We start from the raw sequence: 82,783 nt of genomic DNA, 5'->3' as shown, positions 1-82,783 counted from the left end.
AGGCGGTCCAGGGCGCGCACGGTCGACAGGCGGTGCGCCACCACCAGCGTGGTGCGGCCTTCCATCAGCCGGTCCATCGCCTGCTGGATCAGCACTTCGCTTTCGCTGTCCAGGCTGGAGGTGGCCTCGTCCAGGATCAGGATGGGCGAGTCCGCGAGGAACGCCCGCGCGATCGCCACGCGCTGGCGTTCACCACCCGACAGCTTCACGCCGCGTTCGCCCACCAGCGTGTCGTAGCCCTTGGGCAGCGACATGATGAAATCATGCGCGCTGGCCAGCCTGGCGGCCTGCTCGATCTCGGCCTGGGTGGCGCCGGGCCGGGCGTAGGCGATGTTCTCCGCCAGGGTGCGGTGAAACAGCACCGGGTCCTGCTGCACGATGGCAATCTGGCTGCGCAGCGACGCCTGCTTCACCCGGGCGATGTCCTGCCCGTCGATGGTGATGCGGCCGCCGTTCACGTCATACAGGCGCTGGATCAGCTTGATGAACGTGGTCTTGCCCGAGCCCGAATGCCCCACCAGCCCGACGCGTTCTCCCGGTGCGATGCGCGCGGAGAATTTGTCGTACAGCGCGGTGTTGTGCGAGCCATAGCGGAACGTCACGTCCTCAAAGCGGATTTCGCCCTCGGTGATCTTGATCGCACCGGCGCCTGCGCGGTCGGTCACGCCCAGCGGCTGGCGTTCCATCGCCACCAGTTCCTCCATGTCGTTGACCGAGCGTTGCAGGTTGCGGATGTGCATGCCTACGTCGCGCAGATAGCCCTGCAGCACGAAGAACATCGTCAGGGTGAAGGTGATGTCGCCCACCGTCGCCTGGTTGCGCGACCACAGCAGCAGCGACGCGCCCAGGATGGCCGCCTGCATCACCACCAGCATCGCGCCCTGGATGCCGCCGTTCAGCGTGGCGCGCACCCAGGTGCGGCGGGTGCGGTTGCGCCACTTGTTGACCACGCGGTCCAGCCGGACTTCTTCGCGGGTTTCCGCGCCGAAGGCCTTGACGACCGCGTTGCAGCTGACGGCGTCCGCCAATGCGCCGCCCATGCGCGTATCCCAGGCGTTGCCCAGGCGCGCGGCGGGCGCCACGAAGCCCAGCGACAGGGCGGCGGTGACGGCGATGTACAGCACCGAACCCAGGCCCACCACCAGCCCCATCAGCGGCCAGTGCGCGCCCAGCAGGGCCGTGGCGCCCACCAGCATCACGACGGACGGCAGCAGCGCGACCAGCAGCGTGTCGTTCAGGATGTCGACCGCCCACATGCCGCGCGTGATCTTGCGCACGGTCGAGCCGGCGAAGCTGTTGGCATGCCAGTCGGTGGAAAAACGCTGCACCCGGTAAAAGGCGTTGGACACGATACCGTTCATCATCTTCAGCGTGAAGGTGATGATGTTCTGGAACACGGCCTGGCGCAGCAGCGTGCCGCCTACGCCCAGCGCCACCAGCAGCCAGAAGGCCGTGAGGGCGGCGCTCCAGGCCAGATCGTCGCCCGTTGAACCGGACGCGACGGCGTCGACCAGCCGGCCCGCGTACATCGGGGTCAGGATGTCGGCCACGGCCGACAACAGCGCCAGCACCACGATGACCAGCGTGCGCCAGGGTTGCAGGCCCCAGTGGCGGAAGGTAAAGCCCAGGACATCCTTAAAGGCCTGTCCTCGAAAGTCTATTTTTTTTCTAGCCATAACAATGGCCTGGCGGCACAAGACACGCCAGGATGTCCTTGTGAGGAAAGAGGGGATAACAAGCCAGATGCCAATGGCACCGGCGACTGCGTTCAGGGGTTTGGGGCGGGCACGGAGGACCGGTCGCTAGGTAACGGTCTAGCGATGGCTCCGCGCGGGCGACGACTTAATGGCGTCGCGGGGACACGCGCGGGACGGCGTTGGGCATGGGGTGAGTCATCATGCAGCCTCCCTGTCGGTGATTTGAGTGGACGAAAAAGGAAATGGGCAAAGGCCCGTATTGCTGATTCTATAGAAGTGATGTAGGCGAATCAACGGGGCAGAGGATGCAACGCGTGGAGTGTGGGTTTTTTTCAACTCGGACGCCGGACCTGGGGCGGCGCCCGGCAGGCCATCACGCCGACGTGAACAAGTCCGCCGGCAATTGCGCGACCGCGTCGTAAGTCAGGCGGATGTGCGCGGCAAGCAGCGCACAGGCGCGTTCGGCGTCGCGCGCCAGCGTGGCGTTCAGGATGCCCTGGTGTTCGTCCTGCAAGTCGCGCGCGATGGGCTTGCGCGTGACGGTCAGGCGGCGGTAGCGCTCGGCCTGCTGATACAGGATGCCCAGGAAATGGTGCATCCAGCGCGACGGACAGGCGCTGATCAGCTCGCGGTGGAACTCGCGGTTGCGCTGTTCCCATTCCTCGAAGCGGGCTTCCGGGTCCGCGGCCAGGCGTTGCTCGGCTTTGCTCAACCGGTGGAAGGCGGCCAGCACGGCGCTTTCCCAGGTGTCGTCGCCCACTGCGATCGACTGGCGCAACGCTTCGGTTTCCAGCAGCACGCGGTTTTCGGTGATGTCGCGGAAGTCTTCCAGCGAAATGGGCGTGACGTGAAAGCCGCGCTGCCCCTGCGCGATGACCAGCGCATCCGACACCAACAGCGCCAGCGCTTCGCGCAGCGTGCCTGCGCCCACGCCGTAATCGTCTTTCAGGTGTTCGACGCGCAGGCGCGAGCCGGGCGGATGCTTGCCCTGGATGATGTCGCGCCGCAGATTGACATAGGCTGTGCCCACCAGGGTGTTGGCCGAGGCGGTGTGGGCAAGCGAAGGGAGCGGGGTTCCGTCTGACATGAAGAGCACTGTAGCACTACGCCAAAAAAATCTCGATAAAAATTGTTGACTTCGAGATTTACGCTGCCTATCGTAGAAAAAAGCGCCGCCAATCCAGCGGAAAAATTCCCCCGGCACGATGCCGGTGGCAGGCGCACCTGGAGACAAGCAGTGATACGGCTACATGACATCCGGTACGTCCGGCTGGGCACCCGTGATCTGGACGCCGCGGTGCGCTACGCGACCGCGGTGCTGGGATTGGAGCTTGCCCGCAAGGAACACGGGGCGGCGTACTTCAAGTCCGACTCCCGCGACCACACCCTCTGCTATTTCGAAGGCGATCCGCGCGACCACACCGCCGCCTTCGAAGTGGATTCGCCCGAAGAACTGGAGCGCGCCGGCGCCGTGCTCGAGCGCAGCGGCTACCAGGTCGCGGCCGGGCGGCGCGAGGATGCCGAGCAGCGTTACGTGCGCGATTTCCTGCAATTCACCGACCCGTCCGGCAACCGCATCGAACTGGTGCTGGCGCCGCAGCACAGCGGGCGGCGCTACTTTCCCGGCCGCGATGCCGGCGTCACGGGCTTCTCGCATATCGGCCTGCGCACGCTGGATCCGCGGCGCGACGAGGCCTTCTGGACGGGCCTGCTGTCCGCCCGGGTCAGCGACCGCATCGGCGAGGCGCCGTTGCTGCGCATCGATGAAGTCCATCACAAGATCGCGCTGTTCCCGTCCTCGTATCCGGGCGTGCAGCACATCAACCATCAGGTCGAAAGCATCGACGACATCATGCGCGCCTGGTATCAACTGCGCGAATGGAACGTGCCGATCCGTTTCGGCCCGGGCCGGCATCCCACCTCGGGGGCGATGTTCCTGTACTTCGACGGTCCGGACGGGATGATCTACGAATACTCCACCGGCGTCAGGCTGATCAGCGCCGAAGAGGAAAAGACCCATCGGCCGCGCAGCTTCCCGGCGGTGCCGTCGTCGTTCTGCATGTGGGGCGCCAAGCCCGATATCCCGGAGTTCAAGACATGAGCGCAGCGCGCAAGGACGCCAGTGCCGGGCAGGAGGCGCTGGTGCGCGTCGCCGCGCGCGCGCTGGCCCGGGCCAATCTGGTCCACGCCTACGGGCATTGCAGCAGCCGGCTGGATGCCGACCATTTCCTGGTGTGCGCGGCGCGGCCCATGGGCTTGATCGCCTCGGGCGAGGCGGGCACGGTGGTGCCGGTGCACGGCGACCTGCCCGAAGGCGTGCTGGGCGAAGTGCGCATCCATCAGCACATCTACCGGCTGCGGCCGGAGGTCGGGGGCGTGATCCGTTCCATGCCGCCCACCGTCATGACGCTGTCCTCGGCACGCGTCACGCCCGTCCCGCGCCACGGCATGGGCTCCTATTTTTCGCCCGGCGTGCCGTTGTGGGACGACCCCCAACTGGTGCGCAGCGACGCCCAGGCGCGCGGCGTGGCCGAGACCCTGGGGGCGGCCAGCGCGATCGCGATGCGAGGCAACGGTGCGGTGGTGGCCGCCGAGTCGCTGATGCATGCCACCGTGCTGACCTGGTATCTGGAGGACGCCGCGCGCATCGAATGGCAGTTGCGCTCGGCGGGGCTGGCCGATGGCGCGCCTGTGCTGTCGCCGTCAGAGGCTGCCACCCGTGCAGTAGGCACCGGCCGCATCTATGAACGCATGTGGGAATACCTGACCGCCGGCGACCCTGAAGGCGCGCTGGCCGACCTGTCACAACCGAGGGCGCAATGACCGATTTCCGCAATTTCATCGACGGCCGCTGGGTCGAAACCGGGAAGACCTTTGACAACCGCGATCCGGTCGACAACCGGCTGATCGGCCGGGTGCACGAAGCCGGCGACGCCGAAGTGGACGCCGCGGTGCGGGCGGCCAAAGCGGCGCTGCGCGGCCCGTGGGGGGCGCTGAAGACGCAGCAGCGCGTGGAGCTGCTGCACGCGGTGGCCGACGGCATCACCCGCCGTTTCGACGATTTCGTCGACGCCGAGATCGCGGACACCGGCAAGCCCTACGACCTGGCCAGCCATCTGGACATTCCGCGCGGCGCGGCCAACTTCAAGATCTTCGCCGACCTGATCCGCAACGTCCCCAACGAGACCTTCGACCTGGAAACGCCGGACGGCGGCCACGCGCTGAACTACGGCGTGCGCGTGCCGCGCGGCGTCATCGGCGTGATCTGCCCGTGGAACCTGCCGCTCTTGCTGATGACCTGGAAGGTCGGGCCGGCGCTGGCCTGCGGCAACACGGTCGTGGTCAAGCCGTCCGAAGACACGCCGGGCACCGCCACCCTGCTGGGCGAAGTCATGAACGAAGTCGGCGTGCCGGCCGGCGTCTACAACGTGGTGCACGGCTTCGGGCCCGATTCGGCTGGCGAGAAGCTCAGCCGCCACCCGCTGGTGGACGGCATCACGTTCACGGGCGAAACCCGTACCGGCGAAGCCATCATGCAGGCGGCGGCGGTGGGCGTGCGGCCCGTGTCGTTCGAGCTGGGCGGCAAGAACGCAGGCATCGTCTTCGCGGACGCCGACTTCGACCGCGCGGTGGCGGGCATCGCCCGCGCCGCGTTCGACAACACGGGGCAGGTCTGCCTGGGGACCGAGCGCGTCTATGTGCAGCGGCCGATCTTCGAACGCTTCGTCGCGGCGCTGGGCGAGCGGGCGCGCGGGTTCAAGCTGGGACGGCCCAAGGACCCGGGCGTGAACCTGGGGCCGCTGATTTCTCAGCGCCATCGCGACAAGGTGCTGAGTTACTACGCCCGCGCCCGCGAAGAGGGCGCGACGGTGGTGGCGGGCGGCGGCGTGCCGGACATGCCTGACGGGCTGGCTGCGGGCGCATGGATCCAGCCCACCGTGTGGACGGGCCTGCCGGAATCGTCTGCCGTGATCCAGCAGGAGATCTTCGGGCCGTGCTGCCACATCGCGCCGTTCGACACGGAAGAGGAAGCCATCGCCCTGGCCAACGCCACGCCCTACGGCCTGGCCGCGACAGTGTGGACCAGCAACGTCGGCACGGCCCATCGCCTGGGCGCGGCGCTGGACGTGGGCATCTGCTGGATCAATTCGTGGTTCCTGCGCGACCTGCGCACGGCGTTTGGCGGCGCCAAGCAATCGGGCATCGGCCGCGAGGGCGGCGTGCATTCGCTGGAGTTCTATACCGAGCTGCGCAATGTCTGCGTGAAGCTCTGACGCGTCAAGGCAGGCGCCGCGCAGAACGGCGCCGCCGCTCAACCCCCAAGGAGACATCAGATGCAAGCAATCCCAAGCGGCCTGGCCGCACTGGCCGCGGCGGCGGCCCTGGCCGTGGCCGCGCCGTCCTCGGCGCGCGCCGACATCCGCATCGGCTTTACGGGCGTGCTGTCCGGACCGCAGGCGGCGCTGGGGCAGGACCAGTACGACGGGCTGATGCTGGGCATTGAGCAGTTGGGCGGCAGCCTGGGCGGGCAGAAGGCGGTGGTGATCCGTGAGGACGACCAGCTCAAGCCAGACGTGGGCGCGCAGATCGTGCAGAAATTCATCGAAAAGGACAAGGTCGACGTCATCGTCGGCCTGGGTTTCTCGAATGTGCTGATGGCCGAGCTGCGGCGCATCAAGGAGTCCGGCGTGGTGGCGCTGTCCACCAACGCCGGCCCCGCGCCCATCGCCGGCCGCATGTGCCTGTCCAACCTCTTCGTGCTGGGGTGGCAGAACGACAGCATGTCGGAGGCCATGGGCAAGTACGTGAAGGATCAGGGCTACAAGCGCGCCTACCTGATGTCGGCCAACTATCAGGCGGGCAAGGACAAGCTGGCGGGCTTCAAGCGCTTTTATGGCGCGACGCCGTCGGACGAGGTCTATACCCAGTTGGGCCAGCTGGACTACTCGGCCGAGATTTCGCGCATGCAGTCGGCTGGCCCCGACGCGTTGTTCGCCTTCTACACCGGCGGCGTGGGCGTGAACTTCGTGCGTCAGTTGCGCCAGGCCGGCCTGATGGAAAAGTTGCCGTTCTTCTCGGAAAGCCTGATCGATTCCAACACGCTGACCGCGCTGAAAGAGCAGGCCGTGGGCGCCATCTACGGCACGCCGTGGGCGACCACGCTGGACAATCCGCAGAACCGAAAATTCGTCGAGGCCTTCAAGGCCAAGTACGGCCGCCTGCCCTCGGAGTACGCCGTGGGCGGCTACGACGCGGCCTATCTGCTGGACGCCGCCGTGCGCGCGCAGGGCGGGAAAGTGGGCGACAGCAAGTCGCTGGCCGCGGCGGTGAAGACGGCGGGCGCCACCTTCCCGTCGGTGCGCGGCACGTTCCGCTTCAACACCAACAACATGCCGGTGCAGAACCTGTATGCCTACCAGGTGGTGAAAGAGGGCGAGGGCGTGGGCTTGAAGCAATTGGCCACCGTGCTGACGGACCATCAGGACGCCTACGTGGCGGACTGCCCGCTGAAGTGACGGGCCGGCCGCCCTCGGGAGACATCCGATGAACGGATCGCTGCTGCTGTCGCAATTGCTCAATGGCCTGCAACTGGGCGCGTTGCTGTTCCTGATGTCGTCGGGGCTGACCCTGATCTTCGGCATCATGAACTTCATCAACCTGGCACATGGCTCGCTCTACATGATCGGCGCCTTCCTGGGGGCCACCGCCTACAACGCCAGCGGCTCGTTCGCGTTCTCCATCCTGGCCGCGGTGGCGGGCAGCGGATTCGTGGGCGTGGTGCTGGAACGGCTGATCGCGCGCCCGCTGTACCGGCACGACCACCTCTACCAGGTGCTGGCCACGTTCGGCCTGATGATGTTCTTCAACGAGCTGGCCTCGGTCATCTGGGGCAGCCGGCCGTATTACGCGGCGGTGCCCCAGACGCTGGAAGGGGCAGTCAGCCTGTTCGGCAACGACTATCCCGTGTACCGGTTGATGATCATCGGGGTTGGCGCGTTGGTGGCGGTGGGCGCCTGGTTTTTGATCCAGCGCACGCGCTTCGGCATGCTGATCCGCGCTGGCGCCAGCAACGCGCCCATCGCCAGCGTGCTGGGCGCCAATGTGGACTTGCTGAAGACGCTGCTGTTCCTGCTGGGGTCCGTGCTGGCCGGGGTGGCCGGCGCCTTGGCGGGGCCGATCCTGTCGGTGCAGTCGGGCATGGGCGAACCGGTGCTGATCCTGGCGCTGGTGGTCATTGTGGTGGGCGGCATCGGCTCGGTGCGGGGCACGCTGATCGCCGCGCTGCTGATCGCCATGATCGACACGCTGGGGCGCGCCTTCCTGCCGGACCTGCTGCGCGCGGTGTTCGAGGCGCCGGTCGCCAACGCGGTCGGGCCGGCGTTGGCGTCGATGCTGATCTACGTATTGATGGCCGTGGTGCTGGCGTTCCGCCCGCAGGGCCTGGTCTTTTCGGCGCGCCGCTGATCCGCGCGCCAATGAACAAGGGCAATCCATCATGCAAGAACCTTCGTACCGGCGCTGGGTGCTGCCGCTGCTGTTCCTGGTCCTGGCCGCCGTCCCGTTCGTGGCGCAGTGGCTGGGCGAACCCTTTTACGTGACGCTGGGCGCGCGCATCTTGATCTACGCGCTGGCGGCGCTGGCGCTGAACCTGGTGCTGGGCTTTGCGGGGCTGGTCAGCTTTGGGCACGCCATGTTCCTGGGTCTGGGGTGCTACGCCGTGGGTATCCTCAGCTTCTACGGCATCGGCAACGGCTGGGTGCAGTTGGCCGTGTGCATCGTGGTGTGCGCGCTGGTGGCCCTGGTGGTCGGCACGGTATGCCTTCGCACCTCGGGCATCGGCTTCATCATGATTACGCTGGCCTTTGCGCAGATGTTCTATTTCCTGGCGGTCAGCCTGCGCGAGTATGGCGGCGACGACGGGTTGAACATCTACGACGCCAGCGCCTTCGGCCTGTTCGACTTGGGCGGCAGCCAGCCGGTCTACTGGGCGGCATGGGGGCTGCTGCTGGCGGCCAGCCTGGGCATGCTGCGGCTGCGGCGTTCGCCCTTCGGCATGATCTTGCGCGCCACGCATGCCAATCCGCGCCGCGTGGACGCGCTGGGCTATTCGGTGTTCGGCGTGCGGCTGACGGCCTATGTGGCCTCGGGCGTGCTGACCGGTATCGCCGGGCTGCTGCTGGCCAACCTGACGGCCTTCGCCTCGCCCAGCTACATGTCGTGGCCGGTGTCCGGCGAACTGATCGTCATGGTGGTGATCGGCGGCCTGGGCAATGTGCTGGGGCCGATCTTCGGCGCGGTGGCCTATCTGTTGATGGAAGAGGCCTTCAAGAGCGTGACGCAGCATTGGATGCTGCTGATGGGGCCCGTGGTGGTGGTGATCGCGATGCTGGCCCGGGGCGGCTACGGCCGATCTTTGGCGAGGCTGCGCTGGCCACGGCCGGCACCGGCCGACGCGCCGCCGGGGCAGCACGCCCCGGCCGACGAGGCGGCCATCAAGAAGGCGCCCATCACCAAGGCGCAGATTAAGGAGGCGTCGGTATGACGGCCGCCACGATGGCTGCGCCGGTCGCGTTGGCTACCCGCGACCTGGTGCGCCGCTTTGGCGGCCTGGCGGCGACCGACGGGGTGTCACTGGATGTCGCGCCTGGCGAGTTGCACGCGCTGATCGGCCCGAACGGCGCGGGCAAGACCACGCTGATCAACCTGCTGTCCGGCGAACTGCGGCCCGACGGCGGGTCGGTCAAGCTGGGGGCGGCGGATGTCTCGCGCGCCACCGTGCAGGAACGCGTGGCACTGGGCATGCTGCGCTCCTACCAGGTGACGTCGGTGTTCGACCGCTACACGGTGCTGGAAAACGCCTGCCTGGCGGCGTTGCGCAAACGACGGCGCGGGCTGTCGGCCTGGACCGCGCTGCGCGATTGCGCGGATGTGGTGGATGCGGCGCGCGAAGCCCTTTGCGCCTGCCGGCTTGAAGCGGTGGCCGAGGCGCCGGTGGAAAGCCTGGCCTACGGGCAGCGCCGTCAGCTGGAGATCGCCATGGCGCTGGCAGGCCAGCCGTCCGTTTTGCTGCTGGACGAACCGATGGCGGGCATGAGCGCGGCGGAAAGCGCGGGTGTCATTGCTTTGCTGCAAAGCCTGAAGGGCCGCTACACGATCGTCCTGGTGGAACACGACATGAACGCCGTCTTCGCGCTGGCCGATCGCATCAGCGTGCTGGTCTACGGCAAGATCATTGCGACCGGCACCGCCGACGCGATCCGCAACCACCCCGACGTGCGCCGCGCCTATCTGGGCGACGACGCCGACGCATGAAGGAGCCGCCATGTTGACGATACGCGGATTGACGGCGGGCTACGGCCATTGCCAGGCGCTGTTCGGCGTGGACCTGGACGTGGGGCAGGGCGAAGTGGTGGGGCTGATCGGCCGCAACGGCATGGGCCGCAGCACGGTCATCAAGTGCCTGTTCGGCCTGCTGCCCGCCAGCCAGGGCAGCATCCAATACGGCGAGCGCTCGCTGCGTGGCATGGCGCCGTACCGGATCGGACGGCTTGGGTTGTCGCTGGTGCCGGAAGGGCGCCAGATTTTCCCCACGCTGACCGTCGAGGAAAACCTGGTGGCCACGGCTAGCGAGCGGGGCCGCGCCCAAGCCTGGACGTTGCCTCGTGTGTACGCGCTGTTTCCCCGGCTGCAGGAACGCCGCACGAACCTGGGCACGCAACTGTCGGGCGGCGAGCAGCAGATGCTGGCGCTGGGGCGCGCGCTGATGACCAACCCCAGCCTGCTGGTGCTGGACGAAGCCACCGAAGGCCTGGCGCCCGTCGTGCGGGCCGAGATCTGGCGCGTGCTGGCACAACTGAAAGCGGAAGGCTTGTCGATGATCGTGGTGGACAAGAACACCACGGCCTTGCTGCGGCTGTCCGATCGCAACGTCATCCTGGACAAGGGCGCGACGGTGTGGCGCGGCAGTTCAGCGGAATTGTCAGCGCGGCCCGAACTGGTGGCCGCCTACGTGGGAGTCTGAAATGAAATTGCAGGACAAGGTAGCGCTGGTCACCGGCGCGGCGGGCGGCATCGGGCTGGCGATTGCGCGGCGTTTCGTGGACGAGGGCGCCTACGTGTTGCTGGCGGATCGCAAGGAAGCCGAACTGACGGCCGCCGCGCGCGCGCTAGGCGAGCGGGCGGCGGCATTCGTGGCCGACGTGACAGACCCGGCTGCCGCCAAGGCGTTGGCCGATGATTGCTTGGCGCGCTGGGGGGGCCTGGACATCTGCGTCTGCAACGCCGGCGTGATCCGGGCGGCCGACTTCCTGGACCTGACGCTGGCAGACCTGGACGCCGTCATGAACGTGAACGTGCGCGGGACCTTCCTGGTGGCCCAGGCCGCTGCGCGGGCGATGGTCGCGGGCGGCCGGCGCAACGGCGCGATCGTGACGCTGTCGTCGATGACGGCGGAACTGGCGATGCCGGACCAGTTGGCCTACGGCGCCAGCAAAGGCGCGGTGCGGCAGATGACTAAGTCGATGGCGTTGTCGCTGGCGCCGCACGGCATACGGGTGAACGCGATCGGGCCGGGCAGCATCGACACCGAGATCCTGGCCACCATCACGAACGACCCCGCCGCCCGGCGCACGGTCCTGTCCAGGATTCCGATGCAGCGCCTGGGCCAGACTGACGAAGTGGCGAAGGTGGCGGTGTTCCTGGCGGGAGACGACGCCAGCTATGTCACGGGGCAGACGGTATACGTCGACGGGGGACGGCTGGCGCTGAACTATACGGTTGCCGTGCCGGAGTGAACGCCGCGAAGTCCGCCCAGCACTGTTGCGTGAAGGTGTAGAGCGCGTCTTGCGCGGTCAGGGGCGTCCGCCCGGCCAGGCGCGCCAGCACGTAGTGGCCCTGGCGCTGCCGGTCCGGCGGGATCGGCACTTCCACCAGCCGTCCGGCCGCTTGCTCGCGGCGGGTGACGCAGATCACGCCCAGCAGCAGGGTGTCGGTGTGCAGGGCCAGATCCACCAGCGGCTCCAGGTTTTCGCAGCGCGTCGTCACCATGACGTCGGGCGCGGCACCGGGCCCCAGCGTTTCGGCCAGCCGCAGCGACACCTCGGGGCTAAGCGTGCTGGATGCCACCGGATATTGGCGGATCTGTTCGATGCCGACGCGTTTGTGCGCCAGGATGGGATGGCCCGCGCGGCACACCATGCCGGCGCGCAACGGCGCGAGCGGACGGGTGTCGATGTCGGCCGCGTCATACAACATGCGCGCATCACAGACCATCGCGTCGATGCGCTCGCCGCGCAGCATGTCCAGCAGCGTCGCCGTGGCGCCCAGCTCCACGCCCACGCGCACCTGGGGATGGTTGGCCGCCATGTGGGTCAGGAAGGGCGACAGCAGCAGTGACGCCGGCGTGGGGCTCAGGCCGATGGTGAGCGTGCCGGATTCGCCGCTGTGCAGCGTCTTCAGTTCGCGCTGCAATTCGGCTTCTTCGAAGCGCATGCGGCGGGCCCGTTCGGCCACGCAGGCGCCGTACGGCGTCAGGCGGACCTGGCGCGTGCCGCGGTCCAGCAGCGGCAGGCCAAGCTCGGCTTCCAGCGCCTGGATACTGCGGCTGAGCGCTGGCTGCGACAGGTTCACCTTCTCTGCCGCGCGTGAAAACGTGCCGTGTTCAACGACGGCCAGCAGGTGTTTGAGTTTCTGGAAGTCCATGTGTGATGCGCATGAAAGCTATGAAATAAATGCATTGGAATTATAGTTTGACGCTTCGTATCATGGTCCGTAGACGGTGCCCGCAAGAGGCGCCGCACTCCGCGCCCGGGTCTCGCACCGCGGCGCGGCTTATCAATACGGAGACAGATTCACATGAAGCAGCACTTGTTGTCGGCCGCCATCCTGGCGGCTTGCGCCGGCGTGGGCGCGGCCCACGCGCAACCTACCGCCACCGCTGATGCCTCGCCCGCAGGCACCTCGCCCGCAGGCGCCGAGGCCCGCGCATCGCGTCCGGCCAGCGGCCAGGTGACGATCCGGCGCGACGAATACGGCATGCCCCACGTCTATGCCAGTACCGTGTACGGCATCTTCTATGGCTACGGTTACGCCGTCGCGCAGGACCGCCTGTTCCAGATGGAGATGGCGCGCCGCAGCACCCAGGGCAAGGTGGCCGAAGTGCTGGGCGAAAAAATGGTGGCGTTCGACAAGTCGATCCGCGGCAATTTTTCGCCGGAACGCATCCAGCGCCAGTTGGCCGCGCTACCGGCCTCCGAACGCCAGATCCTGGACGGCTACGCGGCAGGCATGAATGCCTGGATCGCGCAGGTGCGCGCCAAGCCGGACAGCCTTACCCCCAAGGAATTCAACGACTTGCAGTTCCAACCCTCGGACTGGACGCCCTACGACGTGGCGATGGTGTTCGTGGGCACCATGGCCAACCGGTTTTCGGATGCCAACAGCGAAATCGACAACCTGGCGCTGCTGACCGCGCTGAAGGACCGGCACGGCGACACGCGCGCCATGCAGATCTTCAACCAGTTGCGCTGGATGACCGACAGCCGCGCGCCGACGACGGTGCCGGAAGAAGAGGGCGTCTATCAGCCTGGAGCGGCGCCGGCGCCGGCCAAGCTGTCCTACGCGCTGCCGCGCTACGACGGCACGCCGCCCATGCTGGAGCGCGTGGCGCGCGATCCGCAGACGCGCGGGGTGCTGGACGAGGCGCCCGCCGCCGTGCCGGCTCGCCTCCTGGCGCAGTTCGCGGATTCCGGCCAGCCCGGGATCGCGGGCTTTCCGACCACCAGCAACATGTGGATCGTGGGGCGCGACCACGCCAAGGACGCGCGCGCCATCCTCCTGAACGGCCCGCAGTTCGGCTGGTGGAACCCCGCCTACACCTACGGCATCGGCCTGCATGGGGCGGGTTTCGATGTGGTGGGCAATACGCCGTTTGCCTATCCCAGCATCCTGTTCGGCCACAACGCGCACGTGACTTGGGGTTCGACGGCAGGCTTCGGCGACGACGTGGACATCTACGCCGAAAAGCTCGACCCCGCCGACCGCACGCGGTATTTCCACAACGGCGAGTGGAAGACGATGGAAAAGCGCACCGAGCTCATCGCCGTCAAGGACGGGGCGCCCGTCCTGATGGATGTCTACCGCAGCGTGCACGGCATCGTCACCAAGTTCGACGACAAAGAGCATGTGGCCTATGCCAAGGCGCGCGCCTGGGAAGGCTACGAGCTGCAATCGCTGATGGCCTGGACGCACAAGGCGCAATCGCGCAACTGGGATCAATGGAAGCAGCAGGCCGCGCGCCATGCGCTGACCATCAACTGGTATTACGCCGACGACCGCGGCAACATCGGCTATGCGCACACGGGCTTCTACCCCAAGCGCAAGCCCGGCCATGACCCGCGCCTGCCCGTTCCCGGCACCGGCGAAATGGACTGGGACGGCATGCTGCCGTTCGCCACCAACCCCCAGGTCTACAACCCGCGCCAGGGCTTCATCGCCAACTGGAACAACCAGCCCATGCGCGGCTATCCGTCCACCGACCTGTTCGCCATCGTCTGGGGCCAGGCCGACCGCTACGCCGAGATCGAGACCCGCCTGAAGGCCATGACTGCCAACCGCGGCAAGGTCAGCCCGCAGCAGATGTGGGACCTGATCCGCACTACCAGCTATGCCGACGTCAACCGCCGCCACTTCCTGCCGTTCCTGCAACGCGCGGTGGCGGGGCTGCCCGCCGACGATGCCCGCGCGAAACTGGTCGCGGGGCTGCAATCGTGGGACGGGATGAGCACCAGCGACAAGCAGCCGGGCTTTTATGACAATGCCGGGCCGGCGGTGATGGACGCATGGTTGCGCGCCATGCTGAAGGCAACGCTGGCCGACGAGATGCCTGCCGACTTCTTCAAGTGGTATAGCGCCACGGGCTATCCCACGCCGGCCGCGCCGGCGACTGGATCGGTCAACCTGACGGTGGGTGTCAAGGTGCTGTTCAACGCGCTGGCCGGCCCGGACGCCGGTGTGCCCCAGCAGGTCGATTTCTTCAACGGTCAGCGTCCTGAAGCCGTCAGTCTGGCCGCGCTTGACGAGGCGTTGGCCACGCTGCAGAAGGCGTATGGCCAAGACCCCGCCGCATGGCGCATCCCTGCGCCGCCAATGGTGTTTGCGCCCAAGAATTTCCTGGGCGTGCCGCAAGCGGACGACAAGGCGGTGCTGAGCTACCCGGCCACCCAGAACCGCGGCACCGAAAACAACATGACGGTGTTCGACGGCAAGGGCGTGCGCGCCGTGGATGTGGTGGCGCCGGGGCAGAGCGGATTCGTGGCGCCTGACGGCACCCCATCCGTCCACACCCGTGACCAGTTCGACTTGTACAACCGCTTCGGCAACAAGCGCGTCTGGTTCACGGAGGCGGAAGTGCGCGCCAACGCTAAGTCGGTAGAGACGCTGCGCTATTGACCGCGTAGCCGCCCTGGTGGCTGGCCAGGCGCGCATAGGCCCCTTGCTTACTCAGCAACTGGTCGTGCGTGCCGGCTTCCGCCAGGGTGCCGCGCTCCAGCACCAGAATCAGGTCGGCATCGCGGATGGTGGACAGCCGGTGGGCGATCACGAGCGTGGTCCGGTGGCGCATCAACGTGTCCAGCGCGCCGCGCACCTGCATCTCGGACAAGGTGTCCAGATGCGAGGTGGCTTCGTCCAGGATCAGCACCGGCGCGTTCTTCAGGAAGGCGCGCGCGATCGAGATGCGCTGGCGCTGGCCGCCCGACAACTGCATGCCGCGTTCGCCCACGCGGGTCGCCAGGCCGTCGGGCAGCGTCCGCACGAAGTCGGTCAGCGCCGCCTGGTCCAGCGCGCGGGCCAGTTCTTCGGGCGTGGCTTCGGGGCGAGCCAGCCGGATATTGCCTTCCAGCGTGTCGTTGAACAGATAGGTGTCTTGCGTCACCAGCGCCACACGCTCGCGCAGCCCGTCCAATTGCAGTTGCCGCACGTCCACGCCGTCCAGTTTCACCACGCCCGCGCGCGGATCCCAGAAGCGCAGCAGCAGGCTGGCCACGGTGCTCTTGCCAGCGCCGGATGCACCCACCACCGCGACCGTCGCGCCGGCCGGCGCCTTGAAACTCAGGTCCTTCAATGTGTCTTCGTCTTTGCCGGGGTAGGCGAAGCTGACGTGCTCGAACGCCAGCGACAGGCCGTGCGTGGCCACGGGCGGCGCCAGCGGGCCGTCGGTGACGGGCTCGGGCTCGTTGGCGACGACGTGCAGGCGGCGCGTGGCGGCGATGGTGTCGGCCAGTTGCCGGCTGACCTGCGAGATTTCGGACACAGGCAGGAAGGTCGCCAGCGCAATCAGCACCAGCAGGGGCAGCATGCTGGCCGACAGCGCGCCGGCCGCCACCTGCAGGGCGCCCACGACGGCGACGGCCAGGCCGCCCAGGCCCATCGCCACTTCAAACCAGGCGGTCTGCCGGGACAGGTCGCGCAGGATGTCCAGGCGGCGGATGCGGTACTGGTCGGCGACTTTCAGGAACTGGTCGCGCCGGCGGCCCGTGGCCTGGAACGCGGTCAGGTCGGCCAGGCCCTGGATGGTGTCGGTGGTGTGGGCGCTCATTTCGCCCAGGGCATGGCGGGCCTTGTCGCCCAGCGCGTCGACGTGGCGGCGCCCGCGCACCGGCGACACCAGCGCATAGGCGAGGAAGGGCAGCAGCGCCAGCGCGACGGGCCAGCTATAGACGCCCAGGAAACCCAGCACCGACAGCGGCACCAGTACCGACACGATCGCGGGCGCGATCGTGTGCGCATAGAAGTATTCGACCATTTCCACGTCTTGCGTCGCCAGCGCTACCAGATCGCCCGAACGGCGCTGCAGCAGGTAGGCGGGCGCCAGGCGTTCCAGCTTGTCGTAGAGCTTGACCCGCATGTCGGCCAGCAATTGGTAGGCCATGGCGTGCGCCAGCCAGGACTCCAGCCAGTGGAACAGCGCGGCCAGGGGGGCGGCGATCAGCAGCCCGACGATCAGCCCCGACACTTCCCGGCCGTCCCGGATGGCCGCCACGATCAGGGCGCTGAAGATGCCCACGCCGATGAATGCGGCCACGCGCGCCACGCCCAGCAGGATGGTGGCGGTCAAGGTGCCGCGCCACGGCCGGACGACGGACAGCAGCGTGCCCAGCGTGGCCCGCCAGCCGACCTGCTCGGCGTCCTGGTCCAACGAACGCAGGGCAGGGCCTTGCTTGTCGTCGGAGGCGGCTGCGGCTGCCTCTTGCGGCTGCGCCAAGGCGGCCGCGGCCGGGGCGGGCGAACCGGCCGACGGATTCTGGTGGGCGGCGGCCTGCTCGTGCATCAAGCGGTAGTACAGCCCGCGCTGCGCCATGAGTTCCGCATGCGGGCCGGCTTCCACGACACGGCCCTGATCCAGCACCAGGCTGCGGTCGGCGCCGATCACGCTGGCCAATCGGTGGGCCAGGATCAGCGTCGTGCGGCCCGCCATCAGGCGGTCCAGCGCCTGCTGGATCAGTGCCTCGTTTTCGGTATCCACGGACGACAGCGCTTCGTCCAGGATCAGGATGGGCGCATCGCGCAGCAGCGCGCGGGCAATCGCCACGCGTTGGCGCTGGCCGCCCGACAATTGCAGGCCGCGTTCGCCGATGCGGGTGCCATAGCCATCCGGCAGCGCCATGATGAAGTCGTCGATGTTGGCCGCGCGGGCCGCGGCGCGCACCTGTTCGTGCGTGGCGTCGGGGCGTCCCAGCCGCAGGTTGTCGTCGATCGTGCCGTGGAACAGCGTGATGTCCTGGCTGACCAGCGCGATGTGCGACAGCAGGGTCTGCGTATCCAGCGAGTTCACGTCATGGCCGCCTACGCGGATGCTGCCCGACTGGGGCACGCATTCGCGCAGCAGCAGCCGCACGATGGTGGACTTGCCGGCGCCGCTTGGGCCGACGATGCCGACCCGTTCGCCGGCCGCGATGCGGAATGCCAGGCCCTGGTGGGCACGACGTTCGGGCGTGTACGAGAACGCCACGTCGTCGAATTCGATGGTGGGCGCCAGGCGGGCGGGCGCAGCGCCTGCCGCGCGCGTATCCGGCGCCGGCGTCAGCGGTTGCGCATCCATCAGCGCGTGGATGCTGACCGCGGCGGATTGGCCCAGCATGCCGCGATGCAAGACCGAACGCAGGTCGCGCAGGGGGCGGAAGATCTCGGTGCCGGCCATCAGCACGATCAGCAGCGCTTCGACGCTCATGTCGCCGGCGGCTACGCGCCAGGCGCCCAGCGTCAAGGCCAGCGCCGCGCCCAGCGCCACGCCCAGATCGCTGATGCCGCGCGTCAGCAGGCTGACCGACAGCACCCAGAACGTGTTGTCCGACAGGCTGCGTGCCCTTGCGGCCAGCCGTTGGCCCCAGGCCTTGCCCTGGCCATAGGATTTCAGGGTGGGCAGGCCCTGCACCGCGTCCAGGAAATCCTCGCCGAACGCGTTCAGCGCCCGGGTGCGCGCCTGGCTGGCCCGGCGGTCAAGCATGTGGACCGCCATCGGGCCGAACAGCGCGAAGAGCGCCGCCGCCAGGAAGACCAGCGCGGTGGGCACGTCCCAGAACGCGATCACGGCAAAGATGGCGAAGGGCGCCGCCGCCGCGATGGCGACTTGCGGCAGGTACTGGCCGAAGAAGGTCTGCAGCTGCTCGACGCCGTCCACCACCGTCAGCATGACGCCGCCGGTGCGCTGGTTGGCGAACCAGGCCGGTCCCAGGGCGACGATGCGGTCATACAGTTTGCCGCGCAGCGTCTGCTGGATCGACGCCGACGTGCGGTTGGCCTGCACGGTGCGCCAGTGATCGAACACGGCGCGCAACAGCACCATCGCGCCGACGCATAACGCGGGGGTGATCCAGTCCTGCCAGGGCGCGCCGTCGAACACGCGGGCCAGCAACTGCCCCAGGAAAACATAGCGCGCGATGCCGGCCGCCAGCGCCAGCAGGCCCAGGAAAATCCCGCCCGCCATGCCGGCGCGCAACCCCGCCGTCAGTTGCCACAATCGAGAGTCGAAATACATATCAATGCTCCATCCAGAGCCTGCATGGTCACTGATCCGACGCGCGCGCGAAAGCGATAGTTTTTCAATCATGGGTTGAGATAAACTCAACCCATGGCCGACCTGCCCAACCATACTCCCCCGCTGGCTGCCTTGCGCGCCTTCGAAGCCGTTGCCCGCCTGGGCAGCCTGAGCCGCGCCGCCGCGGAATTGCATGTGACCAAGAGCGCCGTCAGTCATCAGCTGCGCGCGCTGGAGACCGACCTGGGCGTGCCGTTGCTGCGGCGCGGGGGCACCGTGCGCCGCGCCGAAGCGACCGAGGCCGGCGCCGATCTGCTGGCTTCCGTACAACAGGCCTTGACCCTATTGGACACCGCCTGCCGCAATGCGCGGGCCACCGCGCGCGGCCGCCGCCGGTACACGCTGAACGTGTCGGCCAACCCTTCGCTGGCTGCGCTGTGGCTGGCGCCGCGCATCGGCCGTTTCATCGAATTGCACCCCGACATTGGCGTCCAGGTCTACCTGCACGCCAGCCAGGACCCGGCCTGGAAGGCCCAGGACATTGATCTGGCGTTCCTGCACGTGCGCACCCAGGGGCCGCATCTGGCCGAACCGGGCGACATCCCGCTGATGACCGAGACCGTCGTGCCGGTGTGCAGCCCCGCCCTGATCGCCGAAGCCGACCGCAACGACCCGCGCGCCTTCTTGCGCCACCGGTGGCTCGAGGAAAAGCATATCGACAGCCCCGAGACTGACTGGCGCACCTGGAACTGCCGGCTCGGCCTGGCCGAGACGGACTGGCAGGAACCCATGGTGCTGAGCGGCCTGAGCACCGTCGTGGCCGCCGCCGCGGCCGGCGTCGGCATCGCGCTGGGCCGTGCGCCGCTAATCGATGAAGACCTGGCCAGCGGCCGCCTCGTGCCCCTGATGCCGCAGTTGCGCATGCCGGGGTCCTGGGGCTACGTGATGCGGATCCACGCCAACCGGCCGATGGACGCGTCGCTGCCCGCGCTGGTGGAGTTCCTGGCGGAAGAGGGGCGCAGCACGGGGGCATGGCAGGACGTGACGCCGCTGACCGCCGATCCGATATCGAGGAAGCCGTGAATTTGAGAGGGAGACCAGCCGGACTGGGCCGCGCCGTATCGCTGCTTTGCTTGCTGGGGCTGGCGGGTGCCGCGTTGGCGCAGACGCCGGTTCCGAATCTGACCCCGGCTCTGGCACCGGCACCGGCACCGGCCGACGCCTTGGCCGATTGGAACGCCCACGGCCGCGCCGAAGGCCTGGCGCGGCCCGATACGCCCTGCCAGGACTTCCTCAAGACCTTGGGCAAGAAGCCGGGCTACGTCGAATACCTGGGGTGCGAGCAGGACGACGATTCCTACATCCAGCCCATGGAGGCCCGCTATCGCGTCAGCGGCGACGTTGCGGCGAAGATGGAAGCCTACCTGGGCCAGGCCTTCGGCATGCCGCCGCTGGAATACGTCTGTTGCGGCTGGGGCAATCATGGGCCGTTCTTTTGGCGCGACGGGCCCGACAGCGTCAACTATGAAATCAGCATGGGCGTCGAAACGTTGCGGATCCCGCGCGACCAGTGGCGGGAGATCCCCGGCTTCACCGTCAGGGTCGGCGTGATCAGGAAGAGTCCGTAGCCGGACCGTGGCCGGCTCAGTCCGCGCCTCCCTTGGCGCGAGGGGGGGTGCTGATGGTCACGGCGGACGTGACGATCAGCTCCATCAGGATATTGCGGGCCAGGTTCTCGGCGTAGTCGTTGCGGGCTTCCGCGGTGGCGATAGCGCGTTCCACAGATCCCTCCACGATGGCATTGACTTGCTGGATGTGAAGTTCGCAGATCTGCACCAGATCTGGGTGACGCTTCTGATGGAAATACAGGAAGCGGCGCGCCAGCGTCTGCAGCATGGCGTGGAACTCGGCCGCGTAGCTGTTGCGCGAGGCGGCCCCGATCTGGCTGGTCAGCGCGAAATGCAGGCGCATGTACACCCGCATGTCGTTGACCGCCTTCAAGTCTTCCAGCTCGCGCGCCAGGCGCGCCAATTCAGCGCGTTCCGAGTCGTCGGCCCATTGCGCCGCCTGGGCGACGATAAGCCGTTCTATCTCGCGCCGTGCCTGGATGATCTTCAGCTGTCCCTGATAGTCGATCTCCGAGATGAAGATGCCCTGTCGCGGGGCGATTTCCACCAGCCGCTGAAATGCCAGCTTCTGCAGGGCGTCGCGCACTGGCGAGCGGCCGATGCCCACACGCTCGCTAAGCGTCGTTTCCGACCATTGGCTGCCAGGAGGCAATTCGCCCGTGACGATCATTTCCTCCAGCGCGCTATAGGCCTTTTCAGTCTGGCTGACTGCCGTGCGGACAAAGAGGGGGGTAGACAGGTTCATGGGGTCGGAAGCGCGCGTTGTTGAAGTTCGCGTTTTAACACTTTGCCGGTGCTGTTTTTCGGCAATTCGTTCAGAAAGACATAGCGCTTAGGGCGTTTGAAGCGCGCGATGGAGGCAAGGCACAGCTGATCCAGATCCCGTTCCAGGACTTGGGCGCCTGGTTTGATCACCACGAACGCCAACACCGATTCCCCCCATTCCGGGTCGGGAGCGCCTATTACCGAGACTTCCTGCACGGCTTCGTGGCGCATCAGCGCTTCTTCCACCTCGCGTGGATAGATATTGGTGCCGCCGCTGATGATGACGTCCTTGGAGCGGTCTTTCAGATGCAGCAGTCCGCGCGCGTCCATGAGGCCGATATCGCCGGTATGCAGCCAGCCGTCGATCAGGGTGTCGGCGGTGGCTTGCGGATTGTTCCAGTACCCCAGCATGACGGTGGGGCCGCGCACGGCCACCTCGCCCAGTTCGTCCGGTCCGACGGCCTGGCCGCGGACGTCGCGCAGCTCGACCTCCATCGACGTCTGGATGTAGCCCACCGATCCCAATAACGTGTCGTCGTTCGTGTTCACGGCGTCAGCGATCTGCGAGGCGGACAGCGCGGATATCGACATGGGGCTTTCCCCTTGGCCATAGATCTGCGCGACACGCGCGCCGTAGCAGGCGACCGCGTCCTTGATGTCCTCGGTATAGAACGGCGCGCCGCCGACGATCAGCGTGCGCAGGCCAGGCGGCGGCCCGCCGGCCTGCCGGGCATGGCGCACCATGCGCTGCACGATGGTCGGCGAGGCGAACAGGCTGACGTTGCGGTAGTGCGTTAGCAACCCATGCAGTTCGGCTTCGTCCAGGCCGCCGCTGTCCGGCACGATCTGCAGGGCGCCATGCAGCCAGTACGGGATACTGTAAAGACCGCCGCCGTGCGACAAGGGCGCCACATGCACCATGGCGTCGCCAGGCTGGACAGCCTGCACGTCGGCATAGAAATTCAGGCACATGCCAACCAGGTTGGCGTGGCTGAGCATGACGCCTTTAGGCTTGCCCGTCGTGCCGCTGGTGTAAAACAGCCAGGCGAGTTCCTGCGGGGAACGCCGTTCCAAGGGAAGGGCGGGGCCGCGTGCAGCCACCGCGTAGTCGTCGGACTCCACGTCCACCACGCGCATCGCATGCAGGCTGCAGGCGACCGGCGTCAATGCGGCGTGGATGTCCCCTTGCGACAGGCATAGGCGGGCGTCGCAATCGCGCAGTATGTATTCCAGTTCGGTGGCGTGCAGTTTGGCGTTGACGGGTACGGCACACAAGCCGGCATGCCAGACGGCGAGCATCGATTCGATGTAGCTGGGGTGATTGCGCAGCGCCAGCATGACCCGTTGGCCGGCCTGCAGGCCCATGGGGCCGCGCAACCAGCCGGCCAGCGCTTGCACCCGGGCTTGGAGTTCGGCATACGTAAGGGGAGGGCGCAGGCCCGCGGCCAGCGCGGGCTGGTCGGCATACGTGGTGGCGCTGCGCTGAAAAAGAGAGCTGAGATGCATGGTTGTCTAAAGGTTGAACAGGCCGCAATCAGTGGCCAAGCAGCGTGATGCAGGTGACTGCCTCTTCCACGCCGTTGAAGCCGCCGCCGTTTTCCGCAATGGCGAAACGCGCGCCGTCGACCTGGCGCGCGCCGGCTTGCCCGCGCAGCTGGATCACCATTTCGTGGACCTGGGCCAAGCCGGTGGCGCCGATGGGGTGGCCGCGCGACAGCAGGCCGCCCGACACGTTGATGGGAATGCGGCCGCCCAGGCTGGTAGCGCCCGATTCCGCCATGGGCCCGCCTTCGCCGAATGCGCAGAATCCCAGGGCTTCGGTTTGTTGAATTTCGGCGAATGCAGTGGCGTCGTGGACCTCGGCCAGCGACATGTCCTGCGGGCCGACGCCGGCGCGTTCGTAAGCCTCGAGCGCGGCAAGGTGGCACAGATGGCGGTCGTACCTGTCTGCGGGGCGGTCTGTCGCGGTGCGTAGAACGCTGGCGTACAAGCGTACCGCCCGTGCCTCCCGAAGCCGCTTCAAACCCTGCGCGTTGCAGACGATGGCGGCGGCCGCGCCGTCGCTGATGGGAGCGCACATCGGAAGCGTCAGCGGCCAGGACACGGGACGGGCGGCCAGCGCTTCCTCGATGGTCAGCGGATACTGGAACTGGGCGAGCGAATTACGCGTGGAGTGCATGTGGTTTTTGGCGGCGACGGCGGCAAGCTGTCGCTGCGTGGTGCCGAAGGTCTTCATGTGCAGGCGCGCCAGGCTGGCGTAGATGTCCATGAAGACGCTGCGCTTGCCGGGCTCTTCGAAGCCGGGCGGCGGCGTGATGTCAGGCGCAAGGGCCATCAGGCGTGCCATCTGCGCCGGGGCGTCATGCACGTCCCAGGCACCGTCGAAGACGGCGAAGCTCTTGGCTTTGTCTTCGGCGTAGAGTTTGTCCACGCCGACGGCCAGGCAGATGTCGCCCGCGCCGGACGCCACGTACAGGTGCGCGGCGTTCAGCGCGGTACTGGAGCTGGCGCAGGCGTTCTCGACATTGGTGACCGGAATGCCGACGACACCCATCGCCTTCAGCGCCACTTGGCCCGCGACCATGTATTGGCCTTCGATGGATCCCTGGCCGGCCGTGGCGAAGTAGGCCGCTTGAAGGTCGGCGGCGTTGCAGCCGGCGTCGGCCAACGCTTGCGTGACGGCGTCTCGGACCAGGTCCTTGACGCTTTTTTCAGGTTGCTTGTCGAAGCGCGTAATGCCTACGCCCGCGATAAAGGTCTTGCCGTCGCTCATGCTCGGACCCCGGTTGTGAGGATGGATTCAATGATGTCCCGGTCGGCTCGGACGTCCGCCGCCGATCCGCTCCAGGCGATTTCGCCGTGGTCCAGCACGTACTGGCGGTGGGCCAGCCGGGCGGGGACTTTCAGGTTCTGTTCGACCAGGACGATGCCCGTGCCCTGGCGGTGGACCTCTGTGAATACGTCTATCAGGTCAGTGACGATACGGGGCGCCAGGCCTTCGGTGGGTTCGTCGAGCAGCAGGATGCGGGGGTTGCCCAGCAGCGCGCGCGCGATCGACAGCATCTGCTGTTCGCCGCCAGACAATTGGTCGCCGTCAAAGCCGATGCGCTCGCCCAGGCGCGGGAACACCTGCAGCACGCGCGCCTCGGTCCAATAGCCGGGCCGGTGCGCCAGCGCGCCCATGCGCAGGTTCTCGCGCACAGTCAAGTTGGGAAAGATGCGGCGGGTATCGGGCACCAATGCGATGCCGTCGCGGCTGATCTGCTCGACCGCGCGACGCGTAGCGTCCTGGCCGCCGTTGCGTCGGCTTCCCGACGACAGCGGCAGCAGTCCGATCAACGCCTTGAGCAGTGTGGACTTGCCGGCGCCGTTGCGTCCGACGATGGCCACGATCTCGTCCTGCGCCGCGCGCAGCGAGATGTCTTTCAGCGCCAGTGCCTGGCCGTAATGCACCTCGGCATGCAGCAGTTCGATCATGCCGCCACCTCTTCGCCCAGGTAGACCGCCCGCACGGTGGTGTCTTCCCGGATGGCGTCTGGCGGTCCTTCAGCCACTTTCCGGCCGTTTGACAGCACGACGATATGCTCGGACAACGTCATGATCACGTCCATATTGTGTTCGATGAGCAGCACGGTGCGGCCGGCAGCGGCATGGCCGATCAGGCGGGTGGCGGCGGCGATCTCGTGATGGCCTACGCCGGCCAGCGGTTCGTCAAGCAGCAGGATGCGGGGATCGGGCAGCAGGGTCAGGCCCAGTTCCAACGCGCGCTGCAGGCCGTATGACAAGGTGCCGGCGACGGTGTCGCGCCAGGGCGCCAGATCCGTCAGTTCGAGCATCGCGTCGATGGTGGGAGCCAAGCGGCGGTCATAGCGCGGCGCCAGCCAGAATGGCAGCAAGCGCGAATGGCTGATCTGCGCGGCGATGCGCAAGTTCTCCAATACCGTCATTTCAGGAAAGATCTTGGTGATCTGGAAGCTGCGTCCGATACCGTGACGGGCGCGTTCGTAGGCGCGCAGGCGCGAGATGTCCGTTTCATGGCACAGGATGCGCCCACCGTGGCCGGGAAGATGCCCGGCCAGCACGTTGAGCAACGTCGTCTTGCCCGCGCCATTGGGACCGATCAGGCCATAGACCCGGCCTGTTTCGAAGGCGTAGCTGAAATCCTCGATGGCGCGCAGCGCGCCGAACGTGACGCTGACGTTGTCGCATTGCAGGGCGATGCGGTTCATGAGGGACTCCCTTCGCCAGGCGCCAGGGAGGCATCGGAGGCAGTCTTGGCGGCGGGGTGGGGCGTCGGGGCCGCGCGGCGGGCCAGGCGCAGGCGGGCTTGCAGGGCGCCCAGGACGCCTTGCGGAAAGTAAAGTGTGGCCAAGATGAAAATCAGCCCCAGGATGCCGTACCAATATGGCGTCCAGCCGCTCAGCCATTCCTTCAGGACTTCGAACAGCAGCACACCGGCTACCGGTCCCCACAGCGTGCCGGCGCCGCCCAGCAACGTCATGATGATGACGTCGCCCGAGGTGGTCCAGTGCAGCATTTGCGGATTCATGTACATCAGGACGGCTGCCAGCAACCCGCCCGCCAGCCCGCCCACCGCGCCGGAAACGAGGAAGGTGACCTGCTTGAGGCGCTGGACGTTGTAGCCCAGTTGGCTGGCCCGGATCTCATTCTGGCGCACGCCCGCGACGGCTCGCCCGAAGGGCGAGGCGCGCAGCATCGCCATGAAGGCCATCACCAGGGCAAAGACCGCCGCGACATACCAGTAGAAGTTCACGGTGTCGAAGAAGTCGATGCCGGCGAGTTCCGGCCGGCCGATGCCGGGCAGGCCGTCCGCGCCGCCAGTCCATTCGCGCAGTTTGCTGTCGGCCAGGATGTACATCAGCTGCGATAGCGCCAGCGTGACCAGCGCGAAGAAGATGCCGGACACCCGCAGCGCGAACACGCTGAAGAGCCAGGCGCAGGCGGCGCCACCCAGGATGGCAAGCACGAGCCCGGCTTCGAACGGCAAACCGTAACGTTGAGTCGCCAGGGCCAGCGCATAGCCGCCTGCGCCCAGGAAGGCGGCGTGGCCGAAGGACACCATCCCCAGCAGGCCGAATACCAGATCGAAGCCCACGGCGAATATCGACCACACCATGATCAGGATGGTCAGGTTCAGCAGGAAGTCGTTCTGTGTGAGAAACGGCACCGCCACCACTGCGGCGGCAACGCCGACGGCAATGGCGGCATCTTGGCGGAAAGTCGTCATGCCAACCTCGCTTGGCGAGAAAACAGCCCTTGCGGACGGGTGAGCAGCGTGGCGATCAGCATGGCGAAAGTCAGGATATCGACCCAACTGGGCATGAAGGTGTATCCCACCGCGCGGACCATGCCAATCAGCAGGGAAGCGGCGACCACGCCGCGGATATTGCCGAGCCCGCCCAGGATGACCACAATGAAGCAGTCGATGATGGTATTGGTCGCCATGCCCAGTTCGATCGGAAACAGCGGGGCGGAGATGGCGCCTGCCAGGCCGGCCAGCGCGGCGCCCACGCCGAACACCGCACTGCGGATGGTGGCGGCGGGCAGCCCCAGGATGCGTACCATTTCGCCGTCGCTGCTGGCGGCACGCACCAACATGCCGAAGGTGCTCTTTTCAAGCACGAAGAAGAGCGCCACCGAGACCAGCAGGCCGAAAGCGATGACAAAAAGCCGGTAGACGGGGATGGTGCTGCCCGCCAGGTCTACGGTACCCGCTAGCAATGCCGGCATCGGCGTTTCCTGGTAGCCCAGGCCCCAGATGAACTTCACGGCTTCGCTGATGACGAGGATGAAGCCGAATGTGAGGATCAGCTGATAGAAGTGGGGGCGGCTGTAAAGCGGCCGCAAGGCCAGACGCTCCATCGCCACGCCCACCAAGCCCACGCCGACGGTCGCCACAACCAGGCCGGCGATGAACGAGCCGGTGCGCAGTTGGATGTCGAAGGCAAGGTAGGCGCCCAGCATGTACAGCGCGCCGTGGGCGAAGTTGATGACCCCCAGCATGCCGAAGATAAGCGTAAGGCCGGATGCCAGAAGGAACAGCAGCATTCCCAGGCTCAAGCCGATGATCACGGTGGACATGGCAATGATCCGTCAGCCCGCGCAGGGCTCGAATACCTGGTCCGGCGGAAAGACGCCGACGATATCCATGACGTAGGCCGGCTGGGGAGCCTTGCCAGCGGTCACGACGCCCCACAGTCCGTTCTGCATCGCTTGGTGGTCGCAGGCGCGCATGGTCTTCGTGCCTTCCACGGAGTTGTCGCGCACGCTGCCGGCGAACGCCTCCACCCACTTTTCCTTGTCCCAGCTGCCGGTCTTCTCCACCACGTCCAGCCACCAGCTCATGCCGTCATAGGCTTCGCCCGCTGCGGCGGAAGGGTACTCGTTGTATTTCTTGCGAAACGCCTCGACGAAGACCTTATTCGCCGCGTTTTCCACGGTGAAGTGATAGCGCACGCCGGATTGCACGCCGATTGAGGAGGGGCCCACGCCGGCCGCCATGGTTTCGTCGGCGATGACAGGGCCGAAGATCTTGCGCGTCTTGCCCAGGTCGATCTGCCCTGCCTGCTTGACCATGGTGACGGCATCCGAGCCCGTCATGAACAGCGCCACGCCATCCGCATTCGAGCGTGCGATCTTGTCGGCGATGGACGAATAGTCCCGGTTGCCCAGCGGGGGGAAGTCGGCCCCGACGATCTCGATGCCGGCCTTTTCGGCTTCGCGGCGGTACCAGTCCCAGCTGTCGCGGGTGGCCTGGTAGTCAGCCGTCACGCCATAAATGCGCTTGAGCTTTTGTTCCTTGGTGTAGGCCAGCGCCATGCGCTGTTCCATGCCCAACGTGTTGGAGGTGCGGAACGTGTAGCGCGAGCCGCCAGGCACCGTGATCTTGTCGTCTGCGGACATCGTGACCAAATGAGGGATCTTGCGCTGCTTGGCGATGTTCATGATGGCCAATGTGCTGGCTGAACTGACCGCGCCGAAGATCATCTGCGATCCGTCGGAAATCAGACGCGTGGTTTTCTGGACCGCGGGCTGAGGCTTGGTCTCGTCGTCCTCCCAGGAGACCTGAATCGGCTTGCCCAGCACCTTGCCGCCGCGCTGTTCGATGGCGATGGTCACGCCTTTGCGCATGTCTTCGCCAAAGATGCCGTAAGTGCCAGACAGCGACACCACGCCGCCAATTTTGAATGTATCGGGTTCGGCTGCGTGCGCGCCCGTCATGAACACGGCGCACAGCGCCAGCGCGCCATAGGCGGCGGGACTCCATGTCTTCATTTTTGTCTCCTTGTGTTTTTCGTTATTGCTCGTAATGTTTTACGTAGCTTGATTGATATACTACGTCTGCCTCCGTGATCTGAATAATTGGGGTAAACCCGCTGCGGCAGAACAAGAAAAACCGCCCCAAGGCCGGTGGGCGCTTGGGGCGGTGCGGGGGAGACGGGGTGCGGGCAAGCCGCTTTGCGTCTAGGGCTTTCTTGTGTCGGCAGGCCCTAGTCGCTTGCTAATTCCATGCTGCGCGTGACCTCTTCCTGCACGCGTTCCCAGATGGAACGCTTCAGTTCCACGAAGCGCGGCGACAACTGCACGTCGGCGCTGCGCGGATGGGGCAGGTCGTTGTGGATGTCCTGCACGATGCGGCCGGGCTTGGATCCCATCACCGCCATGCGGGTGGACAGCGTCAGGGCTTCGTCGATGGAGTGCGTGATGAAGACGATCGTCTTGCCGCTTTGCTCATAGATCGACAACAACTGGTCCTGCAGCACCTGGCGCGTCATGGCGTCCAGCGCGGCGAACGGTTCGTCGAACAGCATCACGTCCGGGTCGTTGGCCAGCACCCGCGCAATCGACACCCGCTGCTTCATCCCGCCCGACAGCGCGTGCGGATACTTGTCCGCCGCCGCCTTCAGTCCCACCATCTCGATGTACTTGCGGGCAATCGGCGCGCGTTCCTGTTTGGACATGCCGCGCATCTTCAGGCCGAACTCCACGTTCTCCTGCACGGTGCGCCACGGAAACAGCGCATATTGCTGGAACACCATGCCGCAGGCGGCGGTCACGTCGGTGACGGCGCGGCCGTTGATGGTGACGGTGCCGGTGTTGGGCGTGATGAAGCCCGCCATCAGGTTCAGCAGGGTGGACTTGCCGCAACCGGATGCGCCCAGCAGCACCAGGAATTCGCCGCGCTTGACCTCCAGGTCAACGCGGTCCAGCACGGGCACGTCGCCATAGGACTTGGAGATGCCCTTGAGCTGGATCATCGTGTCGTTCATCGTTGCCATGCCAGCACCCATCGCTCAAGAAGCCGCAAACACAGATCGGTCACCAGCACGGTGAAGCTGATCAGCACCATGCCCAGCACCACGGTGTCGGTCTGGAAGAATTCCTTGCCGTTCATGATCATGAACCCCAGGCCTTCCTTGGACGCCACCAATTCAGCCGAAATCACACAGGTCCAGGACAGGCCCAGGATGATCTTCATGCCCGACAGGATCTGCGGCAGGCAACCGGGGAACAACACTTCGCGCATGACCTGCCAGCGGTTGGCGCCCAGGTTGCGCGCCGCCCGCACCAGCACCGGGTCGATGCTGCGCGACGCTTCCATCACGTAAAGCAGCGCCGGCACGAACGACCCCATGAACACGATGCTGTACTTCTGCGTTTCGGTGATGCCGAACCACAGCAGCGACAGCGGGATCCAGCTCATGGACGGCAAGGGGCGCAGGAACGAGATGATGGGGTCGAACACGGCGCGCGCCACCTTCGACGTGCCCAGCAGGATGCCCAGCGGAATGGCCACGATGACCGCCGCCAGGAAGCCGACCATCACGCGGCGGGTGGAGGCCAGCACGTTGTAGAACAGCGTGCCCTGGTCGGACATGGACCAGGCCCGCGCCAGGACCTGGGACGGCGCGGGCAGGAAGATGGGATCGACTGCGCCGGCGCGGCACAGGCCTTCCCACAGCAACAGGAAGCTCAGAAGCGAAAACACGCTGACCCCGATCAGCCGTGTTTCCCTTGAAGACGAACGTGAGGACATAGGCGAAGCGTCCCGTGCTTACCGGGTCGCGGCCGGGAGGTACGAAGCCTGGACCCAGTCTTTGACTTGGGGGGCCTTGTCGATCTGCTTGAGCGACACCAGCATCTCGGCCAGTTGCTGCATGCCGGTGACGAAGTTGCCCGGTTCCACCATCAGCCCCTTCTGATCGGCGGCGGAGTACCACTGCGTCTGCTTGATGACGGCCAGTTGCTCGTCCTTGGACAGGCCGGTCAGTTCCAGCAGCACGCCTGCCGCCTCGTCGGGTTGCCGGGTCAGCATCGCATTGGCCTCGAAGACGGCGTGCAGGAATTGCTTCACCGCTTCCGGGTTCTCGCGCCCCAGCTTGGCATGCGTCAGCAGCACGTCCGGCCCCGGCGTGATGGCGTACTGCTTGTAGAGCGAGAATGCGGTGTCGTCCAACAGCACGTGCGTGCCCGGCACCGCCTTGATGCGGTCGAAGGCCGGCGTCCAGGCCACCGCGGCGTCGATCTGCTTGCCCTGATAGGCCGACAGCAGGTTGGTGGCCGGCAGATTGATGATGGAGACGTCGCGGTCGGGGTCAAGACCCGCCTGGCGCAGCACGTCCAGCAGCAGCACGTGGGCGCTGGACGCGTAGGTCACGCCGATCTTCTTGCCTTTCAGGTCCGCCACCGACTTGACGTCGTCGCGCACCAGGACGCCTTCGGCGCGGCCGAAGTTGTTGGGCGTGGCGATCACCTGGAATTGGCGGGCCCCGGCAGCCATCAGGGCCAGCGACGACACGACGCCGGTGCCGGCCAGGTCGATGTTGCCGGCCATCACGGCGCTCATGCGGTCGGACGAGGTGGCGAAGCTCTGCCACTTGATGTCCAGGCCCTGCTTGGCGAACAGGCCCGTCTTCATGGCAATGTAGGCCGAATAGTGGCCCAGCCAGGCCGAACCGCCGTAGGTATACGAGGCGTTGGCGGCGCGGCCGACCATGGGAAAGCCCAGGGCGCTGGCGCCCGCCAAAGCTGCGGTGCGCACCAGCATGGCGCGGCGAGTCATGTTCATATTTTTCCCCTACTGGAATGTAGATTGACCGATAGATGTCATGTCGCCGGCACTCTGGGGTGCGGCAGGCCAGACTGTCACCCGGCCACCGCCTCGCGGCGTGAATATAAGGAGCGGCGATGGTCAAAATTCGTCGTGCTTAAGCAATCCGGTTAGGCAGACGCCGTTTCATCAGCCGCTTTTATTAAGTATTCGCGCTGCTTATATTGCGGCGGCCGGGATAGGGCAGGTTCACACTCGCGGCACTTGTCCTTGGAGCCTTGTCCGTGAAAAGTTTTGACGTGATCGTGATTGGTGCCGGCGTGATCGGCAGTTCGGTAGCCTTCCACCTGGCCGAACTGGGCGCAAAGAGCGTGCTGGTGCTGGACCGGGCCACGATCGGCGCCGGCACGACCTCGCAGTCGTCCGGCATCCTGCGCACCCACTATTCGGTGCGCGAGAACGTGGAGCTGGCCCAGCGGTCGTGGAGCGTGTTCAACCATTTCGCCAGCTATGTGGGCGATGACGAAGCTTCTTGCGGTCTGGTCAAGTGCGGCTACCTGATCAGCGCGGCCGACAACGATAAGCTGGATCCGTTGCGCAGCGCGCTGGAACAACAGCGCGCGCAAGGGATTGCGCTGGAACTGCTGAACGCCGCCCAGGCGCGCGAGCTGCTGCCCATCGCCTCGTTCGACGATGCCGCGCTGATCGGCTTTGAGCCCGAAGCCGGGTTTGCCGACGCGTATCTGGTGGCCACCAGCTTTGCCCGCGGCGCGCGTCGGCGGGGCGTGACCATCCGCGAAAACGTCGACGTACGCAAATTGCTCATCGAGGACGGCCGCGTGATCGGCGTGTCCACCTCGGAAGGCGACTACGCCAGCCCGCTGGTGATCAGCACGCAAAACATCTGGACGTCGGAGTTGGCCGCGTGGACGGGCGTTGCGATGCCCGTGGTGCCCGAACGCCATGCGGTGCTGGCACTGGAATGCGACGCCGCGCCCTACACGTATTCGATGCCGGTCTACAAGGACCTGGCGTCCCCGGGCATGCTGTATTGCCGCAGCTATGGCGGCAACCAGATGCTGGTCAGCGAGGGCATCGTGGGCGAGGCCCTGCAAAAGAGCGATGCCGAACAGGGCGATATTCCGCTGGACTACGTGGCGGAGGTGGGCGAGCAGGTGGCCGCGCGCTTTCCCGCCTACGAGACCGCGGGGCTGGCCTCGTCCTGGACCGGCGTGTACGACGTGACGCCCGACTGGAATCCCGTGCTGGGCCGCGTGCCTGGCGTGCAGGGGCTGATCGTGGGCTTCGGTTTTTCGGGCCACGGGTTCAAGTTGTCGCCGACCGTGGGGCGTGTGCTGGCGCAGGAAGCACTGGGCCTGCCGACCGACGTGTCGCTCAAGCCCTATGACATCGGCCGCTTCGAAAGCGGCGCGTTGCTGACCGGGAAGTACGGCCTTGGCGCCGTCTCCTGATCGCATGCGCTGGGCACAGGCGGCCTGGCAGGCCTTGCCGCCCGAGCCGTGGAAAAACGGCGGGGGCGTCACGCGCACGCTGGCGGTGGACGGGCAGGCGGCGGTCCCGCGCTGGCGCGTCAGCATCGCGGACATCCAGCAGGATGGCCCGTATTCGCGCTTTCCGGGCTACGACCGCGTATCGGTCGTGCTGTCGGGCCAAGGCGTGGCGCTGCATGGAGAGGGCGCCGCGCTCGATCTGCTGCCCGGCGTGCCGACGGCGTTTGCCGGCGATCTTGCGCTGCATTCCCGTCTGCTGGGCGGTCCCGTGCGGGTGTTGAACCTGTTCGTGCTGCGCGGTGCGGCCCAGGCAACGGTGTCCTGTGCCGGCTCGGCACAGGCCGCGTTGGTCGTCGGCGCGCTTCCCGCCGTCCCCGCCTTGGTTCAGGCGTTCGGCATCAGCGTAGACGTGGGGGCCGGGCCGCTGGCGAAGGGCGGGGAAGAGGCCGTGTTGCTCGACTTGCGCGTGGCGGCGCTCCCTGCCGCCTGACCGTTCTTGTCTCCTCGTCCCGCAGGGGCGTGGCATTGATTGATTCCTTATTCCAGGAGTGTTCGCATGAAGGTATTAGCCGCGGTCAAGCGCGTGGTTGACTACAACGTCAACGTGCGCGTCAAGGCCGACCAGAGCGGCGTGGACATCGGCAACGTCAAGATGTCGATGAACCCGTTCGATGAAATCGCCGTCGAGGCGGCCGTGCGCTTGAAAGAGCGGGGGGCGGCGACCGAAGTGGTCGCCGTGTCTTGCGGCACGGCGCCGTCCCAGGAAACGCTGCGTACCGCACTGGCGATCGGTGCAGACCGGGGCGTGCTGGTGCAGACCGACGCCGTGCTGCAGCCGCTGGCCGTCGCCAAGCTGCTGCGCGCCGTGGTGCAGCAGGAGCAGCCCGCGCTGATGATCCTGGGCAAGCAGGCGATCGACGATGACGCTTGCCAGACCGGTCAGATGCTTGCGGCGCTGTTGGGCTGGCCGCAGGCCACCAACGCCAGCGCCATCGAGATCGATGGCGCGGTGGCGCGTGTCACGCGCGAGGTGGACGGAGGCCTGGAAGTGCTGGAACTGACGCTACCCGCCATCGTCACCGCCGACCTGCGGCTGAACGAGCCGCGCTATGTCACGCTGCCCAACATCATGAAGGCCAAGAAAAAGCCGGTGGATGTCCTTACGCCGGAGGCGTTGGGCGTGGATCCGGGGTCGCGCCTGGAGACCTTGCGCGTGGAAGAGCCCGCCGCGCGCGCGCCCGGCGTCAAGGTGGCGGATGTGGGCGCGTTGATCGACAAACTGAAGAACGAAGCGAAGGTGATCTGATGACGGTCCTGGTTATTGCCGAACACGACAACCGCGCGCTGGCCGGCACCACGCGTAACGCCATCGCCGCAGCCGGCAAGCTGGGCGTGCCGGTCCATGTGCTGGTGGCAGGCGCGGGCGCGCAAGCCGTGGCCGACGTCGCCGCGCATGTCGCGGGCGTCCAGAAAGTGCTGCTGGCCGATGCGCCGCATCTGGGCGATGGCCTGGCCGAGAACCTGGCCGCGCAGGCGGTGGAGGTCGCGGGCGGCTATACGCATCTGTGCCTGGCCGCCACCACGCAAGGCAAGAGCGTGGCGCCGCGTGTGGCCGCCTTGCTGGATGTGGCGCAGGTGTCCGACGTGATCGAGGTGGTGTCGGCCGACACGTTCAAGCGCCCCATCTACGCGGGCAACGCGATCGCCACGGTCAAGAGCGGGTACCCCGTCGTCGTGGCGACGATCCGGCCGACCGCGTTCGACGCCGCGCCGGCGGAGGGCGGCAGCGCACAAGTCGAAACGGTGGCGGCCGTGGCCGATGCCGGCCGGGCGCGTTTCGTCCGCCGCGAGCTGGCAGTGTCGGAACGCCCGGAACTGGGCGGCGCGCGGGTGGTGGTGTCGGGCGGCCGCGGCCTGGGCAGCGCCGAAAACTTCAAGTTGCTGGACCCCTTGGCGCAGAAGCTGGGCGCAGCCCTGGGGGCGTCCCGCGCCGCGGTGGACGCGGGCTATGCGCCCAATGATTGGCAGGTGGGGCAGACCGGCAAGATCGTGGCGCCAGCACTGTACGTGGCGGTCGGGATCTCGGGGGCCATCCAGCATCTGGCCGGCATGAAGGACTCCAAGACCATCGTCGCCATCAACAAGGACGGCGACGCGCCGATCTTCGGCGTGGCGGATTATGGTCTGGTCGGCGATCTGTTCGAGGCGGTCCCCGCCTTCACCGCAGGGCTGTGATGCCGCCAGGGTGCCGCGTCAACGCCGCGTCATTGCGGCATTGGCGCGCCCATCAACGCCGCATGCTGCGCCATAGCGTGGCAGGCGGCAGCCCCAGGGCCGGGGCAATGTCTTTCTGGATCAGGCGTTCCACCGCCATCAGGATCACGTCCCGCGCCTCGGTGGGCAGCTTGCCCACTTCCTGTTGCCGCGCCGCCAGATACAGCGTGCGCGACAGGCTGGCGTCGTCGCTGCGCGCCGCGCCCAGGTAGGGCGCCAGCGGCAGCACGCGCAGCTGGTCCACGAAATGGCGCGACTGCCAGATGCACAGCGGCGTGCTGATCGCAAAGCCGATTCCCGCGGTGACCAGGCTGAGCAAGGGATCGGTGTTGTCGAATTCAAAGGTGCGCTCGATCATCACGTCGTGCGATTCGATCAGGCGATCGATCTCAGCGCCGATGAAGGAACGCGCGCTGTAGCGGATGAACTGCATGCGCTTGCCCAATTCCTTGAGCGTGGCGATCTTGTCCATGTCCATCGTGCGCGGCACGATCAGCACATAGGGTTCGCTGAACAGGCTGATCTTCTTGATGGTGGGCTTGCCGGCCAAGGCGCTGGTGGTGACCACCAGGTCCAGTTGCCGGTCTTCCAATTGCTTGTCCAGCACGGGCGTGATGCCCGACCACAGCCGGATCTGGCGCGACGCGCCGGACAGGCCGTGGATCAACGTGGGGCCCAAAGTGCCCGCGAAGGAATCCACGCAGCCGAAGCGGACAATGTTGCGCTTGGCCCGGCTCAGATTGCGGACGCTTTCCGTCATGTCGCCCGCCTGGGCGAGCAGGCGCGCGGCATGGTCGAACAACAGTTCGCCTGCGGGCGTGGGCCGCGCCGGCCGCGTGCTGCGGTCCAGCAGTTCGGTCGACATGGCGCCTTCCAGCTGCTTGATCCGTTGCGACACGGCTGCTTGCGACAGGCCCAGCAGGCGCGCCGCGCCGGAAACGGACGCGGCTTCCACCACCGCCACCCAGGTCAGCAGCAGGCTCCATTCCGGATAGTTTTCCGTCGTGGTGAAGGAAAATCGGTTCATTGCCTGGCGTGTCCTGGACGGCGCTGCGTGGAGGTCAGAGCTGGCGTGCCGTGGTCTGCCGCAGGGCGGCTTGCACCATGCCTTCGACCACCGGGATGACCTTGTCGGCCAAGTCGGCCCGCCAGCCGTAGGGATGCGTTTCGTCCATGTAGGTGGACTGGCACATTTCCAGCTGGATGGCGTGGATATTGTCGGCCGGCGCGCCATAGTGGCGCGTGATGTAGCCGCCCTTGAAGCGGCCGTTGATGGCCCAGGTGTAGTCGCGGCAGCCGTCCAGCTGTTCCTTGACCGCCGCCAGGATGTCCGGTGCGCAGGCCGCGCCGTCTGAGGTCCCGATGTTCAGGTCGGGCAGCTTGCCCTCGAACAGGCGCGGCAGCACGCTGGCAATGGAATGCGCTTCCCACAGCAGCACGGTGCCGTGCTCGGCCTTGATGCGGTCCAGTTCTTCGCGCAGCTTGGCGTGATAGGGCTGCCAATAGGTCTGCAGGCGGTGCGCGCGTTCGGCGTCCGTCAGCACGGCATCGTTCTGGTACAGCGCGTCGCCGCGGAACGTCTGGGTCGGGCACAGGCCGGTCTTGGTCTGGCCGGGGTACAGGCTTTCGTCATTGGGCGGGCGGTTCAGGTCCACCACATAGCGCGAATAGCGCGCGCCGATCACCGACGCGCCCAGTGCTTGGGCGAATTGGTACAGCGTGTCCAGGTGCCAGTCGGTATCGCCGGACTCCAGGCCCAGCGGCGTCATCTGCGCGCGCTGCGTGTCAGGGATCTGGCTGCCCAAATGGGGAATGGAGATCAGCAGCGGGGCGGTGCCGCGGCTGAAATGATAGATGTCGCTCAAGGGAAAACTCCGGGTAACAAAGACGGTGCGCTGCGGGACCTGTCGCAGGCGATGGCCGCTTGTATGCTAGGCAGCGCGGCCCATTGCGCTAATTGCATCAGTTTAATGGATATTGATAATCAGGCACGGTGATGCAAAGGCGATGGGCGCATCGGCTGCGCGTAGGGCGCCCACGGCGGGTCCGTGTTCCAGACACCGGCGATCTCATCGATGAGCAAGCGCACCTTGGGCGACAGGTGCCGCCGGTGCGGATACACCGCGCACACCGGGGCGCCCGCCGGGGCCACGGTTTCCAGCACCGGCGTCAGGCGGCCCGCGCGCAAGTCATCGGCCACCAGGAACGCGCCTAGTTGCACGATCCCATCGCCTGCCACCGCCGCGTCGCGCAAGGCCTCGGTATGGCCTAGCCGCAGGCGGCCGGCGACGGGCACGTGGCGTTCCTGGCCCTGGACGGCAAATCGCCATGGCACCAACTGCCCCGCATGCGTGTACGCCAGCGTCTGATGCTGGCTCAAGGCGTCGGGCGTAGCCGGCATGCCGTGGCGCCTCAGGTACTCCGGCGCGGCGCACGTGATCAACCGGTGAGGCGCCAGCACCCGTCTTACCAGCCGGCTGTCCACTTCGCCGCCGATGCGGATCGCCATATCGATGCCGTCGCGCGCCAGATCCGCGTAGTCGTCGGAAAAGCTGACGTCCGCTTCCACGTCGGGCCAGCGCCGCAGGTAAGCCCGCAACATCGGCATCAGATGCAGCCTGCCCAGCGACACCGGCAGGTCGATGCGCAAGCGGCCGCGGGGCGCCTGCTTGCGGCTGGCCATGGCATCGGTCGCGCTGTCGACTTCGGACAGGATGCGTTGCGCATGTTCGTAAAAGATCCGGCCATCGTCGCTCAGGCTGACGCTGCGTGTGCTTCGGTGCAGCAGCCGGACGCCCAGGCTTTGCTCAAGCCGCGCGATGCATTTGCCGATGGCCGAACGCGACAGCCCGAGCTTTTCCGCAGCTGCCGTGAAGCTCTGCGTATCGGCCACACGCACGAACGCCAGCAGATCTCCGATGTGATCCAGACGGTGGGGAAGGGCGGGTTTATTGTCCACGAATTGTCCCTTGTGTTTCGCTTGATGCCAACTTTATCAGCGAATTGGAAACAGTAGACTGCGTAGGGGTCGGCCTGGCAACGGGCCTTTTCCGGATAACGCCGTCCCATGTCCCGCACCACGTCTTCCCCTGCTCAACCCTTTCCTCTACCGCCCGTCCGGACTTCTCGCCGGGCCTGGCTGGCCGTTCTTGCCGTGGGCATGGCCACGTTCAGCGTCGTCACCACCGAAATGCTGCCGGTGGGCCTGCTGGTGCCCATCACCCGCGACCTGGCGGTGTCGGTGGGTGAGGGCGGTCTGATGCTTTTCGTGCCCGCGATCCTGGCGGCGCTGTTTGCGCCGCTGGTCGTTGTCGGCGCGAAAGGCGCCGACCGCCGCTGGCTGCTTTGCGGCCTGCTGGCAGCGCTGACCGCCGCCAATCTGGCCAGCGCGCTGGCGCCGTCCATGCCCTGGTTCCTGGGGGCGCGGATACTGGTGGGATTCTGCATCGGCGGCATCTGGGCCATTGGCGGCGGCCTGGCGGGCAGGCTCGTCCCGCCCCACGCGGTGGGGACGGCCACCGCCATCATCTTCGGCGGCGTGGCCGTGGCGTCGGTGCTGGGCGTACCGCTGGGCGCCTTCGTCGGCGGCCTGGCGGGTTGGCGCGCCGCGTTCGGCGCGATGGCGGCTTGTTGCGCGGCCGTGCTGCTGCTGATCGCGCTGGCTCTGCCGCCGTTGCCCCCGCCGCGCAGCCTGTCCGCACGCCAGCTGACCGCGCAACTGGCGAATCCGGCGGTGCGCGTGGGCTTGTTGGTCACCTTGTTCCTGGTGGCCGGGCATTTCATGGCCTACACCTTCGTCCGGCCGCTGCTGCAATCGCACGCGGGCTTTGGCCAGTCGTGGATCGGTCCGCTGTTGTTCGCCTATGGCGCGGCCGGGGTGGCCGGTAATTTCGTAGCGGGGACGGCCGCCGCGCGTCAGCCGGGCCGAACCTTGCTGACGATCGCGCTCGCTTTGCTGTTGACGCTGGCATTGCTGGCCGGATTCGGGCATCTGCGGATTGCCGGCGGCGTCTTGCTGGTGGCATGGGGGCTGGCGTATGGCGGCGTGTCGGTATCGCTGCAAGCCTGGATGATCCGGGCGGCCCCGGACGCCGTCGAAGCGGCGACGGCGCTGTTCGTGGCGATGTTCAACCTGGGCATCGCTGCGGGATCGTTGCTGGGCGTTCCGAGCGTGGACGCGCTGGGCTTGCGGGCGAACCTGTGGCTGGCGGCGGCGTGCATGCTGTTGCCTGCCGGCGCGCTATGGTGGTGGCGGCGGCAGCCCGAGCGGGCGCGGGAAACCGGTACGGCATTTCGGTAGAATTCCCGCATCATCAAGGAGCGCATCGAAGTGATCCTCTAAAGCCGACAAGAATCAGACTGCCACGCCCAGCCTTTCGCGCTGCGGGCCGCGGTCGCGTCCGTGGCCGGCTCCGCGTAGCCGGCCGCCATTCTCATGTGTGCCTGGCGCCTTCTGGGGCGTCATGCCAGTCGCTTTACAGGATCGTTCATGACAGCCTCTTCTTCCTTCGATTTCCTTGCCCACAACCAGGCCGCCTGGGACCAGCTTGCCGCGCAAGACTGCGAGTGGTCGCGCCCCGTCACGGCCGAAACCATTGCCGCCGCGCGCGCGGGCCAGTGGTCGGTGCGTCTCACGCCGGGGCCGCTGCCGCAAGGGTGGCTGGATCAACCCCAAGGCCTGCGCATTCTGTGCCTGGCCTCGGCCGGCGGCCAGCAAGCGCCGGTGCTTGCCGCCGCGGGCGCGCACGTGACCGTGTTCGACGCGTCGGAAAAGCAATTGGACCAGGACCGCCGCGTCGCCGCGCGCGACGGGCTTGCGCTGGACGCGGTGCAGGGCGACATGCGGGACTTGTCCGCGTTCGACGATGCGTCATTCGACGTGGTGTTCCACCCGATCTCGAACCTGTACGTGCCGGACGTGCGCCCCGTGTGGCGCGAGTGCCACCGCGTCTTGCGGCGCGGCGGACGCCTCTTGTCCAGCTTCTACAACCCGATCGTGTTCGTGGGGGACCGCGATCCGGCCTACGCGAAGCAAGGCGTGATCCGGCCGGCATATGCCTTGCCCTATGCCGACACCCGCGACCTGGATAGCGCGGCGCTGGATGCCAAATTGGCGCGCGGCGAGGCGGTCGTGTTCGGGCACAGCCTGGCCGATCAGATCGGCGGGCAGTTGGCCGCAGGATTCCTGCTTGCCGGCTTTCACGAAGACCACCAGCCCAATCCCCGCTTCCTGATCGACCGCTACGTGCCGACGTTTCTGGCCACGTACGCCGTCAAGCCCGGTTAGCAGCCGAGACGCGCGCTGCTCAGCCCGCGATCCTGCGTTTGCTGCTGTCGCGCACGACCAGACGGGGCGCCAGCCGCAGGCTGTCGGGCTGGCCGCCCGCCAGTTTCTGCAGCAGCAGTTCCAGGCCCAGCCGGCCCATCTGGTGCATGGGCGAATGGATCGTGGTCAGGCCGATGGGCAGGGCTCCCGCAAGCGGCGTGTCGTTGTAGCCGACGATGGCGACGTCGCGGCCGGCTTCCAGGCCCTGGTCGCGGGCGGCGCCCATGACGCCCACGGCCAGAAAGTCGTTGACGGCGAAGATGGCGGTGGGGCGGTCTGCGGGCGACAGCAATCTGGCGCCGATATCGCGGCCCGCGTCCGTGTCGAACGGGCTCTCGATGCGCCAGTGCGCCGGCACCTCCACGCCGTGCTGCGCACAGTAGCCGAAGAAGCCCTCGGAGCGGTCGCGGCCCGTGCTGGCAAACGGTTCGCCCACCATCACGGCGATGCGGCGGTGGCCCATGTCCAGCAGGTGCTGGGCGGCCAGCCGGCCGCCTTCCAGGTCGTCGCACGTGACCGCGCAATGGTGGTCGGCATGGCGGCTGACCAGCACGAACGGCACGTCGCGCCGCGCCAGTTCGGCCAATAGCGGGTTGGGTGGCGCGTTCGCGGGCGCGCTGTGCGCGTCGCCCAGGATCAGGCCGTCCACGCGGCGCGCCAGCGCCATGTCGATCAGTTTGCGCTGCTTGTCCGGTTCGTCTTGCGTGTTGGACACGAAGGTCAGGTAGCCGTGTTCGGCCGCGGCCTCGTCGATGCCCTCGTAAATGGTGGCCAGCACCATGTCCGACAAGCGCGGCACCAGCACGCCGATCGTGCGGCTGCGCCGCGTCTTCAGGCTGGCCGCGTGGGGATTGGTTTGGTAGTGCAGCTCGGCGGCTAGCGCCCGGATGCGTTTCACCGTGTCCGGCGCCGCGGCGCCGCGCGCATCGTCTTCGGATCCGTTCAGGACCCGGGACACGGTGGAAACGTTCAAACCGAGCTGCCGCGCCAGGCTTTGCAGCGTGACAGGGCGCGATCTATTCATGGGGCAGGAGGATACACGCGGAAATAGCGCAGCAGGGCATATCCCGGCAACCTAGGGTTTTCACTGAATCGATTTTTGCGTTTGGACCCCTTAGCATTGCGCAACCCAAACGTTTGGGTGAAACGACTGGATCGAATCGCAATGACAACTGAAAGCCAGAATTCCCGGTTCCGGTACCGGATCTTCACCATGGTCGTGCTGCTGGCGCTGATCAACTACATCGACCGCGGCGCCATGTCCTACGCCGCCGCGCACATCACCGGCGAATACGGGTTGGACCGCGGCGCCTGGGGCTCGGTGCTGGGCTACTTCGGCTACGGCTACATGGTCGGCGCCCTGTTCGGCGGCATGCTGGCCGACCGTTACGGTCCGCGCAAAGTCTGGATCGTGGCCGGCGTGGCCTGGTCCGTGTTCGAAATCGCCACCGCCTGGGCGGGGGATTTCGGCCTGGCGTTCCTGGGCGGGTCGGCGCTGGCCGGCTTCGCCACCATCCGCATTCTGTTCGGCGCGGCCGAAGGGCCGGCGTATTCCATCATCAACAAGACCATCGCCAACTGGGCGACGACGCGCGAACGCGGCTTCGTGGTCGGGTTCGGCCTGCTCAGCACCCCGCTGGGCGCCTTGTTGACGGCACCCGTGGCCGTGGGCCTGCTGACGCTGACGGACAGCTGGCGCGCCATGTTCTTCATCCTGGGCGGCGCGGGGCTGCTGGTGCTGGTGTTCTTCATGCGCATCTTCACCGACCGTCCCGAAACCAACCCCCGCGTGTCCCCGCAGGAACTGGCTGAAATCCAGTCGTCGCGCGCCCAATCGGCCACCGGCGCCCAAGGCGCCGATGCGCCCGTGCTGCCGTGGTGGAGCTTTTTCCGCAGCAAGACCCTGGTGCTGAACACGCTGGGCTATTTCGCGTTCATGTACGTGAACTTCCTGCTGTTGACCTGGACGCCCAAGTATCTGCAGGACAACTTCGGCTACAGCCTGTCGTCCCTTTGGTACATGGGCATGATCCCCTGGACCGGCGCCTGCATCACCGTACTGCTGGGCGGCCGCATTTCGGACCTGCTCTTCAAGCGCACGGGCAGCTTGAGGATCGCCCGCAGCTGGTTCGCCGCCGCCTGCCTGCTGGCCACCACCCTGTGCTTCCTGCTGGTCTCGCAGGCGCAATCCGTGTTTGCCGTCATTGCGCTGATGACGTTGGCCAATGCGCTGAACGCCTTGCCCAACTCGGTGTACTGGGCGGTCGTGATCGACACCGCGCCGTCCAACCGCGTCGGCACCTTCAGCGGCCTGATGCACTTCTTCGCCAACATCGCCTCCATCCTGGCGCCGACCCTGACGGGCTACCTGACGGCGCGCCACGGCTATTCGGTGATGTTCATCGCCGCATCGGTGGCGACAGCCGTCGGCATGGTCGCTATGCTTCAGGTGCGCCCGGGCGTGGGCCCGCGCATGCCCGCCCGTCCGGCCCAGCCTTCCGGAGCTTCCCAATGACCCGACCCAACCCGACTTCCCCGCAGCTTGCCGTCGAACCCGGATTCTTCCGGGGGCGCCGCATCGCCGACTTGCAGCAGGCCATGGCCAGCGGCAGCCTGACCGCCGAGGATCTGGTGCGCCACGCGGGCGCCGCCATTGAACGGCTGAACCCGCAGCTCAACGCGTTCGTCCATGTCGACATCGCCGCCGCGCTGGCCACCGCCCGCGAACGCGATGCCGAACGGGCAAGCGGCAAGGTGAGGGGGCCCTTGCACGGCATCCCCGTCGCCATCAAAGACAACGTCGACACGGCCGACATGCCCACGACGATGGGCGCCGCCCATTTCCTGGGCCACCGGCCGCAGGCGGACGCGCGTTGCGTGGCCTTGCTGCGCGAAGCCGGCGCCATCGTCGTCGGCAAGACGCTGACGCATGAGTTCGCTTACGGCCCCACGGGCGATCGCAGCGCGCAAGGCGCGGCGCGCAACCCGTGGCGCACCAGCCAGATGACGGGCGGCTCCAGCGCCGGCAGCGCGGCCGCGGTGGCCGCCGGCATGGTGCCGGTGGCGCTGGGCACGGATACCGGCGGTTCCGTGCGCGTCCCGTCCGCGCTGTGCGGCCTGGTGGGCTTCAAGCCCTCGCATGGCCGCGTCTCTGATGCGGGCGTGTTCCCGCTGGCGCCCACGCTGGAAGACCCGGGCGTGCTGGCCAACTGCGTGGAAGACGCGCAGGTCTTCATGCAGGCCTTGAGCGGCGGCGCGATCGCTCCCACGGTTGCCGCTACCGACGGTCTGCGGATGGGCTGGGTGGCCAACGTTCCCTTCGCCATCGACGATGCGGCCGTCACCGCGTGCGTGCGGGCGGCAGCGGAGCGCTTTGCCGGCGGCGCCGTGCAAGCGGCGCCCGAGGTCACGGCCCACGCGCGTGCTTTGCAAAGCGCGCTGGGTGCCATTCAGCGCGCGGAGGCCTATGAGGTCCACGCGGAGCGCGTCGAATCCGAACCCGGCAAGTTCGATCCGGAAGTGCTGGAACGCCTGCGGGCCTCGCGCCCGGTGCAGGGGTGGGAGTATGTGCGGGCCCTGAAGGAAAGGGCGCGCCTGCAAGCCGAATTCGCGCGGCTGTTCCAGCACGTGGATGTATTGGCGTTGCCCGCCGTCGCCATCACCGCGCCCGCCTTGCAGCAGCGCAGCGTGGCGGGCCCCGGCAGCGCCGGCGTGCGCGAGACCTTGCTGGGGTTGACCAACCCCTGGAACGTGCTGGGCCTGCCCGCCATCAGCCTGCCTGCAGGCTGGGTGAACGGCATGCCGGTGGGCTTGCAGCTGGTGGCGGCGGCGGGTGCCGACGCGTCCTTGCTGGCGCTGGCCGCCAGCCGCTGGCAAGCGCCGTAGTCCGGCAAACGCCGGCGCAAAGCCACGCCGGCCGGGCCGCCAGAGCGTTGCGCATGCTGCGCCGCGGCATGACGCAGCGGAATGGCGGCGATAGTTTTTTTCGTTTGCCGCGTTGCCGGACGGCTCCCAGAATGGCTTGGCGGCGCGGACTTGCAGGCCTGCGCCGACATCCAAAAAAAATGAGGAGACGTCGTATGCAGGGCCTTACCCGCAATCCGTTGTTCATTGCTGTCTTGAGCGCCTCGGCGCTGTTCGCCGCCGTACCCGCTCAAGCGGTATCGCCACCTCCCGCGCAGGGACAGAACGGCATGGTCGCCAGCGCGCACAAACTGGCCAGCCAGATCGGCGTGGATGTGCTGAAGCAAGGCGGCAATGCCGTGGACGCCGCCGTCGCGGTGGGCTATGCGCTGGCAGTGACCTTGCCCCAGGCCGGCAACCTGGGCGGAGGCGGCTTCCTGGTCATCCGCATGGCCGACGGCCGCGAGACCATGGTCGATTTCCGCGAAGCGGCCCCGCTTGCCGCCACGGCCGACATGTACCTGGATCAGGACGGCAAGGTGCGGCGCGAAGCCGTGTCGCGTTCCTGGCTGGGCGCGGCAGTGCCGGGCACGGTGGCCGGGCTGGAGTACGCCCGCGACCATTACGGCACCCTGCCCAGCAAGCCGCTCGTGATGCCCGCGGTGGCGCTGGCCCGCGACGGCTATGTGCTGACCCAATGGGATGACGTGGTGGCGCATGCCGACCTGCTGACCACCTTCGCAAAGACGGACGCCTACGCGGCCAAGTATTTCCTGAACGGCGGCCGGCCCTATCGGGCTGGCGAGACGTTCCGCCAGCCCGCGCTGGCCAAGACCTTGCAGACCATCGCGGACAATGGGCCCCAGGCGTTTTATCAAGGCTGGATCGCCGACGAGACCGTGCGCGCCAGCAAGGCGGGCGGCGGCATTTTCACGCCCGAGGATTTCACCCAGTACAAGGCCTTGACTTACAAGCCCATCCACTGCAGCTACCGGGGGTATGAATTGGTGTCGGCCGCGCCGCCCAGTTCAGGGGGGATCTCGCTGTGCGAAAGCCTGAACGTGCTGGAGAACGTATCGCTCAAAGACATGGGTCTGCGTTCGGCCGCCAGCACTCACCTGTACATTGAAACCCTGCGGCGCGCTTTCGCCGACCGCAATGTCGAACTGGGCGACCCGCGCTTCGTCGAGAATCCGGTCGACAACCTGATCTCGAAATCCTATGCGCAACAGGTGCGTGCCAGCATCGACCTTGGCCGCGCGACGCCGTCGTCGGCGATCAAGGGCGGCACGCCAGTCAAGGAAGGCAGCCACACCACGCATTACTCCATCGTCGACAAGGCAGGCAATGCGGTGTCGGTCACCTATTCACTGGGCCTGCGCTTCGGCACCGGCAAGGTCGCGGGCGACGCGGGCTTCTTCCTGAATGACACGATGGAAGGCTTCACCGCCAAAGTGGGGGCGCCCAACGTGTTCGGCCTGATCCAGGGCAAGGCCAACGCCATCGCGCCGGCCAAGCGCTCGCTCAGCTCCATGACGCCCACCGTGGTGCTCAAGGAGGGCAAGGTCTACATGGTGACGGGCAGCCCGGGCGGCCCGCGCATCATCACGACCACGTTGCAGACCATTCTCAACGTCATCGACTATGGCATGGACGTACAGGCGGCCGTCGATGCGCCGCGCATCCACCATCAATGGCTGCCGGACACGGTTTATCTGGAGGCGGGCGCGCTCTCGCCGGATACGCAGGCGATGCTCGAGAGGATGGGCCACAAGTTCACGGTCGAGGAAAACTGGAGCGTGGCGGATGCCATCGTGGTGGACCGCGACCGCGGCCTGATCTTTGGCGGCCACGACAACCGGGCGCCTGCCGGGGCGGCGCTGGGGTACTAGTCGGGCCGGGCCCCGGCCATGCCAGGGTCGGTGGCCGTCAGCGCGGGCGGCGGGCTGTCAGCCCGCCATGCCTGCTAAACCGGACCCACCGAGGTTTCGAAACGGATGGCGCGGCGCCTGCCTTGCACGGAGAATTCCTCTTCGGCGCCGTCCGCCTCCGAAGAACGCACCCACATCATGGCCGACAGGCCGGACTTCGCGTCGTAGCCGCCGAACCAATCGATCAGCCTTGCGACGTAGCATCGCGCGCCGACGTTCACCGCGACGTCGGCGACGGTCTCGTAGGAATAGTGCCCCGCGCCGTATTGGTAGTAGCGGTCCCGCTCGTCTTCTTTCACGCCCGGGGGAATGGGGCATAGCGGCCGGGCCGGCGCGTCGGATTGGCTGGCCGAGCCTTCGCCGCGCGCGGATTCGGGATCGATCCGGGACAATGCCTGGGCCAGGCCGGCATGCATGGCGTCGTCCAGCACGACAACCGTGCCTTTGTCGGAACGCTTCTGTTCCTTTGGCACCTGCAGTTGATAGCGGTATTGCACCGTCAGCGTGGGGACCTCGCCCACCGCGTGGAAGGGGCGCAGCAGATGGATCCTATCCACGCCGTAGACGCTGTTGCGGTACGCCGCGTAAACGCGGCCGCGCAGGCGGATCCACTCGCCGGACTGGTTCGAGCCGCGGCCGTTCAGTGTGTACAGGCCGGATGCGGCTTCGCCACCCGAGCCGGTCGCCTCGGTATAGCGGCCTCCATGACGGCGCAGCGCGCTGATGTCCGAGAACAGGCCCGTGCCGCCCGTGTAGGAATCGACCACCAGGTCGCGCTGGCCATCGCCGTCCAGATCCATCAAGGTATAAGACGCGGCGCCATTCTCGCCGCCTGCGTCGATGCCGGACGCCTGCAAGGCCTGCCATTCGTCCGGCGTCACGCCCTCGGGCCGCTTGGTGGGGAACTTGGCCTGATCGTCATCGTCGTTCTCGCGCACATTGGCGAAGGTGGTCGCGCCCGTCTTGACGGACAGCGCCGTCAACGTGGCTTCCAGGGGAAACTCGGCGTTCGTCCGGCTTGCGGCTTCCACGGCCTGGCGCAGGTCTTCCAGCGCCAGCCGGTCGGTCTCGTCCGGCACGTAGGCGGTGGCGCTGCGCAACATGTCCTGCAATGCGCTCAGGCGCAACAGATATTGGTCGCGGATGCAGTTGGCGTCGGCGCCGCAGCGGTTGCGCGCACGCAGCCAGTCGCGCTGTTCCTGGCGCAAGGCCGCGCGTCCGTCCGGGCGGACAGCCCCCAGTTTGCCGTACGCCGCCGACAGCTCGCTGTCTTGGCGCAGCAGGTCCGCGTCGGCGCAGATGGCGAGTTCGGTGGGGGTCTTGGCTTGCGCGCAATTCATGCCGGCGGCAAGGGCGGGCGGGGCAAGCGGCGCCAGCGCCAGCAGGCCGACAAGCACGGGTTTGGGGATCAGCGTCAAAGTTTGGCGAGAAGTGTGTAAGGTAGAGTGCATTACACGATTGAACCGTTGAACCAGGCAAGCCGCCCGTTGCGGCTCGCGCCGTTTTTTGTTGCGAATTCCATGATTGATGACCTGATCCAACTGGGCAAGCTGATCAGCCTTGGTCTGGCGCTGATGCTGCCGCTGGCCAATCCGTTGACGTCCATGACGCTGTTGTTGTCCCTTGGCCAGCAGATTCCCTACAAGGAACGTGAACGCCAGGTCACGCAGGCCGCCTTCTATGTCGTCGGCATCATGCTGGTGACCTACTACGCGGGGGCGTGGATCATGCATACCTTCGGTATTTCGATCCCGGGCTTGCGCATCGCGGGCGGACTGATCGTGGTCAGTATCGGGTTCAGCATGCTGTTCCCGCCCGCCGAATCGCGCACGCTGGAATCCGAAGCCGCGGCCGACGCGCAGCAACGGCAAACCCCGAACATTGCGTTCGTGCCGCTGGCGCTGCCGGGCACGGCGGGGCCGGGCACCATCGCCATGATCATCAGCGGCGCCGCGTCCGTGGATACCGCGATCACGCCCGACTACGCGCCCTGGGTGATCGCCGTGACGCCCGTCATCGTCTTCGCGTTGCTCGGTGTCTTCTTCTGGGTGTGCCTGCGTTCGGCAGGCCGTATCGTGGCCGTGATCGGCCAAAGCGGCGTTGAAGCGATCTCGCGCGTCATGGGTTTCCTCCTGGTCTGCATGGGGGTGCAGTTCGTGATTAACGGCGTACTGGAAATCGTGAGCCAGCATGCCGGCGGCTAGCCAGGCAGCCCGCGGCGGTTGGCTGCGCCGTGGCGCGGCCCTCGGGGCACGAGTCATCTGCAGCCTGCTGGTCGCGGCATCCGCCCTGTGGGGCGTGTTGGCGCTGGTCTACCAAGCGCCCGGCGGCGTGTGGGGCAGGGCGGCGGCGATCCTGCTTTGGACGGTGTTGTGCATCGGGGCGCTGGTTGCCCTGTGGCGCGCGGGCCCGTGGCCCCGGCGCGCCGGATGGGCCTACGTGGCTGGCTTGGTCGCGCTGTGCGGCTGGTGGCAGACGCTTGCGCCGTCCAACGACCGCATCTGGGCCGACGATGTGGCGAAGATGCTGCGCGGCACGGTCCATGGGCCGATCGTCACGCTGGAAAATGTGCGCAATTTCGATTGGCGCTCCGACGACGACTACACCGTGCGTTGGGAAACCCGCCAATACGACCTGGACCAGTTGGTGTCCGTAGACATGGCGCTGTCGTATTGGGCAGGCCCGGCGATTGCCCATACGCTGGTGTCCTTCGGTTTCTCGGACGGCCGTCACGTGGTGTTCTCGGTCGAGATCCGCAAAGAGCGCGGTGAACAATTCTCGGAGATCGGTGGGTTTTTCAAACAGTTCGAACTCAGCGTCGTGGCGGCCGAAGAACGCGACATCCTGTATGTACGCGCAGGTCCGCGCGGTGAAAGCGTCTACCTGTATCCGGTGCGCATGCCCGTGCCCGCCATGCGCGAACTGTTCCTGTCGTACGTCGCCACCGCCAACGCGCTGGTCGACAAGCCCCGTTTCTATCACACGGTGACCGCCAACTGCACGACGCTGGTCTATCAAATGGTGCGCGCCATCGTCCCGGGCTTGCCGCTAGACACCCGCATCCTGTTGTCGGGATATCTGCCTGAGTACCTGTACGAGCAGGGCGGGCTGGATGCCGGCGTGCCGTTGGAGGTCTTGCGCCAGCAGGCCGTAGTCGGCCCGCTTGCCGCCCCTGGCAGCGATGCCGTGGCGTTTTCCCGGCGGATCCGCCGGCATGAGGCGTCGGCGCCAGCGGACGGCACGCCGTAGCGCCGACGGCTGCTACGCCTGGTAGGCGCGCAGCAGGGTGTCGACGCCGTAATGGCACGTGGCCAGATGCTCGGCATGCGGCCCTTCGGCATAACCGCCGACCAGCCGGGCATGGAACGCGATGCCGTTGATCAGGTTGCCCAAGGTCAGCGCGGCTTGGCGCGGGTCGTCGATCTTGAGCTCGCCCTGTTCGCAGGCGTGCCGCAGGCACTGCTCCAGCGGCGTGTGGACTTGGCGGTCGACCGCCTTTTGCAGGGCTGCGGCCAGTTGCGGCATCCGGTGGCATTCCGACACCAGCAGCCGGTGCAGGGCGGCCGACCTGGGTTGCACGGCATAGGCCAGCAGGCGCACGGCCAGATCATGCAGGGCCGCGCCAACGGCCTGGCGCGGTGGCGTCGCCAGGAACACCGCGGTCCGCAAGTTGTCCAATTCGTACTGCAGCACCGCGGCCAGCATGCCTTCCTTGTTGCCGAACAACTGATAGGCGGTCGCGGCGGACCCGCCAGCTTGCTGCACGATGCGCTGGATGGACGTCTGCGCGTAGCCGTGTTCCAGCAGGGACTGGCTCGCCACTTCAAGCAGCCGCAGCCGCCGGGCTTCGCCCTTGCTGGTCAGTGCGCGCGGTGTTGAATCGGTCGAATCGCCGATCACCTGTTTCTCCCGGTTTCCGAAGCGTAGTCTCAGACGAATTTACCCCACTTCAGGCTTGTAATGTAGAGTACATTACATTCTCAAGCGCTTCACGCGTGCGCATTTCTCACGTGGGTTTTAGGCCTGGTATCAGAACCGGGCTGTTTTGAAGGAGGGCGCCAAGATGTTCTGGTTGGCCCTGAGTATTGCCCTGATCATCGCGGTCGCCATCGGTGCGACCCTGTTGCGCCACCCCGGCGTTGTCCTTTACGACTGGATCGCCACTCGTCAGGCTGCCGCTCGCGCTCGTCCTGCATTGCCCGCACCGCAGGCGCAACCGCGCCCTGCCAAGCGCGCCGAACCCGCCGCCCTGGCGGGATAGCCTTTGGCGGCTGATCCGCTGCCAGCTGCTCCGCTGGCAACCACTCCGCAAAGACGAAAAAAAGCCATCCCGTTTGGGATGGCCTGAAGTCAGTAAGGGCGCCCCGACTCTGCTCAGTTGGGGCGGCCCGTCGCCTGCTTAGAAGCGATGGCGGATACCGACGCCAACCGTGCTCATCTTGTTGCCGTCGATGAAAGCCGCGCCATCGGCGTAGGACGCCAGGGCGTACAGGTTGGTCCGCTTGGACAGGTCGTACGTGTAACCCAGGCTGTAGATGTCCATGGCGTACAGGTTCTTGTTCGGATCAGCACGCTGCCACGACGCGAAGACGTTGCTGGCGCCGCCGATCGGCGCGCTCACGCCGACCATGTACGAGTTGATGCGCAGGCCGTCCCACGTGAAGCGGCCGTTGCTGAAGCCCTGGCCCATGGCGGGGCCACCGGCTTGCTGGCGGCCGCCCATCAGCGAGAAGTCCTGGCCGGCGAACACGCCGTCTTCCGAACGGCCGTAGGCCAGCGACAGCTTGACCACTTCGAAGTCGTACGCGCCACCGATGATGAACTGCTGCGGTTGCGGCTGGTTCGGCTTGCGGTATTGCACGTCATACGACAGGGCCAGCTTCAGGGGGCCATTGTCGTAACGCACGCCGGCCGTGATGGCGCGGTTGTTTTCTTTGGTCTTGAAGCCGGTGGGGCCTTCGACGTCGTCCGTCGAGAACGAGTAGCCCACGCCGCCTTGGAAGCCGCTCCAGACCGGGGTCTGGTACATGACCATGTTGTCATAGCGGACCGTGTTGGCCGCGCTGAATGCCATACCCATGTTGGCGTTCAGGTAGTCCAGCGAGAACGGGTCGATATCGCCGAAGTACTTGGATGCGATGTTGGTCTGGCGGCCCAATTCCAGCAGACCCCATTGGTCGCTGTTCAAGCCGATGGTGGCTTGGCGGCCGAACAGGCGGTCACCTTGCGAACGGTTGCCGTTGTTGGCCGTGAAGCCGCTTTCCAGCGTGAACACCGCCGACAGGCCGTCGCCCAGGTCTTCGGTGCCGCGCAGGCCGAAGCGGGAGCCGTTCTGGATGCCGTCGTTCATGCCGATCCGGGATTGGTAGTCACCACCATAGGCGCCACGATTCGAATCGGTGGTGCCCACCTTGCCGCGTTGGTAGGTCAGACCCAGGTCGACGATACCGTACAGGGTGACAGACGTCTCAGCCTGTGCTGCGCCGGCCATGCCAGCCAGAATCGCGCCTACGAGCAAAGTTTTTGTTAGTTTCATATCCACATCCGGTTCTAAGGCTTGTATTGCCTGCTTTCAGCGCTGTGAAAGCAGCCCAGGCCTCAACAATAGGCAACGCCGCCGGAAAACATGAAACTGAAGACTACATAATGGTTCGGAATATACAAATTAGGGCCGGATTTAAGCGCGCGCTCTCTGACGATTGGCTGACGGCAAAAAATTTAGTTACTTGGTTCACATCTGAAAACCCGATGTTTATGGCTTGAGAACAACAGTTGCCGCGAACCCGGTCATTTCGAGTTCGAAATTCTACGACTAAGCGTTGATATTATTCGAGAAAAAATTATCGGCCTATTGCGTACAAATTGATAAAGTGTGTCCATCATTTCGTTGCGATTGAGACGGCGTCGCATCCATATTGAGACTGCATCGCATCTGCGTGGGGATATCCGTCCTTGCCGAGGCATGAAAAAGCGCATCGCGCCGTTTGGCGGATGCGCAGTCGCGGGCCACGTTTCGCCCCGGTTTGCAGGGATTGGCTGGCAGTCAGCAGCCCGGTCTTTGCAGCCCCAGATGGCCGCGCAGCGTGCTGTGTTCATACTCGGTGCGAAACAGCCCGCGTTTTTGCAGGACGGGAATGACCTGGTCGACAAAGTCGTCGATGCCGCTCGGCAAGGCGGGCGGCATCAGGTTGAAGCCGTCCGCCCCATCGTTTCTGAACCAGGTTTCCATCTGATCCGCGATCTGCTCGGGCGTGCCGACCATCGTGCAGTGGCCGCCACCGGCGGCTAGCCGGCCCAGCAACTGGCGCACGGTGGGCTGTTCGGTCTCGATGATCCGCAAAATGGTCGCGTACCGGCCTTTCGGCCCCTTGAAATCAGACAAGGGGGGAAGTGCCGGTACCGGCGCGTCCAGTTCCCAGCCTGAGCAATCCTGCAGCACGAAGGTCCCCAGTTGGCGCAGCGACGCATCGCTGGGCAGCAGCACGTCGAGTTCACGTTGCTTGGCCCGGGCTTCGGCTTCGGTGGAGCCGACATAGGTGACCAGGCCGGGCATGATGGGGACAAAGGTGTCGCGGCCCGCGGCGCGTACGCGCTGCTTGATGTCGCGGTAATAGGACTGCGCCGCGGGCAGGTCGTACGCCACGGCGTAAATGGCTTCGGCGCGCCGGGCGGCCAGATCGCGGCCCTGGTCGGAGGCGCCGGCCTGGAACAGCACGGGGTGGCCTTGCGGTGGGCGCGGGACGGTCAGCGGCCCGTCGACCAGGAAATGGTCGCCGTGATGGCGAATCGGATGGAGCCGTTCCGGCACGCCATACACCCCCGCGCGGTCGATGGCCAGGGCCTCGTCTTCCCACGAGTCGAACAGGCGCAGCGCGACATCCACGAACTCTTCGGCCCGGGCATAGCGCCAGTCGTGTCCGGGCATGGCTTCGTAGCCGTGGTTGCGGGCCTCGGCGTCGAACATGGAGGTGACGACGTTCCAGCCCATGCGGCCGCCTGAAATGTGGTCCAGCGACGCGACCATGCGGGCGGCGTGGAAAGGCGTGAAAAAGGTGCTGGACACGGTGCTGATCAGGCCGATCCGGGTCGTGGCCCGCGCAATGGCGGCCAGGGTGGTCAGCGGTTCCAGATACCAGCGCGGTCCATCGCCGATGTTGTCCATCGACTGCCCGTCCGCGAAGAAGATGGCGTCCAGCTTGCCGCGCTCGGCGGTGCGGGCCAGCGCTTCGTAATAAGCGATGTCGCCCAGGCGCTCGGCAGCGGAATCCGGGTGGCGCCAGGCTGCGCGGTGGTGGCCGCAGCCGAAGATGAACAGGTTCAGGTGCAGCATGGCGATCAGTTCTTCACGAGGCCGCCGTCCACGACCAGGTTCTGGCCGGTGACGCTGCGCGACCAGGGGCTGGCGAAGAACAGCACGGCGTCGGCGAATTGCTCGGGCGTCGTGACGGCGCGCAGCGGCGTGCTGGCCGCGATCAGGTCGAACACCGCTTCGGGCGTGGCGGCCGACGCGTCGGTCGTGCGCAGCAGCCCGCCCGACACCATATTGACGGTAATGCCGTGGGGGCCAAGGTCATGCGACAGCGTCCGGGTGAACGACAGCAGGGCGGCCTTGGCGGCCGTGTAGTCGTGGTAGGGCACGACGGGGTTCTGGACCAGGTTCGTGCCGATGTTGATGATGCGGCCGACGCCAGCGCCGCGCATTCCCGGCAAGGCCGCCTGCGTGGTGTTCAGTGCGCCGCGCACACTGCCTTCGATCTGCTGGTTCAGGTTGTCCCACGTCAGCGTGTCGGCGTGCGGACGGGCGTCGCCATTGAACTGGAAGGCGGGCAGGGCGTTGTTGACGACGGTCGTGACCGGCATGCCGAAGTGGCTTTGCGCCTGGGCGACCATCGCTTGCACGGCTTGCGCGTCGCGCACGTCGGCCTGGATGGCCAGCGTGCGACCCGGTGCGGTGGCGGCCAGCGCGCCAGCCGCGTCGGCGCTGTTCAGGTAATTGATGACCACGCGGGCGCCTTCGCGCAGGAAGGCGCGCGTGATGTGCGCGCCCAGGCCACGGGCGCCGCCCGTGACAATGACCAGTTGTTCGTTCAGGGCGGGGGCAGAGTGTGCAGGTGACATGATCGGGCTCGTCGATTCCATCGGCAGGCACGCAAACGGGTGCCGCAAGCGGGCGAACTTAGCATGAAACCATGCGTTGACATTGCCTCGCCGCTCTCCTAATCTTGCGGCAATTCCTGGGGGAGCCCTGTTTCGGGCTGAGACTCCGCGTCATCGCGGTAACCCTTTGAACCTGATCCGGGTAATGCCGGCGAAGGGAAGGACATCGCACGACTCGCGCGCCCTCCCTAGACTTTCATCCATTTTGCGGCCTCCGTTGCCCGAGGCCGCCGTGTCGCGTGCCCGGCTGTCGGCCGGTACGCGGGAGGGCCGTACCAACATGCTGACCCAATCCACCGCCTTGATGTGGCTGCTGCTGTTTTCAGGGGGCTTCGCGCTGGCCAGCGTGCTCTACACGCGGCGCAAGCGCGGCACGCTGGAAGACTACATCGTGGCCCGCAACAGCCAGGGCGCCTTCGGCACCATCCTGACGCTGATGGCGTCCACCTTGGGCGCGTGGATCCTGTTCTCGCCGGCGCAGGCGGCCACATGGGGCGGTCTGGCTGCCGTGATCGGCTATGCGTTGGGGTCCATGTCGCCGCGCCTGGTGATGATTCCGCTGGGTCGGCGCATGCGCGAACTGATCCCGCACGGGCACACGCTGACCGAATTCCTGATGGCGCGCTATGGGCGGCCCATGTATGGGCTGGCCCTCTTCATCATGCTGTTCTATCTCTTTATCGCCTTGTCGGCCGAAGTGACCGCGATCGCCAAACTGGTCACCATGCTGGCGCCGGTGCCGCTGTGGGCGACCTCCGCCATCGTGATGGGCACGACCCTGCTGTACACCACGTACGGCGGGCTGCGTTCGTCGATTTTCACGGACCAGGTGCAGATGATGGTCATCGTGCCCTTGCTCGTGATCCTGTGCGTGGTCGGCTGGCAGGCCGCGGGCGGCGCCTTGCCGACGATCGAAGCCTTGCAGGCCAAGGCCCCCCAATTGCTGGACGTGACGGATCCCGGCGGCGTGAAGGCGGGGCTGACGTTTTTCGTGGCGATCCTGCTGACCGGCATTTTCCACCAGGGCAACTGGCAGCGCATCTATGCCGCGAAAGACGCGCGCGCAATGCGTAACGGCTTTCTGCTGGGCGGCATCCTGGCCGCGCCGTTCATCTTCCTGATGGGCTTGTTCGGCCTGGCCTTCGTGGGGTTGGCCCCGGCGGGCGACAGTTCGATCGCGCTGTTCAGTGTCATCATGCCGCATGCGCCCGCGTGGTTCGTGATCGCGTTGATCCCCTTGGGCCTGTCGCTGGTGATGAGCACGGCCGACACGGCGATCAGCGCCGTGTCCAGCATCGTGGCGGTGGACATGCGCCGCCTGATGCCCAATGCCAATGGCATGGACATGAAGCGGCTGGCCCGCTGGGCGGTGCTGTTGCTGGCCATCCCGGTCATGATCGTGGCTTCGCAGGGATACAGCGTGCTGTACCTGTTTCTGCTGGCGGACCTGCTGTGTTCGGCGGCTGCTTTCCCGGTGTTCTATGGCTTGTTCAGCCGCAAGCACGACGGCCTGACGGCGACTACCGCGACGGTCTCGGGCCTGGTCGCGGGTCTCTTCTTTTTCCCGGCGCCGGGCGACAAACCCACGTTCCTCTTGGAATCCTTCCTGTTGGCCGCGTTTGTCCCGGTCGCGACGACGGTGCTGATGCGCCTAGCGCGGCGCGGCCGCCAGGAATTCGATTTCGCGAGCCTGAGCGCGGCGGTGCGGCGACTGGATCAAGACGCGGTGTAGGGTCTTTTGCCGCAGGGATTGCGGCGCGAAAACAAAAAAGCCTTGGAACACAACCGTGTCCAAGGCTTTTCTGTCTGGAATTTGGTGGAGCGGAGGAGGATCGAACTCCCGACCTTCGCATTGCGAACGCGACGCTCTCCCAGCTGAGCTACCGCCCCATGAAGCAAGACCAAAACTATACAGGAACAATCTGGCGGCGCGCAACACGCCGCCAGACAAAAATTTTCAGACGAATTCCAGGGTGGCGATGACCGGCGCGTGGTCCGACGGCTGCTCATTGCGGCGCGGTTCCTTGTCGATGACGCAGGCGACGCAGCGCTTGACCAGCGGGGCGGACAAGAGCACGTGGTCGATCCGCAGGCCGGCGTTGCGGCGGAAGGCGAACTGGCGGTAATCCCACCAGGAAAACGACTTTTCCGGTTGTTCGAACAGGCGGAAGGAATCGGTCAGGCCCAGGTCGAGCAGCGCACGCAGGGCGGCGCGTTCAGGTTCGGACACCAGGACCTGGCCTTCCCATTTTTCAGGGTTGTGCACGTCTTCGTCGGCGGGCGCGATGTTGTAGTCGCCCAGCACGGCCAGGCGCGGGTACTGCTTGATCTCTTCAGCCAGCCACTTGTGCATGGCCTCGTACCACGCCAGCTTGTAGACGTACTTTTCCGAATCGAGCGACTGGCCGTTGGGGCAGTAGGCGCACACGACGCGCACGTCGCCTTCGGGGCTGGGGAAGGTCAGGGCCAGGACGCGCTGCTGCGGGTCTTCGTAGCCCGGGATGTTGCGCACCATGGACGTGCCGGGCACGCGCGAAATGATGGCAACGCCGTTGTACGTCTTCTGGCCGGCCCAGACCGCGTGGTAGCCGGCTTCCTTGAAGGCGGCCTCGGGGAACTTGTCGTCGGTGAGCTTCAGTTCCTGGATGCACAGCACGTCGACCGGATTGGCGGCCAGCCAATCCAGCACTTGCTGCAGGCGCACGTTCAGGGAGTTCACGTTCCAGGTGGCTAATTTCATGGTTCTTATCGGTCGTTGACGAGTGCTGCGGCGCTTGGGGCCTGCGAGTTCCGGAAAGACGCCGCAGGCTTGGATGCTGCATGCGCGACGGGCCGTGGCGGGCCATCCGGGCGAACGACGAATGATACCTTGCGTCCCGGTGGCGATTCAGGGGGCGTCGCGCGCCGTTTGCCGGGTTTGCCGCGAGCTACGCCGACGCAACAATCCGGTGAGAATTGCTGAACATTATCGACGGTATCATTTTGTAGTATCTCCGCTGACAGAATAATGAAAGGTGGAGAGAATGGCGATTTGCAGTGAATGCGAAGGCATCGTGCAGGAAACCCGCGGGGCGCCTGGCCATGCCGGCTTGATCAGCCTTGGGCCGGTGCGCAGCTTGGCGGCCGTCACCCGCAAGGCGAACCACGAAGCCTTTGTCTGCGGGGTCTGCGACACCGAATGGGATTACCTGCACGACAAGCGCGACCCCCAGGCCGGGTGGACGCGGAGCTAAAGGGCGCCGGCGCTACCCAGGCCGGTCAATGTTCCGACCCGCTATTGAGCATCCGGCTCTTGGCCTTTTCAATGTGCGCGCGCATGACGTTGCGGGCTCCGTCGGCGTCCTGGTCCTGGATCAGGCGGTAGATGTGGCGGTGCTCGTCGATCGCGGCGCGGGTGCGTTTCCAGGGCTCGCTGTGGACCAGGTGGCGCATGACGTTCACCGCGTGGCTGACGTCGTATTCCAGCGATTTCAGCACCTGCACGAAGCGCTGGTTGCTAGTGGCCGCCGCGATGGCGCGGTGAAAGCCGTAGTCGTGGTGGTGCGCGATGGCGCCTGAGGCGTCGGCTTCTTCGTAGCCCGTCAGCATGCGGTCCATCTCGCGCAGGTCGTCCGCGCTGCGGCGCAGCGCGGCCAGATAGGCGCATTCGGGTTCGATCACCATGCGCAGCTCGAGGCCTTCCAGGATGTGGCCGACGCGGCGCGCGGGGTCCACGGCGGGCATGCCGCCCATCAGGTCGGGCTTGGCGCGCACGTAGGTGCCCGACCCGCGGATGGAGTCGACCAACTGGTCCTCGCGCAGCCGGTCCAGCGCTTGGCGGACGACAGGGCGCGACACCTCGAACAGCGCCGCCAGTTCCAGTTCCGTCGGCAGTTTGTTGCCGGGCGCGATCTTGCCAGTGGCGATGGCGTAGAACAGGCTTTCATAGACGCGTTCGGCAAAGCGCTCGGCGCGCACATAGCCCAGGCCAGAGGCCACCTCGGCCAGCACGTCCAGCTCGGGACGGGGGCGGGTGGCGGCTTCCAACAACGATTCCAGCTGCGGGTCACGCACGTCGCTCATCGGCGCGCTCCTGAAAGAAAAGCCGGGTTTGTCATTCGGGATGACAAGCCGCGGCGGGATGGGATTCCGGTCTAAATCCCTGAAATATTAGGGATTACCCGAGGCGTCGGGGAAATGTCCTGAAGCTTGGGACAAAAGCTGTCAATTCAATTGACAAGTTGCGGCGGCCTCTCGTACCTTGCTTCAAACCCCATGGATTCTTGCCCGCGACGCTGCACGCGCGTCGGCGCCTTTTCCGCAACCGGCCGTCCGGCCGCTACTTTACTCCGCACATCGTGACTCAGAAGAACTTTATCGCCAATGAATGGGTGGCCGCTGCCGCCGGTGAAACCATTCCTGTCCTGAACCCGTCCGATGGCACCGCCTTCGAGGCGATCGCCCGTTCGGGCGAGGCCGATATCGACCGCGCCGTGCAGGCCGCCCGCCAGGCGTTTGAAGGCGAGTGGGGCCAGATGGCGCCCGCCGCGCGCAGCCGGCTGCTGATGCGGATCGCGTTTGCGTTGCTGGACCGCCAGGAAGAACTGGCGCAGCTGGAATCGGCCGATACGGGCAAGCCCATCAAGCAGGCCCGCGCGGACGCCGCGGCAGTTGCGCGTTATTTCGAGTTCTATGCCGGCGCGGTCGACAAGCTGCATGGCGAGACCATTCCCTACACTCCGGGCTTTACCGTGCTGACCGTGCGCGAAGCGCATGGCGTGACGGGCCACATCGTGCCCTGGAACTACCCCCTGCAGATCTTCGGCCGCAGCGTCGGCGCGGCGCTGGCCGCGGGCAACGCCTGCGTGGTCAAACCCGCCGAAGACGCGTGCCTGTCGTTGTTGAAGCTGGCCGAGATCGCCGCTGAAGTGGGCCTGCCCGCCGGTGCACTGAACATCGTCACCGGCTACGGCCACGAAGCCGGCGCCGCATTGACCGCGCATCCTGGCATCGACCACATCTCGTTCACCGGTTCGCCCCAGACGGGCAAGATGGTGGCGCACGCCGCCGCGGAAAACCATGTGCCGGTCACGCTCGAATTGGGCGGCAAATCGCCGCAGGTCGTGTTCGACGACGCCGACCTGGACGCCGCCATGCCCGTGCTGCTGGCCGCCATCATCCAGAACGCCGGCCAGACCTGCTCGGCCGGCAGCCGCGTGCTGATTCAACGCGGCGTGTACGAAACCGTGATCAAACGCCTGTCGGAGGCCTTTTCGGCCACCGTCACGGGGCCGGCTGCGCAAGACCTGGACGTGGGCCCGCTGATCAGCGCCCGCCAGCACGACCGCGTGCGGGGTTTCCTGGCGGAAGCCGAGAGCGAAGGCTTGAAGGTCGCCGCGCGCGGCAAGCTCAAAGACGGCGCCCCGGCGTCCGGCTACTACCAGCCGCCGGTGCTGTTCCGCGACGTGCCGCCCGACAGCCGCCTGGCGCAGGAAGAAGTGTTCGGCCCGGTGCTGGCCGCGATGGTGTTCGACACCGAAGAAGAAGCGCTGGAAATCGCCAACGGCACGCTGTACGGCCTGGTGGCGGGCGTCTGGACCCGCGATGGCGCGCGCCAGATGCGCCTGGCCCGCAAGCTGCGCGCCGGCCAGGTGTTCGTCAACAACTACGGCGCCGGCGGCGGCGTGGAACTGCCGTTCGGCGGTTCGCGCCAATCGGGCTATGGCCGTGAAAAGGGCTTCGAAGCGCTGTACGGCTTCACCACGCTGAAGACCATCGCGATCCGTCATTGATCGCGCGGCGGGTGGCGTCCGCCACCCGGCCTGGCGGGGCGGTTCCTGGCAAAATATCGGTTAACGTTGATGTTTTGCTTCAGGGGCCAGCCGCCCCGTATTCAGGATCCGTATGTTCACCGGTATTGTTCAAGGCACCGCGAAGATCGCGAAGATCGCGGATCGCGAAGGCCTGCGCACCTTCACGCTGGATTTCCCCCCTGGTTTCTGTGTTGACCTGGCCATTGGCGCCAGCGTTTCGACCGACGGCGTTTGCCTGACCGTCACGGAACTGCTGTCAGAGAACCAGGCGACCTTCGATGTCATGCTGCAAAGCCTGGCGATCACCACGCTGGGCAGCTACGTCGAGGGCGATCGCGCCAACGTCGAGCGAGCCGCCCGGGATGGGGCCGAGATCGGCGGGCATCCATTGTCGGGCCATGTGGACTTCACGTCCGAAGTCGTCATGGTGAAGTCGTCCGACACCAATCGCCTGATGCGTTTCAGCATCCCTCAGGATTTCCGCAAGTACGTGTTCGCCAAGGGCTATATCGCCATCAACGGCGCCAGCCTGACCGTGTCGGAAGTGAACCGCGCCGAAGGCTGGTTCGAGGTCTGGCTGATCCCGGAAACCCGCCGCATGACGGTCTTCGAAGACAAGCAGGTGGGCGACTTCGTCAATATCGAAATCGAACGCAGCACGCAGGTGGTGGTGGATACCGTGCGCGAGACGGTGCAGGAAAGCCTGGGCAAGCTGCAACCGCTGCTGGAAGCCATCCTGAAAGAGAAAGGGCTGACGCTGGAAGATTTCGTCAGCCCTCAGGGCAAGCTCAAGTAGGCCTGCCTGGCCCGGCGCCGTTCACCGGCTGGCGAAGGGCTGCCCCAGCGGCCGGACGCGGATGCCCGGCTGCAACCGGGTCCATGGCAGATCCGCCGGGTCGGCCTGCATCGGGCCCGGCGCCTTGGCCACCAGCACCTCATGCGCGATGGGCTGGAAGTCGGCCCGGAAATGCACGGAACTCTTCACCACCAGGATCGCCATGTCTTCGGGCTGCACGCCGCCCACGCGGAACAGGTTGCGGTCCAGCATCTGCGCCTTGCTGGCGCTGACCACGACGCGCACGCCGCCGATCCGCAAGCCCGCGACCGCGCCCAGGTCCACCGCCATCCCATGCATCATGGGCCCGTCAAAGCGCAGCTTGCCGGGCGATAGCGTTTCCACCACGAATTCGCCCTCGAACGCCGTGTCGCCCGCCACGCCGGATTGGCCGCCCAGCCGTAGCGACACCGTCTTGCCGACGCCGGCGGCCGTCGCCGCTTGCACGGCTTGTGGATCATAGAAAAGGCCGAGCGCCGCGTTCTGCGCGTCCGCTTCGACCAGCGCGCGCAACATGCCCGTGGTGTTGGCGTCGCCGCCCGCGCCCGGATTGTCCTGGGTGTCGGCGATGACAACGGGACGCGTCGCGCCTGCCGTCAAGGCTTGCGCGCGGCGCACGGCTTCGGCCGGTTCCAGGAAGTCGGGCGACCATTGCGGTTCCAGTTCCATCACGCGCCGGTACAGCGTTTCGGTGACCTGTTCCACCGCGGCCGCATCGGTGCCGTAGGCCCACACCACCGGGCCGCATTCGGGGAAATCCGCCGCCGGAAAGCCGGGCGCGAACGAGATGGACGCGACGCCTGGCGTCTGTTCCAGTTGCGCCAGCGCTTCGTACACGCCTTGCGACGGTTGCAGCATCGTGCACATGCCGTTGATCGGAATCAGGAAGGGCAGGCGGCGTTCGCTGCGGGCCCATTGGCTGCCTGCCGCGATGCGGGCGAGCAGCAGGCGGGCGGCGTGTTCGCCCGTGTCGGCCATGTCCACGTGCGGATACGTGCGGAAGGCGGCCAGCCCATCGGCCTCGCGCAGCATCTGCGCCGTGACGTTGGCGTGCAGGTCGAGGCTGGCGATGACCGGCACGTCCGGCCCTACGATCCGGCGCACGCGCGCCAGCAATTCGCCTTCGCCGTCATCCAGGTGCTCGGTGACCATGGCGCCGTGCAAGTCCAGGTAGACGGCGTCGTAGGGGCCCTCGCGCGCGGCATCCACGATCTCTCCGGCGATGCGTTCGTAGGCGTCGCGGGTGACGTGGGCGGAAGGGCTGGCTCCGGCCCAGATGACGGGGCGCACGGTGTGGCCCTGCGACTGGACGGCGTTGATGAAGCCGCCCGCGGGAATATTGACCGTGCGCAGCGCCATCACGTCTTCGCCGCGCACCATGGCGGGAAAGCCTTCACCTCGGACGAAATTGTCGTAGCCCGCCTTGGACGGCGCGAAGGTATTGGTCTCGTGCTGAAAGCCTGCCACCAGGATATGCATGTCTTTTCCTCTTGTTGATTGTGATAGCGCGCAACATCCGGCAGTGTGGCATGAGAGCGGCGGACGAGCATCGAAAAAAACGGCCCCAGTCGTCACGGCGTGGACGCACGATTGCCCGCGTTCACGCCCCGTCCGGCAAGTCGCATGGCGTTACTTTTTCAGGATTTATTTTTTGTCAGAGCAAGTAATGACAATGCTTTCCAGGCGATTATGGCCGGAAGCCCGCATAAAAGGCCGATAAAATACGGAAATACCCATGAAAAGGGCGTCTTGGGGCAGATTCGAATACAATGACGGCACTTTCGGAGGTTTCTATGTCGGTAATATCCGATATCAAAATACGCCCCCTGGAGCGCGGCGACCTGCACTTCGTGCACAAGATCAACAATAACGACGTCATCATGCGTTATTGGTTCGAAGAGCCCTACGAGGCCTATGACGAACTGGTCGCCCTCTATGACCGCCACTTGCACGACCAGAACGAGCGGCGTTTCATCATCGAGCACGACACCGGCCAACCCGCCGGCCTGGTGGAGCTGGTGGAAATCGACTACATCCACCGCCGCGCTGAATTCCAGATCATCATCGCGCCCAGCTATCAGGGCCGGGGCTACGCCAAAGCGGCAACCCGCATCGCGGTGGGCTACGCGTTCCGCGTGCTGAACCTGCACAAGGTCTACCTGGTGGTCGACAAGGACAACATGGCAGCCGTGCACGTGTACGAACGCTGCGGCTTCCAGATCGAAGGCCTGTTGAAGGAAGAGTTCTTCTCCAACGGCGCCTATCGCGACGCCTATCGCATGGCGCTGCTGCAGCACGAGCACCTGCGCGATGTAGGCCCCGGCGCGCCCGATGCGCCCGTGCTGCGCGACTGGCCGCAAGAAGAACAGACGGGCTGACGCCCGTCCGTCCGTCTTCCGTCTTATTGCTTCCCGGCCCTCGCGCTTCGGCTTACGCCGCGGCGCGCAGCAGGCGCAGGCCGTTGGCGACCACCAGCAGGCTGGCGCCCACATCGGCGAAGACCGCCATCCATAGCGTTGCGTTGCCGGTCATGGCAAGCGTCAGGAACACCACCTTGATGCCGAGCGCCAGCGTGATGTTCTGGATCAGCACGCGATGCGTGGCGCGCGACAAGCGCAGGAAGGTGCCGATCTTGCGCAGGTCGTCGTCCATCAGGGCCACGTCGGCCGTTTCGATGGCGGTGCCGGTGCCGGCCGCGCCCATGGCAAAGCCGATATCGGCGCGGGCCAGCGCGGGGGCGTCGTTGATGCCGTCGCCCACCATGCCCACCCGGCCGCTGGGCGCCAGCTTGCTTTCGATGGCGGCCAGCTTGTCTTCGGGCAGTTGATCGCCACGGGCTTCGTCGATGCCCACTTGCTGGGCGATGGCCTGCGCGGTGGGGGTGTTGTCGCCCGTCAGCATCAGCGTCCGCACGCCCAGCGCGTGCAGGTCGGCGATGGCGGCCGCGCTGGTCGGCTTGACGGTGTCGGCCACGGCGGCCAACGCCATCACGCGATGGCCATCGGTCAGCGCGATCGCGCTTTTGCCTTGGCGTTCCAGCTCATCCAGGCGCGCTTCCAGCTTGGGGCTGGACACGCCCAGTTCGCGCATCAGCCGGCGGTTGCCCAATTGGTAGGTCACGCCGTCGATCTGCGCGCTGACGCCGCGTCCGGGCAGGGCCGTGAAGGCCTCGACGTCCAGCAGGATCTTGCCTTCGTCGCGCGCCGCATTGGCGACCGCCAAAGAGACCGGGTGGTCGGAGCGGGCGGCCAGGCTGGCGGCGATCAGGGCCGCAGGCTGGCGGGTCTGGTCGGACACGTCCCAGTCCTGCAGGTCGGTCTGTACGGGTTTGCCGTGCGTCAGGGTGCCAGTCTTGTCCAGCGCCAGCCACTTCAGGTTGCGGCCTTCTTCCAGATACACGCCGCCCTTGACCAGGATGCCGCGCCGCGACGCCGCGGTCAGGCCGCTGACGATGCTGACCGGCGTGGAAATCACCAGTGCGCAGGGGCAGGCGATGATCAGCAGCGCCAGGGCACGGTAGATCGCGTCGAACCACGGTTGGCTCCACAGCAGGGGAGGCACCACGGCGACCAGCAGCGCCACGCCTACGACGACGGGGGTGTAGATGCGCGAGAAGCGGTCGATGAAGCGCTGGGTGGGAGCGCGTGCGCCCTGGGCCTGCTCGACCGCGTGGATGATGCGGGCCAGCGTCGTGTTGCCGGCGGCCGCGGTGACGCGGTATTCGAACGAGCCGGACGCGTTCACGGTGGCGGCGAAGACGGGGTCGTCCTGCGCTTTTTCCACGGGCAGGCTTTCACCCGTAATGGGCGACTGGTCCACGGCCGAACTGCCGCTGACGATGATGCCGTCGGCGGCGATGCGTTCGCCCGGGCGCACGCGCACCACGTCGTCCACCTGCAGTTGCGCGGCGGGCACCTCAAGCCAGCGGCCGTCGGCCTGGCGCACCGTCGCCGTTTCCGGCGCCAGGTCCAGCAGGCCGCGGATGGCGTTGCGCGCGCGGTCCAGCGACCGGGCTTCGATCAGTTCGGCCACGTTGAAGAGGAACATCACCATGGCGGCTTCGGGCCACTGGCCGATCAGCACGGCGCCGGTCACGGCGATGCTCATCAAGGCATTGATGTTGAGGTTGCCGTTGCGCACGGCAATCCAGCCCTTGCGATAGGTGCTGACGCCGCAGGCCAGAATGGCGGCCACGGCAAATGCGGCCGTGACGCCCAGCGGCCAGCCGGCGAAATGCGACAGTTCGGACAGGGCGGCCAGCACGCCCGAGCCCCCGATCAGCCACCAGTTCACCGGCTTGGCGGCGGGGGCTGGGCTGCGGGACGCCCCGTCGGCCAGCGGTTCCGGCGTCATGTCCAGCGACTTGATGGCGGCCATGATGCGGTCGAGCGCGCCCTCGGCGTGCACCACCGTCAGCACGCGCTGCATCAGGTTGAAGTCCAGCGCATGCACGCCGTCCAGGCCGTCGAGCTTCTTGCGGATCAGCGTTTCTTCGGTGGGGCAGTCCATCTGGCCGATGCGCAGGCGTGCCAGCACCTGGCCGGGGCCGGCGGCAAGCGTGGCGCCGCCGTCACCCGACAGCGCGATGTTCTCCATGTCGTGGGCGTGGCCGCAGCAGGCGGCCTCCGGCTGCGCATGGCGATGGCCGTGATCGTGGGCGTGGTCATGCTTGGTGTCTTGAGCGTGCCCGTGCGAGTGGTCGTGGCCGGCGTGATCGTGACCCGCATGATCGTGAGCGGCGTGATCGTGGTCGCCGCCGGGCGCGGCGTGATCGTGCCCCGCCTTGCCCCGCGCGTGCCCGGGGCCGGCGCAGCAGGCGTCTTCTTGTTTGGCGGGCAGGGGTTGCAGGGATTTGACTGGTGGGAGGGACATCTTCTTCGCCTTGTGTAAGCAGATGACCGTATTCCACACCTTGGAGTTACTATAGGGTCAACCCCTTACTTCAATCGGATGCGATCCAGGAGGCACGATGCGTATTGGCGAATTGGCCACGGCGGCCGGCACGACGGTCGAAACCGTCAGGTATTACGAAAAAGAAGGGCTGTTGCCTGCGCCCGAGCGCGGCCTCAACAATTACCGCAGTTATGGGCAGCCCCATCTGGAACGGCTGCGCCTGATCCGCAATTGCCGTGCGCTGGACATGACGCAGGACGAAATCCGCGCCATCCTGTCCCTGGCCGACAACCATCAAACGGGGTGCGGCCCTATCAATGAATTGTTCGACGAGCACATCTCCCATGTGGACGAACGCATCGCCGAACTGACGCAGTTGAAGACGCAACTGACCGAATTACGCCAGCGCTGCCTGTCGGCGCGGCCCGACGCGGAAGACTGCGGCATCCTGCATGGCTTGTCCGAAATGCAGGTCGAAGAGCGCCAGGAGCGGCATACGCACCTGGGCTGATTGCCCCCTCCAATTAGGGAAAGCCCGATCCGTGGGAAACGGATCGGCAGATTGTTTTGCCCAAAAGCAGGATGTAAGATGTCCAACATCCAACAAATAACGGTAGACGCTAGCGATTGCCGGCGCATCTTCCGACCTATAAATCGCGAGGCAGACAATCATGGACTCCAAACCCCTGAGCCGATTCACGGTTCTGGACCTCACCCGGGTGCGCTCTGGCCCGGCCGCGGTTCGCCAGTTCGCGGACTGGGGCGCGACAGTGATCAAGATCGAAGAGCCGGGGGACGAGCAGGATGACAAGCCGGGCGGCTCGGCGCAGTTTGCCGACTACCAGAACACGCATCGGAACAAGCGCAGCGTGACGCTGAACCTGAAGCATCCGAAGGGCAGGGCCCTGTTCATGGATTTGGTGCGCCAGGCGGATGTGGTGGTCGAGAACTACCGTCCCAACGTGAAATTCAAGCTGGGCATTGATTACGAGTCGCTGCACAAGATCAATCCGCGCATCGTGTATGCCAGCGTGTCGGGATTCGGACAGGACGGCCCGTACGCCGGGCGTCCGGGGCTGGACCAGATCGCCCAAGGCATTGGCGGATTGATGTCGGTCACGGGCGAACCCGGCCGGGGGCCGATGCGGGCGGGCATCCCGATAGCGGACCTGACCTCGGGCCTGTTTTGCGCGATCGGCATTTTCATTGCGTTGCTGGAGCGTGAAGTGTCGGGGCAGGGGCAGTGGGTCCAGACGTCCTTGCTGCAATCCCAGGTCTGGATGATGGATTTCCAGGCGATGCGCTGGCTGATGAATGGCGAGGTGCCGGGGCAGAGCGGCAACGACCATCCCACCAGCAGCCCCACTGGTGTGTTCCCCACGCGCGATGGCTATATGAACATCGCCGCGATGGGCAACGACATCTATGCGCGTTTGTGCCGTGTCCTGGAGATCCCGGCGTTGATCGAAGACGAACGGTTTCTGACGGTGCCTTTGCGCGCCAGGAATCGCGCCGCGCTGAACGCCGCCATCGGCGAGCGTACGGCCACGCGCAACACCGCCGATTGGATCGCGCGGATGAACGAGCAGGGCGTGCCGTGCGGACCCATCCTGGGCATGGACCAGACGTTCGAGGATCCGCAGGTGCGCCATCTGAACCTGAGCCGTCAAATTCAGCATCCCTCGCTGGGGCCGATTTCGGTGGTCGGCCAGCCGATGATCCTTAGTCGTACGGGGCCGGGCGAGATGAAATCCGCGCCGGAGCGCGGCGAACACAATGGCGACGTCTACGGGGGCATGCTGGGTCTTGCGCCTGCCGACTTGCGCCAGCTGGCCCGGGACGGCGTGATCTGACGCACAAGGCTAATATCGCCGCCATGGCTGCCGGAAACAAGGCAGCCCTGACGGAGACCCCCCATGATGAACGCCCCAACCCCCGCCGCCGACCACGTGTTTTCCAGCCTGGGACGTCCTGATAATCTGCCCGACGAAATCGCCGCGCAGATTCGTCAGAAGATCGTCTCGGGCGAGTTCGAGCCCGGCCAGCGCCTGCCCACGGAATTCGAACTGGCGCAGATGTTCGCGGTCAGCCGCAATGTCGTGCGCGAAGCAATTGCGCGGCTCAAGCTGTCGGGATATGTGGATACCCGACGCGGCGTGGGCACCTTCGTGGCGACGGACGTGGGCACGCGCAATTTCGAGATCGCGCCCGAAGACCTGCTTTCCCCGGAACCGCTGGCGCACATCTTCTGGCTGCGCGTGGAGCTGGAGTCGGGAGCGGCCGCGCAGGCGGCGCTGCACCGCAAGCCCGAGCAGATCGAGACCTTGCGCCAGGCGTTGCTGCGGGTGGACGCGGCGGGCAACGATTGGCAGGCGGGCGCCGATCACGCCCTGGATTTCCATATGGCCGTGGGCGAAGCCACCAATAATCCTTATTTCGTCCGCTTGCTGGCGCATTTGCGGCATGTGTTCCGCAGCGCCGTCCGCACGCTGCGCTACACCAGCGCGGGCACGGCGCGCGTCGCCGAGATCGAACGCGAACACCACCTTATTTTCGATGCGATCGTGGCGGGCGACAGCGACGCTGCCCGGTTGGCCATGCGCACGCATCTGACCAACGGCATTGAACGGCATCAGACAGTCATACAAGGAAAGCAACCGTGAACATAGAACGCATCCTGCAAGACGAGATCACCGAACACATCGTGGCCGAGAAGCGCGGTGCGGTGGGTTGGCTGACATTCAACGATCCGCAGCGGCACAACGCCGTGTCTTATGCGATGTGGCAGGCGATTCCCGTCGTGTTGGACGCGTTCGCGAAGGATCCGCAGATCCGCGCGGTGGTCTTGCAGGGGGCGGGGGGCAAGGCGTTTGTCAGCGGTGCGAACATCTCGCAGTTCGACACCCTGCGCAGCGGGGAAGAGGCCGTGCAGGAATACGAGCGGGTCGCCGAAGCGGCGCAACTGGCGCTGTATGACTATGACAAGCCCACGCTGGCGTACATCCAGGGATATTGCATCGGTGGCGGACTGAACATCGCGCTGTGCTGCGATATCCGCGTGGCCTCGGACGACAGCACGTTTGCCATCCCCGCCGGCAAGCTGGGCCTGGGCTACCGGCTGACCGCGATCCGCAACCTGGTCACGGCGGTCGGCCCCGCCAATGCGTTGGAGATTTTCCTGACGGCGGCGCGTTACACGGCGGGCGAGGCGAAGGAACTGGGCCTGCTCAGCAAAGTGGCGCCGGCCGCGGACTTGCCGGGAACGCTGGACAAGATGCTGGCGCAGATCCAGGCCAACGCGCCGCTGACGCTGCGAGCGGGCAAACGGATGATCCGCCAGATGCAGCAGCTTGGCCCCGAAGTCGACATCGAAGGCATGCGACGGCTGGTGATGGAGTGCTTCGAGAGCAATGATTATCGCGAAGGCCGCAAGGCGTTCGCGGAAAAGAGAGCGCCGGTGTTTACCGGCACCTGACCCCGGCGCCAGGCCGGATTCCCCATGCAGGTCCCAGGGCCGCGCTGCTTCGGCGCGGCTCCGGGGACGGTTGCGTCCTGAATTCGTCCTGGATCCGGTTCACCCCCCCGGTATCCGTCCCGTTTCCCGGCGGCGGAGCCACAGATCGCGCACACAAGCGCGGCGACGAGGAGACAGAGATGAAAACGACTTCCCTGAGCGTGGTCTTGGCTGGATTTGCGGTGGCGTGCGCCGTGGCGCCGGCCCATGCCCAAAACAGCTATCCCAGCCAGCCCATCCGCATCATCGTGGGTTATTCCGCAGGCGGCACGACCGACATCCTGGCGCGGGCGCTGGGCGAACAGCTGAGCAAGGAGCTCAAGCAGCCCATCATCATCGAGAACAAGGCCGGGGCGGCGGGCAACATCGCCGCGGCCGCCGTGCAGCAGGCGGCGCCTGACGGGTACACGCTGTTCATGGCGACGGTTTCCAGCCACGGGATCAATCCCGCGGTCTACCGGAAGTCCCTGGGCTATGACCCGGTGGGCGGCTTCACGCCGGTCAGCATGATCGCGTCGATTCCGTTGGTGCTGGTCGCCAATCCCAAGCTGCCGGTCAACTCGGTGGGCGATCTGGTTGAATTGGCGCGCGCAAAGCCGGGCGATCTGAACTATTCGTCCAGCGGCAACGGCTCGCCGGTGCATGTCGCGGGTGCGATGTTCGCTTCGGAAGCGCAGGTGAAGATCCAGCACGTGCCGTACCGTGGCGGCGCGCTGGCCAACTCGTCCGTCATGAGCGGCGAAACGCAGTTCAGTTTCGCGACCTTGCCGGCGGCGTTGCCGCAGGTCAAGGCCGGCAGCCTGCGCGCCCTGGCCGTCACCACGCGGGAGCGTTCGACCGAGCTGCCAGATGTGCCCACCGTCGCCGAAACGACGTCGTTCAAGGGTTACGAGATCAATACGTGGAACGCCTTGATGGCGCCCAAGGGCACGCCGGACGCGGTCGTCGCCGTGCTGAACCAGGCCGTCGCGCGGGCGCTGGCCGTGCCCGCGCTACAGACGCGCTTCAAAGGCGAGGGCGCCACGCCTGGCGCCAGCAGTCCGGCGGAGCTGGGGCAATTCGTCAATACGGAGTTGACGCGGTGGGCGACCGTCATCAAAGAGGTGGATATCCAGATCGAATGACCTCTGGCTTGGCGGGGGGAAGCAGGGCGCCGCCGAGGACTTGGCGTAATATGAGAATCTGTTTCTTTCCCATTTGCGCCCGAATCAATGACCGTAACCACTACCGCCACTCCGCTGCACGCCCTGACCACGCGCCGTTCCGTGAAGTTTTTGCGGGGTCCGGCGCCCAAGCCCGACGAACTCGAACAGATCCTGCAAGCCGCCATGTCGGCGCCCGACCATGGCGCGCTGCGCCCGTGGCGTTTTGTCGTCATCCAGGGCGAGGCCATCGGCAAGCTGGCCGATGTGGCGCTGGAAGCGGTCAAGCGCAGCGGCGACCCGCGCATGACGCCTGAAAAGGAAAAGTCGGTGCGCGAATGGATGGCAGGCGTGCCGCTGTTCGTCGCCGTGGCGCAGAAGATCGCGCACGACAACACCAAGATCCCCGAACACGAGCAACTGCTGGCCACGGGCTGCTCGGTCATGAACATCCTGAACGCCGTGCACATGCTGGGCTACGGCGCATTCTGGAGCACGGGTGTCGGCACCTATGTCGAAGACGTGCAGAACGCGCTGGGCCTGGATGCGCTGGACTACCGCTTCCTGGGCTATCTGGCCATCGGCACGCCCGCATGCGCCGTGCCGCCGGCCAATCGGCCTGACTACCGCGACTTCGTCACGGAGTGGACCGGCCCGGTCTGACGCAAGCCACGCAGCTGCCGGCCCATCTGGAATCGGCCGTGGATTGGATGGCGCACCTGTCTTCAGGCAGCGTGGCCGCCGCCGACCGCGCACGCGGTACGCCACCCTGAGCGACCGCCGGTAAGCGCTGGAAAACCCCTAGTGGGATGCGGGCCCGCATGAACGCTGGCCCGCCTCAACGACCCCGTCCCCTGTGCTAATCTCGTCGACGGCCACGCATATTTATCCCTATGCGCGCGCCGACGATGGCAGCGCTTGAGGTCACACGCCTTTGGCAATGTCTTGGTAGGAAGAAAACGCATGACACGATCAAGCGTGGAGACAATATATGAGCCAATATGGGCCGTTGAAGTTGCACGTCCCCGAGCCCACCGGGCGTCCGGGTTGCAAGACCGACTTTTCCTATCTGCATCTGTCGCCGCCCGGCGAGGTGCCCAAACCCCCCATTGATGTTGCCGCAGTTGACACCGGCGCCTTGGCGTACAGCCTGGTCCGGGTGATCGATGACGACGGCCGCGCGGTGGGCCCGTGGGCGCCCGAGATCAGCAACGATCAACTGCGCGCCGGCATGCGGGCCATGCTGAAGACGCGGATCTTCGACGGGCGCATGCTGACCGCGCAGCGCAAGAAGAAGATCTCGTTCTACATGCAGAGCCTGGGCGAGGAAGCCATCGGCTCCGCCCATGCGCTGGCGCTGGAACAGGGCGACATGTGTTTCCCCACCTACCGCCAGCAAAGCATCCTGCTGTCGCGCGACGTGTCGCTGGTCACCATGATGTGCCAGCTGATGTCGAATGAACGCGACCCGCTCAAGGGGCGCCAGCTGCCGGTGATGTATTCGGACCGGCAGAACGGCTTCTTCACCATCTCCGGCAACCTGGCTACGCAGTTCATCCAGGCCGTGGGCTGGGCGATGGCCTCCGCCATCAAGGGCGACACGCGCATCGCGTCGGCCTGGATCGGCGACGGCGCCACGGCCGAGGCCGACTTCCATACCGCGCTGACGTTCGCGCACGTGTACCGCGCGCCGGTCATCCTGAACGTGGTCAACAACCAGTGGGCCATTTCCACCTTCCAGGCGATCGCCGGCGGCGAAGGCGCGACCTTCGCGGGCCGCGGCGTGGGCTGCGGCATCGCGTCGCTGCGGGTGGACGGCAACGATTTCCTGGCGGTCTATTCCGCCTCGCGCTGGGCCGCCGAGCGCGCCCGCCGCAACCTGGGTCCGACCCTGATCGAATGGGTGACGTACCGTGCCGGTCCGCACTCGACTTCCGACGACCCTTCCAAGTACCGCCCCGGCGACGACTGGGCGCATTTCCCGCTGGGCGACCCGATCGAGCGCTTCAAGAAGCACTTGATCGCGCTGGGCATCTGGTCCGACGCCGAACACGATGCCGTGCGCGCGGAGCTGGATGCCGAGATCGTTGCGGCCCAAAAGGAAGCGGAAAGCTACGGCACGCTGGTGGACGGACACGTTCCCAGCGCGGCCAGCATCTTTGAAGACGTCTACAAAGACATGCCGGAGCATCTGCGCCGGCAGCGCCAGCAGCTCGGAGTCTGATCATGGCAATTGACAACAACGCTGGTCCGGCCTCTGCGCCGATGACCATGATCCAGGCATTGCGCTCCGCGATGGATGTGATGCTGGAGCGCGACAACAATGTGGTGGTGTTCGGGCAGGACGTCGGATATTTCGGCGGCGTGTTCCGGTGCACCGAGGGCTTGCAGACCAAATACGGCAGCTCGCGCGTGTTCGACACGCCGATCTCGGAAGGCGGCATCGTGGGCGTGGCGGTGGGCATGGGCGCTTATGGCCTGCGCCCCGTCTGCGAGATCCAGTTCGCTGACTACTTCTACCCCGCGTCCGACCAGATCGTGTCGGAGGCCGCGCGCCTGCGCTACCGCTCGGTGGGCGAGTTCATCGCCCCGATGACCATCCGCATGCCTTGCGGCGGCGGCATCTATGGCGGGCAGACGCACAGCCAGAGCCCCGAAGCCATGTTTACGCAGGTCTGCGGCCTGCGCACGGTGATGCCGTCCAACCCCTACGACGCCAAGGGCTTGCTGATCGCCTCGATCGAGAACGATGATCCGGTGATTTTCCTGGAGCCCAAGCGTCTCTACAACGGCCCGTTCGATGGCCACCACGACCGTCCGGTGACGCCGTGGACCGGGCGTCCGGGCAGCGTGGTGCCTACGGGCTACTACACCGTGCCGCTGGACACCGCCGCCATCGTGCGGCCGGGCAAGGCGCTGACGGTGCTGACCTACGGCACCACGGTGTATGTGTCGCTGACCGCCGCGGAAGAGACCGGCATCGATGCGGAAGTCATCGACCTGCGCAGCCTGTGGCCGCTGGACCTGGAAACCATCGTGAATTCGGTGAAGAAGACCGGCCGCTGCGTGGTGGTGCACGAAGCGACCCGTACCTGCGGATATGGCGCGGAACTGATTTCGCTGGTGCAAGAACACTGCTTCCATCACCTGGAGGCGCCCGTCGAGCGCGTGACCGGTTGGGATACTCCCTACCCGCATGCGCAGGAGTGGGCGTACTTCCCCGGCCCGCGCCGGGTTGGCGAAGCGTTCAAACGCGCGATGGAGGTTTGAGATGGGGATCCATATCATCAAGATGCCCGACATCGGCGAAGGCATTGCCGAGGTCGAACTGGTGGGCTGGCACGTCAAGGTGGGCGACACCGTCGCCGAGGACCAGCCGCTGGCCGATGTGATGACCGACAAGGCCACGGTGGAGATCCCGTCGCCCGTGGTCGGCAAGGTGGTCGCGCTGGGTGGCGACGTGGGACAGGTCATGGCGGTGGGCGGAGAACTGATCCGCCTGGAAGTCGAAGGCGAAGGCAACGTCCGCGCCGGTTCGGCGGCGCCGCAGAAGACGGCGCCTGCCGCGGGCGAGGCGCCCGCGCCTGCCAAGCCGGACGGCGCCGCGAAGGCGGCTGCAGGCGGCATCGCCGGCCAGATTGCGGCATCCGTGTCGCAGCCGGCAAGCCCGGCGCCGGCCAAGCCGCAGGCGGCGCCGCGTCCGGCCGCGGCCGCCGCGCCTGTCGTGGCGCGCCAGGCCGGCGACAAGCCGTTGGCGTCGCCTGCCGTGCGCAAGCGCGCGTGGGACTTGGGGCTTGAGCTGCGCTATGTGCAGGGCAGCGGCCCGGCCGGCCGGGTCATGCACGAAGACCTGGACGCCTATCTGCACTCGCAAGGCTCGGGCAGCGCCGCGCGCAGCGGCTCGGCCTATGTGCAACGCAATGACGAAGAAGCCGTGCCCGTCATCGGGCTGCGCAGGAAGATCGCGCAGAAAATGGCGGAGTCCAAGCGCCGCATCCCGCACTTCAGCTACGTCGAGGAGATCGACGTGACCGAGCTGGAGGACCTGCGCGTCCAGCTCAACCTGAAGTGGGGCGAATCGCGCGGCAAGCTGACATTGCTGCCGCTCTTGGCGCGCGCCATGGTCGTGGCGTTGCGGGACTTCCCGCAGATCAATGCGCGCTATGACGACGAAGGCGGCGTGGTGACGCGCTACGGCGCCGTGCACATCGGCATCGCCACGCAAAGCGAGGGCGGGCTGATGGTGCCGGTGTTGCGCCACGCCGAGGCGCGCGACCTCTGGTCCATGGCGGCCGAGATCGGCCGGCTGGCGCAGGCGGTGCGCAGCGGCACGGCCGGGCGCGACGAGTTGTCGGGTTCGACCATCACCATCACCAGCCTGGGGCCCCTGGGCGGCATCGTCACGACGCCGGTGATCAACCATCCCGAGGTCGGCATCGTGGGGGTGAACCGCATCGTCGAACGGCCCGCTTTCCGCAATGGCGCCGTGGTGGCGCGCAAGCTGATGAACCTGTCGTCGTCGTTTGACCACCGGGTGGTGGACGGCATGGACGCGGCGCGTTTCATCCAGGCGGTGCGCGCGCTGCTGGAACAACCCGCGCTGCTTTTCGTGGAGTAAGCATGAGCCAGATCACAAAGACAACGACCTTGCTGGTGATCGGCGGCGGCCCCGGCGGCTACGTGGCCGCCATCCGCGCCGGCCAATTGGGCGTGCCGACCATCCTGGTCGAAGGCGGCCAGTTGGGCGGCACCTGCCTGAACATCGGCTGCATCCCGTCCAAGGCGCTGATCCACGCGGCCGAGGAATTCGACAAGGCGCGCCACTACGCGGACAAGTCGCCACTGGGCATTTCGGTACAGGCGCCGGCCATCGACGTCGCGCAGACCGTGGCGTGGAAAGACGGCATCGTCGGCAAGCTGACGGGCGGCGTGGCCGCGTTGCTGAAGAAGAACGGCGTGGAAGTGGTGCAGGGCTGGGCCAGCCTGCTGGACGGCAAGACCGCCGAAGTGGCCACCGCCGACGGCGGCAGCTTGCGCATCCAGTGCGAACACCTGCTGCTGGCGGCCGGCTCCGAGCCGACGCCGCTGGTATCCATGCCGTTCGGCGGCATCGTGGTGTCGTCCACCGAAGCGCTGTCGCCCGCCAGCATCCCCAAGCAATTGGTGGTGGTCGGCGGCGGCTACATCGGCCTGGAGCTCGGCACCGTGTACCGCAAGCTGGGCGCCGAGGTGGCGGTGGTGGAAGCGCAAGACCGCATCCTGCCGACTTACGATGCGGAACTGACCAAGCCCGTGGCCGCCGCGCTGGCGAAGATGGGCGTGGCGCTGCATGTGAACCGCAAGGTGCTGGGCCTGAATGGCGCGGGCGACGCGGTGCGGGTGCAGGATGCTTCAGGCGCCGAAACGCAACTGCCGGCCGACCGGGTGCTGATCGCCGTGGGGCGCCGTCCGCGCACGCAAGGCTGGGGGCTGGAAAGCCTGCAGCTGGACCGCAAGGGCAATGCGTTGCGCATCGACGACCAGTGCCGCACGTCCATGCGCGACGTCTGGGCCATTGGCGATATCGCCGGCGAACCCATGCTGGCGCACCGCGCCATGGCGCAGGGCGAAATGGTGGCCGAACTGGTGGCGGGCAAGCGCCGCCATTTCCAGCCGGCGTCGATTCCCGCCGTGTGCTTCACCGATCCCGAGGTCGTGGTGGCGGGCCTGTCGCCCGCCGATGCCGAAAGCGCAGGGCTGGATTGCCTGACGGCATCGTTCCCGTTCGCCGCCAACGGCCGCGCCATGACGCTGGAGTCCACCGACGGCTTCGTCCGTGTGGTGGCCCGCCGCGACAACCACCTCATCGTGGGGTGGCAGGCGGTGGGGCGCGGGGTGTCGGAACTGTCGACCGCATTCGGCCAGTCGCTGGAAATGGGCGCCACCCTGGAAGACGTGGCGGGCACCATCCATGCCCATCCGACCTTGGGTGAAGCGGTGCAGGAAGCTGCGCTCAAGGCGCTGGGCCACGCGCTGCATATCTGACGCCACGCCCGCTTCGGGCCGTACCGAACCGCCGCGCTCCGGGTTTGCCGGGGCGCGGCTTTTTTTTCAGGCAGGGCGGGCGTCAGGCATTCGGCACGCCGCTACTTGCTGCCGTCGATGTAGGGCCGCGACTGCAGGATCAGGATCTTGTCGCCTTGCACGGCCCATTCGATGTCCTGGTCCACGTTGCCCAGCCGCACCTTGATCTGATTGCCGACCGCAGCCAGCCTGGCGACCAGCGCGTCGTTCAGCACCTGGCGCGAGCCTTCGATGGGCACCTCGCGCACGCCGCCGGCGGCATCCGCCACCAGTTGCGTGTCTTCGGCCGACCGGCTCAACACCTGCACCGCCTTGGACCAGCTGGAATACATCAGCTGTTCAGCCTGGCGCTTGCCTTCCACCACCTTGATGCCCAGGCCGCGCTTGGCCGAAATGTACGTCACAAAGCGGCGCGAGGCGTCGAACGGATCACGCGTGATCATCACGCCTGAACTGTCCGAGGCCGCGGCCTGCTGCACCAGCACGGCCATGACTACGCCGTCCTGCCCGATGCCGGCCGCGCGCCGGGCCTCGTAGGCCTCGAAGTTGTAGATGGATGCCCACACCGTCAGCACGGCTTTGGGCAGCGCGTCGGCTTGCGTCACGTTGGGGACGGTGGTGTAGAGCCCCGCGCCGCTGAAACCCGGCAGGTCTTCTGAATTCGACGAACTGCGTACGAAGACGCCGCGGCCTTGCAGTTGCTGTTGCCAGCGTTCGCGCCAGGCGGCAGCAAGCGCCGGGTCGGGCTGGGCCTGGACGATGTCCTGGCGCAGCGCGGCGAGCTCGCTGCGGCGGACATTGGCGTCGCTGGCGAAGTCTGGCCGCTTCTCCAGCGCGGCGATGCGTTCCGGCACGTGCAACTGCTGCATGAATGCCGCGTATTGCGCAAAGGGGATGCAGAAGCCGTCGGGCACGCTGGCCAAGGGCGCCAGGGCGGATTTCAGCGCGCCCAGGTTGGCGGCCTTGACGCCGCAATGGCGGCTGTCGCGGGTGGCCATGCCGGCAAGCGGCTTGAGCGCCTTGACGGTCAGGTCGGGCTTGGGCAGCGGCAAGCCGGCAGCCTTGGGAGGGGGCGTCGCGGGCGCGTCGGGCTTGGCCACGGGCCGCACCTGATAGCCATTGCTGGAGACGTCCAGTTCCACCCACTGGCCGTCGTACTGGCGCAGCGCGGCCACCCCGTCGCGCACGTAGGCGTTCGGGATGCGCCAGCCCTTGGCCAGCAGGTTCACGTGCGACAGCAGCGTGGAGGGCCGTTGCGTGACCAATCCGGCGACGGGCGGCAGCGCGACCGGCACTTCGTCCAGCACCAGGATGTCGGTGGGCGCCAGATCGTGGGTGTCGTCCACCGAGGCCACGATGCGCAAGCGGCCTTGGGCGTGCCCGGTATTCAGCGGCAGGAAGGTCTGTTCCCGAAGCAAGGCCTCCTGGGTGACGAAGTCCAGGCCTGCGCGCTGCGCGGTCTGTTCGTGCATCGTGGAGTTGGCCTTGAAGCGCAGGGGCGCGTAGAAGGTCGCGCGCAGCCGATCGCCGGTCAGGGCCAGCAGTTCCGGCGTCAGCCGGTCGCCTTCCCAGAATTCATAGGTGTAGCCCGGCAGGTCGCGTTGCCAGCTCAGGGTGCCGAACAGCAGGCGGCGTTGCGGGTCTTTGTACTGGGCGATCAGCGTGGCCTTGTCCGTGCTGGGCAGCAGCCGGCGTTCGCGCGCGAAAGTCTCGTGCAGCGTGTAGCGCGGCGTGTCGATGTAATAGATGCGGTCGGCGTGCTTGCGGTCGATCACGAACAGCACATGGGGGATTTCAAGCGGCGTGCCGGGGTTGTACACGCGGGCCAACTGCTGGAATTCCGCCTGGGTACGGATCTGGCTCAGGAACGCGGGGCCGCCGCGCTTGGCGTCTTCGGCTTTGCGCGCTTCGATCTCGTCCGGCCGCAAGGGCCGGGAGTTTTCATAGGGGGAGGGCTTGCGGGCGGTTTGCGCCTGGGCGGCGGAACCGATCCCGACGGCGGCCAATCCCAGTGCGGTGAAGATGATCAGGCTGGGCCGGCGCAGCGGGCCAAGACGACGTGATGCAAGCGATAGGTGCATGAAAAGGCGGGTGGGACGCAGGGAGTTGCGATGATATCGGAGCACCTGCGCGGCGCCGTAGGCGGAGGTGTCCGGATGTATCCAGTCATTTGCTCAACCGTCATCCCGCAGGATAAATACCCAGTTTCAGTGATACGCGGGCAGGCGCGATTGCCGTGTAATCCAGGTTCGGCTTTAAGTCGCGCCGGCGACATGAGAACCCGATCGTCAAACACGCCCGACAGACCGGGTTCTTGTAGGGCCTTTGTGCAGGGACAGCAAATGCTGTCCCTGTTTTTTTTGGATTTTGCCGCTCGGCGCGGTCGCGGCGCCCAATGCAACAAGGCCCCCAAAAGGGGGCCTTGCCTTGCTACCCGCGCGGGCCGGAATCAGCCTTCGGCGGTTTCCGCCAGAATCCGCTTGGCTTCTTCAGCCACGCGCTCGGGCGCCGTGCCGCCGATGTGCTTGCGGGCGGCGACCGAGCCTTCCAGCGTCAGCACCTGGTGGACGTCGTCGCCGATCTGGGCGTGATACGCCTTCAGTTCGTCGGTGGACAGGTCGGCCAGGTCGCAGCCGCGCTGTTCGCAGTCGCGCACGGCGTGGGCCACCACTTCATGGGCGTCGCGGAACGGCACGCCGCGCTTGACCAGGTAATCGGCCAGGTCGGTGGCGGTGGCGAAGCCCTGCAGGGCGGCGGCGCGCATGTTGTCCGCCTTCACCTTGATTCCGGCAGCCATGTCGGCAAAGATCGTCAGCGTGTCGCGCACGGTGTCCACGGTGTCGAACAGGCCTTCCTTGTCTTCCTGGTTGTCCTTGTTGTAGGCCAGGGGCTGGCCTTTCATCAGGGTCAACAGGGCGACCAGGTTGCCGTTCACGCGACCGGTCTTGCCGCGGGCCAGTTCGGGCACGTCGGGGTTCTTCTTTTGCGGCATGATCGAGCTGCCGGTGCAGAAGCGGTCGGCCAGATCGATGAAGCCCACGCGCGGGCTCATCCAGAGCACCAGCTCTTCGGACAGGCGCGACACGTGCGTCATGATGAGCGCGCCGGCGGCGCAGAATTCGATGGCGAAGTCGCGGTCGGACACGGCGTCCAGCGAGTTGCGGCACACGCCGTCAAAGCCCAGCGTCTTGGCGACGCGTTCGCGGTCGATGGGGAAGGACGTGCCGGCCAGCGCGGCCGCGCCGAGCGGCAGGCGGTTCACGCGGCGGCGGCAGTCGGCCAGGCGCTCGGCGTCGCGGCCGAACATTTCAGCGTAGGCCAGCAGGTGGTGGCCGAACGTGACGGGCTGGGCGACTTGCAGGTGGGTGAAGCCGGGCATGATGGTGCCGGCGTTGTCCAGGGCGACCGCGGCCAGCGCATGGCGCAATTGGCGCAGCAGGTCTTGCAGGTTGTCGATTTCGTCGCGCAGCCACAGGCGGATGTCGGTGGCGACCTGGTCGTTGCGGGAACGGCCGGTGTGCAGGCGCTTGCCCGCATCGCCCACCAGTTCCACCAGGCGCTTTTCGATGTTCAGGTGGACGTCTTCCAGATCCAGCAGCCATTGGAAGCTGCCGGCGTCGATTTCAGACAGGATCTGGGTCATGCCGCGCTGGATGTCGGCCAGGTCCTGGGCGCCGATGATGCCTTGGGCGGCCAGCATGTCCGCATGCGCGAGCGAGCCCTGGATGTCGTGGCGCGCCAGGCGCTTGTCGAAATCCACGGACGCCGTGTAGCGTTTGACGAGTTCGGAAACCGGTTCCGAGAACCGGGCGGACCAGGCCTGCGCCTTATTGGCGAACTGGTTTTGATCGGAGGAGGGAGTGTTTGCCATGATGGGCGGAATTATAGGGCCTGCCGCCGGGACGGCGCACGCGGTGGGCTTGCCGGCCCCCGATCGGGCCATGGCGGCACCTTGGCCGGGCGCGACTTGTTGGATAATCCCCCGTTAGTTTCAAGAACTTAGAACGAGAACACGAGATATGCCCCTGGAATGGGAAGAACTGGTTACCCAACTTGATACCCACATGCCGCGCGAGGCCTGGGCGCAGACGCTGGTCGGCATCGGGGTGCTGATCCTGACGGCGCTGTTCGTCCAGTGGGTCGTCGCCCGGGTGGTGCTGTTGCTGGCGCACCGCGTGCTGGTGCTGAGCGGGCGCGGGGACTGGGACCAGGCCTTGCAGCGCCGCCGCGCCTATCAGAACCTCTGGTATGCGGTGCCGTTCGCCGTGGTGTCGCTGGGCATCGGACTGGTGCCGCACGTGGAGAAAGCGGTGACCATCGTGGGCCGCCTGGCGCACGCGGGCGCGTGGATCTGCGTATTCATCGCGTTCTCGGGGGTGTTGAGCGCCTGGCAGGACACGTATTCGGCCACGACGCGGGCGCAAACCCGGTCGATCAAGGGCTATATCCAGATCAGCAAGCTGATCCTGATGGCGGTCTGCACCGTTTTGGTGCTTTCCATCCTGATCGACCGTTCGCCGCTGTGGATGATCTCGGGCCTGGGTGCGTTGTCGGCGGTGTTGCTGCTGGTGTTCAAGGACACGCTGCTGTCGCTGGTAGCCAGCACCCAGTTGACCAGCAACGACATGCTGCGCATCGGCGACTGGATCGAAATGCCGCAGTCCAACGCGGACGGTTTCGTCAAGGACATCGCCCTGCATACCGTCAAGGTGCAGAACTGGGACAACACCGTCACCACGGTGCCGACCTACAAGCTCTTCTCGGAAAGCTATCGCAACTATCGCCACATGTTCGAGTCCGGCGGCCGGCGCATCAAGCGCACGCTGCGCATCGACGCCTCCAGCGTGCGCTTCCTGACCGACGACGAAGCGCAGCGCCTGATGCGGTTCCGCTTGCTGCACGATTACCTGCAAGCCAAGACCCAGGACATCGCGCAGGCCAACCAGACCATGGGCGAACTGGCCAGCGTGCCGGCCAACCGGCGGCGCCTGACCAACATCGGCACCTTCCGGGCCTACGGCCTGGCGTTCCTGAAGCAGAACAAGGAAGTCCGCCAGGACATGGCGATGATGGTCCGCATGATGGAGCCCACTGCCGACGGCATCCCGGTCGAGGTCTATTGCTTTACCGCAGTGACGGCCTGGGTGGAGTACGAGCGGATCCAGGGCGACATCTTCGACCATCTGCTGGCCATCCTGCCTGAACTGGGCCTGCGCCTGTACCAGCAGCCGTCCGGCGCCGACATCGGCGCGATGGGCACCCATCTGCGCGAAGGCGCCATCCAGGCAGCCTTGGCGGCCGAGCGTGACCGGCAGGCGCTGGCCCCGCCCATGGACGGGATGGCGGCCGAGCGCGGCATGACCGACGGCAAGATGCCCCGCTAGGCGGCGGCGCTGCGGGGCGGCGTGAGATAATCCGGCGGTTGGAACTTAGTCTTCATTGACCCAGGCGATCACCCCGATGTCGAACCCGTTCTTCAACCTGTATTCCCACGGCTTCGCCCGGGTGGCAGTCGGCGTGCCCGAATGCCGGGTCGCCGACCCGGCGTTCAACGCCGCGCAGACCATCGAGCTGGCGCAGCAGGCCGCCCAGGGCGGCGCCGTGCTGGTCGCGTTTCCCGAGCTGGGCCTGTCGGCCTATACCTGCGACGACCTTTTCCACCAGAAGGCCTTGCTGGACGAATGCGAGGCGGCGCTGGCCCAGGTGGTGCAAGCCACGGCCGAGCTGGATATCGCCGTCATCGTCGGCGCGCCGCTGCGCGTGTCGCATCAACTGTTCAATTGCGCGGTCGTGGCCGCGGGCGGGCGCGTGCTGGGCGTGGTGCCCAAGAGCTACCTGCCCAACTACGGTGAATTCTACGAAGCCCGCCAGTTCAGCGCCGCCGATTGCGCCGCCGCGACCGAGATCCGGCTGCTGGGCGAAACGGTGCCGTTCGGGCCCGAACTGCTGTTCCAGATGGAAAAGCTGCCGCTGTTCCAGTTCCACGTCGAAATCTGCGAAGACGTCTGGGTGCCCATTCCGCCGTCCTCGTTCGCGGCGCTGGCCGGGGCGACGGTGCTGGTGAACCTGTCTGCCTCGAACATCGTCGTGGGCAAATCGGAGTACCGCCATCAACTGGTGGGGCAGCAGTCGGCCCGCTGCCTGTCGGCCTATATGTACACGTCGGCGGGGCGCGGTGAATCGTCCACCGACCTGGCCTGGGACGGCCAGGCGCTGATCTACGAAAACGGCGAGCTGCTGGGCGA

At 66.4% G+C, this 82,783-nt stretch carries 71 protein-coding genes, 1 tRNA gene and 1 riboswitch; of the genes, 41 read left to right on the top strand and 31 right to left on the bottom strand.

Features of this window, described 5'->3' with window-relative positions; translation table 11 throughout:
- Together ACO6D5_RS03970 and ACO6D5_RS03965 are read right to left on the bottom strand one after the other, a co-directional pair.
- Positions 1-1,676, bottom strand: a 1,676-nt coding sequence (locus ACO6D5_RS03970; RefSeq protein ID WP_485824654.1) for an ABC transporter ATP-binding protein, incomplete at its 3' end; no start/stop codon positions are given.
- A 394-nt stretch (positions 1,677-2,070) separates the two neighbouring features.
- The gene (locus tag ACO6D5_RS03965; RefSeq protein WP_485824653.1) at positions 2,071-2,784 is read right to left on the bottom strand and encodes a GntR family transcriptional regulator; all 714 of its coding nucleotides are present in this window, start codon (positions 2,782-2,784) and stop codon (positions 2,071-2,073) included.
- A gap of 150 nt (positions 2,785-2,934) precedes the next feature.
- On the opposite strand from ACO6D5_RS03965, the gene ACO6D5_RS03960 reads away from it, so the two are divergent.
- The 9 genes from ACO6D5_RS03960 to ACO6D5_RS03920 are packed head-to-tail and all read left to right on the top strand — an operon-like array spanning position 2,935 to position 11,491.
- Positions 2,935-3,798, top strand: coding sequence for a VOC family protein (locus tag ACO6D5_RS03960; RefSeq protein WP_169274373.1), 864 nt, complete (start codon positions 2,935-2,937; stop codon positions 3,796-3,798).
- The gene (locus tag ACO6D5_RS03955; protein WP_485824652.1) at positions 3,795-4,520 is read left to right on the top strand and encodes a class II aldolase/adducin family protein; all 726 of its coding nucleotides are present in this window, start codon (positions 3,795-3,797) and stop codon (positions 4,518-4,520) included. The genes ACO6D5_RS03960 and ACO6D5_RS03955 overlap by 4 nt, the downstream gene beginning before the upstream one ends.
- Positions 4,517-5,971 (top strand): 2-hydroxymuconic semialdehyde dehydrogenase, encoded by a 1,455-nt coding sequence (locus ACO6D5_RS03950; protein WP_315847040.1) that lies wholly within the window; start codon positions 4,517-4,519, stop codon positions 5,969-5,971. Before ACO6D5_RS03955 ends, ACO6D5_RS03950 begins: the two co-directional genes overlap by 4 nt.
- Before the next feature lie 60 nt (positions 5,972-6,031).
- The gene (locus ACO6D5_RS03945; RefSeq protein ID WP_485824651.1) at positions 6,032-7,213 is read left to right on the top strand and encodes an ABC transporter substrate-binding protein; all 1,182 of its coding nucleotides are present in this window, start codon (positions 6,032-6,034) and stop codon (positions 7,211-7,213) included.
- 28 nt (positions 7,214-7,241) lie between these two features.
- On the top strand, positions 7,242-8,162 hold the full coding sequence (locus tag ACO6D5_RS03940) for an ABC transporter permease subunit (RefSeq protein ID WP_315847038.1): 921 nt from the start codon (positions 7,242-7,244) through the stop codon (positions 8,160-8,162).
- 31 nt (positions 8,163-8,193) lie between these two features.
- Positions 8,194-9,240: a branched-chain amino acid ABC transporter permease gene (locus ACO6D5_RS03935; RefSeq protein ID WP_485824650.1), complete on the top strand. Its 1,047-nt coding sequence runs from the start codon at positions 8,194-8,196 to the stop codon at positions 9,238-9,240.
- On the top strand, positions 9,237-10,010 hold the full coding sequence (locus tag ACO6D5_RS03930) for an ABC transporter ATP-binding protein (protein ID WP_485824649.1): 774 nt from the start codon (positions 9,237-9,239) through the stop codon (positions 10,008-10,010). The genes ACO6D5_RS03935 and ACO6D5_RS03930 overlap by 4 nt, the downstream gene beginning before the upstream one ends.
- 10 nt (positions 10,011-10,020) lie before the next feature.
- Positions 10,021-10,719: an ATP-binding cassette domain-containing protein gene (locus ACO6D5_RS03925; RefSeq protein WP_315845441.1), complete on the top strand. Its 699-nt coding sequence runs from the start codon at positions 10,021-10,023 to the stop codon at positions 10,717-10,719.
- A gap of 1 nt (position 10,720) precedes the next feature.
- Positions 10,721-11,491 carry a glucose 1-dehydrogenase gene (locus tag ACO6D5_RS03920; protein WP_315845440.1) on the top strand — a complete coding sequence of 257 codons (771 nt, stop codon included), beginning with the start codon at positions 10,721-10,723 and terminating at the stop codon, positions 11,489-11,491.
- Here the strand turns inward: ACO6D5_RS03920 and ACO6D5_RS03915 are convergent.
- Complete coding sequence (locus tag ACO6D5_RS03915) at positions 11,421-12,398, bottom strand: LysR family transcriptional regulator (protein WP_485824648.1); 978 nt, start codon at positions 12,396-12,398, stop codon at positions 11,421-11,423. The two genes, ACO6D5_RS03920 and ACO6D5_RS03915, sit on opposite strands and share 71 nt — an antisense overlap.
- Positions 12,399-12,551: 153 nt before the next feature.
- Between ACO6D5_RS03915 and ACO6D5_RS03910 the strand changes: the two genes are divergently transcribed.
- Positions 12,552-15,146, top strand: coding sequence for a penicillin G acylase (locus tag ACO6D5_RS03910; protein ID WP_485824647.1), 2,595 nt, complete (start codon positions 12,552-12,554; stop codon positions 15,144-15,146).
- Here the strand turns inward: ACO6D5_RS03910 and cydC are convergent.
- A complete protein-coding gene (cydC, locus tag ACO6D5_RS03905) occupies positions 15,118-18,732 on the bottom strand; it encodes a thiol reductant ABC exporter subunit CydC (protein ID WP_485824646.1) in 3,615 nt (1,204 codons plus the stop codon). The genes ACO6D5_RS03910 and cydC overlap by 29 nt on opposite strands.
- A gap of 93 nt (positions 18,733-18,825) precedes the next feature.
- Here cydC and ACO6D5_RS03900 point away from each other — a divergent pair, with 93 nt between their 5' ends.
- Positions 18,826-19,815: a LysR substrate-binding domain-containing protein gene (locus ACO6D5_RS03900; RefSeq protein ID WP_485824645.1), complete on the top strand. Its 990-nt coding sequence runs from the start codon at positions 18,826-18,828 to the stop codon at positions 19,813-19,815.
- Positions 19,816-19,817: 2 nt separating this feature from the next.
- Positions 19,818-20,360: a DUF4952 domain-containing protein gene (locus ACO6D5_RS03895; protein ID WP_485824644.1), complete on the top strand. Its 543-nt coding sequence runs from the start codon at positions 19,818-19,820 to the stop codon at positions 20,358-20,360.
- A 16-nt stretch (positions 20,361-20,376) separates the two neighbouring features.
- Here ACO6D5_RS03895 and ACO6D5_RS03890 read toward each other — a convergent pair whose 3' ends face one another.
- The 11 genes from ACO6D5_RS03890 to ACO6D5_RS03840 all read right to left on the bottom strand — a co-directional run bounded on the left by ACO6D5_RS03890 (position 20,377) and on the right by ACO6D5_RS03840 (position 31,215).
- A complete protein-coding gene (locus ACO6D5_RS03890) occupies positions 20,377-21,105 on the bottom strand; it encodes a GntR family transcriptional regulator (protein WP_485824643.1) in 729 nt (242 codons plus the stop codon).
- Positions 21,102-22,631 (bottom strand): AMP-binding protein, encoded by a 1,530-nt coding sequence (locus tag ACO6D5_RS03885; protein ID WP_485824642.1) that lies wholly within the window; start codon positions 22,629-22,631, stop codon positions 21,102-21,104. The genes ACO6D5_RS03890 and ACO6D5_RS03885 overlap by 4 nt, the downstream gene beginning before the upstream one ends.
- A 28-nt stretch (positions 22,632-22,659) precedes the next feature.
- Positions 22,660-23,898, bottom strand: coding sequence for a thiolase C-terminal domain-containing protein (locus tag ACO6D5_RS03880; protein ID WP_315845433.1), 1,239 nt, complete (start codon positions 23,896-23,898; stop codon positions 22,660-22,662).
- Positions 23,895-24,602, bottom strand: coding sequence for an ABC transporter ATP-binding protein (locus tag ACO6D5_RS03875; protein ID WP_315845432.1), 708 nt, complete (start codon positions 24,600-24,602; stop codon positions 23,895-23,897). The genes ACO6D5_RS03880 and ACO6D5_RS03875 overlap by 4 nt, the downstream gene beginning before the upstream one ends.
- Entirely contained in the window at positions 24,599-25,354 is a 756-nt protein-coding gene (locus ACO6D5_RS03870) for an ABC transporter ATP-binding protein (protein ID WP_485824641.1), read from the bottom strand. Before ACO6D5_RS03870 ends, ACO6D5_RS03875 begins: the two co-directional genes overlap by 4 nt.
- Positions 25,351-26,373, bottom strand: coding sequence for a branched-chain amino acid ABC transporter permease (locus ACO6D5_RS03865; RefSeq protein WP_485824640.1), 1,023 nt, complete (start codon positions 26,371-26,373; stop codon positions 25,351-25,353). The genes ACO6D5_RS03870 and ACO6D5_RS03865 overlap by 4 nt, the downstream gene beginning before the upstream one ends.
- The gene (locus ACO6D5_RS03860) at positions 26,370-27,227 is read right to left on the bottom strand and encodes a branched-chain amino acid ABC transporter permease (protein ID WP_485824639.1); all 858 of its coding nucleotides are present in this window, start codon (positions 27,225-27,227) and stop codon (positions 26,370-26,372) included. The genes ACO6D5_RS03865 and ACO6D5_RS03860 overlap by 4 nt, the downstream gene beginning before the upstream one ends.
- Before the next feature lie 12 nt (positions 27,228-27,239).
- Positions 27,240-28,421, bottom strand: a complete 1,182-nt coding sequence (locus ACO6D5_RS03855) for an ABC transporter substrate-binding protein (RefSeq protein ID WP_485824638.1) — start codon at positions 28,419-28,421, stop codon at positions 27,240-27,242.
- 215 nt (positions 28,422-28,636) lie between these two features.
- A complete protein-coding gene (locus tag ACO6D5_RS03850) occupies positions 28,637-29,425 on the bottom strand; it encodes an ATP-binding cassette domain-containing protein (RefSeq protein WP_315845427.1) in 789 nt (262 codons plus the stop codon).
- Positions 29,413-30,183, bottom strand: a complete 771-nt coding sequence (locus ACO6D5_RS03845) for an ABC transporter permease subunit (protein WP_315845426.1) — start codon at positions 30,181-30,183, stop codon at positions 29,413-29,415. Before ACO6D5_RS03845 ends, ACO6D5_RS03850 begins: the two co-directional genes overlap by 13 nt.
- 18 nt (positions 30,184-30,201) lie before the next feature.
- The gene (locus ACO6D5_RS03840; protein WP_485824637.1) at positions 30,202-31,215 is read right to left on the bottom strand and encodes an aliphatic sulfonate ABC transporter substrate-binding protein; all 1,014 of its coding nucleotides are present in this window, start codon (positions 31,213-31,215) and stop codon (positions 30,202-30,204) included.
- A gap of 266 nt (positions 31,216-31,481) precedes the next feature.
- On the opposite strand from ACO6D5_RS03840, the gene ACO6D5_RS03835 reads away from it, so the two are divergent.
- The 4 genes from ACO6D5_RS03835 (at position 31,482) to ACO6D5_RS03820 (ending at position 34,943) form a co-directional block, all read left to right on the top strand.
- On the top strand, positions 31,482-32,669 hold the full coding sequence (locus ACO6D5_RS03835; RefSeq protein ID WP_485824636.1) for an NAD(P)/FAD-dependent oxidoreductase: 1,188 nt from the start codon (positions 31,482-31,484) through the stop codon (positions 32,667-32,669).
- Between the two features lie 4 nt (positions 32,670-32,673).
- On the top strand, positions 32,674-33,198 hold the full coding sequence (locus ACO6D5_RS03830) for a HutD/Ves family protein (protein ID WP_485824635.1): 525 nt from the start codon (positions 32,674-32,676) through the stop codon (positions 33,196-33,198).
- 66 nt (positions 33,199-33,264) lie between these two features.
- Positions 33,265-34,014: an electron transfer flavoprotein subunit beta/FixA family protein gene (locus tag ACO6D5_RS03825; protein ID WP_315845422.1), complete on the top strand. Its 750-nt coding sequence runs from the start codon at positions 33,265-33,267 to the stop codon at positions 34,012-34,014.
- Positions 34,014-34,943: an electron transfer flavoprotein subunit alpha/FixB family protein gene (locus ACO6D5_RS03820; protein ID WP_485824634.1), complete on the top strand. Its 930-nt coding sequence runs from the start codon at positions 34,014-34,016 to the stop codon at positions 34,941-34,943. The genes ACO6D5_RS03825 and ACO6D5_RS03820 overlap by 1 nt, the downstream gene beginning before the upstream one ends.
- A 52-nt stretch (positions 34,944-34,995) precedes the next feature.
- Here the strand turns inward: ACO6D5_RS03820 and ACO6D5_RS03815 are convergent, their stop codons facing one another.
- The 3 genes from ACO6D5_RS03815 to ACO6D5_RS03805 all read right to left on the bottom strand — a co-directional run bounded on the left by ACO6D5_RS03815 (position 34,996) and on the right by ACO6D5_RS03805 (position 37,941).
- Positions 34,996-36,009, bottom strand: coding sequence for a LysR family transcriptional regulator (locus tag ACO6D5_RS03815; protein WP_006224107.1), 1,014 nt, complete (start codon positions 36,007-36,009; stop codon positions 34,996-34,998).
- Positions 36,010-36,043: 34 nt separating this feature from the next.
- Complete coding sequence (hutG, locus tag ACO6D5_RS03810; RefSeq protein ID WP_485824633.1) at positions 36,044-36,847, bottom strand: N-formylglutamate deformylase; 804 nt, start codon at positions 36,845-36,847, stop codon at positions 36,044-36,046.
- A 119-nt stretch (positions 36,848-36,966) separates the two neighbouring features.
- Entirely contained in the window at positions 36,967-37,941 is a 975-nt protein-coding gene (locus ACO6D5_RS03805) for a LysR family transcriptional regulator (RefSeq protein ID WP_485824632.1), read from the bottom strand.
- A gap of 201 nt (positions 37,942-38,142) precedes the next feature.
- Here ACO6D5_RS03805 and ACO6D5_RS03800 point away from each other — a divergent pair, with 201 nt between their 5' ends.
- Entirely contained in the window at positions 38,143-39,282 is a 1,140-nt protein-coding gene (locus ACO6D5_RS03800) for an MFS transporter (protein ID WP_485824631.1), read from the top strand.
- A 189-nt stretch (positions 39,283-39,471) separates the two neighbouring features.
- Positions 39,472-40,269, top strand: a complete 798-nt coding sequence (locus tag ACO6D5_RS03795) for a class I SAM-dependent methyltransferase (protein WP_485824630.1) — start codon at positions 39,472-39,474, stop codon at positions 40,267-40,269.
- 19 nt (positions 40,270-40,288) lie between these two features.
- Here the strand turns inward: ACO6D5_RS03795 and ACO6D5_RS03790 are convergent, their stop codons facing one another.
- Positions 40,289-41,332: a substrate-binding domain-containing protein gene (locus tag ACO6D5_RS03790; protein ID WP_315845417.1), complete on the bottom strand. Its 1,044-nt coding sequence runs from the start codon at positions 41,330-41,332 to the stop codon at positions 40,289-40,291.
- A 141-nt stretch (positions 41,333-41,473) separates the two neighbouring features.
- Here ACO6D5_RS03790 and ACO6D5_RS03785 point away from each other — a divergent pair, with 141 nt between their 5' ends.
- From ACO6D5_RS03785 to ggt, 3 genes are all read left to right on the top strand, one after another.
- Positions 41,474-42,823, top strand: coding sequence for an MFS transporter (locus ACO6D5_RS03785; RefSeq protein WP_485824629.1), 1,350 nt, complete (start codon positions 41,474-41,476; stop codon positions 42,821-42,823).
- Complete coding sequence (locus tag ACO6D5_RS03780; protein WP_485824628.1) at positions 42,820-44,193, top strand: amidase; 1,374 nt, start codon at positions 42,820-42,822, stop codon at positions 44,191-44,193. Before ACO6D5_RS03785 ends, ACO6D5_RS03780 begins: the two co-directional genes overlap by 4 nt.
- Positions 44,194-44,387: 194 nt before the next feature.
- Entirely contained in the window at positions 44,388-46,103 is a 1,716-nt protein-coding gene (gene ggt / locus ACO6D5_RS03775; RefSeq protein ID WP_315845414.1) for a gamma-glutamyltransferase, read from the top strand.
- Between the two features lie 74 nt (positions 46,104-46,177).
- On the opposite strand, the gene ACO6D5_RS03770 is transcribed toward ggt, so the two are convergent.
- Complete coding sequence (locus tag ACO6D5_RS03770; RefSeq protein ID WP_485824627.1) at positions 46,178-47,560, bottom strand: lysozyme inhibitor LprI family protein; 1,383 nt, start codon at positions 47,558-47,560, stop codon at positions 46,178-46,180.
- A gap of 102 nt (positions 47,561-47,662) precedes the next feature.
- Here ACO6D5_RS03770 and ACO6D5_RS03765 point away from each other — a divergent pair, with 102 nt between their 5' ends.
- Both ACO6D5_RS03765 and ACO6D5_RS03760 read left to right on the top strand, forming a co-directional pair.
- Positions 47,663-48,346 carry a MarC family NAAT transporter gene (locus tag ACO6D5_RS03765; RefSeq protein WP_088588438.1) on the top strand — a complete coding sequence of 228 codons (684 nt, stop codon included), beginning with the start codon at positions 47,663-47,665 and terminating at the stop codon, positions 48,344-48,346.
- Positions 48,333-49,391 (top strand): Lnb N-terminal periplasmic domain-containing protein, encoded by a 1,059-nt coding sequence (locus ACO6D5_RS03760; protein WP_485824626.1) that lies wholly within the window; start codon positions 48,333-48,335, stop codon positions 49,389-49,391. The genes ACO6D5_RS03765 and ACO6D5_RS03760 overlap by 14 nt, the downstream gene beginning before the upstream one ends.
- 12 nt (positions 49,392-49,403) lie before the next feature.
- On the opposite strand, the gene ACO6D5_RS03755 is transcribed toward ACO6D5_RS03760, so the two are convergent.
- Entirely contained in the window at positions 49,404-50,042 is a 639-nt protein-coding gene (locus ACO6D5_RS03755) for a TetR/AcrR family transcriptional regulator C-terminal domain-containing protein (protein ID WP_315845411.1), read from the bottom strand.
- Between the two features lie 163 nt (positions 50,043-50,205).
- Between ACO6D5_RS03755 and ACO6D5_RS03750 the strand changes: the two genes are divergently transcribed.
- On the top strand, positions 50,206-50,403 hold the full coding sequence (locus tag ACO6D5_RS03750) for a hypothetical protein (RefSeq protein ID WP_315845410.1): 198 nt from the start codon (positions 50,206-50,208) through the stop codon (positions 50,401-50,403).
- Positions 50,404-50,541: 138 nt separating this feature from the next.
- Here the strand turns inward: ACO6D5_RS03750 and ACO6D5_RS03745 are convergent, their stop codons facing one another.
- From ACO6D5_RS03745 to ACO6D5_RS03735, 3 genes are all read right to left on the bottom strand, one after another.
- Complete coding sequence (locus ACO6D5_RS03745) at positions 50,542-51,678, bottom strand: porin (RefSeq protein ID WP_315845409.1); 1,137 nt, start codon at positions 51,676-51,678, stop codon at positions 50,542-50,544.
- Between the two features lie 507 nt (positions 51,679-52,185).
- Complete coding sequence (locus tag ACO6D5_RS03740) at positions 52,186-53,472, bottom strand: LLM class flavin-dependent oxidoreductase (RefSeq protein WP_485824625.1); 1,287 nt, start codon at positions 53,470-53,472, stop codon at positions 52,186-52,188.
- Positions 53,473-53,477: 5 nt separating this feature from the next.
- Positions 53,478-54,260: a 3-oxoacyl-ACP reductase gene (locus ACO6D5_RS03735; RefSeq protein ID WP_315845407.1), complete on the bottom strand. Its 783-nt coding sequence runs from the start codon at positions 54,258-54,260 to the stop codon at positions 53,478-53,480.
- A 108-nt stretch (positions 54,261-54,368) separates the two neighbouring features.
- Positions 54,369-54,476, top strand: a riboswitch (TPP riboswitch).
- Between the two features lie 103 nt (positions 54,477-54,579).
- On the opposite strand from ACO6D5_RS03735, the gene ACO6D5_RS03730 reads away from it, so the two are divergent.
- Positions 54,580-56,031 (top strand): sodium:solute symporter family protein, encoded by a 1,452-nt coding sequence (locus tag ACO6D5_RS03730; protein ID WP_485824624.1) that lies wholly within the window; start codon positions 54,580-54,582, stop codon positions 56,029-56,031.
- Between the two features lie 82 nt (positions 56,032-56,113).
- Here ACO6D5_RS03730 and ACO6D5_RS03725 read toward each other — a convergent pair.
- Positions 56,114-56,189 (bottom strand) — tRNA-Ala (locus tag ACO6D5_RS03725).
- 67 nt (positions 56,190-56,256) lie between these two features.
- Positions 56,257-57,039 (bottom strand): exodeoxyribonuclease III, encoded by a 783-nt coding sequence (gene xth, locus ACO6D5_RS03720; RefSeq protein WP_315845405.1) that lies wholly within the window; start codon positions 57,037-57,039, stop codon positions 56,257-56,259.
- Between the two features lie 283 nt (positions 57,040-57,322).
- Between xth and ACO6D5_RS03715 the strand changes: the two genes are divergently transcribed.
- Entirely contained in the window at positions 57,323-57,532 is a 210-nt protein-coding gene (locus tag ACO6D5_RS03715; protein WP_315845404.1) for a hypothetical protein, read from the top strand.
- Between the two features lie 25 nt (positions 57,533-57,557).
- Here the strand turns inward: ACO6D5_RS03715 and ACO6D5_RS03710 are convergent, their stop codons facing one another.
- Positions 57,558-58,361: an FCD domain-containing protein gene (locus tag ACO6D5_RS03710; RefSeq protein ID WP_315845403.1), complete on the bottom strand. Its 804-nt coding sequence runs from the start codon at positions 58,359-58,361 to the stop codon at positions 57,558-57,560.
- 272 nt (positions 58,362-58,633) lie between these two features.
- Between ACO6D5_RS03710 and ACO6D5_RS03705 the strand changes: the two genes are divergently transcribed.
- A complete protein-coding gene (locus ACO6D5_RS03705; protein ID WP_315845445.1) occupies positions 58,634-60,070 on the top strand; it encodes an aldehyde dehydrogenase family protein in 1,437 nt (478 codons plus the stop codon).
- Positions 60,071-60,182: 112 nt separating this feature from the next.
- Positions 60,183-60,887 (top strand): riboflavin synthase subunit alpha, encoded by a 705-nt coding sequence (locus ACO6D5_RS03700; protein ID WP_485824623.1) that lies wholly within the window; start codon positions 60,183-60,185, stop codon positions 60,885-60,887.
- A gap of 21 nt (positions 60,888-60,908) precedes the next feature.
- On the opposite strand, the gene ACO6D5_RS03695 is transcribed toward ACO6D5_RS03700, so the two are convergent.
- Entirely contained in the window at positions 60,909-62,405 is a 1,497-nt protein-coding gene (locus tag ACO6D5_RS03695; RefSeq protein ID WP_485824622.1) for a M81 family metallopeptidase, read from the bottom strand.
- Positions 62,406-62,719: 314 nt separating this feature from the next.
- Here ACO6D5_RS03695 and speG point away from each other — a divergent pair, with 314 nt between their 5' ends.
- Positions 62,720-63,304, top strand: a complete 585-nt coding sequence (gene speG / locus ACO6D5_RS03690) for a spermidine N1-acetyltransferase (protein ID WP_105560101.1) — start codon at positions 62,720-62,722, stop codon at positions 63,302-63,304.
- Positions 63,305-63,356: 52 nt separating this feature from the next.
- Here the strand turns inward: speG and ACO6D5_RS03685 are convergent, their stop codons facing one another.
- Positions 63,357-65,798, bottom strand: a complete 2,442-nt coding sequence (locus ACO6D5_RS03685; protein WP_485824621.1) for a heavy metal translocating P-type ATPase — start codon at positions 65,796-65,798, stop codon at positions 63,357-63,359.
- A 97-nt stretch (positions 65,799-65,895) separates the two neighbouring features.
- On the opposite strand from ACO6D5_RS03685, the gene cadR reads away from it, so the two are divergent.
- The 10 genes from cadR to lpdA all read left to right on the top strand — a co-directional run bounded on the left by cadR (position 65,896) and on the right by lpdA (position 76,499).
- Positions 65,896-66,330, top strand: a complete 435-nt coding sequence (gene cadR / locus ACO6D5_RS03680; protein ID WP_006224078.1) for a Cd(II)/Pb(II)-responsive transcriptional regulator — start codon at positions 65,896-65,898, stop codon at positions 66,328-66,330.
- A 160-nt stretch (positions 66,331-66,490) separates the two neighbouring features.
- Positions 66,491-67,672 (top strand): CoA transferase, encoded by a 1,182-nt coding sequence (locus ACO6D5_RS03675; protein WP_315845400.1) that lies wholly within the window; start codon positions 66,491-66,493, stop codon positions 67,670-67,672.
- A gap of 63 nt (positions 67,673-67,735) precedes the next feature.
- A complete protein-coding gene (locus ACO6D5_RS03670) occupies positions 67,736-68,482 on the top strand; it encodes an FCD domain-containing protein (protein WP_315845399.1) in 747 nt (248 codons plus the stop codon).
- Entirely contained in the window at positions 68,479-69,294 is an 816-nt protein-coding gene (locus ACO6D5_RS03665) for an enoyl-CoA hydratase (protein ID WP_315845398.1), read from the top strand. Before ACO6D5_RS03670 ends, ACO6D5_RS03665 begins: the two co-directional genes overlap by 4 nt.
- A 179-nt stretch (positions 69,295-69,473) precedes the next feature.
- The gene (locus ACO6D5_RS03660) at positions 69,474-70,457 is read left to right on the top strand and encodes a Bug family tripartite tricarboxylate transporter substrate binding protein (protein ID WP_485824620.1); all 984 of its coding nucleotides are present in this window, start codon (positions 69,474-69,476) and stop codon (positions 70,455-70,457) included.
- Positions 70,458-70,544: 87 nt separating this feature from the next.
- Entirely contained in the window at positions 70,545-71,138 is a 594-nt protein-coding gene (locus ACO6D5_RS03655) for a nitroreductase family protein (RefSeq protein ID WP_315845396.1), read from the top strand.
- A 328-nt stretch (positions 71,139-71,466) separates the two neighbouring features.
- Entirely contained in the window at positions 71,467-72,699 is a 1,233-nt protein-coding gene (locus ACO6D5_RS03650; protein ID WP_315845395.1) for a thiamine pyrophosphate-dependent enzyme, read from the top strand.
- 2 nt (positions 72,700-72,701) lie between these two features.
- Complete coding sequence (locus tag ACO6D5_RS03645) at positions 72,702-73,745, top strand: alpha-ketoacid dehydrogenase subunit beta (RefSeq protein WP_006227340.1); 1,044 nt, start codon at positions 72,702-72,704, stop codon at positions 73,743-73,745.
- A 1-nt stretch (position 73,746) separates the two neighbouring features.
- Entirely contained in the window at positions 73,747-75,093 is a 1,347-nt protein-coding gene (locus ACO6D5_RS03640) for a dihydrolipoamide acetyltransferase family protein (RefSeq protein WP_485824619.1), read from the top strand.
- 2 nt (positions 75,094-75,095) lie between these two features.
- Positions 75,096-76,499, top strand: coding sequence for a dihydrolipoyl dehydrogenase (gene lpdA / locus ACO6D5_RS03635; RefSeq protein WP_485824618.1), 1,404 nt, complete (start codon positions 75,096-75,098; stop codon positions 76,497-76,499).
- A 101-nt stretch (positions 76,500-76,600) separates the two neighbouring features.
- Here lpdA and ACO6D5_RS03630 read toward each other — a convergent pair whose 3' ends face one another.
- On the bottom strand, positions 76,601-78,619 hold the full coding sequence (locus ACO6D5_RS03630) for a PEP/pyruvate-binding domain-containing protein (RefSeq protein ID WP_485824617.1): 2,019 nt from the start codon (positions 78,617-78,619) through the stop codon (positions 76,601-76,603).
- 368 nt (positions 78,620-78,987) lie between these two features.
- A complete protein-coding gene (gene argH, locus ACO6D5_RS03625; RefSeq protein ID WP_105560116.1) occupies positions 78,988-80,409 on the bottom strand; it encodes an argininosuccinate lyase in 1,422 nt (473 codons plus the stop codon).
- A 148-nt stretch (positions 80,410-80,557) separates the two neighbouring features.
- Here argH and ACO6D5_RS03620 point away from each other — a divergent pair, with 148 nt between their 5' ends.
- Positions 80,558-81,922 carry a mechanosensitive ion channel family protein gene (locus tag ACO6D5_RS03620; RefSeq protein ID WP_315845996.1) on the top strand — a complete coding sequence of 455 codons (1,365 nt, stop codon included), beginning with the start codon at positions 80,558-80,560 and terminating at the stop codon, positions 81,920-81,922.
- A 76-nt stretch (positions 81,923-81,998) separates the two neighbouring features.
- Positions 81,999-82,783, top strand: a 785-nt coding sequence (locus ACO6D5_RS03615; protein ID WP_485824616.1) for a nitrilase-related carbon-nitrogen hydrolase, incomplete at its 3' end; no start/stop codon positions are given.

The organism is Achromobacter sp. (assembly GCF_057314935.1).
The sequence above is the reverse complement of the archived record's forward strand: the minus strand, read 5'-3'. Positions and strand labels throughout refer to the sequence as shown.

Coding starts and splice junctions, on each gene's coding strand:
- ACO6D5_RS03965 (WP_485824653.1), bottom strand. CDS start 2,784: ATGTCAGACGGAACCCCGCTCCCTTCGCTTGCCCACACCGCCTCGGCC.
- ACO6D5_RS03955 (WP_485824652.1), top strand. CDS start 3,795: ATGAGCGCAGCGCGCAAGGACGCCAGTGCCGGGCAGGAGGCGCTGGTG.
- ACO6D5_RS03950 (WP_315847040.1), top strand. CDS start 4,517: ATGACCGATTTCCGCAATTTCATCGACGGCCGCTGGGTCGAAACCGGG.
- ACO6D5_RS03945 (WP_485824651.1), top strand. CDS start 6,032: ATGCAAGCAATCCCAAGCGGCCTGGCCGCACTGGCCGCGGCGGCGGCC.
- ACO6D5_RS03940 (WP_315847038.1), top strand. CDS start 7,242: ATGAACGGATCGCTGCTGCTGTCGCAATTGCTCAATGGCCTGCAACTG.
- ACO6D5_RS03935 (WP_485824650.1), top strand. CDS start 8,194: ATGCAAGAACCTTCGTACCGGCGCTGGGTGCTGCCGCTGCTGTTCCTG.
- ACO6D5_RS03930 (WP_485824649.1), top strand. CDS start 9,237: ATGACGGCCGCCACGATGGCTGCGCCGGTCGCGTTGGCTACCCGCGAC.
- ACO6D5_RS03925 (WP_315845441.1), top strand. CDS start 10,021: ATGTTGACGATACGCGGATTGACGGCGGGCTACGGCCATTGCCAGGCG.
- ACO6D5_RS03920 (WP_315845440.1), top strand. CDS start 10,721: ATGAAATTGCAGGACAAGGTAGCGCTGGTCACCGGCGCGGCGGGCGGC.
- ACO6D5_RS03915 (WP_485824648.1), bottom strand. CDS start 12,398: ATGGACTTCCAGAAACTCAAACACCTGCTGGCCGTCGTTGAACACGGC.
- ACO6D5_RS03910 (WP_485824647.1), top strand. CDS start 12,552: ATGAAGCAGCACTTGTTGTCGGCCGCCATCCTGGCGGCTTGCGCCGGC.
- cydC (WP_485824646.1), bottom strand. CDS start 18,732: ATGTATTTCGACTCTCGATTGTGGCAACTGACGGCGGGGTTGCGCGCC.
- ACO6D5_RS03900 (WP_485824645.1), top strand. CDS start 18,826: ATGGCCGACCTGCCCAACCATACTCCCCCGCTGGCTGCCTTGCGCGCC.
- ACO6D5_RS03890 (WP_485824643.1), bottom strand. CDS start 21,105: ATGAACCTGTCTACCCCCCTCTTTGTCCGCACGGCAGTCAGCCAGACT.
- ACO6D5_RS03885 (WP_485824642.1), bottom strand. CDS start 22,631: ATGCATCTCAGCTCTCTTTTTCAGCGCAGCGCCACCACGTATGCCGAC.
- ACO6D5_RS03880 (WP_315845433.1), bottom strand. CDS start 23,898: ATGAGCGACGGCAAGACCTTTATCGCGGGCGTAGGCATTACGCGCTTC.
- ACO6D5_RS03875 (WP_315845432.1), bottom strand. CDS start 24,602: ATGATCGAACTGCTGCATGCCGAGGTGCATTACGGCCAGGCACTGGCG.
- ACO6D5_RS03870 (WP_485824641.1), bottom strand. CDS start 25,354: ATGAACCGCATCGCCCTGCAATGCGACAACGTCAGCGTCACGTTCGGC.
- ACO6D5_RS03865 (WP_485824640.1), bottom strand. CDS start 26,373: ATGACGACTTTCCGCCAAGATGCCGCCATTGCCGTCGGCGTTGCCGCC.
- ACO6D5_RS03860 (WP_485824639.1), bottom strand. CDS start 27,227: ATGTCCACCGTGATCATCGGCTTGAGCCTGGGAATGCTGCTGTTCCTT.
- ACO6D5_RS03855 (WP_485824638.1), bottom strand. CDS start 28,421: ATGAAGACATGGAGTCCCGCCGCCTATGGCGCGCTGGCGCTGTGCGCC.
- ACO6D5_RS03850 (WP_315845427.1), bottom strand. CDS start 29,425: ATGGCAACGATGAACGACACGATGATCCAGCTCAAGGGCATCTCCAAG.
- ACO6D5_RS03845 (WP_315845426.1), bottom strand. CDS start 30,183: ATGTCCTCACGTTCGTCTTCAAGGGAAACACGGCTGATCGGGGTCAGC.
- ACO6D5_RS03840 (WP_485824637.1), bottom strand. CDS start 31,215: ATGAACATGACTCGCCGCGCCATGCTGGTGCGCACCGCAGCTTTGGCG.
- ACO6D5_RS03830 (WP_485824635.1), top strand. CDS start 32,674: ATGCGCTGGGCACAGGCGGCCTGGCAGGCCTTGCCGCCCGAGCCGTGG.
- ACO6D5_RS03825 (WP_315845422.1), top strand. CDS start 33,265: ATGAAGGTATTAGCCGCGGTCAAGCGCGTGGTTGACTACAACGTCAAC.
- ACO6D5_RS03820 (WP_485824634.1), top strand. CDS start 34,014: ATGACGGTCCTGGTTATTGCCGAACACGACAACCGCGCGCTGGCCGGC.
- ACO6D5_RS03815 (WP_006224107.1), bottom strand. CDS start 36,009: ATGAACCGATTTTCCTTCACCACGACGGAAAACTATCCGGAATGGAGC.
- ACO6D5_RS03800 (WP_485824631.1), top strand. CDS start 38,143: ATGGCCACGTTCAGCGTCGTCACCACCGAAATGCTGCCGGTGGGCCTG.
- ACO6D5_RS03795 (WP_485824630.1), top strand. CDS start 39,472: ATGACAGCCTCTTCTTCCTTCGATTTCCTTGCCCACAACCAGGCCGCC.
- ACO6D5_RS03790 (WP_315845417.1), bottom strand. CDS start 41,332: ATGAATAGATCGCGCCCTGTCACGCTGCAAAGCCTGGCGCGGCAGCTC.
- ACO6D5_RS03785 (WP_485824629.1), top strand. CDS start 41,474: ATGACAACTGAAAGCCAGAATTCCCGGTTCCGGTACCGGATCTTCACC.
- ACO6D5_RS03780 (WP_485824628.1), top strand. CDS start 42,820: ATGACCCGACCCAACCCGACTTCCCCGCAGCTTGCCGTCGAACCCGGA.
- ggt (WP_315845414.1), top strand. CDS start 44,388: ATGCAGGGCCTTACCCGCAATCCGTTGTTCATTGCTGTCTTGAGCGCC.
- ACO6D5_RS03765 (WP_088588438.1), top strand. CDS start 47,663: ATGATTGATGACCTGATCCAACTGGGCAAGCTGATCAGCCTTGGTCTG.
- ACO6D5_RS03760 (WP_485824626.1), top strand. CDS start 48,333: ATGCCGGCGGCTAGCCAGGCAGCCCGCGGCGGTTGGCTGCGCCGTGGC.
- ACO6D5_RS03750 (WP_315845410.1), top strand. CDS start 50,206: ATGTTCTGGTTGGCCCTGAGTATTGCCCTGATCATCGCGGTCGCCATC.
- ACO6D5_RS03745 (WP_315845409.1), bottom strand. CDS start 51,678: ATGAAACTAACAAAAACTTTGCTCGTAGGCGCGATTCTGGCTGGCATG.
- ACO6D5_RS03740 (WP_485824625.1), bottom strand. CDS start 53,472: ATGCTGCACCTGAACCTGTTCATCTTCGGCTGCGGCCACCACCGCGCA.
- ACO6D5_RS03735 (WP_315845407.1), bottom strand. CDS start 54,260: ATGTCACCTGCACACTCTGCCCCCGCCCTGAACGAACAACTGGTCATT.
- ACO6D5_RS03730 (WP_485824624.1), top strand. CDS start 54,580: ATGCTGACCCAATCCACCGCCTTGATGTGGCTGCTGCTGTTTTCAGGG.
- xth (WP_315845405.1), bottom strand. CDS start 57,039: ATGAAATTAGCCACCTGGAACGTGAACTCCCTGAACGTGCGCCTGCAG.
- ACO6D5_RS03715 (WP_315845404.1), top strand. CDS start 57,323: ATGGCGATTTGCAGTGAATGCGAAGGCATCGTGCAGGAAACCCGCGGG.
- ACO6D5_RS03710 (WP_315845403.1), bottom strand. CDS start 58,361: ATGAGCGACGTGCGTGACCCGCAGCTGGAATCGTTGTTGGAAGCCGCC.
- ACO6D5_RS03700 (WP_485824623.1), top strand. CDS start 60,183: ATGTTCACCGGTATTGTTCAAGGCACCGCGAAGATCGCGAAGATCGCG.
- ACO6D5_RS03695 (WP_485824622.1), bottom strand. CDS start 62,405: ATGCATATCCTGGTGGCAGGCTTTCAGCACGAGACCAATACCTTCGCG.
- speG (WP_105560101.1), top strand. CDS start 62,720: ATGTCGGTAATATCCGATATCAAAATACGCCCCCTGGAGCGCGGCGAC.
- ACO6D5_RS03685 (WP_485824621.1), bottom strand. CDS start 65,798: ATGTCCCTCCCACCAGTCAAATCCCTGCAACCCCTGCCCGCCAAACAA.
- cadR (WP_006224078.1), top strand. CDS start 65,896: ATGCGTATTGGCGAATTGGCCACGGCGGCCGGCACGACGGTCGAAACC.
- ACO6D5_RS03675 (WP_315845400.1), top strand. CDS start 66,491: ATGGACTCCAAACCCCTGAGCCGATTCACGGTTCTGGACCTCACCCGG.
- ACO6D5_RS03670 (WP_315845399.1), top strand. CDS start 67,736: ATGATGAACGCCCCAACCCCCGCCGCCGACCACGTGTTTTCCAGCCTG.
- ACO6D5_RS03660 (WP_485824620.1), top strand. CDS start 69,474: ATGAAAACGACTTCCCTGAGCGTGGTCTTGGCTGGATTTGCGGTGGCG.
- ACO6D5_RS03655 (WP_315845396.1), top strand. CDS start 70,545: ATGACCGTAACCACTACCGCCACTCCGCTGCACGCCCTGACCACGCGC.
- ACO6D5_RS03650 (WP_315845395.1), top strand. CDS start 71,467: ATGAGCCAATATGGGCCGTTGAAGTTGCACGTCCCCGAGCCCACCGGG.
- ACO6D5_RS03645 (WP_006227340.1), top strand. CDS start 72,702: ATGGCAATTGACAACAACGCTGGTCCGGCCTCTGCGCCGATGACCATG.
- ACO6D5_RS03640 (WP_485824619.1), top strand. CDS start 73,747: ATGGGGATCCATATCATCAAGATGCCCGACATCGGCGAAGGCATTGCC.
- lpdA (WP_485824618.1), top strand. CDS start 75,096: ATGAGCCAGATCACAAAGACAACGACCTTGCTGGTGATCGGCGGCGGC.
- ACO6D5_RS03630 (WP_485824617.1), bottom strand. CDS start 78,619: ATGCACCTATCGCTTGCATCACGTCGTCTTGGCCCGCTGCGCCGGCCC.
- argH (WP_105560116.1), bottom strand. CDS start 80,409: ATGGCAAACACTCCCTCCTCCGATCAAAACCAGTTCGCCAATAAGGCG.
- ACO6D5_RS03620 (WP_315845996.1), top strand. CDS start 80,558: ATGCCCCTGGAATGGGAAGAACTGGTTACCCAACTTGATACCCACATG.